This window comes from Bradyrhizobium betae (assembly GCF_050632175.1).
Taxonomy (GTDB): Bacteria; Pseudomonadota; Alphaproteobacteria; order Rhizobiales; family Xanthobacteraceae; genus Bradyrhizobium; species Bradyrhizobium betae_B.
This window is the reverse complement of the sequence record NZ_CP192576.1, coordinates 891,380-1,002,316: the sequence shown is the minus strand read 5'-3', so window position 1 is coordinate 1,002,316 and position 110,937 is coordinate 891,380. Positions and strand designations below refer to the sequence as shown.

General features: G+C 63.7%; 106 protein-coding genes and 8 pseudogenes (2 of these 114 only partly in view). 45 read left to right on the top strand and 69 right to left on the bottom strand.

All coding sequences use genetic code 11. From position 1 onward, the window contains the following. The 3 genes in view from ACQ86E_RS05125 to ACQ86E_RS05115 are tightly spaced (each overlapping or abutting the next) and all read left to right on the top strand, a layout consistent with a single transcriptional unit that may run on beyond the window. On the top strand, positions 1–650 hold the 3' portion of the coding sequence (locus ACQ86E_RS05125) for a branched-chain amino acid ABC transporter permease (RefSeq protein WP_431204485.1). 349 nt of this gene lie to the left of the window's left edge; only the last 650 of its 999 coding nucleotides appear in the window; the start codon falls outside the window, past its left edge; it ends in the stop codon at positions 648–650. Further along, the gene (locus tag ACQ86E_RS05120; protein ID WP_431204484.1) at positions 647–1,402 is read left to right on the top strand and encodes an ABC transporter ATP-binding protein; all 756 of its coding nucleotides are present in this window, start codon (positions 647–649) and stop codon (positions 1,400–1,402) included. The genes ACQ86E_RS05125 and ACQ86E_RS05120 overlap by 4 nt, the downstream gene beginning before the upstream one ends. Beyond that, positions 1,395–2,114 carry an ABC transporter ATP-binding protein gene (locus ACQ86E_RS05115; RefSeq protein ID WP_431204483.1) on the top strand — a complete coding sequence of 240 codons (720 nt, stop codon included), beginning with the start codon at positions 1,395–1,397 and terminating at the stop codon, positions 2,112–2,114. The genes ACQ86E_RS05120 and ACQ86E_RS05115 overlap by 8 nt, the downstream gene beginning before the upstream one ends. 6 nt (positions 2,115–2,120) lie before the next feature. On the opposite strand, the pseudogene ACQ86E_RS05110 reads toward ACQ86E_RS05115, so the two are convergent. Together ACQ86E_RS05110 and blaBJP are read right to left on the bottom strand one after the other, a co-directional pair. Further along, positions 2,121–4,126 (bottom strand): annotated as a pseudogene (locus ACQ86E_RS05110) (putative bifunctional diguanylate cyclase/phosphodiesterase). Between the two features lie 344 nt (positions 4,127–4,470). After that, positions 4,471–5,355: a BJP family subclass B3 metallo-beta-lactamase gene (blaBJP, locus tag ACQ86E_RS05105; RefSeq protein WP_431204482.1), complete on the bottom strand. Its 885-nt coding sequence runs from the start codon at positions 5,353–5,355 to the stop codon at positions 4,471–4,473. 501 nt (positions 5,356–5,856) lie between these two features. On the opposite strand from blaBJP, the gene ACQ86E_RS05100 reads away from it, so the two are divergent. Further along, the gene (locus ACQ86E_RS05100) at positions 5,857–6,936 is read left to right on the top strand and encodes an alpha/beta hydrolase (protein WP_431204481.1); all 1,080 of its coding nucleotides are present in this window, start codon (positions 5,857–5,859) and stop codon (positions 6,934–6,936) included. Positions 6,937–6,958: 22 nt separating this feature from the next. On the opposite strand, the gene ACQ86E_RS05095 is transcribed toward ACQ86E_RS05100, so the two are convergent. After that, a complete protein-coding gene (locus tag ACQ86E_RS05095; protein WP_431204480.1) occupies positions 6,959–7,228 on the bottom strand; it encodes a TonB-dependent receptor plug domain-containing protein in 270 nt (89 codons plus the stop codon). Positions 7,229–7,289: 61 nt separating this feature from the next. Beyond that, positions 7,290–8,420, bottom strand: coding sequence for a hypothetical protein (locus tag ACQ86E_RS05090; protein ID WP_431204479.1), 1,131 nt, complete (start codon positions 8,418–8,420; stop codon positions 7,290–7,292). A 199-nt stretch (positions 8,421–8,619) separates the two neighbouring features. Between ACQ86E_RS05090 and ACQ86E_RS05085 the strand changes: the two genes are divergently transcribed. Continuing rightward, a complete protein-coding gene (locus tag ACQ86E_RS05085) occupies positions 8,620–9,429 on the top strand; it encodes a substrate-binding domain-containing protein (RefSeq protein ID WP_431204478.1) in 810 nt (269 codons plus the stop codon). Here the strand turns inward: ACQ86E_RS05085 and ACQ86E_RS05080 are convergent. The 4 genes from ACQ86E_RS05080 to hisC all read right to left on the bottom strand — a co-directional run bounded on the left by ACQ86E_RS05080 (position 9,403) and on the right by hisC (position 14,122). After that, positions 9,403–10,101 (bottom strand): ABC transporter permease, encoded by a 699-nt coding sequence (locus tag ACQ86E_RS05080; protein WP_431204477.1) that lies wholly within the window; start codon positions 10,099–10,101, stop codon positions 9,403–9,405. The genes ACQ86E_RS05085 and ACQ86E_RS05080 overlap by 27 nt on opposite strands. A gap of 188 nt (positions 10,102–10,289) precedes the next feature. Continuing rightward, on the bottom strand, positions 10,290–11,600 hold the full coding sequence (locus ACQ86E_RS05075; protein WP_431204476.1) for an Nramp family divalent metal transporter: 1,311 nt from the start codon (positions 11,598–11,600) through the stop codon (positions 10,290–10,292). Between the two features lie 85 nt (positions 11,601–11,685). Further along, on the bottom strand, positions 11,686–12,822 hold the full coding sequence (locus ACQ86E_RS05070; protein WP_431204475.1) for an NAD(P)/FAD-dependent oxidoreductase: 1,137 nt from the start codon (positions 12,820–12,822) through the stop codon (positions 11,686–11,688). Between the two features lie 247 nt (positions 12,823–13,069). Next, positions 13,070–14,122 carry a histidinol-phosphate transaminase gene (gene hisC / locus ACQ86E_RS05065; protein WP_431204474.1) on the bottom strand — a complete coding sequence of 351 codons (1,053 nt, stop codon included), beginning with the start codon at positions 14,120–14,122 and terminating at the stop codon, positions 13,070–13,072. Between the two features lie 227 nt (positions 14,123–14,349). On the opposite strand from hisC, the gene ACQ86E_RS05060 reads away from it, so the two are divergent. The 5 genes from ACQ86E_RS05060 (at position 14,350) to ACQ86E_RS05040 (ending at position 20,357) form a co-directional block, all read left to right on the top strand. Beyond that, on the top strand, positions 14,350–15,828 hold the full coding sequence (locus ACQ86E_RS05060) for an FAD-binding oxidoreductase (protein ID WP_431204473.1): 1,479 nt from the start codon (positions 14,350–14,352) through the stop codon (positions 15,826–15,828). 267 nt (positions 15,829–16,095) lie between these two features. Continuing rightward, complete coding sequence (locus ACQ86E_RS05055) at positions 16,096–16,947, top strand: 3-hydroxybutyryl-CoA dehydrogenase (protein ID WP_431204472.1); 852 nt, start codon at positions 16,096–16,098, stop codon at positions 16,945–16,947. Positions 16,948–17,083: 136 nt separating this feature from the next. Further along, positions 17,084–17,548, top strand: a complete 465-nt coding sequence (locus ACQ86E_RS05050) for a group III truncated hemoglobin (RefSeq protein WP_375313443.1) — start codon at positions 17,084–17,086, stop codon at positions 17,546–17,548. Between the two features lie 261 nt (positions 17,549–17,809). After that, on the top strand, positions 17,810–18,463 hold the full coding sequence (locus ACQ86E_RS05045) for a ubiquinol-cytochrome c reductase iron-sulfur subunit (protein WP_431204471.1): 654 nt from the start codon (positions 17,810–17,812) through the stop codon (positions 18,461–18,463). 130 nt (positions 18,464–18,593) lie between these two features. After that, positions 18,594–20,357 carry a methanol/ethanol family PQQ-dependent dehydrogenase gene (locus tag ACQ86E_RS05040; RefSeq protein WP_431204470.1) on the top strand — a complete coding sequence of 588 codons (1,764 nt, stop codon included), beginning with the start codon at positions 18,594–18,596 and terminating at the stop codon, positions 20,355–20,357. A 229-nt stretch (positions 20,358–20,586) separates the two neighbouring features. On the opposite strand, the gene ACQ86E_RS05035 is transcribed toward ACQ86E_RS05040, so the two are convergent. The 7 genes from ACQ86E_RS05035 to xoxF5 form a co-directional block, all read right to left on the bottom strand. Continuing rightward, positions 20,587–20,847 carry a hypothetical protein gene (locus ACQ86E_RS05035; RefSeq protein WP_431204469.1) on the bottom strand — a complete coding sequence of 87 codons (261 nt, stop codon included), beginning with the start codon at positions 20,845–20,847 and terminating at the stop codon, positions 20,587–20,589. Between the two features lie 56 nt (positions 20,848–20,903). Further along, a complete protein-coding gene (locus tag ACQ86E_RS05030; protein WP_431204468.1) occupies positions 20,904–23,216 on the bottom strand; it encodes a molybdopterin cofactor-binding domain-containing protein in 2,313 nt (770 codons plus the stop codon). A gap of 1 nt (position 23,217) precedes the next feature. Next, on the bottom strand, positions 23,218–23,670 hold the full coding sequence (locus ACQ86E_RS05025) for a (2Fe-2S)-binding protein (protein ID WP_431206400.1): 453 nt from the start codon (positions 23,668–23,670) through the stop codon (positions 23,218–23,220). A gap of 635 nt (positions 23,671–24,305) precedes the next feature. Continuing rightward, positions 24,306–24,869, bottom strand: coding sequence for an S-(hydroxymethyl)glutathione synthase (gene gfa, locus ACQ86E_RS05020; protein ID WP_431204467.1), 564 nt, complete (start codon positions 24,867–24,869; stop codon positions 24,306–24,308). A gap of 34 nt (positions 24,870–24,903) precedes the next feature. Next, the gene (locus ACQ86E_RS05015; protein ID WP_431204466.1) at positions 24,904–26,013 is read right to left on the bottom strand and encodes an S-(hydroxymethyl)glutathione dehydrogenase/class III alcohol dehydrogenase; all 1,110 of its coding nucleotides are present in this window, start codon (positions 26,011–26,013) and stop codon (positions 24,904–24,906) included. A 60-nt stretch (positions 26,014–26,073) separates the two neighbouring features. Beyond that, complete coding sequence (locus ACQ86E_RS05010) at positions 26,074–26,583, bottom strand: c-type cytochrome, methanol metabolism-related (protein WP_431206399.1); 510 nt, start codon at positions 26,581–26,583, stop codon at positions 26,074–26,076. Between the two features lie 92 nt (positions 26,584–26,675). Continuing rightward, positions 26,676–28,481 carry a lanthanide-dependent methanol dehydrogenase XoxF5 gene (gene xoxF5 / locus ACQ86E_RS05005; RefSeq protein ID WP_431204465.1) on the bottom strand — a complete coding sequence of 602 codons (1,806 nt, stop codon included), beginning with the start codon at positions 28,479–28,481 and terminating at the stop codon, positions 26,676–26,678. A gap of 514 nt (positions 28,482–28,995) precedes the next feature. On the opposite strand from xoxF5, the gene ACQ86E_RS05000 reads away from it, so the two are divergent. Further along, a complete protein-coding gene (locus tag ACQ86E_RS05000; protein ID WP_431204464.1) occupies positions 28,996–29,964 on the top strand; it encodes a helix-turn-helix domain-containing protein in 969 nt (322 codons plus the stop codon). 27 nt (positions 29,965–29,991) lie between these two features. Here the strand turns inward: ACQ86E_RS05000 and ACQ86E_RS04995 are convergent, their stop codons facing one another. The 5 genes from ACQ86E_RS04995 to ACQ86E_RS04975 form a co-directional block, all read right to left on the bottom strand. After that, a complete protein-coding gene (locus ACQ86E_RS04995) occupies positions 29,992–30,417 on the bottom strand; it encodes a hypothetical protein (protein ID WP_431204463.1) in 426 nt (141 codons plus the stop codon). A 133-nt stretch (positions 30,418–30,550) separates the two neighbouring features. Continuing rightward, on the bottom strand, positions 30,551–31,552 hold the full coding sequence (locus ACQ86E_RS04990) for a Bug family tripartite tricarboxylate transporter substrate binding protein (RefSeq protein WP_431204462.1): 1,002 nt from the start codon (positions 31,550–31,552) through the stop codon (positions 30,551–30,553). 219 nt (positions 31,553–31,771) lie between these two features. Then, positions 31,772–32,701 carry an ABC transporter substrate-binding protein gene (locus ACQ86E_RS04985; protein ID WP_431204461.1) on the bottom strand — a complete coding sequence of 310 codons (930 nt, stop codon included), beginning with the start codon at positions 32,699–32,701 and terminating at the stop codon, positions 31,772–31,774. Then, positions 32,698–33,054 carry a c-type cytochrome gene (locus ACQ86E_RS04980; RefSeq protein ID WP_431204460.1) on the bottom strand — a complete coding sequence of 119 codons (357 nt, stop codon included), beginning with the start codon at positions 33,052–33,054 and terminating at the stop codon, positions 32,698–32,700. Before ACQ86E_RS04980 ends, ACQ86E_RS04985 begins: the two co-directional genes overlap by 4 nt. A 10-nt stretch (positions 33,055–33,064) precedes the next feature. Next, on the bottom strand, positions 33,065–34,729 hold the full coding sequence (locus ACQ86E_RS04975; protein ID WP_431204459.1) for a methanol/ethanol family PQQ-dependent dehydrogenase: 1,665 nt from the start codon (positions 34,727–34,729) through the stop codon (positions 33,065–33,067). A 334-nt stretch (positions 34,730–35,063) separates the two neighbouring features. On the opposite strand from ACQ86E_RS04975, the gene ACQ86E_RS04970 reads away from it, so the two are divergent. The 4 genes from ACQ86E_RS04970 (at position 35,064) to ACQ86E_RS04955 (ending at position 36,949) form a co-directional block, all read left to right on the top strand. After that, entirely contained in the window at positions 35,064–35,456 is a 393-nt protein-coding gene (locus ACQ86E_RS04970) for a calcium-binding protein (protein ID WP_431204458.1), read from the top strand. A gap of 172 nt (positions 35,457–35,628) precedes the next feature. Next, positions 35,629–35,709 (top strand): pyrroloquinoline quinone precursor peptide PqqA, encoded by an 81-nt coding sequence (gene pqqA, locus ACQ86E_RS04965; RefSeq protein ID WP_012029362.1) that lies wholly within the window; start codon positions 35,629–35,631, stop codon positions 35,707–35,709. Between the two features lie 25 nt (positions 35,710–35,734). After that, on the top strand, positions 35,735–36,640 hold the full coding sequence (locus ACQ86E_RS04960; protein ID WP_431204457.1) for a hypothetical protein: 906 nt from the start codon (positions 35,735–35,737) through the stop codon (positions 36,638–36,640). A 99-nt stretch (positions 36,641–36,739) separates the two neighbouring features. Then, a complete protein-coding gene (locus tag ACQ86E_RS04955; protein WP_431206398.1) occupies positions 36,740–36,949 on the top strand; it encodes a hypothetical protein in 210 nt (69 codons plus the stop codon). A 10-nt stretch (positions 36,950–36,959) separates the two neighbouring features. Here the strand turns inward: ACQ86E_RS04955 and ACQ86E_RS04950 are convergent, their stop codons facing one another. The 4 genes from ACQ86E_RS04950 to ACQ86E_RS04935 are packed head-to-tail and all read right to left on the bottom strand — an operon-like array spanning position 36,960 to position 39,749. Continuing rightward, positions 36,960–37,313: a hypothetical protein gene (locus tag ACQ86E_RS04950; RefSeq protein WP_431204456.1), complete on the bottom strand. Its 354-nt coding sequence runs from the start codon at positions 37,311–37,313 to the stop codon at positions 36,960–36,962. A 49-nt stretch (positions 37,314–37,362) separates the two neighbouring features. After that, entirely contained in the window at positions 37,363–38,073 is a 711-nt protein-coding gene (locus ACQ86E_RS04945) for an ABC transporter ATP-binding protein (RefSeq protein ID WP_431204455.1), read from the bottom strand. Further along, positions 38,063–38,800, bottom strand: coding sequence for an ABC transporter permease (locus tag ACQ86E_RS04940; protein WP_431204454.1), 738 nt, complete (start codon positions 38,798–38,800; stop codon positions 38,063–38,065). Before ACQ86E_RS04940 ends, ACQ86E_RS04945 begins: the two co-directional genes overlap by 11 nt. A 1-nt stretch (position 38,801) precedes the next feature. After that, complete coding sequence (locus tag ACQ86E_RS04935) at positions 38,802–39,749, bottom strand: ABC transporter substrate-binding protein (RefSeq protein WP_431204453.1); 948 nt, start codon at positions 39,747–39,749, stop codon at positions 38,802–38,804. Positions 39,750–39,883: 134 nt separating this feature from the next. Between ACQ86E_RS04935 and ACQ86E_RS04930 the strand changes: the two genes are divergently transcribed. Further along, the gene (locus tag ACQ86E_RS04930; protein WP_431204452.1) at positions 39,884–40,243 is read left to right on the top strand and encodes a hypothetical protein; all 360 of its coding nucleotides are present in this window, start codon (positions 39,884–39,886) and stop codon (positions 40,241–40,243) included. Between the two features lie 229 nt (positions 40,244–40,472). On the opposite strand, the gene ACQ86E_RS04925 is transcribed toward ACQ86E_RS04930, so the two are convergent. Together ACQ86E_RS04925 and ACQ86E_RS04920 are read right to left on the bottom strand one after the other, a co-directional pair. Then, entirely contained in the window at positions 40,473–41,294 is an 822-nt protein-coding gene (locus tag ACQ86E_RS04925) for a quinoprotein dehydrogenase-associated SoxYZ-like carrier (RefSeq protein WP_431204451.1), read from the bottom strand. 74 nt (positions 41,295–41,368) lie between these two features. Further along, a complete protein-coding gene (locus tag ACQ86E_RS04920; RefSeq protein ID WP_431204450.1) occupies positions 41,369–42,295 on the bottom strand; it encodes a quinoprotein relay system zinc metallohydrolase 2 in 927 nt (308 codons plus the stop codon). 129 nt (positions 42,296–42,424) lie between these two features. Between ACQ86E_RS04920 and ACQ86E_RS04915 the strand changes: the two are divergent. Together ACQ86E_RS04915 and ACQ86E_RS04910 are read left to right on the top strand one after the other, a co-directional pair. Then, positions 42,425–43,307: pseudogene (locus ACQ86E_RS04915) on the top strand (substrate-binding domain-containing protein). Beyond that, a complete protein-coding gene (locus tag ACQ86E_RS04910) occupies positions 43,304–43,861 on the top strand; it encodes a PQQ-dependent catabolism-associated CXXCW motif protein (protein WP_431204449.1) in 558 nt (185 codons plus the stop codon). Before ACQ86E_RS04915 ends, ACQ86E_RS04910 begins: the two are co-directional and overlap by 4 nt. A 3-nt stretch (positions 43,862–43,864) precedes the next feature. Here ACQ86E_RS04910 and ACQ86E_RS04905 read toward each other — a convergent pair whose 3' ends face one another. The 6 genes from ACQ86E_RS04905 to ACQ86E_RS04880 form a co-directional block, all read right to left on the bottom strand. Further along, a complete protein-coding gene (locus ACQ86E_RS04905) occupies positions 43,865–44,164 on the bottom strand; it encodes a copper-binding protein (RefSeq protein WP_431204448.1) in 300 nt (99 codons plus the stop codon). A 133-nt stretch (positions 44,165–44,297) separates the two neighbouring features. Continuing rightward, a complete protein-coding gene (locus ACQ86E_RS04900; protein ID WP_431204447.1) occupies positions 44,298–44,912 on the bottom strand; it encodes a hypothetical protein in 615 nt (204 codons plus the stop codon). Then, positions 44,909–45,757 carry an ABC transporter permease gene (locus tag ACQ86E_RS04895; protein WP_431204446.1) on the bottom strand — a complete coding sequence of 283 codons (849 nt, stop codon included), beginning with the start codon at positions 45,755–45,757 and terminating at the stop codon, positions 44,909–44,911. The genes ACQ86E_RS04900 and ACQ86E_RS04895 overlap by 4 nt, the downstream gene beginning before the upstream one ends. Continuing rightward, positions 45,754–46,560 carry an ABC transporter ATP-binding protein gene (locus ACQ86E_RS04890; RefSeq protein WP_431204445.1) on the bottom strand — a complete coding sequence of 269 codons (807 nt, stop codon included), beginning with the start codon at positions 46,558–46,560 and terminating at the stop codon, positions 45,754–45,756. The genes ACQ86E_RS04895 and ACQ86E_RS04890 overlap by 4 nt, the downstream gene beginning before the upstream one ends. Then, positions 46,557–47,549 carry a YVTN family beta-propeller repeat protein gene (locus tag ACQ86E_RS04885; RefSeq protein ID WP_431204444.1) on the bottom strand — a complete coding sequence of 331 codons (993 nt, stop codon included), beginning with the start codon at positions 47,547–47,549 and terminating at the stop codon, positions 46,557–46,559. Before ACQ86E_RS04885 ends, ACQ86E_RS04890 begins: the two co-directional genes overlap by 4 nt. Beyond that, positions 47,534–48,715, bottom strand: a complete 1,182-nt coding sequence (locus ACQ86E_RS04880; protein ID WP_431204443.1) for an ABC transporter substrate-binding protein — start codon at positions 48,713–48,715, stop codon at positions 47,534–47,536. Before ACQ86E_RS04880 ends, ACQ86E_RS04885 begins: the two co-directional genes overlap by 16 nt. Before the next feature lie 57 nt (positions 48,716–48,772). Between ACQ86E_RS04880 and ACQ86E_RS04875 the strand changes: the two genes are divergently transcribed. Continuing rightward, positions 48,773–49,342 carry a DUF3280 domain-containing protein gene (locus ACQ86E_RS04875; RefSeq protein WP_431204442.1) on the top strand — a complete coding sequence of 190 codons (570 nt, stop codon included), beginning with the start codon at positions 48,773–48,775 and terminating at the stop codon, positions 49,340–49,342. A gap of 53 nt (positions 49,343–49,395) precedes the next feature. Here the strand turns inward: ACQ86E_RS04875 and fghA are convergent, their stop codons facing one another. After that, the gene (fghA, locus tag ACQ86E_RS04870) at positions 49,396–50,241 is read right to left on the bottom strand and encodes an S-formylglutathione hydrolase (RefSeq protein ID WP_431204441.1); all 846 of its coding nucleotides are present in this window, start codon (positions 50,239–50,241) and stop codon (positions 49,396–49,398) included. 78 nt (positions 50,242–50,319) lie between these two features. Further along, positions 50,320–50,940: a response regulator transcription factor gene (locus ACQ86E_RS04865; protein ID WP_015684653.1), complete on the bottom strand. Its 621-nt coding sequence runs from the start codon at positions 50,938–50,940 to the stop codon at positions 50,320–50,322. A 194-nt stretch (positions 50,941–51,134) separates the two neighbouring features. On the opposite strand from ACQ86E_RS04865, the pseudogene ACQ86E_RS04860 reads away from it, so the two are divergent. Next, positions 51,135–52,486: pseudogene (locus tag ACQ86E_RS04860) on the top strand (histidine kinase). Positions 52,487–52,525: 39 nt separating this feature from the next. Here ACQ86E_RS04860 and ACQ86E_RS04855 read toward each other — a convergent pair. Beyond that, positions 52,526–53,164: a response regulator transcription factor gene (locus ACQ86E_RS04855; protein WP_431204440.1), complete on the bottom strand. Its 639-nt coding sequence runs from the start codon at positions 53,162–53,164 to the stop codon at positions 52,526–52,528. Between the two features lie 97 nt (positions 53,165–53,261). Next, complete coding sequence (locus tag ACQ86E_RS04850) at positions 53,262–55,436, bottom strand: PQQ-dependent dehydrogenase, methanol/ethanol family (RefSeq protein WP_431204439.1); 2,175 nt, start codon at positions 55,434–55,436, stop codon at positions 53,262–53,264. Between the two features lie 347 nt (positions 55,437–55,783). Between ACQ86E_RS04850 and ACQ86E_RS04845 the strand changes: the two genes are divergently transcribed. The 3 genes from ACQ86E_RS04845 to ACQ86E_RS04835 all read left to right on the top strand — a co-directional run bounded on the left by ACQ86E_RS04845 (position 55,784) and on the right by ACQ86E_RS04835 (position 58,885). Then, a complete protein-coding gene (locus ACQ86E_RS04845) occupies positions 55,784–58,222 on the top strand; it encodes a TonB-dependent receptor (RefSeq protein ID WP_431204438.1) in 2,439 nt (812 codons plus the stop codon). 133 nt (positions 58,223–58,355) lie between these two features. Beyond that, positions 58,356–58,655, top strand: a complete 300-nt coding sequence (locus tag ACQ86E_RS04840) for a hypothetical protein (RefSeq protein WP_431204437.1) — start codon at positions 58,356–58,358, stop codon at positions 58,653–58,655. Then, a complete protein-coding gene (locus ACQ86E_RS04835; RefSeq protein WP_015684657.1) occupies positions 58,652–58,885 on the top strand; it encodes a hypothetical protein in 234 nt (77 codons plus the stop codon). Before ACQ86E_RS04840 ends, ACQ86E_RS04835 begins: the two co-directional genes overlap by 4 nt. 72 nt (positions 58,886–58,957) lie before the next feature. Here the strand turns inward: ACQ86E_RS04835 and ACQ86E_RS04830 are convergent, their stop codons facing one another. The 3 genes from ACQ86E_RS04830 to ACQ86E_RS04820 are packed head-to-tail and all read right to left on the bottom strand — an operon-like array spanning position 58,958 to position 60,345. Next, a complete protein-coding gene (locus ACQ86E_RS04830; protein ID WP_431204436.1) occupies positions 58,958–59,455 on the bottom strand; it encodes a DUF6790 family protein in 498 nt (165 codons plus the stop codon). A gap of 23 nt (positions 59,456–59,478) precedes the next feature. Continuing rightward, on the bottom strand, positions 59,479–59,880 hold the full coding sequence (locus ACQ86E_RS04825) for a DUF1398 domain-containing protein (protein WP_431204435.1): 402 nt from the start codon (positions 59,878–59,880) through the stop codon (positions 59,479–59,481). A 9-nt stretch (positions 59,881–59,889) separates the two neighbouring features. Further along, positions 59,890–60,345, bottom strand: coding sequence for a MarR family winged helix-turn-helix transcriptional regulator (locus ACQ86E_RS04820; RefSeq protein WP_431204434.1), 456 nt, complete (start codon positions 60,343–60,345; stop codon positions 59,890–59,892). A gap of 255 nt (positions 60,346–60,600) precedes the next feature. Between ACQ86E_RS04820 and ACQ86E_RS04815 the strand changes: the two genes are divergently transcribed. From ACQ86E_RS04815 to ACQ86E_RS04795, 5 genes and pseudogenes are all read left to right on the top strand, one after another. Next, entirely contained in the window at positions 60,601–60,768 is a 168-nt protein-coding gene (locus tag ACQ86E_RS04815) for a hypothetical protein (protein ID WP_431204433.1), read from the top strand. 68 nt (positions 60,769–60,836) lie between these two features. Continuing rightward, complete coding sequence (locus ACQ86E_RS04810; RefSeq protein ID WP_431204432.1) at positions 60,837–61,244, top strand: hypothetical protein; 408 nt, start codon at positions 60,837–60,839, stop codon at positions 61,242–61,244. A gap of 156 nt (positions 61,245–61,400) precedes the next feature. Beyond that, a complete protein-coding gene (locus tag ACQ86E_RS04805) occupies positions 61,401–62,858 on the top strand; it encodes a GH1 family beta-glucosidase (protein WP_431204431.1) in 1,458 nt (485 codons plus the stop codon). A gap of 275 nt (positions 62,859–63,133) precedes the next feature. Further along, a pseudogene (locus ACQ86E_RS04800) lies at positions 63,134–64,367 on the top strand (acetyl-CoA C-acetyltransferase). 280 nt (positions 64,368–64,647) lie between these two features. Beyond that, the gene (locus ACQ86E_RS04795) at positions 64,648–64,950 is read left to right on the top strand and encodes an HU family DNA-binding protein (protein WP_431204430.1); all 303 of its coding nucleotides are present in this window, start codon (positions 64,648–64,650) and stop codon (positions 64,948–64,950) included. A 72-nt stretch (positions 64,951–65,022) separates the two neighbouring features. Here the strand turns inward: ACQ86E_RS04795 and ACQ86E_RS04790 are convergent, their stop codons facing one another. The 4 genes from ACQ86E_RS04790 to ACQ86E_RS04775 all read right to left on the bottom strand — a co-directional run bounded on the left by ACQ86E_RS04790 (position 65,023) and on the right by ACQ86E_RS04775 (position 68,736). Then, entirely contained in the window at positions 65,023–65,178 is a 156-nt protein-coding gene (locus ACQ86E_RS04790; RefSeq protein ID WP_167527488.1) for a hypothetical protein, read from the bottom strand. Between the two features lie 5 nt (positions 65,179–65,183). Next, positions 65,184–67,586 carry an endopeptidase La gene (gene lon / locus ACQ86E_RS04785; protein ID WP_431204429.1) on the bottom strand — a complete coding sequence of 801 codons (2,403 nt, stop codon included), beginning with the start codon at positions 67,584–67,586 and terminating at the stop codon, positions 65,184–65,186. An 8-nt stretch (positions 67,587–67,594) separates the two neighbouring features. After that, positions 67,595–67,978, bottom strand: coding sequence for an Hsp20/alpha crystallin family protein (locus tag ACQ86E_RS04780; protein WP_431204428.1), 384 nt, complete (start codon positions 67,976–67,978; stop codon positions 67,595–67,597). Between the two features lie 188 nt (positions 67,979–68,166). Beyond that, on the bottom strand, positions 68,167–68,736 hold the full coding sequence (locus ACQ86E_RS04775; protein WP_431204427.1) for a ferritin-like domain-containing protein: 570 nt from the start codon (positions 68,734–68,736) through the stop codon (positions 68,167–68,169). Between the two features lie 142 nt (positions 68,737–68,878). Between ACQ86E_RS04775 and ACQ86E_RS04770 the strand changes: the two genes are divergently transcribed. The 3 genes from ACQ86E_RS04770 to ACQ86E_RS04760 all read left to right on the top strand — a co-directional run bounded on the left by ACQ86E_RS04770 (position 68,879) and on the right by ACQ86E_RS04760 (position 72,129). Beyond that, complete coding sequence (locus ACQ86E_RS04770) at positions 68,879–69,505, top strand: MarC family protein (RefSeq protein WP_431204426.1); 627 nt, start codon at positions 68,879–68,881, stop codon at positions 69,503–69,505. A 170-nt stretch (positions 69,506–69,675) separates the two neighbouring features. Then, on the top strand, positions 69,676–70,329 hold the full coding sequence (locus ACQ86E_RS04765; RefSeq protein WP_431204425.1) for a class II aldolase/adducin family protein: 654 nt from the start codon (positions 69,676–69,678) through the stop codon (positions 70,327–70,329). Positions 70,330–70,341: 12 nt separating this feature from the next. After that, positions 70,342–72,129 carry a chloride channel protein gene (locus ACQ86E_RS04760; protein WP_431204424.1) on the top strand — a complete coding sequence of 596 codons (1,788 nt, stop codon included), beginning with the start codon at positions 70,342–70,344 and terminating at the stop codon, positions 72,127–72,129. 17 nt (positions 72,130–72,146) lie between these two features. Here the strand turns inward: ACQ86E_RS04760 and ACQ86E_RS04755 are convergent, their stop codons facing one another. From ACQ86E_RS04755 to ACQ86E_RS04730, 6 genes are all read right to left on the bottom strand, one after another. Continuing rightward, complete coding sequence (locus ACQ86E_RS04755) at positions 72,147–73,475, bottom strand: LLM class flavin-dependent oxidoreductase (protein ID WP_431204423.1); 1,329 nt, start codon at positions 73,473–73,475, stop codon at positions 72,147–72,149. A gap of 53 nt (positions 73,476–73,528) precedes the next feature. Beyond that, on the bottom strand, positions 73,529–73,819 hold the full coding sequence (locus ACQ86E_RS04750; protein WP_431204422.1) for a hypothetical protein: 291 nt from the start codon (positions 73,817–73,819) through the stop codon (positions 73,529–73,531). Between the two features lie 63 nt (positions 73,820–73,882). After that, positions 73,883–75,373, bottom strand: coding sequence for a sodium:solute symporter family transporter (locus ACQ86E_RS04745; protein ID WP_431204421.1), 1,491 nt, complete (start codon positions 75,371–75,373; stop codon positions 73,883–73,885). A 16-nt stretch (positions 75,374–75,389) separates the two neighbouring features. Continuing rightward, on the bottom strand, positions 75,390–75,887 hold the full coding sequence (locus ACQ86E_RS04740) for a flavin reductase family protein (RefSeq protein ID WP_431204420.1): 498 nt from the start codon (positions 75,885–75,887) through the stop codon (positions 75,390–75,392). A 17-nt stretch (positions 75,888–75,904) separates the two neighbouring features. Continuing rightward, the gene (locus ACQ86E_RS04735; RefSeq protein ID WP_431204419.1) at positions 75,905–76,966 is read right to left on the bottom strand and encodes an LLM class flavin-dependent oxidoreductase; all 1,062 of its coding nucleotides are present in this window, start codon (positions 76,964–76,966) and stop codon (positions 75,905–75,907) included. A gap of 335 nt (positions 76,967–77,301) precedes the next feature. Beyond that, on the bottom strand, positions 77,302–77,571 hold the full coding sequence (locus ACQ86E_RS04730) for a hypothetical protein (RefSeq protein WP_431206659.1): 270 nt from the start codon (positions 77,569–77,571) through the stop codon (positions 77,302–77,304). Between ACQ86E_RS04730 and ACQ86E_RS04725 the strand changes: the two genes are divergently transcribed. After that, positions 77,458–78,345, top strand: coding sequence for a LysR family transcriptional regulator (locus ACQ86E_RS04725; protein ID WP_431206397.1), 888 nt, complete (start codon positions 77,458–77,460; stop codon positions 78,343–78,345). The two genes, ACQ86E_RS04730 and ACQ86E_RS04725, sit on opposite strands and share 114 nt — an antisense overlap. 177 nt (positions 78,346–78,522) lie before the next feature. On the opposite strand, the gene ACQ86E_RS04720 is transcribed toward ACQ86E_RS04725, so the two are convergent. Continuing rightward, positions 78,523–78,780, bottom strand: a complete 258-nt coding sequence (locus tag ACQ86E_RS04720; RefSeq protein WP_431204418.1) for a DUF2798 domain-containing protein — start codon at positions 78,778–78,780, stop codon at positions 78,523–78,525. Positions 78,781–79,066: 286 nt separating this feature from the next. Between ACQ86E_RS04720 and ACQ86E_RS04715 the strand changes: the two genes are divergently transcribed. The 5 genes and pseudogenes from ACQ86E_RS04715 to uraD all read left to right on the top strand — a co-directional run bounded on the left by ACQ86E_RS04715 (position 79,067) and on the right by uraD (position 82,886). Further along, the gene (locus ACQ86E_RS04715; RefSeq protein ID WP_431204417.1) at positions 79,067–79,453 is read left to right on the top strand and encodes a hypothetical protein; all 387 of its coding nucleotides are present in this window, start codon (positions 79,067–79,069) and stop codon (positions 79,451–79,453) included. Between the two features lie 812 nt (positions 79,454–80,265). Then, entirely contained in the window at positions 80,266–80,544 is a 279-nt protein-coding gene (locus tag ACQ86E_RS04710) for a hypothetical protein (protein ID WP_431204416.1), read from the top strand. Between the two features lie 98 nt (positions 80,545–80,642). Further along, positions 80,643–81,056 carry a DUF3830 family protein gene (locus tag ACQ86E_RS04705; RefSeq protein WP_431204415.1) on the top strand — a complete coding sequence of 138 codons (414 nt, stop codon included), beginning with the start codon at positions 80,643–80,645 and terminating at the stop codon, positions 81,054–81,056. Further along, entirely contained in the window at positions 81,057–81,992 is a 936-nt protein-coding gene (puuE, locus tag ACQ86E_RS04700; RefSeq protein ID WP_431204414.1) for an allantoinase PuuE, read from the top strand. Between the two features lie 7 nt (positions 81,993–81,999). Continuing rightward, positions 82,000–82,886 (top strand): annotated as a pseudogene (gene uraD, locus ACQ86E_RS04695) (2-oxo-4-hydroxy-4-carboxy-5-ureidoimidazoline decarboxylase). On the opposite strand, the pseudogene ACQ86E_RS04690 reads toward uraD, so the two are convergent. Together ACQ86E_RS04690 and ACQ86E_RS04685 are read right to left on the bottom strand one after the other, a co-directional pair. Then, a pseudogene (locus ACQ86E_RS04690) lies at positions 82,883–85,610 on the bottom strand (molybdopterin-dependent oxidoreductase). The pseudogenes uraD and ACQ86E_RS04690 sit on opposite strands and share 4 nt — an antisense overlap. Further along, positions 85,607–86,434 (bottom strand): FAD binding domain-containing protein, encoded by an 828-nt coding sequence (locus ACQ86E_RS04685; RefSeq protein ID WP_431204413.1) that lies wholly within the window; start codon positions 86,432–86,434, stop codon positions 85,607–85,609. The pseudogene ACQ86E_RS04690 and the gene ACQ86E_RS04685 overlap by 4 nt, the downstream one beginning before the upstream one ends. A gap of 180 nt (positions 86,435–86,614) precedes the next feature. On the opposite strand from ACQ86E_RS04685, the gene ACQ86E_RS04680 reads away from it, so the two are divergent. Then, positions 86,615–87,964, top strand: a complete 1,350-nt coding sequence (locus ACQ86E_RS04680) for an 8-oxoguanine deaminase (protein WP_431206396.1) — start codon at positions 86,615–86,617, stop codon at positions 87,962–87,964. 108 nt (positions 87,965–88,072) lie between these two features. On the opposite strand, the gene ACQ86E_RS04675 is transcribed toward ACQ86E_RS04680, so the two are convergent. From ACQ86E_RS04675 to ACQ86E_RS04655, 5 genes are all read right to left on the bottom strand, one after another. Then, positions 88,073–89,149 carry a BMP family ABC transporter substrate-binding protein gene (locus ACQ86E_RS04675; protein ID WP_431206395.1) on the bottom strand — a complete coding sequence of 359 codons (1,077 nt, stop codon included), beginning with the start codon at positions 89,147–89,149 and terminating at the stop codon, positions 88,073–88,075. Positions 89,150–89,227: 78 nt separating this feature from the next. Further along, the gene (locus ACQ86E_RS04670) at positions 89,228–90,145 is read right to left on the bottom strand and encodes an ABC transporter permease (protein WP_431204412.1); all 918 of its coding nucleotides are present in this window, start codon (positions 90,143–90,145) and stop codon (positions 89,228–89,230) included. Next, positions 90,132–91,223 (bottom strand): ABC transporter permease, encoded by a 1,092-nt coding sequence (locus ACQ86E_RS04665; RefSeq protein ID WP_431204411.1) that lies wholly within the window; start codon positions 91,221–91,223, stop codon positions 90,132–90,134. The genes ACQ86E_RS04670 and ACQ86E_RS04665 overlap by 14 nt, the downstream gene beginning before the upstream one ends. Continuing rightward, the gene (locus ACQ86E_RS04660) at positions 91,207–92,778 is read right to left on the bottom strand and encodes an ABC transporter ATP-binding protein (RefSeq protein WP_431204410.1); all 1,572 of its coding nucleotides are present in this window, start codon (positions 92,776–92,778) and stop codon (positions 91,207–91,209) included. The genes ACQ86E_RS04665 and ACQ86E_RS04660 overlap by 17 nt, the downstream gene beginning before the upstream one ends. Positions 92,779–93,114: 336 nt before the next feature. Beyond that, the gene (locus ACQ86E_RS04655; protein WP_431204409.1) at positions 93,115–93,318 is read right to left on the bottom strand and encodes a hypothetical protein; all 204 of its coding nucleotides are present in this window, start codon (positions 93,316–93,318) and stop codon (positions 93,115–93,117) included. 30 nt (positions 93,319–93,348) lie between these two features. Between ACQ86E_RS04655 and ACQ86E_RS04650 the strand changes: the two genes are divergently transcribed. Further along, positions 93,349–94,458: a hypothetical protein gene (locus ACQ86E_RS04650; RefSeq protein ID WP_431204408.1), complete on the top strand. Its 1,110-nt coding sequence runs from the start codon at positions 93,349–93,351 to the stop codon at positions 94,456–94,458. An 83-nt stretch (positions 94,459–94,541) separates the two neighbouring features. On the opposite strand, the gene ACQ86E_RS04645 is transcribed toward ACQ86E_RS04650, so the two are convergent. From ACQ86E_RS04645 to ACQ86E_RS04620, 6 genes are read right to left on the bottom strand one after another with little or no spacing between them, the layout of a single operon-like run. Then, complete coding sequence (locus tag ACQ86E_RS04645; RefSeq protein ID WP_431204407.1) at positions 94,542–95,027, bottom strand: nucleoside deaminase; 486 nt, start codon at positions 95,025–95,027, stop codon at positions 94,542–94,544. 13 nt (positions 95,028–95,040) lie between these two features. After that, positions 95,041–96,573, bottom strand: coding sequence for an ABC transporter ATP-binding protein (locus ACQ86E_RS04640; RefSeq protein ID WP_431204406.1), 1,533 nt, complete (start codon positions 96,571–96,573; stop codon positions 95,041–95,043). Then, the gene (biuH, locus tag ACQ86E_RS04635; RefSeq protein WP_431204405.1) at positions 96,570–97,253 is read right to left on the bottom strand and encodes a biuret amidohydrolase; all 684 of its coding nucleotides are present in this window, start codon (positions 97,251–97,253) and stop codon (positions 96,570–96,572) included. Before biuH ends, ACQ86E_RS04640 begins: the two co-directional genes overlap by 4 nt. 18 nt (positions 97,254–97,271) lie before the next feature. Continuing rightward, positions 97,272–98,198 carry an ABC transporter permease gene (locus ACQ86E_RS04630; RefSeq protein WP_375313506.1) on the bottom strand — a complete coding sequence of 309 codons (927 nt, stop codon included), beginning with the start codon at positions 98,196–98,198 and terminating at the stop codon, positions 97,272–97,274. Then, complete coding sequence (locus ACQ86E_RS04625; RefSeq protein WP_431204404.1) at positions 98,198–99,310, bottom strand: ABC transporter permease; 1,113 nt, start codon at positions 99,308–99,310, stop codon at positions 98,198–98,200. The genes ACQ86E_RS04630 and ACQ86E_RS04625 overlap by 1 nt, the downstream gene beginning before the upstream one ends. Then, on the bottom strand, positions 99,307–100,419 hold the full coding sequence (locus ACQ86E_RS04620; RefSeq protein WP_431204403.1) for a BMP family ABC transporter substrate-binding protein: 1,113 nt from the start codon (positions 100,417–100,419) through the stop codon (positions 99,307–99,309). The genes ACQ86E_RS04625 and ACQ86E_RS04620 overlap by 4 nt, the downstream gene beginning before the upstream one ends. 407 nt (positions 100,420–100,826) lie before the next feature. On the opposite strand from ACQ86E_RS04620, the gene ACQ86E_RS04615 reads away from it, so the two are divergent. The 3 genes from ACQ86E_RS04615 (at position 100,827) to map (ending at position 104,532) form a co-directional block, all read left to right on the top strand. Further along, positions 100,827–102,101: an allantoate amidohydrolase gene (locus tag ACQ86E_RS04615; RefSeq protein ID WP_431204402.1), complete on the top strand. Its 1,275-nt coding sequence runs from the start codon at positions 100,827–100,829 to the stop codon at positions 102,099–102,101. A 95-nt stretch (positions 102,102–102,196) separates the two neighbouring features. Continuing rightward, the gene (locus ACQ86E_RS04610; RefSeq protein WP_431204401.1) at positions 102,197–103,570 is read left to right on the top strand and encodes a hypothetical protein; all 1,374 of its coding nucleotides are present in this window, start codon (positions 102,197–102,199) and stop codon (positions 103,568–103,570) included. Between the two features lie 209 nt (positions 103,571–103,779). After that, positions 103,780–104,532, top strand: a complete 753-nt coding sequence (gene map, locus ACQ86E_RS04605) for a type I methionyl aminopeptidase (RefSeq protein ID WP_431206394.1) — start codon at positions 103,780–103,782, stop codon at positions 104,530–104,532. Between the two features lie 46 nt (positions 104,533–104,578). Here map and ACQ86E_RS04600 read toward each other — a convergent pair whose 3' ends face one another. Beyond that, positions 104,579–104,800: a hypothetical protein gene (locus tag ACQ86E_RS04600; protein ID WP_431204400.1), complete on the bottom strand. Its 222-nt coding sequence runs from the start codon at positions 104,798–104,800 to the stop codon at positions 104,579–104,581. 349 nt (positions 104,801–105,149) lie between these two features. On the opposite strand from ACQ86E_RS04600, the gene ACQ86E_RS04595 reads away from it, so the two are divergent. Continuing rightward, positions 105,150–105,332 carry a hypothetical protein gene (locus ACQ86E_RS04595; protein ID WP_431204399.1) on the top strand — a complete coding sequence of 61 codons (183 nt, stop codon included), beginning with the start codon at positions 105,150–105,152 and terminating at the stop codon, positions 105,330–105,332. Positions 105,333–105,351: 19 nt separating this feature from the next. On the opposite strand, the gene ACQ86E_RS04590 is transcribed toward ACQ86E_RS04595, so the two are convergent. The 3 genes and pseudogenes from ACQ86E_RS04590 to ACQ86E_RS04580 all read right to left on the bottom strand — a co-directional run bounded on the left by ACQ86E_RS04590 (position 105,352) and on the right by ACQ86E_RS04580 (position 108,027). Beyond that, positions 105,352–106,728, bottom strand: a complete 1,377-nt coding sequence (locus ACQ86E_RS04590; protein WP_431204398.1) for a vWA domain-containing protein — start codon at positions 106,726–106,728, stop codon at positions 105,352–105,354. Between the two features lie 5 nt (positions 106,729–106,733). After that, a pseudogene (locus ACQ86E_RS04585) lies at positions 106,734–107,681 on the bottom strand (AAA family ATPase). 145 nt (positions 107,682–107,826) lie between these two features. After that, positions 107,827–108,027, bottom strand: coding sequence for a hypothetical protein (locus ACQ86E_RS04580; protein ID WP_151649020.1), 201 nt, complete (start codon positions 108,025–108,027; stop codon positions 107,827–107,829). 224 nt (positions 108,028–108,251) lie between these two features. Between ACQ86E_RS04580 and ACQ86E_RS04575 the strand changes: the two genes are divergently transcribed. Beyond that, a complete protein-coding gene (locus tag ACQ86E_RS04575) occupies positions 108,252–109,226 on the top strand; it encodes a quinone oxidoreductase family protein (protein WP_431204397.1) in 975 nt (324 codons plus the stop codon). Positions 109,227–109,266: 40 nt separating this feature from the next. On the opposite strand, the gene ACQ86E_RS04570 is transcribed toward ACQ86E_RS04575, so the two are convergent. Further along, a complete protein-coding gene (locus tag ACQ86E_RS04570; RefSeq protein ID WP_431204396.1) occupies positions 109,267–109,542 on the bottom strand; it encodes a hypothetical protein in 276 nt (91 codons plus the stop codon). A gap of 101 nt (positions 109,543–109,643) precedes the next feature. Then, positions 109,644–110,251: pseudogene (locus ACQ86E_RS04565) on the bottom strand (S24 family peptidase). Between the two features lie 165 nt (positions 110,252–110,416). Between ACQ86E_RS04565 and ACQ86E_RS04560 the strand changes: the two are divergent. Further along, positions 110,417–110,937, top strand: the 5' portion of a protein-coding gene (locus tag ACQ86E_RS04560) for a GcrA family cell cycle regulator (RefSeq protein ID WP_431204395.1). 13 nt of this gene lie beyond the right edge of the window; only the first 521 of its 534 coding nucleotides appear in the window; its start codon is at positions 110,417–110,419; the stop codon falls past the right edge of the window.

Below are 110,937 nucleotides of genomic sequence, written 5' to 3'. Positions count from 1 at the left end.
CGACGCGCACCCGGGGCATCTATTTCTCCATGGTGACATTGGCGCTGGCCCAGCTGGTCTATTACGTCGCGCTGCAGGCCTCCTCCTTCACCGGCGGCGAGAACGGCCTGCGCGGATTCACGGTCGACCGCATCAGTCTTTTCGGCTTTCAGGTCAACTTCCTCGACCCCGTCAACAAATATTACGTGCTGATGGCCTTCGCGGCGCTCGCGATGTGGTTCCAGTCGCGGATCCTGAATTCGCCATTCGGCGCCGTGATCGAGGCCATCCGCGAGAACGAGCAGCGGGCGCGGGCCTGCGGCTATGACGTCGAGCGCAGCAAGCTGATCGTGTTCATGCTGTCGGGCGCGATCTCCTCGCTCGGCGGCTGCATGCTGGCGCTGCATCTGTCGATCGTGCCGCTGGACCTCTTGCACTACCAGACCTCCGGCATGATCGTGATGATGGTGCTGCTCGGTGGTGCGCGCAGCTTCTTCGGGCCCTTCGTTGGGGCGGCGAGCTTCCTGATCCTGGAGGACGTCATTTCGCTCTGGACGCCGCACTGGCAGATCTTCGTCGGCGCGATCTTCGTCCTGTTTGTGCTGTTCCTGCCCAAGGGTATCTGGGGCACGCTGCTCGACGCTCTCGGCATCGGAAAGGCGCGGTCATGAACGGCGAACTGCTTTGCGTCGAGGGGATCGGCAAGCGCTTTGGCGGCTTCGTTGCGCTTGAGGGCATCACTGTGTCCTTTAAGGCGGGACAGCTTACTTCGATCATCGGGCCGAACGGCGCCGGCAAGAGCACCTTCTTCAACATCCTCTCCGGCGCGCTAACCCCGAGTTCAGGCAAGCTGCACTTTCGGGGACGCGAGCTGAACGGTTTGCCACAGCACCGCTTCGTGCATCAGGGTATCTCGCGTTCCTACCAGATCACCAACATCTTTCCGGACCTGTCCGTGCACGAGAATGTCCGCGTCGCGGCGCAGGCGTTGACCGTGAGCTACGACATCTGGCGCAACCGCGCCCGACTGACCGAGCTGAGCGCGCGCGCCGACGCTGCGCTTGACGCCGTCGGGCTGCTCCCCAAGCGCAGCGAACTTGCAAAGTTCCTGTCGCATGGCCAGCAGCGTGCGCTGGAGATCGCGATCGCGCTGGTCTCCGAGCCCGAGCTGCTGTTGCTGGACGAGCCGACCGCCGGCATGGGTCCGGAGGAAACCAAGGACATGGTCGCGCTGCTCGAACGCCTTGCCGAGAAGCGCACCGTCCTCCTCGTCGAGCACAAGATGAAGATGGTGCTGGGCCTGTCCAAGCGCGTCGTGGTGCTGCATCACGGCCGCCTGCTTGCCGACGGCGCGCCCGACGAGATCAGGAGCAACCCGGAAGTCCGCCGGGTCTACCTCGGACAGAGTGAAGGCTATGGCTGAGACCGCGCTGCTCGAAATCAATGATCTCCACGCCTGGTATGGCGCGAGTCACATCCTCCACGGCATCTCCCTGCACGTGAATCCGGGCGAAGTGGTCGCTCTCGTCGGCCGCAACGGTGCCGGCAAGACCACGACCCTGCGGGCCATGATGGGTCTGATGCCGAAGGCCACGGGTCGCGTGCGCTTTGCTGGCAGGGAGCTGCTGTCGCTCCGCGCCCATCAGCGGTTTCATCTCGGTCTGGCCTACGTGCCCGAGGAGCGACGCATCGTTCCCGGGCTCTCTGTGCGCGAGAACCTTCGTCTTGGCCTGGTCGCAGCCGGCAGCGACATCGAGGAGCGCGCGGCGATCGACGAGATCGCCGAAACCTTTCCGCGCCTCAAGGAGCGCCTTGATCAGGAGGGCGTGACGCTGTCGGGTGGCGAGCAGCAGATGCTGGCGATCGCCCGCGCGCTGATCGGCAAGCCAAGAATGATTCTGCTCGACGAGCCCTCGGAAGGCATCATGCCTGTTCTGGTCGAGGAGATGGGCGTGCTGTTCCGCCGCCTGCGTGACGAAGGCAAGACGCTGCTGCTGGTCGAGCAGAACGTCGAATGGGCGCTGCGGCTCGCCGACCGCGCCGTGATCATCGATCAGGGCGAAGTCGTGTATGAGAGCAGCGCCGCGGCGCTGCTGGCCGACAAGGACATCCAGGAGCGCTACTGCGCGGTGTGAGTGGTCTCAGGCCACGACCTTGGCCCCGGCGCCGCCGAGCCGCTGCCGTTCCTTGGCGAGATAATCGTCAATCGCATCGGCAGGCATGGGCTTTGCGAAATAATAGCCCTGGATGAAGTCGCATCCGAGCCGGCGCAGGCCTTCGAGCTGGGCGCGGGTCTCCACGCCCTCCGCAACGCAGGCAATTTCCATATCGTCGCACAGGCCCGCGAGTGATTTGATGATCTTGTGGCTCACCGGGTTGTCGTTGAGGTCCGCGACGAAGCTGCGGTCGACCTTGATCTTGTCGAGCGGCAGCCGGTGCACGTGGCTCAGAGAGGAATAGCCGGTACCGAAATCGTCGAGCGAAATGCCGCAGCCCATGGCCTTCAGCGTCGCGATCGACTGCTGCGCGCGCACGAAATCGAACGTGACGGCGGTCTCGGTGATCTCGAAATCGATCCGGTGGGGCGGCACGCCGCTTTTCTCGATGATGGATATCAGCGGTAGGATGCCCTCGGCCGCGCAGACGTCGTGAGCGGAGAGATTGAACGACAGGCGGATGTCGTCCGGCCAGGTCCTGGCGATCGCCAGTGCGCGCCCAAGCAGCACCTGCGTCAGCGGCCGGATCAGGCCGATACGCTCGGCGGCCGGAATGAAGTCGGCCGGCGAGACCAGACCGAGGCGGGAGCTGCGCCAGCGTGCGAGGACCTCGAAGCCGGCGGTGTGCTCGCTCATGGCGTCCACGATCGGCTGAAACACGAGGTCCATCTCGGTGTTGAAATCAGCAATACGCAGCAAGTTCTCGATGACGCCACGGCTGCGGATCTCGGCTTCGAGTTCGCTCGAGAAGATCACGGTGCGGCCGCGCAGATGGCGTTTGGCGTGATAGAGCGAATAGTCGGCGCACTCATAGAGCGCTTCCGCCGTCGTCGCCGATTGAGGAAACAGCGCAAAACCGATCGAGCAGGACAAGCCGGTATGGGCAGTATCGAGCTGGTAAGGCAGCTTGACCTGGTCGCCGATGCGTTCGCCGAGCCGGGTCAGGTCCACATCGTCGGGGTCGCCGCACACGACGAGGCCGAACTCGTCGCCTCCGAGCCGGGCGAATTCCACCCGCTGCGGACCAAAGCCCTCGCAGACCTCGCGGATGCGACGGCCCGCCTCGATCAGGACGCGGTCACCGACCGAGTGCCCGTAATTATCGTTGATCGGCTTGAAGCCGTCGAGGTCGATGATCCCGACCGCGACGCGAACCTTTCTGCGCTCGGCGTCAGCGAAGGCGCTCGATAGCTCCGCGAAGAAACGGCGGCGGTTCGGCAGCTCGGTGAGCGAATCCAGATTGGCGAGGCGGAAGTTCTCGTCCGATAGCGCTTGCGTCGCTGCCTGCTGCGCGAGCAGCGACTTGCGACTGGCGACGAGATCGGCGAAGTCGCGATAGTAGATGAACAATACCGTCACCATCGCGCCGGTGACGAGCAGGTTGTTGACGGCCATCGCCTTGAGTGCTGCTCGCCGGTGGCAAAGTAGAACAACACATAGGGCACGTCCACGACGAGCGTCACGATCAAGGCGGCCGATCGCAGATGCATCAGGCTGAAGATGCAGCCGATCACCGTCACAGCCATGTAGAAGGCGACTTGGCTCTTGGCGAAGGGGTCACCGTAGGGATAGAGGGCAAACGACCACGCCGTGAAACCTGCCGCGATCGGCGCGGCGATCCAGTTGGTGAGCCGTAGGTTGCGCATGATGTCGGCGTCGCTGTGCACGAAACGGCGCGGGCGCAGCCACCAGAAGGCCCGAAAGGCCGCCACCGCGATCAATATCGCGGGGACGACCACGCTCAGCAGGAGCGGCGCCAACGGCACGTAGGTATAAGCCACCGCGACCGTGTTGGTGATCAGGATGAAGTAAAGCAGCGGGATCTGCTTGGCGAAGGCGTCAAACTGCGCGCGCGTCAGGTCCGGGTCGTCCGTGACGCGAAACAGCCGCATCGCGGCGGCAAGATGAGACTTCAGATTGGCGACAGGCATTGCAATACGAGCCCCGAATTCCCTTAAAAACGAGGCGATCTTGCACGGCAGGGGTAAAGGGTGCGTTAGGTGGGTTCCGTAGGGGGGCTAGCGAGGGTTGCGCGCTACCGTGGAAATTTCAGGCCACGCGCATTGGTGAGGCCACGTTAAGGATATCCAGCGGCTGAGACGTGCGTCTCCGGCACAATTCGCCTGCAATCATCGCAGCTACGGCTTGCTAACCATGCATGTGACGAAGCGGTGCAGCGTATTGCCGCGCCGTCGCTGGTGACGGCTGACGCGCCTATCACTTCGCGCGCAGGCGAGGTGATAGGCCCGTGCAGCAGAGAGAGGGCAACCGATCGCTATTTTCTCTCCAGCGCCGCTGTCTGCTTGGCGAGCTGCTTGTCGAAGTCCTCCGACAGGCTGGTCGCGTATGTCGCGAGCTCGCCGGGCTTGACGAACGGGTTCGGTGCGCCGTCCTTCATTGCCGCGCGCTTGGCCTGCATGCCATAGACTTCGGGATGCGGTCCGAGCAGCACGTCGATCTTCATCGCCTTTACCTTGGCATAGGTCGCGCGGTAGTCATCGACGATGCCGGCGTGGGTCGGCTGGCCGACCAGCCGGTTCAGCGCCACCGTGCCGCTGCAGAAGAACAGCACCTGGCGGTTCTGGCCGCCGTCCTTGACGGTCATCTCCCAGCTCGTGCAGCCCGGCGAGTGGCCGGGGGTGGCGTGCGCCGTCAGCACGGTGTCGCCGAGCGTGACCTTGTCGCCTTCCGTCACGGTGCGATCGACCTTCACCGCGGGGAAGGCGAGATCCTCGTTCTTCTCGTCGCCCGGATAGTAGCCGCCTTCGAGCAGCGGCCTGTCGCGCTCGCCGGCGATGAGTTGCGCGCCAGTCTCCTTCTTGATCTCGGCGAAGCCGCCGGTGTGATCGAAATGCGCGTGCGAGTTGAGGATGATCTTGATGTCGGCGACCTTGAGGCCGAGCTTCGTGATGTTGTCCTTGATCATGCCGGTCGACTGCGGAAGAGCCGTGTCCATCAGGATCAGGCCCTGCGAGGTCTTGATGACGTAGACGGCGATGCCGTCGGTGCCGACATAGTAGATATTGTCGATGAGCTGGAATGGCTCGAACGGCGTGGTCCATTTCTTGGTGACCGCCGCCAGGAAATCCTTGATCGTTTGCGCCTGCGCGCCGGTTGCGAAAAACGCCAGCGCACACAGCGCGACCGTAAGCCGTTTCATAGGTTGCCTCCCGGAGTGTTCTTGTCATTCTGACCGCACGCGGCTTTCGCGCTGCAGCCGATGCGCACGCTACGTCGTGTGCGGTGCGGCAGCAACGGCCTGGGGCCATCAACTTTTCACGGCATGCGCGGAATAACGGTCGACGTTCGGTTTGAGCATGGCGGCCATCGTTGTGGCGCGGTCCTTGTCGTTTGACCGCGTGCGGGCATCCCGTCATACTTTGCAGCAAGACGGGCCAGAAAGACTCGTCATCACCGGGAGCTGAAATGACCAATTCATGGGCCGTCCTCGAGGGGACGCTGATTTGCCTCGTTTCCTGCACTTCGATAGCCTTGGCCCAGCCAGCCTGCGTCACCCAGAACATGGCCGTGCCGCCCGGCGCCAACACCACCGACAAGGCGGCACCGTTCTTCATCGACACGACAGGGCTTGATTTCAAGACGTCACCGCCGACGCGCGATCCTCTCAGCGCCAACTATCCGCGTGCGACTGAGTTGCCTGATGGCACGCTGCCGCCACCGGGGGCCGAAGGCAATTTCATCATCGGCCCGACCCACCCCCGCGCCGGAGACCATCGCGAAGGAAGGCGTGGCGCGCGGCACGACGAAGTCGTTCACGCTCTCGTCGAAACAGAGCACGATCTACAATCCCGGTCTGATCCGCGACGACGTTGCCGGCTGCACCAATTCCTCGATCATGACCACCGTGACCGCGCCGGACGACAAGTCGCACATGGTCGTCACCACGAGCCATCCCGGAATCTGGTCGCGTACGATCGACGTCTACGTGCCGGCGCAATATGTGCGCGGGACCGAAGCGCCGTTCATCGTGGTCGGCGACGGCGGGTCCAACGCCTACAAGGACCTCGCCACCACGCTCGATAATCTCATCGCGCAGCGCCGCGTGCCTCCTATGATCGCGATCCAGATCGGCAATGGCGGGCAGGACGCGCAGGGCAGCCAGCGCGGCCGCGAATATGACGCGGTGTCAGGCGCTTACGCACAGTTCGTCGAGCGCGAGGTGCTGCCGCTGGTCGAGGCGAACGCCGGCGTGAAGCTGACCAAGGATCCCGACGGGCGAGCGACCATGGGCCTGAGCTCGAGCGGCGTGGCCGCCTTCACCATGGCGTGGTTCTATCCTGATCTCTATCACCGCGTGCTGGCCTTCTCGCCAACCATGGTCAACCAGCAATGGCCGCATGATCCGTCGCTGCGCGGCGGCGCCTGGGAATATCACAGCGCGTGGACGGGGCCGGCTGGGCCCCATCTCATCTCGAAGGCCGGCGTGCTGACGCCGGCCGAGCCGCCCGGTGTGCCGCTGATCGCCGCTGCGCCGGTGAAACCGATCCGCTTCTGGTTCTTCGGCGGCGACCAGGACCTGTTCTATCCGAATCCCAACATCCCCGACGGCATGCACGACTGGACCTTGTCGAACGCACTGACGGCGAAGGTGCTGGCGGAGAAGGGCTATCACTACCAGTTCCTGTTCGTGCGGAACGCCAAGCACGTTGACCGGCCGACCATCGCGCAAACGCTGCCGTCGGCACTGGAGTGGGTCTGGAAGGGCTATCCGATTCCCTGACCGCGCAAGCGGCGCTGGACGCCTAACGTCCGATCGTCACGCCGGCGGTCGAGCGCATGGCATCCCGCAGGCTTCTCGCGTTCATGTCGTCGAGCACCTGCCGCGTCAGGACTGTGGTCTGGCCGGGCGTGTTGAGGATCGTGTCGCCGCGTGACGACGACAGTCGATCAGTCTTATAGGGCGAAGCCGGATCGGTCACATAGGCGTGGTGCCGCTTGCTGGAGGCAGCAACAGCTCCCTGCGAGGCGCAGAGGGCGGCGATGGCGATCAATCGCAACAATTTTGCGGGCATGCGATCTCCATGGTGAGGATATCAACCTGGCACATGGTGGCGTCGACGCAGGAAAACAATGTCAGGCCAGAACGGCCTGGCGTTCCCCCACCGGTTCGCGGACCCGGTCGGTCTTTCCGGGCTCGGCAAGCCGCGTGAAATTTCGCTGGCCCGACTGCGCGGGTGCTTCGACGATGATGCCCTCGCAGACGATCTGCCCGCCCAGCATCCTGAATTCCAGCTTGTCGTAGCGCGGCATGGTTTCGCCGGGCGCCGGCGGCAGCAGCTCGACGCGCCCCTGGATGTTCAGCGTGGCATCCCCGGTGCCGTGAAGACGCGGATTCCACATCCTGATCCCGGTCTCCGCCCAACGCTGCCGGATCAGCGTGGCGCGATCGACGGGGTCCGCGATCCTGGCGCGCGCCTTCGGCGCGCTGGAGATCTTCGGGGCGGGGGGCGCGAGGACCGGTTCCGGCGCGACATGGGTGATGGCGCTCGGAGTGGCCTCCGCGGCGAGTGCAGCAACTGGTGCAGGAGCGGGTGTGGAGACCGGTTCGATCTCGGCCGCGACGCTTGGGGAGGGATCGCTCTCGACGCTGTCCCCGGCGATGTTCGGCATCGAGACTTCGTCATCGGCGAGAACAACGCAGGCGTCCGCCAGGACGACCGGTTCAGCATCCACGACGGCTCCAGAGGAGGGCTCGTAGCTGACGATGGGAGCAGGGGCATCAATCGCAGCGATCACGACGTCGACTGACGAGACTGATACCTCTTCTGCGGCGACAGGCTCGACCTCGATCGGGGCTTCGAACGATGGTTGGTTGCTGATGACGGGCTCAGCAGCCTCGAACCGCTCGCTTTCGGTCTCGGCAGGCGGAGCCGGTGCCTCTTCGCCAGACGCAGGTGGTTCACCGTTCGCCGCGAGTTCCACGGCCGGATCATCGTTGGCGAGCTTGGGAGCATCAACGGGCACGCGCTCGACCGTCGAGACCGAAATCTCCTCGACGGCCACCGTCTCGGCGTCGCATTGCAACGGCTCGGCGACGATGCTGTCGGGAGCCGGTGTTGCGTCTGCGATGTCGGCAGCAGTGCAATCGGTTGCGGCGGTCGGGGCGACGTCGATGCTGCCGCTGTGCGGCAAAGGCCGAAGCCGGGTGAACGCCCATTTCACCGCGGGAATGCGGCGCAGCAACGATATCAGTCTCGAAAGCACAGGGAGTTATCCAAGAGGTACTCGGCGTGAGGCAATCGCTGATCTCGCCAGCAATGCGAAAAACTGCCCCGGCCGTCACATCGCTGTCAATGTGGATAGGACCAATTGCAGAACATCTGCACAGCGATCGCGACGCGGACGATCTTATATGCTTCATTCAGGATGCATCAGTGCAAGCGGACCGAGGGGAGGACGATTCATGAGAAAAATTGCGGCCATTGGAGCGGTTCTGCTCTGGTCCACCATCGCGTTCGCGCAGGACCGCACCATCACCGTAGCCTCGACGACCTCGACGGAGCAGTCGGGACTGTTCGGTTATCTGCTGCCACTGTTCTCGAAGGCCGAGGGCATCGAGGTCAAGGTCGTCGCCGTCGGCACCGGGCAGGCACTCGACATCGGGCGGCGCGGCGATGCCGACGTGGTGTTCGTTCATGACAGGCCAGCGGAAGACAAGTTCATGTCCGAGGGGCAGGGCGTGAAGCGCTTCGACGTCATGTACAACGACTTCGTCATCGTCGGGCCGAAGAGCGATCCCGCCAAGATCGCAGGCCACAAGGACGTCGCGGAGGCGCTGCGCAGGATCGCGGAAGCAAAGGCGCCGTTCATCTCGCGCGGCGACAAGTCCGGAACGCATGCGGCGGAGCTGCGATTGTGGAAGGAGGCCGGTGTCGACCTCGCTGCCGGCAAGGACAGCTGGTATCGCGAGATCGGCCAGGGCATGGGCCCGGCGCTGAACATGGCCTCGTCGTCGAACGCCTATCTTCTGTCCGATCGCGGCACCTGGCTGTCGTTCAAAAATCGTGGCGAGCTCGCCATCCTGACCGAGGGCGACAAGCGGCTGTTCAACCAGTACGGCGTCATGCTGGTCAATCCGGCCAGGCATTCGAACGTGAAGGCGAAGGACGGGCAGGCCTTCATCGATTGGCTGGTCTCGCCGAAGGGGCAGGACGCGATCGCCGGCTACAAGGTCGGCGGCGAGCAGCTATTTTTCCCCAACGCGTCCCACTAGCAGGAAGGCCACCGTCGACACGGCGACGCTGAGCGCCAGCAGGATCAGCCCGAGGCCGAGCGCCAGCGGCAGGTCGCCCTTGCTGGTCTCCAGCGCGATCGCGGTCGTCATCGTGCGCGTGAAGCCGCGGATGTTGCCGCCGACGATCATGATGGCGCCGACCTCGGCGATCGCACGCCCGAACGCCGCGAGAAAGGCCGTTAGCAGCGAGGTCCGGCCGAGGGCGAACAGAAGCGCGATGCTGCGCAAGGCGGATAGCCCGTCGATCCGCGCGAGGTCGCCATACTCCGCCCATAGCAGGCTCGCCGGCCGGTGCACCAGCGCCACCACGATCGGCGTCGCCAGCAGCGTCTGCGCGATCATCATGGCCGCCGGTGTGAACAACAGGCCGGCCGCCCCGAGCGGGCCGGACCGCGACAGCACGAGATAGAGCGCGAGCCCGACCACGACAGGGGGAAGGCCGAGCAGGGCGTTGGTCAGCACGATGATGACCTGCTGCCCGCGGAAACGGGTGATCGCAAGCAACGCCCCGATCGGCGCGCCGATCAGGAGCGCGACGATGCTGGCCGTCAGGCTGACGCGCACCGACAATGCGACGATGCCCAGCAGCTCGGAATCGGCTTCGCCGATCAGCCTGAAGGCTGCGGCAGTGGATTGCGCGAAATCGTTCATCCGGCCTGACGCTTGGGCGCCGGACGGGAGGCCTCTGGAAGGTTGTCATAGAGGCTGCGAAGTCGCTTCACGGATCATCCCTTGCGAGTCTTGCCGACAGTCACAGAATACCCGGCAGGAGCGGTTTGGGAACTCGATTTATCCGGAAGACGACAACCAGACGGACGCGACAGTGGCGAGCGGAAGTTCTAGGACGCGCCCATGAACATGGTGGCTACCATGCCGACGATGCAGAACGCCATCGCGATTGTCGAGGCCCAGCCGAGCCAATACAGCGGGCCGGTGACCACGAGTTCTCCCATCACCTTCGGCCGCCGCACCAGCAGCATCAGGATCACCATGACTGGTGCCGCCAGCACGCCGTTGACCACCGCGCTCCAGTACAACGCCTTGATGGGGTCGATCGGCGTAAAATTCAAACCGATGCCGCAAAGGCCGGAAAGGCCGAGTACCGTGTAGAAGGCGATGGCCTCCTTGGGTTTGCGGGAGAGCCCGACCGGCCAGCGGCGGCCTTCGCCGATGGCGTAGGCGGTCGAGCCGGCGAGCACGGGAATTGCCAGCAGGCCCGTGCCGATGATGCCGAGCGCGAAGATGAGCTCTGCGAAGGGCCCGGCGATCGGCTTCAGCGCTTCCGCGGCCTGGGCTGAGCTCTGGATGTCGGTCTTGCCTTGTGCGTGCAAGGTCGCGGCCGTGGTGATGATGATCGAGAGTGCAATGAGATTCGAGAATGCCATCCCGATCAGCGTGTCGAGCCGGATGCGGCGGAATTCCGCTTCCGCTGTCGAAGCGTCCTTCTTCAGGGGTGTCTTGTTGTCGTCGATCCGCTGCTCCTCGGCCTCTTGCGAAGACTGCCAGATAAAGAGGTATGGCGAGATCGTCGTACCGAGGATGGCGACGAGCGTGGTGAGGAATTCGGCGTTCCAGCTGACGTGCGGAATGAGCACGCCCTTCAATGCCTCGGTCCAGGGGACCTTCACGACGGCAAGGGCAATGACATAGGCAAACAGGCTGAGCGTCAGCCATTTCAGCACTGCGACGTAGCGGTTATAGTCGAAGAAGATCTGGGCGAGCACTGAGACCGCGCCGAAGATCACGACATAGAGGATGCCCGGACCGCCGATCAGCACCTTGAGGGCGTCCGCCATCGCGCCGAGATCGGCCGCGATGTTGATCGTGTTGGCGGCAAACAGCAGAACCACGAGACCCCAGACATAGGCCGCGCCGAAATTGCGGCAGACATTGCCGGCGATGCCGTGACCCGTCACCCGCCCGATCCGTGCCGAGATTTCCTGGATCGCCGTCATCAGCGGATAGGTCAGCAGCATCGTCCAGCCGATGCCGAAGCCGAGCTGTGCGCCGGCCTGGCTATAAGTGCCGATCCCCGAGGGATCGTCGTCCGAGGCGCCGGTGATCAGCCCCGGCCCGAGCGTGGAAAAGAAATTCCGCAGGCGGAAGGTGGCGCGTTTCTGCACCTTTGGTTCGAGCGTCGCCGTGTCCATCCCGGTTCCTCAGATCCAGCCTTGCGTATAACCGGGCAGGAGCATCGGGAGTTCCAAATGTGGAACGCTTTGATAAATCGAATTCTTATCCGGTACGATCGATTGCAAAATCGTCAAGCAGGGGAGAGCTGCCTCCGGAGCAGATGGTTGCGAGCAATTCGGCCGCAAGATAGCTGAACGTGATGCCGTTGCCGCCATATCCGTAGGCTGCGAAGATGTTTTTCTGGCCCGGCACGGCGCCGATCAACGGCAAGCCGTCCTGCGTCGTGTCGAACGCCCCAGACCAGCAATAGTCGATCTTGTCGGAAGCTCGCGGCCAGAGCGCCCCAAGCTTCTGCTTCAGGCGTTCTCGCTTGGCGGGAGTGAGTGCCTCGCGCGCCTGCGGCTCGATCGCGGAATCATCATCCTCGCCGCCGAAGATGATCCGGCCATCGGATGTGCTGCGGGCATAATGATAGTCGTGGCTCGCCTCCCAGATCAGCACGTCTTCCGGCCAGAGGTTCTGGGGCTGAGGCTCTGTGGCAATCGCCCAGCTCGCGGTTGGACGCTGGATGGTCGGACGCACGATGCTGGGCATGACGTAGCCCGTGCAAAGTACGACGCGGTTGGCCTCGATCTCGTAGCCGCCGTCGAGCCCGACGATAACTTTGGCGCCGGCGCTTTCGAAAGCCGTCGCGTCGGTCTGCCGGATCGAAGCCCCGCGTCCGATGGAAATCTTCAGAATCTGATGCGTGAGCTCAACCGGATCGGCATCGGCGGCGAGCGGTGACAGAATCGCACCAGCGCGCGCAATCTCGAACCGTCGGAGCAGGGACGCGTGGTCGAGAAACACTCCGGGCAGGCCGGCCCGCGCTCGCAGAGCGGACTCTTCTCTCAGGGATTTGCCGCTGTCGTCCACTGCAAGATAGAGCGAAAGACGGTCCCTGATATGGCATGGGATGCGATAGTGGCGCGTCAACGAGGTCAAGCCCTGGACGGCCCGGAGGCTTGCCGTGTAGCAGCGCGCCGCGCGTTCGAATCCGTAAGCCTGCGTGAGCTCGGACAGTGAACGATCGATTTCCCACAGCAGCATCGCGGTGCTCGCGCCCGTGCTGCCATGACCCGGGGTTTCCCGGTCGATGATGACGACCTCGTGCCCTCGGCGGGTGAAGCTTTCGGCGACCATGGCGCCGGTGATGCCCGCGCCTATCACCAGGACATCACATGCGAAGCTTCCCGCCACGGGACGAATTTCGGGGCCGCCGCTGGTAAGCCATGGCGTCGTCGAACTCCTGAGGTCGCCATGGTCGATGTCTTGGTCATCGGAAAAGATCGCGAAACTCCGTCGAATCAGCACCGGGGCCACGAGGCGCCTGGTCGCCAGTTCCAACGTCCTTGAAATGCGCAAAGTTCCCGCGGCGACGCAGCTTCGGGCTGCGCAGGCCCGGCCTTCTAATTTGCGGATTCCCCCGCTCGAGCCAACCCTTGGATCAGAGCAAGCCGTGCAGCTCGTCGATCAGCCGGCCGCACTGCTCCTCCGTTCCGACCGTGATGCGCAGGAAGTCCTCGATGCGAGGCTTGCTGAAATGCCGGACCAGAACGCCGCGCTCGCGCAGCGCCGCGGCGAGATCGGCTCCGCTCCGGCTCCGATGGCGCGCGAAAACGAAGTTCGTGAGCGACGGCAGCACCTCGAAGCCGAGCTGTTCGAGATCGCGAGCCAGGATTTCGCGGCCTGCAATGATGCGTGTGCAGGTCTTCTGGAACCACGCGTCGTCCTCGATGGCAGCGACGGCGCCGGCGATGGCGAGGCCATCGACGGGATAGGAGTTGAAGCTGTCCTTTACCCGCTCCAGCGCCTCGATCAACGGCCGTTGGCCGATGGCAAAGCCGACGCGCAGGCCGGCGAGCGAGCGCGATTTCGAGAAGGTCTGGATCACGAGCAGATTGTCGTGGTGCGCAACGAGCGGCACCGCGCTCTCGGCGCCGAAATCGACATAGGCTTCGTCCACCACCACCAGCCGATCGGGGTTTTCGGCGAGCAGGGATGCGATCGCCTCGCGCGGAAGGGCGACCCCGGTGGGCGCGTTCGGATTGCAGAGAAGGATGGCGCTTGATGGCCGCCGGTAGTCGCTAAGCTCGATCCTCATCGCGGCATCGAGCGGCACTTCCTCATGAACGATGCCATAGAGCCGGCAATAGACGGGATAGAAGCTGTAGGTGACGTCGGGAAACAGAAGCGGCCTGTCGTGCTTCAGGAGGGCCTGGAAGGTGTGGGCGAGAACCTCGTCCGAGCCGTTGCCCGCGAACACCTGCTCGGGCGCAACTCTGCTGTGGGCCGCGATCGCCTCGCGCAGGCGTGTGGCGTGCGGATCGGGATAGAGGCGCAGCCGCTCGGCAGCCGATGCGATCGCCGCAAGTACGCGCGGCGAGGGCGGATAGGGGTTCTCGTTGGTGTTGAGCTTGACGATGCCGTCCTGCTTCGGCTGCTCGCCCGGGACGTAGGGCGAAAGCGTGTGGACGACCGGACTCCAGAAGCGGCTCATGATCTCCAATCCAGGTTGAACGCGGCACAGTAGGGCACGCCGGGCTGCGGCGGAAGTGCGCTTCCCGACCAGCCGTCGAGGCAGGTCTGCACAGGCGTCGCAGCCGGGGACGTTCCCGCTCGCGCATCCCTCGTGCTAGGCTCGTTGCGCGAACGCCGAACTGAAAACAACAACGAAGGCTGGCGCGCCTCAGGCCGCGCGCAGAAGAGCCGCAAAGAGAGGAACACATGCCGGGTGCAGCCCTTCCCTCCGCTCCCTCGATTCCGACCGCGCCCGTGACGCCGGCCATTGTCGATCGCTTGCGGGCCATCGTGGGCGACAAGGGCCTGATCCTCGACGAGCATGACAAGCAGCCATTTGTAACCGATTGGCGCGGCGAGCTGGCGGGGCAGGCCGCGGCGGTCGTGCGCCCGGCGAGCACCGCGGAGGTCTCCGCTGTCGTCAAGCTCTGCCACGACAACGGCATTGCGATCGTGCCGCAGGGTGGCAATACCGGCTTGATGGGCGGTGCCACGCCGTGGCCCGCGCACTGCGGCATCGTGCTGTCGCTCGGTCGCATGAACCAGGTGCTGAGTATCGATCCCGTCGGCTATGCCATGACGGTGGAAGCAGGCTGCATCCTCCAGACGCTTCAGGACACGGCCGCGCGCCATGATCGCTTCCTTCCGCTCAGCCTCGGTGCCCAGGGCTCGTGCATGATCGGCGGCAATCTGTCCACCAATGCCGGCGGGGTGCAGGTGCTGCGCTATGGCAATGCACGAAATCTGGTGCTGGGTCTCGAGGTCGTGCTCGCCAATGGCGAGGTCTGGAACGGCCTGCGCGCACTCAAGAAGGACAACACCGGCTATGACCTCAAGCACCTGTTCATGGGCGCCGAGGGCACGCTCGGTATCATCACCAGGGCGGTGCTGAAGCTCTGGCCCGCGCCGAAGGATGTCTGCACGGCATGGCTCGCGATCTGCGATCCCAGCGCCGCGATCGAGCTCCTGTCGGAGGCGCATGCCGCGTCCGACGACAATGTCGGCTCGTGCGAGCTGATGAGCCGCGCCTGCACCGACATGGTGCTGCGCCACATTCCCGGCACCCAGGACCCTCTCAAGGCGGAGACCGAGTGGTATTTGCTGCTCGAATGGTCGTCGGCCCGGCCGCGCGAGGACGGCGGCGCGGGCATGTCGGAGCGGATGGAGCAGTTTCTGGCCGACCAGCTCGAAGCCGGCCGGGTGCTGGATGCGGTGATCGCGCAAACCGAGGCGCAGTCGCGCAACATGTGGCGCATCCGCGAGAGCGTGGCCGAAGCGTCGCGCGCCGAGGGGCCGGGCTTGAGCTACGACGTCTCGGTCGCGGTCTCCCGGATTCCCGAGTTCATCGACAAAGGCCTCAAGGCGGCGCTCGACATCCTGCCGACCATCCGCCCCTATCCGCTCGGCCATATCGGGGACGGCAATGTCCACTTCTCCTTCATGGGCCCGAAGGGCATGGATCGCGTCGCGCTCGGCCAGTATTCCGCGGCGATCACCCGGGCCGTCAACGACCTCATCACCTCCATGGACGGCTCGATCTCGGCCGAGCACGGCATCGGCATCGAGAAGCTGGACGAGCTCTCGCACTATCGTTCCAGGACCGAGCTCGACATCATGCGGACGATCAAGCGGGCGCTGGATCCCAAGAACATCATGAATCCGGGCAAGGTGCTCCGCCTCGGATGAGGCGGGGAGGGCCGCGGGCCGCCCCGTGGATTGAGCCGGAAGCTCCACACCCTGGGGGCTTCATGGGGGCGCATGCGGCACATCGCTCGGACCAAACGGGCTGCGAGGCCGTCAAATCGTGCCGTTTGCGGCTTTATTCCCGCCTCGGATGCTTTAAGGAAGGGCAGGATCAGGTCGCACCCGCCCAGTGGCGGTGCTAGATCCTGATGCAGAAAAATGGCGCCTGGCCGGCTGGCACGGGCCGCAGGATGAGAAGGATTTGAGGCAATGATCCAGACGGTTGGCATCATCGGGGCAGGGACCATGGGGAACGGCATCGCGCAGATCTGCGCGGCGGCCGGTCTTCCGGTCGTGATGGTCGACATTTCCGACGCGGCGGTGAACCGCGGCGTCGCCACCGTCGGCGGCAGCCTCGAGCGGCTGGTCAAGAAGGAGAAGATGTCGGCGGCCGACCGCGACGCCACGCTCAAGCGCATCACCGGCACCACCGACCGGGCGAAGCTTGCCGATTGTGATCTCGTCATCGAGGCCGCGACCGAGAACGAGGAGCTCAAGGTCAAGATCCTGAAGGACCTCTGCGCCACGCTGTCGCCGCGCACGCTGCTCGCGACCAATACCTCGTCGATCTCGATTACCAAGCTCGCAGCCGCAACTGATCGTCCCGACCGCTTCATCGGCATGCACTTCTTCAACCCGGTGCCGGTGATGGCGCTGCTCGAGCTGATCCGCGGCTTGCAGACCTCCGACGATACCCATGCCAAGGCGCTCGATTTCGCCCAGCGCGTCGGCAAGGTGGCGATCACCGCGAAGAACAGCCCGGGCTTTGCCGTCAACCGCATCCTCTGCCCGATGATCAACGAGGCGATCTTCGCGCTGCAGGAAGGCATCGCGACCGCCGAGGAGATCGACGCCGGCATGAAGCTCGGCTGCAACCATCCGATCGGGCCGCTGGCACTCGCCGATCTTGTCGGCCTCGATACCATGCTGTCGGTGATGGAGGTCTTTTACAAAGGCTTCAACGACCCCAAATACCGTCCGGCCCCCTTGCTCAGGGAAATGGTTGATGCCGGCCATCTCGGCCGCAAGACCGGGCAGGGCTTCTACACCTACGGCGCCTGATCGATGCGCCAGCAGCGGGCGCTCAGCGCCCGCTGCCTGATCCCGCAATTTGCGCTGCGACAAAGACGCCGCTCGCAATTGGCCCGACAATGTCGAACGGGCGGCTCGCGGGCCAACGGAACGGAAAACGAAGGACATGTCGGATCGACTGAAGGCCGAGCGCGAAGCTGCGGTCGCACGGCGGAACTTGCTGACCCAGGATGCGATCGAGCGCACCGGGATTACCGAAGAGATGATCGGGGAGCTCGTCACCCGGTTCTACGGTCGCGTGCGCGAGGATGCGCTGCTGGGACCGGTGTTCGCGATCGTGCAGAACTGGGACGAGCATCTCGCCAAGCTCCGGGATTTCTGGTCGTCGGTCGTTCTGATGAGCGGCCGCTATCATGGCTCGCCGATGCGGGCGCATATGCCGCTGAGCCTGGTCGGCGATCATTTCGACCGCTGGCTCGATCTGTTCGAACAGACCGCGCGCGAGGTTTGCCCGCCCCCTGCAGCCGCGCTGTTCATCGACAAGGCGCGGCGCATCGCCGACAGTTTTGAGATGGCATCGGCGACGATCGCCGGCCGTATCGCCGCGCCGCGTCACGTGCTCAGGTCCTGACGACGAGCCTGCCAGCGAAGCCTGTCAGTTTATCGCTTCGAAGTTGCATTGCGTTATCGATAGCGCGCTGCACCAATTCCGTCATCGTCGATCTGGTCTGCAAAATCATCATGCCGCTCGCGCGTTGCGACGTAGCATTCGCTAAAACGCGTTTGAATGCGTTCACTTGAATTCAATCAAAGCGAGCAAGGCCACATTGATGCACTGCGGCGCCAATTCTCCGCCTTCATTTCGGCAGAGTTCCAGCGCCTGCTAGCGGGCATGTCGCGCGCATCATTCAGTATCACCTCCTCATCCTCCGAGAGCACCGCGGAGCCTGACATCGACGCAAGTGCGGAGCAGACGCGGCGAACGCTGCTGCTTGGGGCGCTCGCGACCACTGCTTGCCTCGGTTGTTCCGTGCAGGCTCGCGCGGGCGAGGATCCGCCCGGCTCCGACGAGCGACCAAGGAAGGGCGACCAGCTGGTCTTCTCCGACGGTGAACAGGAAGGAAAGCTGATCACTGCCGCGGACATACCAACGGGCGGACCGCCGCTGCATGCCTGGCCGAAAGATCCGAGCACGTCGGTGGTGCGCAGCGCCTCGCGTCTCAACGAGATCCTGATCATCCGGCTCGATCCCGCCGAGCTCGACGAGCAAACCCGTGCGCGTGCCGTCGACGGCATCCTCGCCTATTCGGCGATCTGTTCGCATGCCGGCTGTCCCGTCACCGCCTGGGTTAAGAGCGATGTCGGCGACAAGGAGGTGTTCAAGTGCATGTGCCACAACTCCGAATACGATCCGCGCGCGAGCGCGCAAGTCGTGTTCGGGCCGGCACCGCGGCGGCTCGCCGCGCTGCCGATTGCGCTTGCTGAAGGCTCGATCAGCGTCGCCGGCAACTTCATCGGAAAAGTAGGAGGCGTGCAGCCAGGATGACGGACGGTGCGGGACATGCCCGCGTCACGAGGGGCCGCATCCGCCGAGGGGCGGACGACGGGACGAACGATACGAATTCAAAACAACAATTCAAAACAAGAATTCAAACGGATGAAAAAGGGGAACGTCCATGAAAACCTCCAAGCAAACGTCCAAGCTAACGTCGGTCTCCAGGAAGCAATGGTACCTGTCCGGCTTCGTCGCCTTCACCTGTCTCGTCTCGACCGCCGCCGTCGCCGGCCCGATCGAGAATTATTCTCCGGTGACCCAGCAGCGCCTGGAGAATCCAGAACCCAGCAACTGGATGCTCTACCGGCGCACCTATGATGGGCAGGGTTACAGCCCGCTCGACCAGATCAACACCTCGAACGTAAAGAATCTCACGCCGGTCTGGACCTTTGCCACCGGTGTGGTCGAAGGCCATGAGGCGCCCCCGCTCGTCAACAACGGCGTGATGTTCGTGACCACCCCGATGGGACAGGTAATTGCGATCAACGCCAGGACCGGCGACGAATACTGGCGCTACAAGCGGCAGCTTCCAGACGACCTTTTCCAGCTGCATCCGACCAACCGCGGTGTCGGCCTGTGGGAGGACAAGCTCTATCTCGCCACCACCGACGATCATGTCGTCGCGCTCGACGCCAAGACCGGCAAGGTGCTGTGGGACACCAAGGTGCAGGACTACAGGAAGGGTCAGTACATGACCCTGATGCCGCTGATCGTCGAGGGCAAGGTCATCGTCGGCGGCTCCGGCGGCGAGCTCGGCGTGCGCGGCTACGTCGCCGCCTTCGATGCCAAGGACGGCAAGGAGCTGTGGCGGACCTTCACCATTCCCGGCGAGGGCGAGCCGGGTCACGATACCTGGCAGGGCGACGACTGGAAGACCGGCGGTGGGTCGGCCTGGATGACAGGCAATTACGACAAGGACACCAAGACGATCTATTGGGGCGTGGGCAATGCTGCGCCCTGGCCCGGTGAGACGCATCCCGGCGACAATCTCTACACCTCGTCGGTGCTCGCGCTCGATCCGGGTAACGGCAAGATCAAGACCTATCACCAGTATCACCAGAACGATTCCTGGGACTGGGACGAGGTCGATGCGCCCATGCTGATCGATCTGCAGCGCGATGGCCGCACCATCAAGAGCCTGATCCATCCCGGTCGCGATGCGATCTTCTGGGTGCTCGAGCGCACCCCGACCAAGATCAACTACATCGCCGGCTGGCCGTTCGTCGCCACCGATGTCTGGAAGGGCATCGATGCCGAGACCGGCAAGCCGATCGTCGATCCCGCGCACAAGCCGGTCATCGGCAAGCGCGTCGAGTTCTGTCCGTCATTGTGGGGCGGCAAGGATTGGCCATCGGCGGCCTACAGCCAGAAGACCGGCCTCGTCTATGTCCCCGCCAACGAGAATTTCTGCGGCGGCTTCACCGGCGAGAAGGTGCCGCTCAAGGCGGGCGAGCTCTGGCTCGGCACCAAGCCGGAGGACATCGGCCTGAAAACAAAGCCGGGAGCGGATCATTTCGGCGAGCTCCAGGCCTGGGATCCCGCCACCGGCAAGAAGGTGTGGCAGCACAACTTCCCGAAATCCCAGCTGTTCGGCTCGGTGACGGCGACGGCGGGTGACCTCGTCTTTGTCGGCGGCACCAACGATCGCAACTTCCGCGCCTTCAACGCCAAGACCGGCGAGCTGTTGTGGGAGCAGAAGACCAACTCCGGCATCATGGGCATGCCGGTGTCCTATGAGATCGACGGAACGCAATACATCGCGATCCAGTCGGGGTGGGGCGTGGACGCGCAGCGGATCCAGGATGCGCTCGTGACCAACAATATCGGCATCGAAGCCAATGTGCCGCAGGGCGGCGTCGTGTGGGTGTTCGCGCTGAAGAAATAAGCTCCGCAGGCGGATCGAAGAAGCGGAGCCTCTGGGGGCAGATGCGGCGGACGGCAACGTCCGTCGCATTTTGCGTGGGCGGGGAGGATTGTTGCTCACGCCACGAATCCGTCACGCTTGGGCTTATCCCGGCATCCACGGTCTTCGCGCCGCGTCAAAGGCCGTAGATGGCCGGGACAAGCCCGGCCATGACGGCGAGTAGAGGTTCATGCGCGCAGCCGCCAGCCGGCTACTTCCCGTGCCGATCCACCTTGTCCTTTTCCTTCTGATTCATCTCCTGAATCTTGGGATCGGTGCTGGTCTGCCCGGTGGTCTGGTTGGTCGAGGCGGGCGGGGCGTTCGCGTTGGGGAGTGAGTTCTGGTCCGGCGCGGTGGGGCGCGTGGCCGTGGTCGGCGGCGTCGTGCTGCTCTGGGCAAACGCGCCTGTGGTCGTCGTGAAAAAGGCGCCCGACAGCAACGAGACTGCGAGCGCCCTTGAGATGTTGGTCATCGATCTGCTCCTGTCAGATCGATGGAAACGGCGCGAAGCCGTCTTATGTTCCCGCGCTAAGCCTCCAATTGCTTGCCGAGCGGAAGGTTGCGGATACGCTTGCCCGTCGCGGCGAAGATCGCGTTCATCAGTGCGGGTGCGAAGGGCGGTACGCCTGGCTCGCCGACGCCGCTCGGCGGCGTGTCGGGTCCGGGCGGAACGATGTAGACGTTGGTCACGGCAGGAGATTCGTCCATCCTGACGACCGGGAAGTCGTCAAAGTTCTTCTGCTCCACCTTGCCCTCCTTGAAGGTGACCGCGCCGTATTTGGCGAGGCTCAGCCCCATGATCGCCGCGCCCTCGATCTGCGAGGCGATGCGCTCGGGGTTGACATAGGTGCCGCAGTCGATCGCGGTGTCGACGCGCGGCACACTCAGCTTGCCCTTGTCGTCGACGGACACCTCGACGATGGTCGCGATGTAGCTGACGAAGCTGCGGTGCACGGCAATGCCAAGGCCGTGACCCTTGGGTACCTGACGGCCCCATTCGCCCTTCTCGGCGACCAGCTCGACCACCTTGCGCAGGCGCGCGGTGTCGATCGGGTAGCTGTCAGTGGGCTCGCCGTAGTTCCACATGTCCTTGACGGCGGGCTTGACAATGCGCGGGCTGCCGATCAACGCGAGCAGCGTCTCCTTCTGGTCGCGGCCGGTTGCAGCTGCGATCTCGCCGACCATCGACTGTACCGCGAAGGCGCGCGGGATGTTCGAGACCGAGCGGAACCAGCCGATTCGGGTGAACGCCGCAGCTTCCGGGTTCTCGCAGGAGATGTTGGCGATCTCGAACGGCATATCGACGAGGCCCATGCCGAGCTCGAACGGCGCCGCGTGCTTGGCGCCCGCCGCGAATGTCGACGCGATGGTGGGCGCCACGCTGCGGTGACGCCAGGCGATCACCTTGCCGCTCTTGTCGAGCCCAGCCTCGATCCGCTCGACCGACACGGTGTGCAGGAAGTCGTGGTGGATGTCGTCCTCACGCGTCCACTGCACCTTCACGGGCGCACCGAGTTCCTTCGACAGCAGCGCGGCTTCGAGCGCGAAGTCGCATTTCGACTTGCGCCCGAAGCCACCGCCGAGCAGCGTCACGTTGACGGTGACATTGCCCTCGGGGATGCCGAGCGTCTTGGCGACGTCTTCGCGCGTACCGCCGGGGCTCTGCACCGGCGCCCAGATCTCCGCCTTGTCACCTTTGACGTCGGCGACCGCCACCGGCGGCTCCATGCTGACATGGGCGAGGTGCGGCAGGTAGTATTCGCCGACGACGACCTTGTCGGCGCTTTTCAGCGCGGCGTCCGCATCGCCCTCGGCACGCACGACGAGGCCGGGCTTGCGTGAGGCCTCCTCGAGCTCCTTGCGATAGGCGACCGAGTCGTATTTGCCGTTGGCGCCGTCGTCCCAGACCAGCTTCAGTGCGTCGCGGCCCTTGATCGCCGCGCCGGTGTTGCGTGCGATCACGGCGACGCCGCCGAGTGGCTGGAACTTCGACGGCCACGGCCAGCCTTGAACTTTCATCACCTTCTCGACACCGGACACCTTCAGCGCCGCGTCGGGATCGAACGAGACCAGCTTGCCGCCGGTCACCGGCGGGCGGGCGATGACGGCGTATTTCATGCCTGGCAGCCGCACGTCGGCGCCGTAGTGTGCCTTGCCGGTGGTGATGTCATGGAGATCGACGATGCCGACCTGGCCCTTGCCGAGATAGCGAAAGTCTTTGGGATCCTTCAGTTTGAGGCCTTCGATAGCAGGCACCGACTCCTTGGCGGCATCGGCAGCCAACTCGCCGAAGCCGAGCTTCCGCCCGCTGGCACTGTGGACGACCTCGTGATTGACGGCCTTCACCTCGGTCGCCGGCACGTTCCAGCGCTTCGCCGCGGCCTGCTCCAGCATGGTGCGGGCCGAGGCACCGATCTGGCGCATCGGGATCAAATAATGCCGCGTGCTGCGCGAGCCGTCGGTGTCCTGATTGCCGAACTTGACCTCGTCGCCATGGGCCTGCTGCACCTTGACCTTCGACCAGTCGGCTTCCATCTCCTCGGCCACGATCAGCGGCAGGCTGGTGCGCACGCCGGTGCCCATCTCGGAACGGTGGGCGAGGATGGTGACGGTGCCGTCGGACGCGACCGCGACGAACACGCGCGGATCGACCACGACGCCGTGCGGCATCTTGCCGGCGCCGGTCTCATAGGCGAACGCCGGGCGTGACATCACGGGCGCGGCAAGCACGAAGCCGCCGGTGATGCCGAGCCCCTTCAGGATGCTGCGGCGCGAGACCTTCTCGACACGGATGTTCTTTTCGAAGCCACGAAGCTTGCCGGGGTTGTCGATGAAATTCATGTCACACTCCCGTCGATGCGAGATGGACCGCGTTCTCGATGCGCTGATAGCAGCCGCAGCGGCAGATATTGCCGGCCATCGCTTCGCGAATCTGGTCGTGCGACGGCTTGGGGTTCTCCATCAGCAGCGAAGCGGCCTGCATGATCTGGCCGGCCTGGCAGAAGCCGCATTGGGGCACGTTGACCTGACGCCAGGCCTTCTGGACAGGGTGGTCGCCGTTCGGATGCAGCCCCTCGATCGTCGTGACCTCGCGCCCGGCGACGTCATTGATCGACGTGATGCAGGAACGTACGGCTTGCTTGTCGACAATGACGGTGCAGGCGCCGCAAAGGGCCTGGCCGCAGCCATATTTGGTGCCGGTCAGCCCGGCTTCGTCACGCAGGAACCAGAGTAGTGGGAGATCCGGGTCGCCGTCCCAGCTCTGTTCCTGGCCGTTGATCTTCACCTTGATCATGATCGTCCCTCGCTCTTCATAAGCTTGTTGATTCTGACATTGCCGACGTCCGTCGGCGCAATGTTTGTTGCGTCGTCGCCGCATTCGGGCCGGTTGTCCCGCGCGGGCAGATCCCGGCAGGAAGCAGGAATGCGAATCGTGATGTCCGGATGTGCTCGATACCTCTCCCGTGTTGTTCTTGTTTGATTGAACTTCGCGCGGCATCGTGACGACGCGACCGTAACAGAGATCGCACGAGCCCGGCATTCACAGCCGAGCATTCTTGACGGGAAAAGACTGCAACGCAGGTTTGTCAAAAGCAGGGCGGGGCATCACGTCGCGTGCCGGTGGGTTGCGCTGTGCGTTTGCGAAATGAGCGCACGTAAAAAGCTTCGTCCGGCAGGATGACTGCGCGGACGAAGCAGGATGCCTCAGTCGAGGGAGGGAGAAACGCAGGGGCGCGGACTTCAAGCAGGAAGCGGGCGGCACTGCGCAGTCATTCAGAGACCAGGACTGAGGAGCTCATGGCCCTCATCCGCAGAGAGGCGGCGGCATCGCCGCGGTCGCCCCGAGACTGGCCCCGTCCGGCTCGCTGGGGGCCAGCGAGTGGACGGGGCAAGGACCGTTGTCCGGCGGCCTTGTTCAGGCCGCCCTGGTTACGCGGCCTTGGCTTTCGCCACGTGGGTTGCGATCGCGTCCATCAGCGCCGGCGACAGGCAGTCATAAGGCTCGAGCCCGATTTCCTTCAGCCGTGCCCGGATGCCGCCCATCTGTTCCGGCTTCACGCCCGACTCGATTACGGAGGAGACGAAGGCGGCGAATTGCGGCGCCTGCGATCCCTGTTCCTGGAACAGTTCGGGGTGGATGAAGTCGAGGCCGTAGAACGGGTGGTTCTTGTTCTCGATGCGGCCGAACATATGCGTGCCGCAGGCCTTGCAGGCGTGGCGCTGGATCACCGCGGATGCGTCGACGATCTCAAGCTTGTCGCCGTTCTCGAGCACGCTGACGTTCTGGCGCGGCACGACGGCGACGACGGAGAACGTCGCGCCCTGCGGCTTCCAGCACTTGGTGCAGCCGCAGGCGTGGTTGTGGGCGACGTCGCCTTTCACCGCGACCTTGACCTGGTGGTCCTTGCATTTGCAGGCCAGCGTGCCGCCGGCAAAATGGCCGGTGCCTTGTTTGAGGCCGTTGTCGATCGAGGGGTGGAGTGCAACAGTCATGGGTCGATCCTCCTTGGGGGGTGACGCTTTCGAGCTAGTACACGACGACGGAACGAATGGATTTGCCCTCATGCATGAGGTCAAAGCCCTTGTTGATCTCTTCCAGCTTGAGCACATGGGTGATCATCGGATCGATCTGGATCTTTCCGTTCATGTACCAGTCGACGATTTTCGGCACGTCGGTGCGGCCACGCGCGCCGCCGAAGGCCGTGCCGCGCCAGTTACGCCCGGTGACGAGCTGGAACGGGCGGGTCGCGATCTCCTTGCCGGATTCGGCGACGCCGATGATGATCGAGGTGCCCCAGCCGCGATGGCAGGCTTCCAGCGCCTGGCGCATCACGGTGGTGTTGCCGGTGCAGTCGAAGGTGTAGTCGGCACCGCCGTCGGTGAGGCCAACGAGATGCTGGACGATGTCGCCGTTGATCTTCTTGGGGTTGACGAAGTCGGTCATGCCGAACCGGCGGCCCCAATCTTCCTTGGAGTCGTTGATGTCGACGCCGATGATCTTGTCGGCGCCGGCCATCTTGGCGCCCTGGATCACGTTGAGGCCGATGCCGCCGAGGCCGAACACGACGACGTTGGAGCCCGGCTCGACCTTGGCGGTGTTGACGACGGCGCCGACGCCGGTGGTGACGCCGCAGCCGATGTAGCAGCTCTTGTCGAAAGGTGCGTCCTCGCGGATCTTGGCGACCGCGATCTCCGGCAGCACGGTGAAGTTCGAGAAGGTCGAGCAGCCCATATAGTGGTAGACCGGCTTGCCCTTGTAGGAGAAGCGGCTGGTGCCGTCCGGCATCACGCCCTTGCCTTGCGTTGCGCGGATCGCGGTGCAGAGATTGGTCTTCTGGCTCAGGCAGCTCTTGCACTGCCGGCATTCCGGCGTGTAGAGCGGGATGACGTGGTCGCCCGGCTTCACCGAGGTGACGCCCGGTCCGATCTCGCGGATGATGCCTGCGCCCTCATGGCCCAGGACCGACGGGAAGATTCCCTCGCTGTCGAAGCCGTCGAGCGTGTAGGCGTCGGTATGGCAGATCCCGGTGGCCTTGATCTCGACCAGGACTTCGCCGGCCTTCGGTCCTTCCAGATCGAGTTCGACGATCTCGAGCGGCTTCTTGGCTTCGAAAGCGACGGCGGCACGTGTCTTCATCGGTAACTCCTCAAATTCTCATGGGACGCCAAGAAGTAGTCCTGGCAGTCCCCGCAACGTTCATTTGTGGCCCATGCAGGCGTCTTCCGCCTTGGTGTAGACCTCGTTCTTCTCGTCCTTCTTGGCGGGACGCTGCCGGCCCCAGGCTTCGGTGGAGCGGGCGCGGAGGTATACGTAGAGATCGTCCATGTAGCAGGCGACGTTCGGATTGTCGCCGAATGCCGGCATGACATTCTCCTGCGCGGTCGAGATGTTCTTGCGGCCGGAAGCAACCACGCCGAGAAAGTCGCCATAGCTCATGGTCTTCACCGAGTCCTTCAGCGCAGGCGCGTAGGTCGAGCCCATGCCGTCGGGACCGTGGCAGACGTGGCAGTCGGAGTGATAGCGGCGGTAGCCGGAATAGGTGAACCAGTCCACGGTGCCGTCGGCCGAAATCTTGTAGGTCGGGTTTCCTTCCTTATCGAGCCATTTTCCGTCGTCTTCCTTCTTCACGGCGGTCGGATCGCCCGGACCTTCCGCAACAGCAATTCCCCCGAGGTAACGAAGATCATCGCAGCAATGACAGAGCAGATTTTACGCAAGAGATTGTCCTCGACGGCATCAGGAGGAGACGAGCCGGCGCGTGGAGTTGATCCACGCGCCGGAGCGATACGAGATTGAGGCTAGTTCGCCGGCAGCGAGAACACGGTCAGCGTACCGCCGAGAGCCGTGTAGTTGCTGAGGGCTGCGTAGCCGCCGACTGCGCCGAGACCGGCGGTCGGATCGGTGAGGCCTGCCGCCAGGCCGATGCCGGCCCAGCCGCCGACGCCCGAGAGCACCGCGACATACTGCTTGCCGCCGTTCTCATAGGTCGTGACGTTGCCGATGATGCCGGAGGGAGTCTTGAACTTGTAGAGCTCCTTTCCGGTCTTGGCGTCGACCGCCTTCAGGTAGCCTTCGAGCGTGCCGTAGAACACCACGCCGCCGGCGGTTGCGAGCGCACCCGACCAGACCGAGAACTGCTCCTTGTTCGACCAGACGATCTTGCCGGTCTTGCCGTCCCAGGCGATGAAGTTGCCCATATGGGTCTCACCCGCCGGCGGATACATCGAGAGCGTCGCACCCACATAGGGCTGGCCCGCGGTGTAGCTCACCTTGAACGGCTCGTAGTCCATGCAGACGTGGTTGGTCGGAACATAGAACAGCTGCGTGTCCGGCGAGTAGGCTGCCGGCTGCTCGTCCTTGGTGCCGAGCGCGGCCGGGCAGATGCCCTTCACGTTGACGTCCTCGCCCGCCTTGTCGGTCGAAGCTGCGTCGAGCACCTTCGGACGGCCATAGGTCGGCGAGTTCTTGTCCATGTCGACGCCGGAGGTCCAGTTCACCTTCGGATCGTACTTTTCGGCAACCAGCAGTTCGCCGGTGGCGCGATCGAGCGTATAGCCGAGGCCGTTACGATCGAAATGCGTCAGCAGCTTGCGCGGCGCGCCGTTGATCGACTGGTCCGAGAGGATCATCTCGTTGACGCCGTCATAGTCCCACTCGTCATGGGGCGTCATCTGATAGACCCACTTGGCCACGCCGGTGTCGGGATTGCGCGCCCAGATCGTCATCGACCACTTGTTGTCGCCGGGACGCTGCTTCGGATTCCAAGTCGAGGGATTGCCCGATCCGTAATAGACGAGGTTCAGCTCCGGATCGTAGGAGATCCAGCCCCAGGTGGCGCCGCCGCCGATCTTCCACTGATCGCCCTGCCAGGTCTTGAGGCTGGAATCCTTGCCGATCGGCTTGCCGAGTGCGGTGGTCTTGTCGTCAACCAGGAGCTGGTTGTCAGGCCCTTCCGAATAGCCGCGCCAGGCCAGCTTGCCGGTCTTGATGTCGTAGGCGGTCATGTGGGCTTGAACGCCGAACTCGCCGCCGGAGATGCCGATCAGCACCTTGTCCTTGACGACCAGCGGTGCCGAGGTGCCGGTCTCTCCCTTGCCGGGATCGCCGTTCTTCGTGCTCCAGGCAACCTGACCGGTCTTGGCATCGAGCGCGACCAGGGTCGTGTCGGCCTGGTGCAGGAAGATCTTGCCGTCACCATAGGCAACGCCGCGATTAACGGTGTCGCAGCACATCACCGGGATGACGTTCGGATCCTGCTTGGGCTCATACCTCCAGACGATCTTGTTCTCGTTTGAAAGGTCAATAGCGTAGACCTTGTTCGGGAACGGGGTGTGGACGTACATCATGTTGCCGACGATCAGCGGGCCGCCTTCATGGCCGCGCAGCACGCCGGTCGAGAAGGTCCAGGCGACCTGAAGCTTGCCGACATTCTGTGCGTTGATCTGATTGAGCTTGGAATAGCGGGTGTTGGCATAGTCGCCCGCCGGCATCACCCAGTCTTTCGGGTTCTGCGACATCTTGTTCAGCTCGTCATTGGCTGACGCGCTGCCGACGGCGAGCGCCGCCGCGGAGCCAAGAAAGGTCGCCAGTAGCACCTTGCGCATAGTCATTCCTCCGTTTGATTTCGTTTTATTGTTTCCGAAGCATTGCTCAATCGCCGGGCTTCTCGTCCGGCGTCTGCTCGTGCAGGGCGGTCAACGATTGGGACCAGAAACGATGCTGTGCTGTTTCCTCCTCGGGATGAGAGCTACGGGTCCGCGTGCAGCAGCGGCCCGTTTTTATTGTTCCTGCTGCAATCCGTAACGACTTCACCATCGGGAAACTTGCCCAAGAGAGAAGGCGGTTTGCTTGACAGCGCACGGATGCGAACATTTTGATTTTGCAGTAGCGAATTCAGCGGCTTCTGCGCGACTGCGCAACCGCACTCAACGCTCAGGTTCCCCTTGACGACGCTGCAACTAAGGCGGAGGATTAACTTTCAAGGGTGGCAAAGGAACGATGGCGCTCGTTCCAAAGATCGCCCAAATTTGAGGTAAACGTCACGCAATCGAGGGTCGGGGCTCCGCAGCGCTGGTCGCGATTCGCGTCGAATCCCGGGTAACACCAGTGGCTGGATTAATGTCCGACACAATTCACACGCTCTCGACGACCGGACTGACGCCGAAGCGGCAGATCCAGAGCTGGATCGACGGGCTCACCAGCCTGTGTGGACATTTCGACGTCGATCCGCTGGAGGCGTCCTCGCTCGAAGGCCGCATCGACTACACTTCAGTCTCGCGTCTCAAGCTTTGCCAGATCGAGGTCAGCCAGCACCGTATCGCCCACACACTTGCGCGCGCCAAGGCCAATGAACACCCGTACATCAAAATCCACTTCCAGACCTACGGTGTGTCCTATTTCGAGCAGGAAGGTCGCCACATCGAAATCAATCCGGGCGACATCATCGCTTATGATGTCTCCTGTCCGCATTCGATCATCAGCCCCGCCTTCACCCGCCACGACGTCGTGATCGTTCCGAAGGCGCTGCTGCGCGATCGCGGGTTCCCGTCGCAGCGGATGCCGGCCTGCAAGCTGTCGGCGAAAACGGGTACGGGACGGATCGCGCATAATTTTGTCCACGCCACCTTCGACGAGGCAGCCAAGCTTTCGGCGAACAGCGCGGTCGGGGTCGCCGATTCGCTGATTGATCTCTTGCTGCTGCCGCTGCGCGAAGCGGACACGGGGTTCGATCGTGTCGGGCCCGAGGCAATGTATGTGCGCGCGCAATTCTTCATCCGCGAGCATCTGCGCGATCCGGATCTGTGCATCGACCAGATATCCGCCGAGCTCGGCTGCTCCAAGCGCTATCTGCACATGCTGTTTTCCGAGCGCGGCACCACGGTGAGCGATTACATCTGGCAGGCGCGTCTGCAGAACTGCCGCCAGGAGCTCGAAGCTCACGGCGGCAAGACCATCACCGACGTCGCGTTCTCCTGGGGCTTCTCCAGCTCATCGCATTTCAGCCGCGTGTTCCGGAAGTATTTCGGCGTGGTGCCGTCTTCGATCCACAAGGCGCAGCAGGGCGCTGTGGCCGCGGGCGAGCACTAGGGTGACCTCCCCGCGTAATGGTGCGCTTTACGCCGACGTTGAAATGTAGGGAATGCTGGCGAGCAGAGCCGCAAGCAGCACTGCGTTGCAGAGCATCCCGCTCCAGTGCAGGCGTCGCAGCCGACGCGGAGCCTCGGTGTCGCCCGCGTCATTCGCGCTGAGCTGGTCGTCCATCCGCTGAATGAACCGGCGGCGTCCGGTGATTGCCAGAGTGGCAAGCAGGCCGACGATTGCAGCGAACACGAGTCGGCCGGCGAGAAGGAAGGCCAGCGTGCCGAGGAGGCCGGCGACGCTCATGACCAGAAAATGGGCGTTGAACATTCCGCGCAGCAATTGGGCGACCGGCTTGATGTCGAGCTTCACCAGCAGGAAAGCGGGCGAGGCCAGCGTGAAATAGCCCAGCGGGAAAAGCAGGATGACCATGGCAGCCACGGCGATCGGATCCGGCGTCATGCGGGCAACCTTTCTCGTCCGCGCCGGTCTTCCGCCGGCAGCGCACAATCATAGCCGCCAGATACAGTTTAGACACTAGGCTTTGGTCGGATGCCGGGCAGCAGGGGGCAGTCTGCGCCCCCTGCCTCGAGGCTCAGGCGGGCTCGAGCCCGAGCGACTTTGCGCTCTCGATCCAGATCGGCAGCTCGCGCTGATACAGCGCGTTGGTCTCCTTGAAGCCGATCGCCGGTTCGAGCACGAAGGTCGCGAGAACCTCCTTGACCTTCGGATCGCTGTTGGCGGCCACGCAGAGTTCGGCCAGGCGGTCGACGACCGGCTGCGGCGTCGCCTTCGGCACAGCCCAGCCGGAGAAGCCGCTCACGGCGAAGAATTTCGATGTCGCACCCTGCTCTGGGAGGGTCTTGATAGCGGGGATCGCATCGACCTTCTTCGAATGCACCGCGAACACGGTGCCGCGGTCGCTTTGCAGGACGGATTGTGCCGCAGTGTAGCTGCCCATCGCTGCGTCGAGCGTGCCTTCCAGCATGCCCGTCCACATCGGAGCTTCGCCGCGGTAGTGGACCGGCTCGATGTTGAGGCCGTATTGCTTGTTGAGCTCGTTGATCGTCATGTGCGGGGCCGAGCCCACGCTGTAGGTCCCGAAATTCACCTTGCCGCTCTTGCGGGCGAAGGCGACGAAATCCTCCAGCGTCTTGACCCCGGTCCTGGGGTTCGCGACCAGCAGGAGGCCGGCGCCCGGAATGACGCTGACGAGCGTCAGGTCCTTGTCCATGTCGTAGCCGGGATTCTTCATGACCACGCGGTTCATGATGTAGGTGGTCGAGATCGAGCACAGCATGGTGTGGCCGTCGGGCTCGGCGCGGGCGACCTCCGCCGTGCCGATCGCACCGGAGGCTCCGGGCTTGTTCTCGACGACGACCGTCTTGCCGATCTGCTTGGAGATGAATTCACCATAGGCGCGCGCGAGCAGATCGGTCTGTCCGCCGGCGGGATAGCTGCAAATCATGCGAATCTGCCGTGAGGGCCAGGTGCCCTGGGATGCGGCTTGCGCCGAGGCGCCGCGCGCAACGAAAGGCATCGCGAGTGCACTGGTACCGGCGGCGATGAAGTGGCGGCGATTGAAGTTTGCGGGCATGATTCCCTCCTGATTTTCACGGAAGGTACTGCATCAGGCTGGCGCCGCCATCGGCGGGAGGCGAGACACATTGGCGCATTCGAATGGCGGCACCGTCGCCAATCGTGCGTCATCCGGACGATTGCACCTTTCGCGTCATACGCGCAGCGCTACGTCAGCGGTGCGCTGCAGACCGGGGGCCGACACGGCAGCGAATTGCGTTGCCGGCTCTGCGGAGCATCACTGCTGAATGATCTTCATCCAGACATCGCCAAGGATCACGGGCTCGCGCGGCGGCAGGTAGGTCAGGCCGGCCTGCTTGCCGAATTCGGCGATCTTGCCCTCGGCAGCGAGCGCTGTCAGCGCCTTGTTGGCGGCTTCCATCAGGGCGGGATCGCTGGCGAGCCCGACATAGCCGCGATTGGCGCCGATCGGGTAGTAGTAGCCGGAAGGCGTGATCGCCGTGTCGGGATGCGCGGTACGATGGGCGTCGAAGCGGCCGAGATCGATCAGCGTCGCGTCATGATCACCGCGGGCCAGCGCGCCAAGCAGGTCGTCGCGGCCAGGTACGAGATGCGTGATGTTGTCGATCAGGCGCCCCTTGTCGAACGTCATCAGGATGGCGTCGCCGAGCGATCCGCTCTCGATCGCGAGGCGAAGGCCGGCGAGATCGCCGATGCCGCCGATCTTGCGGCCCTGCGCCTTGGGTCCGAGCACCACCGTCATCGGTGAATAGACGTAAGGCTGGCTCGGCGCGAGCGAGCCGAGCGCGACGCGCCGCCGCCGGTCGTCGCGCGTGGCGCCGGCGAAGTCAGGCAGGCGCGCCGTCTTCATGCCGGGCTTGACCAAGGAATCCGTGGTCAACGCGTAACCGCCGACCAGCGAGCAGCGCCCGTCGGACAGCAGCGCGTTGGCCTCGAGCTGCGGGCTCGAATCCTCGTCAAGCTTGCTCTCGAACCACTGGATTTTCAGCGGCCGTCCCATCCGTTCCGCGATCGCCTGCGCCAGCAACACGTCGAAGCCGGAGTCCGGCTTGCCTTTTTGATGCATGGAGAGCGGTGGCCGATCCTCGTCGAGACAGATTTTCAGCGGATCGTCGGCCGCATGGACGGCCGGCGCCGCCGCCGTGAGGATCGCGGCCATGCCCCATGCGGCGAGCCAGCGTTTCATGGCTTCCTCCGGCTCGAGATGAACGCCCAGAGATTCCCGATCTCGTCATCGCTGAGAATGTCGCCCCAGGGTGGCATCTTGTTGTTCTTGCCGTTCTTCACCGTGGTGACGAAGCGCGTCTTGTCGTCGGGGAAGGCGCGCAGGTCCGGCGTGATGGTGCCGGGGTTCAGCATGTTGGGGCCGTGGCAGTGCGAGCATTTCTCGGCATAGGTCGACTTGCCATGGTCGATCTGCGCCTGCGCGGGATTGCCGGTTGAATCGTCCGCGGCACGAACGGTCGCCGCAAGCGCGACCGTCAGCACCGCGACGGTGGCGATAATCGCCACCGTCCTGAGAGAGACCTCTTTTCGCATCGTGCCGTGGCTATTGCTTCACCGCAAACACCCACAGCGAGCCGCCGGGCGGCACGTTGGCAAGCCGCTCGTCGCCGGAGAACAGCGAATAGACGCCGCCATAGCCGCTGGTGACCGCGACATACTGCACGCCGTCCTGCTGCCACGTCACCGGCTGTCCCTCGATGCCGGAGCCGGTCTGGAACTGCCAGAGCTTCTTGCCGGTGTCGGCGTCGAAGGCCTCGAATTCGCCGGTCAGCGCTCCCGAGAACACCACGCCGCCCGCGGTCGACAGCACGCCCGAGAAGCGCGGAATGTCGCTCGGCGCTTCCCACTTCGACTTGCCGGTCATGGGATCAATCGCCTTGAGATGACCGCGCGGGCCGTCACCCCACTCCCAGAGATCGGTGAGGTCCATGCCGAGATACCATTCGCCCTGCTTGAAGGTGACGGGCTCGGTCTTGTACCGGCCGCCGAAGGCGAGCGTGTTGGCGTAGGCGAGACCCGTCTGCGGGTTGAACGACATCGGCTCCCAGTTCTTGCCGCCGAGGATCGACGGATAGACCGTGACCTTCTTGCCCTCGCGCGCGCCGGTCGTGACGTCGGTCTCGATCGGCTTGCCGGTCTTCATGTCGATGCCGGTCGCCCAGTTCACCTTCACGTAAGGATTGGCGGCGAGCAGCTTTCCGTTGGTGCGGTCGAGCACGTAGAAGAAGCCGTTGCGGTTGGCGTCCATCAGCACCTTGGTCGGCTTGCCCTCGACATTCATGTCGGCGAGGACCATCTCGGCCACGCTGTCGTAGTCGAACGGATTGTTCGGCGAGAACTGGTAGTGCCACTTGATCTTGCCGGTCTTGGGATCCATCGCCAGCACGGAGCAGGTGTAGAGGTTATCGCCGGGACGCACCGCCGAATTGAACGGGCCGGGATTGCCGATGCCCCAATAGACCGTGTTCAGCTCGGGATCATAGGAACCCGTGATCCAGGTCGAGCCGCCGCCGAGCTTCCAGGTATCGCCTTTCCAGGTGTCGCCGCCGGGCTCGTCGGGTGAGGGGATCGAATGGGTGCGCCACAGATGCTTGCCCGTTGCCGGATCCCAGCCGTCGATGAAGCCGCGGGTGCCGAACTCGGCGCCGGAGATGCCGGTGATGACGACACCGTCGGCGACCAGCGGGGCCACCGTCATCGAATAGCCTTCCTTGATGTCGGCGGCCTTCTGTCGCCACAGCTCCTTGCCGGTCTTGACGTCGAGCGCGATCACGTTGGCATCTAACGTGGTGCGGAACAGCTTGCCTTCGTAGAGCGCGCCGCCGCGATTGATGATGCCGCAACAGACGATGCGTGGCGTCTCGGCGGGATATTCGATCTTGGATTTCCAGATCTGCTTGCCGGTCTTGGCGTCCACCGCCATGGTGGCGTTGTGCGACGTCACGTAGATCACGCCCTGGTACACCAGCGGCTGCGATTCCTCGCTGCGATCGTCATTGAAGCTGTAGTTCCAGACCGGGACGAGGTTCTTGACGGTGTCCTTGTTGATCTGGTTCAGGGTCGAGAAGCGCTGGAGATTGTAGCCCATCCCATAGTTGAGAACGTTCGACGTATCGGTTGCACCCTTGACCAGTTGTTCGGTCGTTTGTGCGCTCGCAACCGAGCATGCGGATATGACGAGGCTCGCGGCCATCGCAAAGCGTTTCATCCGTTCCTCCCAATATGCGCGCCTTTTGACGCTGCGAGTGCAACACTCCGCCCGAATGCAAAACCCGTCAATACGAAAGTCGAACGCGCGTTGCCGATTTGTTGGACGCCAGATGCCAGGGTGCATGCGGCAATCTTCGAGTAAAGTTGCTCGTCTTGCGCGAATGCGCTGCATCAATTTCCATCGTGCGAAGATTGATGCGATGCGAGAGTCGCCCGCGACCGGGTTCGGTGTCTTCCGGCGACTCGCAATTCCGGCTTGAACTGACAACTGCTTGCGGACTTATGTTGAGCGGGTCCTGTTCGAATCGGGGCTCATGGTCAGGGAGGTCAAGATGATATCGCGTCGCTCAATTGCGCTTGCGCTCACGATCGCAGTGCTGTCCGGTCCGGCCTGGTCGGCCTCCGGCGGTGCGGTGAAGATGTTCGATACCGACAATGACGGCACGCTCGATCTTGCCGAGGTCAAGAAGGCAGCGGCCGCGTTGTTCGCCAGGCTCGATCCCGATCACGACGGAACGCTGGACGCACGCGAGTTGCGCGGACGGTTAACGGCAAAAGAGCTCGCCGCCGCGGATCCCGATCGCGACGGCACACTCACGCTCGACGAATACCTGTCCGTTGTGGAGCAGCGCTTCAACGCGGCGAATCCCGACAGGGACGGGACGCTGGATGCGAAGGAGCTGAACTCGCGCGCCGGTCGCGCGCTTCTGCGATTGTTGCGCTGAGAGCAGCCGCGATTGACTGGGAGCGAAGGCGATTTGCCCGAGAGGGAAATTCGCAAGCGTATTGCGACAGTTCGCTGTGTCGGCGGTTCGATTCCAGACTTGCGCTGTACGTGAGGCAGCCCTAGGTTTTGCCCGGCGCGATTGTCGCGCCCAATATCCTTGGGAGACCCGAATGGCCTGGAAAGCTCCGAAGATCGTGGAAGTGCCGGTCGGCATGGAAATCAACATGTACGCCTGCGCTGCGCGCAAGTAAGACTGACGAACCTGCCGCGGCTTCGGTGGCGAACGCCGTCGAAGCCGTGGTAGTGTTTGCGATGCGCGTTGGAGCCCACACGATCTGGACGGCGGTTGCATGCATGCTCGCGCTCGCACCGGCATCTGTCTGCGCCGAAGAGGGCTTCGATACCGAACACATCTTCGGCTTCATGATCGGCACCGATGTCGGCAATCCCGGCGAACGCGAATTCCAGACCGAGACGACGGGGCGCTTCGGTAAGGGTGGCGGCACTTATCGCGCCCTCGCGCAAGAGGTCGAAATCGAAGTCGTCCCGCTGCCGAACTTCCGCATCGAGCTTGGCGGCACGGCCACGCTGCACGACATCACCGGCGTCCCTGACATCGACGATCGCCGCCAGTTCAATTTCCAGGGCGCCTCGCTCGACCTGCGCTATCGCCTGCTCGACCGCGAGCGCGCCCCGTTCGGGTTGACCGTTGCCGCCGAGCTCCATGGCGAGCGCATCGATGAAACCTCCGGCGCGAAAGGGCGGATGTACGGCACCGATTTCACGCTGGCCTTCGACCGTGAGCTGATCCCGAACTTCGTCATCGGCGCGCTCAATTTGATCTATCAGCCAGAATGGGCGCGCTTCGAGATGGCGGGGCTGTCGGAGAAGAGCTCGACCATCGGCGCCGCGTTTGCCGGCCTGGTCCGCGTGCGCCCCAATATGCTGCTCGGCGGCGAGATGCGCTATTTCCGGCAATACGAGGGCATCGGTCTTGGCGAGTTTTCGGGCCAGGCGCTGTTTGTTGGCCCGACCGCCTATTTCCAGCTATCGGAGAAGTCGCGCCTCACCGTCAGCTGGAGTATGCAGGCCTGGGGTCGTCCGGCCGGAACAGCGGCCAGCCTCGACCTCGTCAATTTCGAACGCCATCAGGCGCGGCTGGTGTTCGGCGTTAACTTCTAGCGGCCCGGGTTCCCGCTGCTTCGGCCAGATTGAAACTTCCCTCTCCACCGGACGTAGCTCTTCGTGCTAATCTTCACCGCCTTGCGCGAGGATCCCGGCATGAACCCGATCGACCTTGTGGTGACTGTGTGTGCGCTGCTTTCGCCCGCGACCTGCGAGGAGCAGCATCTGGTGTTCAACTTTGCGGGGTCGCCGACGCAATGCGCCATGGCAGCGCCGCCCTATATCGCGCAATGGGTCGGCGACCATCCGAAGTGGCAGGCGGTGCGCTGGCGCTGCGAATATCCGCACCCGAACGACAAGGCGTGAGGCGACTGCGCTACTTCGTGCAGTCCTTCAGATCCTTGTCGGCGATCGAGAACACCGCGTCCGCCCTGATCTCGATGTCGCGGACGACGCACTGACGTGAATTGGGATAGCTGACCCTGGCGTCGTAGCGACCCGGCTCGACGCCGGTGATGCGCAGCCGCTCGTCGTGGTCGACCTCCTTGTCCTTGTCGTTCAGGCACTGGTTGGGACCCCAGTCGGTTTTGCCGGCCGGTGAGAGCTGGAAGCCGGAGATCGTCTCGGTCGTCAGGTTCCAGAGACGGATGCCCTTGCCCTTCGTTTGCGCGAACGCCGCGCCAGGGATCGCAGCCAAAAGAATGCCGATCGCAATCAGCGTACGTCGCATGGTGAAACCTCCCTCGACAATTTTCTTTGGCTCAATTGACCACGAGTTTTCATTTCGATTCAAGCTTCAAGGCCGCAAGCTCAGCCCTGATCCGGCCAAGCTCGGCCTCGTTGCGCTCGGCGCGCGGGATCGAGATCGGCATCTCCTGAATGATGCGCGCGGGCCGCGGCGACAGGAAGAATAGCCGGTCGCCGAGGCGGATCGCGTCGTCGAGACTGTGAGTGACGAGCAGCGTCATCACCGGGCGGCTTGCGACCAGCGTCGCGATCTCGTCACGCAGCCGGCCGGCGAGCGCGTCGTCGAGCGAGGCGAGGGGCTCGTCGAGAACGAGCAGATCCGGCTCGACGGCAAAAGCGCGGGCAAGTGCGACGCGGCGGGCCAGGCCCAGCGACAATTCGCCGGGAAAGTGGCTGCGATGCGCCTCCAGCTCGAGAATCCTGAAAAGCTCCGACAGCTTGGCGTCCGTGACGTCAGGCGCAGCCAGCCGCACATTCTGCTCGACCGAGCGCCAGGGCAGCAGTCGCGGCTCCTGGAACACCATGCCGATGCGCGCCTGCGGCGGCCGCGCGATATGCCCCTGAAATTCGTGATCGAGCCCGAGGATAATGCGCAGCATCGTACTCTTGCCGCAACCCGAGGGGCCGATCAGCACGCCGACCTCGCCGGATTGGAGCGCGAATTTGACCGGCGCCAGCACCTCGTGGGTTTCGCCCGCGGCATTGTTGAACGTCTTGCCTGTGATCTCGACCTCAAGCCGCACGGGGCCGCCACCTTGTTGCGCGGGCTTCGAACGGCTGCACCAGCAGGGTTTCGATCACGAGCACGACGGCGGCGAAGGTCAGCGAATAGGCCAGCAGCCGTGGCGTGTCGAACAGCTGGAAGGCGACGCCGATCTCGAAGCCGACCCCGTTCGGCCGTCCCAGCAGTTCGGCGACCAGCACGATCTTCCATACCAGCGACAGCCCGGAGCGGGCGGAGGCGGCGATGTATGGCGCAAGCTGCGGCAGCACGACGTGGCGGAAGGCACGCCAGCGCGGCATTGCGAACACGGTCGCCATCTCGTCCAGCGAACGGTCGAGCGTGCGCGTGCCTTCGCGCAGGGTGACGATGGCGGTCGGCAGCTTGTTGATGGCGATCGCCGCAATCGCGGCGGCTTCAGTCAGGCCAGCCCAGATATAGGCCAGCACGATCACGACCAGCGCCGGCAGGTTCAAGAGCAGGATCAGCCAGGGATCGCCGAGCCGGTCGGCGAGCTTCACTCGCCCCATGAGGTAGCCGATCGCGCTGCCCAGCGACATCGCCAGCACGAACGCAAGGATGACGCGCGCCAGCGTGGCGCCGAGATGCAGGAACAGGGCACCGCTCGATGCCTCCGCGATCATCACGTGGAGGACGGCCGGCGGCGAGGGTAGTTTTGCGCCGCCGACGAACAGGGCGGCGGTCCACCAGATCGCGAGCAGCATGGCAAACGAGAGAAGACGCAGCACCTCAGTCTCCGGGGGCTGCGTGATAGAATGTGCCGGGATCGAGCTCCGCCGCGGGGCCGACGAGGTCACGGCCGCCGATCCCGGCCAGCACGCGGTAGAGCACGCGCGCATCCGCCTCCTCATCAGTGATGCTCCGGCGCGGAATGCCGTCGCGATAGCGGTCGCGGTATGTCCTGAGCAGGGTGGCATCGCTGGTGCCGGTGAGCGGCGCGATCTTGTCCCAGGTGGCATCGGACGTGACCAGCAGCTGCTTGGCCTTGCGGGTCATCGCGATGAAGCGTGCCACGGCATCGCGATGGCTCGCCGCCCAATTCTCGTCGAAGACATAGCCGACCGCGGAGACCGCGCCCTTGGCGCCCAGCTTCGGCAGGATGTCCTCGATTCCGGCGAGGCGGCGAAAACCCTTGGCCTCGAGCTGCGCGCAGAAATTCCAAAAGTTCAGGCTCGCATCCATCTCGCCGTCGAGCGCCTTGGCGGCGATCAAAGGCGGCGCGCCATAGACAACGCTCGCATCGGACTTCATGTCGATGCCGTCCTGCTTCATCCGGGCCTGCAGCAGCAGCCAGCTCTTGTCGATGGGGCCGCCGCCAACGCCGAGCTTGCGGCCCTTCAGATCGGCCAGCGTCTTGATCGGCGAGGTCGCCGGCACCATCACCGCGCCGAGCGCGCTGGAATAGGGATAGAAGGTCAGCCTGGCGCCGAGCGCGCGCTCGCGCGACACCCACAGCCAGTCGGACAGGATGATGTCGGCACTCCCGGCGCGCAATGCGATCTTGCCGGCTTCGGGGCTGGCGAGTTCGGTGACGTCCAGCGAGAGATCCGCCGCCTTGTCGAGGCCGCCGGCACGGATCGCGGCCAGCTCCCAGGAGAATGTTCCGGTTTTCTGCACCGCAAGGCGGATCGTGTCCGCGGCGCGGCAGGATGCGGCCAGCGACAGCGCCAGTGTCATCGCGAGCGCCAATGTTCGTCCAGGCGCTCTCAAACCAAGAACCCTCATCACCTTGTGAGCCGTTTCCTCGAAGGAGTGCTTTTCAGGACAATAGGCATAGCATAGCTTTCGTCGCAACCTGTGGGAGGACGCGGATGAATCTGGCGGGACAGCTACGACCGATTGTCGCCGCATTGGCCATGTGGGCTGCGACCACCTGCGCGGCGCGGGCCGAGGAGGCCAATGATTATCCGACGTCGGCGCGCGCGGAATATGTCTATGGGTGCATGAAGGCCAACGGCGAGTCGCGGCAGTCAATCGAGCAATGTTCCTGCTCGATCGACGTGGTGGCTTCGATCGTTTCTTATGAACGATATATCACCGCCGAAACCGCGCTCAGCATGGCCCAGGTTCGCGGCAATCTCGGCGTCCAGTTCCGCACCTCGGAGCAGGCCAACACGGCGGTGAACGATTTGCGGCGTGCGCAGGCGGAAGCCGAGGTGAGGTGTTTCTAGTTATTGCGGCATAGACGGTGCGCTCTTCCTTCTCCCCTTGCGGGAGAAGGTGGCGCGAAGCGCCGGATGAGGGTATGCCTCCGCGAACACTATCGCAAGAGAGTAGCTCGCGGAGACAACCCCTCACCCAAGCGAACTCTTGTCTACCAGCGGTGCTGCCCTCTCCCACAAGGGGCGAGGGCACAGCCATCCGCACCGCGTTTGACTTTGAAGGGGAGGGAAGGCGCCCTCACGTCCCCGGCTTCTCGACATCCCACTCGTTGCGGAACACGTGCCCGTCCGTGTCCTTTGCTTCTGCGCGGAATCGCTTGGCGCCGTTGGAGACATAGGTGAAGCGCAGATTGGGATCTTCCGAGATCGAGATGCCGCCTTCCATCGACAGCACGGGGCTGTCGTCTTGCGTCAGCTTCAACTGGTTGACGAAGAAGGCGGGAATATAGAGCTGCGTGACCTGGTCCATCTGCAGGCCGGAATTGTTGGGATGGCCGATCATGATTTGTGCTTCGCGAATTCGGCTCGCCGGTGCCTGCTCGCGCGCGAATTGCCGGTAGCGCATCTGGCCGAGACGATTGTTGGCTTCCTCGGCATTCTTGCCCGCCGGCGCCGAGCAGCCGCCCGAGGCCTTCACATAGACTTTCGAGACATAGAGCTGGCCGTCGCTGAGTTCGGCCACCGCATGGACGTCGGTATAGTTATTGACGCGCACGCGTGTGGAGATCTCGGTGACGTTGGCATCCGCGCCAAGCTCGAACTTCGCCGCCATCGGCGCCGGATTGCGGTCGATCACCAGCGTGATCGAGCGGATGCGGCGGCTGTCGGCGGGCGAGAGCTTGCTGCGCAGGGTCACGGGCACGATGGCCGCATCCTCGGCGCGATAGGGCATCTCGATGCCGATGACATCGGCGCCGTCGTTGATCGGGCGGTTGTTGAAAATATCCTGCACCAGGCCCGGCCAGGGATCGTAGGCCTCTTCAGCCTGCGCAGGCACAGCGAAGGCGATGCCGAGCAAGGCGGCGATCAGGGGCAGGCGGCGGCGTGTGCATCCCGGCATGGTCGTGCTCTCCGGAGTCAGCGAAGCTGATCTCCCGCGCGGACGAAGCAGTCCGGGTCAGCGTAGCGCGTTCGCTACTCCCATTCAATTTCTGAAAATGCTGCGGTTGCGTTGCGGGCGTTGTAGTCGTCGAACAGTTCCCAGTGCGGCCGTTCCGTCGCGGCCGCCTTGTCCGCCGCGGTCCGGATCGGCTCGCCCTTCTTGTTGGAGGTACGGACGTCCGCCAGGAGCGTGGTGAGATAGCGCCGTTCGTCGGCCAGCGCGGCGGGCCAGTCGCTCACAGGCCCGTGACCAGGGACCACGCGTAATGCAGGAATCCTCTCGAGTTCTCCGAGCGTGCCGAGCCAGCCGCGAATGCTGCCGTCCATCACCGGAACGTGGCGGAGAAAAACCAGGTCGCCCGCGAACAGCGTCTTGCTCGTCTCGTCGAGCACGGTCAGGTCGTTGTCGCTGTGGCCGGCCGGCCAGCTCCGCAAGGTCAGGCGGCGCGATCCGAGATCAAGCGTCATCGTGTTCTTGACGAGGATTGTGGGCGGTACGATCTTCACGGGATCGATCAGCGCGCTGCCCATGATGCGCCTGAAATTGTCGAGATAATAAGGCCCGCGCGTCGCCAGCGCCTGCGGCAGCTTGCCGTTGCCGACGAAGCTTGTTCCGTCCGCAACGAAGGCCGCGTTGCCGAAGACATGGTCGGGATGGCCGTGCGTGTTGATGACATAGCGGATGGGTTTGCTGGTGCGGGCTCGTACGGCGGCGAGCAGCGCCTCGCCCTCGCGGAGGCTGCCGCCGGTGTCGATCACGGCGACTGCGTCCTCGCCGACGATGAAGCCGACATTGGCGATGTCGCCTTCATTCTCGCGCGACATCAGCGCGATGGCCCCAGAGTGTACGAAGATTCCCGGTGCGACTTCGCTCACAGGCAATTCGCCTGCCGCAACGCGTGTTACCGTCAGGAAGCCCAGCAGGGCAAAGGCTGCGATCACGGGAGCGATGCGAGACATTTTTTCGCCTCAGTTCACAAGGGTCTGCCGCGTTGCACTGCAGCACGACAAGCCGACGCAAAGTTTGGCAGAACATGGTGCATCCTGCGTTGCATGGATAGCATTCGAGCAAACGATGGAGGAAGCGCGATGACGGAGGCCGGGCGACATCGTCGCTGGTTGTTTTCACTGGGGGTCTTGGTTGCGTCCTGCGCGTTCGGCGATGTCGCCTTGGGGCAGACCAAGGACAGCGGCGACCTCTCGTTCGAGTTGGTCGACCCGAATGTTTTGCGCGTCTGCGCCGATCCGCGCAATCTGCCGTTCTCCAATGAAAAGGGCGAGGGGTTTGAAAACAAGCTCGCCGAATTTCTTGCAGGCAAGCTCGGCAAGAAGCTCGACTACGTCTTCTTTCCGCAGGCCACCGGCTTCGTGCGCATGACGCTGGGCGCGCATCGCTGCGACGTCATCATGGGCTTCCCGCAGGGCGACGACCTCGTGCAGGGCACCAATCCCTACTACCGCACGTCCTACGCGCTGGTCGCCAAGGCCGGCAGTGGGCTTGAAGAGGTCGACACGGCTCGAGGATGCGAAGTTGAAGGGCAAGCATGTCGGCATCGTCGCCGGCACGCCGCCGGCCACCAACATGGCGCTGGCCGGCCTGATGGGCGATGCAAAGCCCTATCCGCTGATGATCGACACGCGCTTCGACAATTCGGCGCAGGCGATGATCGACGACCTCGTCGCCGGCAAGATCGACGCCGGTGTGCTGTGGGGGCCGATGGCGGGCTTTTATGCGAAGAAGGCCGGCTCGCTGCACGTCACACCGCTGGTGAAGGAGACCTCCGGACCAAAGCTGGTCTACCGCATCGGCATGGGCGTGCGTCCGGCCGATCAGAACTGGAAGCGACAGCTCAACAAGCTGATCCAGGAGAACCAGGGCGAGATCAACAAGATCCTGGTCGAGTTCGGCGTGCCCCTGCTGGACGAAAGCGACCGGCCGCTTGGTGCGGAGACGGCCAAGAAGGCACCATGAGGCGGCCTCTTGCCGTTGTGCTCGTCGCCGCCATGCTGGCGGCGCCCGCATTCGCGCAGCAACAGGAGCCGTTCGAGCCCGATGGCTATCGCACCGACAATTACCGCGCGCCGGTGCCCGCGACGCTTGCGGGCGTACGCGTGCTGACGACGGCAGAGGCCGAAGCGATCTGGCGCGCGAAAGGCGGCGCCTTCATCGACGTGCTGCCGCGGCCTCCGAAGCCGAAGAACCTGCCTGAAGGCACCGTCTGGCGCGACATGCCGCGGAAAAACATTCCGGGCAGTCTCTGGCTGCCGGATACCGGCTACGGCGTACTGCCGCCAGCCATGGACGATTATCTTCGCAGAGGCCTTGCGCAAGCCTCGCGCGGCGACAAGGCTGCGCTGCTCGTGATCTATTGCCTGGCCGACTGCTGGATGTCGTGGAACGCGGCCAAGCGCGCGCTGGCCTACGGCTATTCCAATATTGCCTGGTATCCCGATGGCACCGATGGCTGGGAGCGCGCGAAACTCCCCACCGAGGAGGCGCGGCCGGAGCCGCGCCCCGATCAATAGGCGTTACCGCTTCTGCAACTTCGTCAGCGTTCCGGTGCCGTTACTGTCGGTTGCCGAGTACGTGACCCGGTCGCCGGCATGGACGGAGTCGAGCATCGCCGCATCCTTGGCCTTGTATTGCTGCACCGCCCCGGCGCCGCCTGCACCGCCGCCGACAGTGCCCTTTTGCGTCTGCTGGATCGAGATCGTGCTGCTGAGCCGATCAATCCGTGTGACCATTCCGGTCATGTCGTCGGCGAAAGCGCTGGATGCGAGCATGCTGATGGCTGCAGCGCCTGCGAGGATGAATTTCGTGGTTGCCATCGGGGCCTCCCGGCATTCGAGATCAACATGGATAAGAGATCCGGGCGCGAATTGGTTCCCGCAAGCGCGCTGAAAGGGTTAACGATTGCGTTGATAACACCGGACTTCTAAAAAGCTGTCAGCATGGCTGACGCTATTCCAGTTCCTGTTGGATGACGCGCCCGAGCGCGAACAGGCGCTGGTCGATCGCGGTCGGAACCTCGCAGACGAACCGCACCACCTTGCTGCGGTCCTCGAAGATGCGGGTCTTCCAGATCAACTCGTTGCTGAGCGCCTCGACCTTGGCGTCGTCGCGCGGCGTTGCGCCCTGGAGGGTCTGCAGCTGGATCGCTTCCTCGCGGATCTTGTCGGCGGCTTCACGCTGCTTGCTGCTGACGCGTTCGAGCCCGTTCATGACCTGGGAGCGCTGGGCGTTGAGCGTGTCGAACAGGCCGGCGAACAGCAGTCTTGCGTTCGCGGTCTTGTCGGCGGCGGAACCTGTCAGAAATTCCTTCACCGACCTCTCGGCTTCGTCCATCGGCGTCTTGCGCGCCGACAGCTTTGCGACCAGCGCGGTGACCCTGGTATCGTCCTTCCATTTGGTCTCGGCATCGTCGAGCGGAGGACCGGCCCAGACGGCGGCGAGCGAGATCTCCGGGACCTTGGCTTGCGTACAAGGCCAGTTTGGATAGCGCGGATCGGCCGCGCGCGCGGGCGTGCCCGCAACTGCGAGTGCCAGTGCGGCCAGGGCCAAGATCCGAACCGTCATCCTTCGCCTCCCGCAGGGCCCCGTCGCGCCAGCCCTCGCGAAGGATCATAGGCATAGATCGCGCCGATCATGAAGACGATTGTGCAGCCAGCCACGACCGCCAGCGAGATCCAGTTGATTTGTCCGTAAAATGCAAAGCGTATCAGCTCGACCGCATGGGTGAACGGATTGGCCTCGCAGAGATAATAGAGATAGGGGCTGCCCTCCTGCACTCGCCAGAGGGGGTAGAGAGCCGAGGAGGCGAAGAACATCGGGAAGATCACGAAGTTCATTACGCCGGCGAAGCTCTCGAGCTGCTTGATGCCCGAGGAGATCAACATGCCGAGCGAGCCCAGCATCAGCCCGGAGAGGATCAACGCCGGCAACACGGTCAGATAACCGAAAGCGGGAGGGGTGATGTCCCAGAGCCAGGCGATCAGCAGGAAGGCATAGACCTGGAGCAATGAGACCGCAGTGCCCGCGAGCAGCTTGCAGAACAGCAGGAAGCCGCGCGGCAACGGGCTCACCAGCAACGTGCGCATGTTGCCCATCTCGCGGTCGTAGACCATCGAGAGCGAGGACTGCATGCCGTTGAAGAGCTGGATCATCGCCATCAGCCCCGGCGCGATATAGACCTCGTAGAGGATATAGGTCTCGTAAGGCGGGATGATGGAGATGCCAAGCACCTGGCGAAAGCCCGCGGCGAAGATGAACAGCCACACCAGCGGCCGCACCAGCGCGGAGACGAAGCGCTCGCGCTGATGCAGGAATCGCAGCCCCTCGCGCCAGACGATGCCGGTGAGGCAGGTCATGTACTCCTGGAACGAGAAGCCGCGCGGCGCATCGCGTGTGGTGATGCTGCTCATGCGCCACCTCCCGGCATCACTTGCGCGCCGGTCAGGCGCATGAAGGCGCTGTTGACGTCCTGCGCGCCGGCCTCCGCGATGACCCGGCTCATCGGCCCCCGCGCCAGCACCTTACCCTGATGGAGCACCACGAGGTCGTCTCCCGTTATGATCTCGTCGAACAGGTGCGTGGCCCAGAGCACGCCGATGCCTTGCTCGGTGACGAGCTGGCGGACATGACTGATGATGTCGGCGCGGGCCTTGACGTCGAGGCCGACGGTCGGCTCGTCCAGCAGCAGCAATCGCGGCCGGTGCAGCAGCGCGCGGGCGATCTCCAGCCGCCGCATCTGGCCGCCGGAGAGATCGCGGACCTTGCTGGCGGCGCGATCGGCAAGCCCGATGCGGCTGAGCAACTCGGCGCTGCGCATGGCCGCCTCGCGGCGGCTGATGCCGTGCAGCGCGGCGTGGTAGAGCAGGTTCTGCGTCAGCGACAGATCGAGATCGAGCGTGCGCGGCTGGAATACGACCCCGAGCAGGCGCAGCGCCTCACCCGGGCTCTTGCTGACGTCGTGACCGAAAATGGAGACACGGCCGGTCTGGATGCCGAACAGCCGCGTGATCAGCGAGAACAGCGTGCTCTTGCCGGCGCCGTTGAGGCCGAGCAGCGCGGTGAAGCTCGCAGGCTGCACGTTCAAGGACACGTCCATCAGCGCCCGGCGCGGGCCGTAGGCATGGCTGACGCCGTCGATCGACAGCGCCGGCATTGCCGCCGGATCCGGCTTTGGCGCCTCGCGTGGTTCGGCGATGGGAGCAGGGCTGGTCATGGCGCGATCGTGATGCCCCAGGGCAGTTCGCCCACCTGAATCGTCTTGATCACCTTTTGCGCGGCGACGTCGATGACCGAGACGTCGTTGGAGACGCCATTGGTGGTGAGCAGATATTTCTCGTCCGGCGTGAACGCCATGTGCCAGACGCGCTGTCCGACCAGCAGGTATTTCGTCACCTTGCGCGTGGCGACATCGACGACGGCGACGCGGTTGGCGGGGCCGAGCGCGACGAAGGCGGTCTTGTCATCCTTGGTCATGCCGATGCCGACCGGCTGGATCGCTTCTTTCCTCAACCCCGGAATCTCGAACGAGACCTTGCCGATCACCTCATGCTTTACCGGGTCGATGATCGAGACAGTGCCGCCGATCTCCGAGGACACCCACACTTCGGAGGCGTCGTGCTTGAACTCGGCAAAGCGCGGCCGTGCGTCGACCAGCACGTTGGCGATGATCTGGCGCGACGAAGTGTCGATGAAATGCGCCATGTTGGTCGTCTCGGACGTGTTGATCAGAATCTTGCCGTCGGGGCTGATGGTCATGCCTTCGGGCTCGACGCCGACCTGGATGTCGCCAAGGCGGGTGCGCTTCTCCAGGTCGATCACGGTCACCGTGTTGTCGTTCTCGTTGGCGACGTAGAGGACCTTTCCGGCAGCATCCTGGGCAAAAAGCTCAGGGTCGGGGCCGGAGGGCAAGCTGTCCACCACGGCCTGGGTCTTCGCGTCGATCACTTGGATGGTGTCGTCGTCGCCGACCGCGACCATCACGAACTTGCCGTCGCGGGTGAAATCGATGCCGCGCGGGCGCTGGCCGACCTTGATCGTTTTCGTCACCGTCCAGCTCTCGGTGTCGATCACCGACACCGTGTTGCTCTTCTCGTTCGAGACGTAGGCGATAAACGCATGCGCGGGCGCTGCCGCCAGCGCTAGTCCGGAGAGAAGCCCAACACGCCACATGCGCAACATCTGCGTCCTCACTTCAGCTTGCATTTGCTCTCCGGGCGATCGTAGCCGAGCGTGTCGAGTTCGGAGACCTGGTGCAGGAAACCTTCCTGCGGCGACACCGACACCACCATGCGGCCATCGACCAGCAGGATCGGCTGGCGCAATTGCAGGTTCCAGTCGCGCAGGGTCAGCTTGGTGCCCTTGAAGGCGGCGACCGAGAAGTCCGGACCCTTGATGAAATCGGTGACCTTCCTGACGTCGCCGGAATTGGTGCGCGAGGTGGCTTCACCGATCATGCGCACCGCCGTCCATGCCTGCATGTCGAGCGCGGTCATCCGCCGCGAATTGAGCTTGATGAAGCGGTTCTGCATCTGGATCGCGCCCCACTGATCCTGCGATGCGTCCCAACTGCGCGGCACGAGGCCGGCCGAGCCCGCGACGGGCCGCGGATCCCAGGTGCGGTAGGGCAGATAGGCGCCGAACACTTCGCTCTCGTCGGCCGCGACCAGCACGTCGTAGGCGGGCGCGCCTTGCGTGAACACCGGCATCTGGCGCTGGATCAGCGTCACGCCGCTGTCCGTGCGCCGCGCGCCGCCCTTGTCCTCGAAGCTCTTCTCCTGCACGATCTTGGCGCCGAACCGCGTTGCGGTGCGCCTCAGCGCATCCGCAAACAGCTTGTCCTCGTCGTGTGAGCCGACCACCAGCAGCCAGCGCGACCACTTCTTCCACACCAGATATTGTCCGAGCGCGTCCGCCAGCATCGCGCGCGTCGGCGCGGTGTGGATGACATTGGCGCGACAATCGGCCTCTCGCAACCGCTCGTCGATCGCGCCTGCGTTGAATAGCAGCGTACCGCGGTCGCGCAGGGCGTCCGCCACCTTCAGCAGCGCATCCGCCGGCAGATCGGCGATGATGAAGCCGTTGCGCGCGGCGAGGTCGGTTGCTGCCTGCACCGCATCCTCGCCCTCCTTGATGCGGCGTTCCTCCAACGTAAAGCGCTGGCCCAGGAACTTTCCGGTGGTGTTGTTGTCCTCGATCGCAAGGCGCGCGCCGGCTACGCCGTCATTATCCGCGGGCTGTTCGACCAATGACAGTGTCGATCTGGCGCCGGCGACACCGAGATAGCCGACGCCGATCTGGACAGGCTCCGCCGCGAGCACGCTCGTCGCGGCAAGACTCCAGCCAATCAGGCCGAGCAACCATCGGATCATGCTTCCTCCGTGCGCTCCCCGGCTTGACCGCCGGTGGAGAATTGTTTCTGCTGAAGCATGACCGATTTGTCAGGGCATGCAACCCCGCATTTCGTCCTCGCGCGTGCCAAGCCGGGAATCACGATCATGCGAGCGCTGATATGTTTCGCAGCTTTGCTGTTGACGGGCTCGGCCGCGCTTGCCGATCCGCCAAAGCTCGCCGTGTTCGATTTCGAACTGATCGACACCAGCCTGCCCGGCGAGTTCTACGGCTCCAAGCCGGAGGAGGCGCGGCTCGTGCTTATCGGCGAGCAATTGCGCAAGGAGCTCGCTGACTCAGGCCGGTTCCAGTTGCTCGATATCGCGCCGGTCAGGGATGCCGCCCGTCACGCGAATCTGCAAGCCTGCGGCGGTTGCGATCTCAAGCTCGCGGGAGAATTGGGCGCGGATCTCGAGATCACCGGTATGGTGCAGAAGGTCTCGAACCTGATCATCAACCTCAACATCTATCTGCGCGACGTAAAGACCGGCACCATGATCGCCGCCGCCAGCGCCGACATGCGCGGCAATACGGATGAATCCTGGTCGCGCACCATGAGCTACCTGATCCGCAACCGGTTGCTGGCTCCGAATTACGGGAAGCCGTGAGGTCTTCGCCTCTCCCGTAAGAACGGGGAGAGGGGAAAGTGAGAGCCGCGCCACTACCCCTTCAATCTCTCCGCATGCCAGTGCAGATGATCGCCCATGAAGGTCGAGATGAAATAATAGCTGTGGTCGTAGCCGGGCTGCCGCCGCAGCGTCAGCGGGATGTTCGCCTTGGCGCAGGCGGCCTCCAGCAGTTCGGGACGCAGTTGCTCCCTCAGGAAATTGTCGGCATCGCCGACATCGACCAGGAAGCTGGAATACTTCGCCCCGTCCTCGATCAGCGCCACCGTGTCATGGTTGCGCCATGCATCCTTGTTCGGCCCGAGATAGCCGGTCAGCGCCTTGATGCCCCACGGCACCTGCGAGGGCGCCACGATCGGCGCGAAGGCGCTGGCGGCACGATAGCGGTGCGGATTGCGAAGCGCGACCGTCAGCGCGCCGTGTCCGCCCATCGAATGTCCCATCACCGATTGCCGCTTGGCATCGACCGGGAAATTCTCGGCGACGAGTTTTGGCAATTCGTCGGTGACGTAGCTCCACATGCGGTAATTGCGTGCGAACGGCTCCTGCGTCGCATCGACATAGAAGCCGGCGCCCAGGCCGAAATCATAGGCGTTGTTGGCATCACCGGGGACGTCGGGCCCGCGCGGCGAGGTGTCGGGCGCGACGAAGATCAGGCCGAGCTCGGCGCAGGCTTTGCGGAATTCGCCCTTTTCGGTGACGTTGGCATGCGTGCAGGTGAGGCCGGAAAGGTACCAGACCACGGGAAGCCTGGCGCCAGCCGCATGCGGGGGCACATAGACCGAGAACACCATGTCGGTTCCGGTCGCCTGGCTGGCATGGCGATAGACGCCCTGCACGCCGCCGTAGGATGTGTTGGTCGAGACAGTCTGGATCGTCATATGCCGAAATGCTCCGTGGCGTCAAACCACATCAAGATTGCAACGCTTGTGTGACCGAATTCGTGGTGGCGCGTCTCGTCAGGCGACGCCGCTGTCGATCGCCAATCGCACCAGCTCGACCGACGTCTTTACGCCGAGCTTCTGTCGCATGATCGAGGAGGTGTTGGCGACGGTCTTGTAGGACGATTGCACCAGCCAGGCGATCTCGGACAGGCTCTTTCCGGCGCTGAGCAGCCGCAAGATCTCCATCTCGCGCGCGTTCAGCTTCGACAGCGGGCTTTGCGCCAGCGTGGGCCCCGCGAAGGCGATGCTGCGGGCGATCGCCGTAGGCAGGTAAGTGCCGCCGCCGCCGACGGCGCGGATCGCCTCGACGAGATCGTCGGGGTCGCCGGTCTTGGAGACGTAGCCCTTGGCGCCGCACTCGATCGCGCGCGCGGCGAACGCCGGATCGTCGTTCATGCTGAACATGATGATGCGGGCCTCGGGCGCGCGCTCCAGGATGCGGCGCGCCAGCTCGAATCCGGAGACGGTCGGCAGGTTGATGTCGATGATGCAGAGGTCGGGGCGCTCGACGATGAAGACGCCTTCGCCGTCCTCCGCGTCGGCGGCCTCCAGGATCTCGATCTCGCCCTCGTCGGCCAGCACGGCTCGGCAGCCGGAGGCGACGATGGGATGATCATCGACGATCAGAATGCGCATAGGCGTTCCCCGTGACAGCTTCGGCCTGTTTGCGCCGCATGAGGCCCCGAACGAGACGGACACGCGTGTCTCATGTCGGGTCATGCAACCCGGCCGGGATTGCTGTACGCTTTCGATTAGATATCGGGCGCTTCGCCTCTGTCAACGTCATCGGACAGGCGTGGGCCAACCTTCGCGAGGGACTGGCGGCACCAATGTGGCAAAATCTATCCTTGCGCGCGCGTATCAACCTGCTGCTGGCGCTTTTGCTGGCCCTGGGGCTCGCCGTCAATATCGGCCGCCAGGTCGCGGAAGCAGGTCCCCGCGTGCAAGCCGAGGACCAGAGCGTGATCCGGCTCGCGCGCGAGTTCATCGAGATGATCGTGGCGGATCTCAACGAAGCCCCCGATCCGGATGCGCGGCTGACCCAGATCGCGCGCGATCTCAGCCGCCTGCGCCATGTCAGCATTTCCTCGAGGATGCCGGCGGGAACCCGCTGACGCCGCCGCGGCCCGATGCCGATGACGACACGCGCGGACCGCCGGCCTGGTTCGTCAGCCTGGTTCACTCCGAGCAGACGGCGGTGAGCGTTCCGGTGGCGATCCACGGCAAGCCGGGCTCGCTGGTCATCACCTCGCATCCCAATGACGAGATCGCCGAGATCTGGGACGGCATCGTGACCCAGCTCGAGGTCGGCTCGGTGATCGCGCTCGCGCTGTTCCTGGTGATGATGAATGTGGTCGGCCGCGCGCTCGCTCCGCTTCAGTCATTGGCGCAGATGATGGCCGAGCTCGAGGACGGGCGCTATCAGGCGCGCGTCGAGCCGGGCGGCGCGCCTGAGCTGGCCGCGATCTGCAGCAAGCTCAACCATCTCGCGGCCACGCTCGGTGAGGCCGTCGAGGACAAGCGGCGTCTCGCCGAGCGCGCGGTGTCGCTCCAGGACGTCGAGCGCAAGGAGATCGCGCGCGAGCTGCATGACGAGTTCGGGCCGTATTTGTTCTCGCTGCGCGCGCACGCCAGCGCGCTGGCGAAGCAGGCGGATGGACGGGCGCCGAGCGCGGACGCCGTGAGAAAGCACGGCAGCGCCATGATGGAGCAGATCAACGCGCTGCAGCAGTTCAATCGCCGCGTGCTGGAGCGGCTGCGGCCGGTGGGGCTCGCCGAACTCGGCCTGCGCCAGGCGCTGGAATCGCTGTTGCGGCTGTGGCGGGAGTCGCATCCTGACGTCGCGATCGAGACCACGATCTCGCCCGCGCTGGGCCCGATCGGCGAAACCGCCGATCTCACCATTTACCGCATCGTGCAGGAGGCCCTCACCAACGTGTTCCGCCACGCCGGCGCGACGGCGGTCAATGTCGTGATCGAACCGGTCGAGCACGCCGGCGGCCGTGGTTGCGCCCGGGTGCGGATCAGCGACAACGGCCGCGGCATGGAGCCGGGACAGAAGCTCGGCTTCGGCCTCGTCGGCATGCGCGAGCGCATCCTGGCGCTCGGCGGTACGCTCGACGTCGTCTCAGGCGATGGCGGGCTGACCGTCGAGGCGCTGGTTCCAACGGTGGCGGCCTGACGGATCGGAAGCTTCTGCAAGAGGGCAGGTTGCTCAATATCAATTGGTCGTATCGTCTCCGCCGGCCAGCGCGCGGGCGCGACGGAGCAGATCGCTCGTACGACGGATGCCGAGCTTGATTCGTGCTTGCTTGATGAGCCGGGCGACGGCGCGAGGCGTGATGTCCAGCTCTTCCGCAATGGCGGAATAGGATGTTCCTTCGCCAAGCAGGCTGAGCGCCTGCTTTTCACGTCGTGTCAGCGTGGCGATTGCACCGGTGTCGACGCGATCGGGCAGGGGCACGCCGCGCAGATTGATCCGCTCGTCGACATAACGGTGGCCGAGCCGGACCTGCCGCACCGCCCTTGGAAGCTCGTCAGGCGAGGAGTCCTTGAGCAGATATCCGATGGCTCCGGCCTTGATTGCGGAGGCGACGATGTTGGCGTCGGCATGCATGCTGAAGACCAGAATACGTGCGAGCGGCGCATCCGAGGAGATGCGGTGCAGCAGGTCGACGCCACCCAATGCCTCTCCGGGAAAGGTGAGGTCGAGGATGACGACGCCGGGCCGGTGCTCGAGAAATGCCTCGTAGCCGCTCGGCACGTCACGCGCTGCGACGACGTCCTCGACATCTCCCAGCACGATGCGACAGGCTTCCGCGATGATGGGGTGGTCGTCGACGACGAGGATCGAGCTCAATGGAACCTCTGGAAGCTGCCACTTGCAATGATTGGGGCTGTCTTGAAACGCCGGATGAGGCGGCTGCGGCAGTTTCTGCCGCAGCCGCGCTCGTCCTTCATTTCTTCGGACGTATCGCGTCGGCCGTCCCCTGGATGAAGGCCTGTATCTTCACGACATCGGCTTCCGTCAGCTTGCCGGTGAAATCCGGCATGCCCTTGTCGCGGAACGGACCCTTGAAGACGATGTCCTTGAGATTGGCGATCTCCTCTGCCGGCACATAACCGAGATTGCGGACGTTGCCGCCCTTGTCGACGCCGGGCACACCATGGCAGGTGGCGCAGGCCGCGACATAGAGCGCAGTTCCCTCGGGCACGTCCTTCGGGTCGTACTTCACGCCCTGAAGCAGACCTTCGGTCTGGTACTTCACGAACTCCGGCAACGGCGCCTTGCCGTTGAGTGCAAACGTGTAGACCGTTCCCGGATTTTGCCGCTCGGTCGCCCGCTGCGCGATGCCATAGACGCCGCCCCAGCCGACGGCGATCGAGACATATTGCACGCCGTCGAGCATGTAAGTCGACGCCGCCGCCACGACGCCGGTCCCGGTCGGAGTCTCCCACAGCGTCTTTCCGATCGTGGCATCATAGGCAACGAAGCGCCCGTCGGCCGTGCCCTGGAACACGAGGTTTCCGGCCGTGGTCAACGTGCCGCCGTTCCAGGGCGAGGGGTGTTCGACGCGCCAGGCCTCCTTTTGCTTGACGGGGTCCCAAGCCAGCAGGCGCCCGAACGGGAGGCTTTTGGGCGGCTCCCCATTGAGAACGAAGCCGACATTCCAGCCGGTCGTGCCGCCGAACTTGCCGGGCGTCGCGGCATTTTGCTTGAAGCTCTTCTCCGGAATGAGGTTCAGCGGAACGTTCTGCGCCGGCAGATAGACCAGCCCGGTTTGCGGGTTGAACGACATCGGATGCCAGTTGTGAGCGCCATAGGGGCCCGGGATCGAATCATAGGGAGCATCACCGCGTGCGGCCGGCACTTCGATCGGACGGCCGTTGGCGTCGTAGCCGGTCGCCCAGTTCACATCGACGAAATTCTTTGCCGAGATGAACTTGCCGTTGGTTCGGTCGATCACGAAGAAGAAGCCGTTCTTGGGCGCATGCAGGATGACTTTGCGTGGTGCGCCGTCGATGGTGAGGTCGGCGAGGATCATCGGCTGGGTCGAGGTGTAGTCCCAGTGATCGCCGGGCGTTTCCTGGTAGTGCCAGACGTATTTTCCGGTATCGACGTTCAGCGCCACGAGCGAGGCGAGGTAAAGATTGTCGCCGCCGGCCGGGCTGCGCACGTTCCGGTTCCAGGGTGAGCCGTTGCCGGTGCCGATATAGACGAGGTTGAGGTCGGGATCGAAGGTGATCGTATCCCACGGCGTGCCGCCGCCGCCATTGATCCAGTATTTGCCGGCGGGGTCCCATGTCTTGGCCGCCTTTTCCATCGACTCGTCCTCGAACGGCTTCGACGGATCGCCGGGCACGGTGAACCAGCGCCAGAGCTGGTTGCCGTTCTCGGCATCGTAGGCCGTGACGTAACCGCGCGCGCCATATTCCGCGCCGCCCTGTCCGATCACCACCTTGCCGTTGAAGACGCGCGGCGCGCCGGTAATGGTGTAGGAATGCTCATGGTCGATCAGCGTGTCTTTCTCCCAGACCTTCTTGCCGGTTGCCGCATCGAGTGCGATCAGCCGTCCGTCATAGGCGGCGACGAACACCTTGCCCTTGTAGAGCGCGACGCCGCGATTGACGACGTCGCAGCAGCCCTTGTAGCCGATTTCGCGATTGACCTGCGGATCGAACGTCCAGATCCGCTTGCCGGTGCTTGCGTTGATGGCGTGCACGACGCTCCATGAAGCGCTCTGGTACATGATCCCGTCGACGACGACGGGGGTAGCCTCCACGCCGCGCGAAGATTCCAGATTATAGGTCCAGACCAGGCCGAGGCTTTTGACGTTGTCGTTCGTGATCTGGTTGAGCTTCGAAAAGCGGGTCTCCGCGTAGTCGAGGCCGATCGTCGGCCAGTTGTTGGAGGTTGCGGTGTTGGCCTTGATGTAGTTGCTGTCGACCCGGGAGGTGGCGGCCTTGATGCTTTCCGACGTCGGGCTTTTTCCTGCGTCCTGGGCAGGGGCCGTTGTGATCGAGGCGGCGACGCCGAGGCCGACGACAAGGCTGGTCCAGGATCTTTGCCACCTCGGAAAAAGCCTCGACGGCCGAATGAAAAAGCGAGCCCATTGTGGATGAGCCATCATGTCCTCCCGCATTTTTGCTTGCCGTAAAAGCACCCCGCCACAAGGGCGGGGTGAGTCTACGGATGAATGACTCGCGGCTTCGCCGCGAAGTCGGGCAAGGATTGCACAGAGGTCCTTCGCGAAGTTCGGCCAAAAATCTCGCGGCGGCCGGGAATAGTTCCCGGTGCGGCACACTGAGCTCGTTCTCGCGCCGCTTGGCGGATCGGGAATAATTCCCGATATGACCGGGAATTCTTGCGCCGGACGGGCCGGACCTTTTACGGCTGGTGCTTTTCGACCGTTGACCTGTATCGTTCACTCAACCGGCGGGGAAACAAGATAGCCGGAAGCGACGGGTGGAGACGGGAATGGGCGTTCGTGGTCTCATCATATTTTCAATTTCAACGGGAATAGTCGTCGCGACTGACGCGGTCGCCGCGCAGGACGAGCAGACCAACGTCCAGAATCTGCCGGCGATCGAGATTACCGCACCGCCGCCGGCCGCGAGACGCACTGCGCCGTCGCGACCGGTCGCTCGCATTGGAGCGCCGGCGTCTGCCGCTCCGAAAACACGCATGTATGTCTATCCGACCTCGCCGGGCACCGGCCGCGGCCTGGAAGTCGACAAGGTCCCGTCGGCGATCAACGCCGTCGATGCCAACCAGATCAGGCGCACCGGCTCGCTGAACGTCACGGACGCACTGCGCGACAACATCGCGGGCATCAACATCAGCGAGGTCACCGGCAATCCGTTCCAGCCGGATGTCGAATTCCGCGGCTTCGTCGCCTCGCCGGTGACGGGCACGCCGCAAGGGCTTGCGGTGTACCAGAACGGCGTCCGCATCAACGAAGCCTTCTCGGACGCCGTCAACTGGGACCTCATCCCCACCGCCGCGATCCGGTCGGTGACGCTGGTGACCAACAATCCCGCCTTCGGCCTCAATGCGCTCGGCGGCGCCATCAACCTGCAGATGAAGGACGGCTTCACCTATCAGGGCGCCGAGCTGGATCTCATGGGTGGCTCGTTCGGCCGTATCCAGGGCTCGGCGCAATGGGGCAAGCAGGTCGACAAGAACTATGGTGTCTACGCCGCGCTCGAAGGCCTGCGTGACAACGGCTTCCGCAATTTTTCCCAATCGACCGTGCGGCGCTTCTACGGCGATGTCGGCTACAAGGCCGGCGACAGCGAATTCCACGCCAACATGGGCGTTGCCAAGAACGATTTCGGCGCCAGCGCCACCGTTCCCGCCGAGCTGCTCGATAAATATTGGGGGGCGACCTACACGACACCGCAGACCACATCCAACCGCGTCGGCTATCTCAACCTGACCGGCAAGGTCGATGCGACGCCGACCTGGACGCTCGAAGGCACTGCCCATGTGCGCAGGTACGAGCAGAAGATCGTCGATGGCAATCCGACCGACGCGCAGGAGTGCGGTGCTGATCCGGGGCTGCTGTGTTTCGGGGACGACACCACGCCCGCCAATGGCGTCAACGGCCTTCAGCTTGCCAATCCCTATGCTCCGGGAACGATCCTCGGCGAGATTGACCGGGGGTCTATCCGTTCGACGACCTTCGGCGTGTCGGGGCAGGCCACCAACACCGATCAATTGTTCGGGCACGACAACCGCTTCGTGATGGGCACGACCTACGACGCCAGCGTCACGCGCTACAATGCCACCGCCGAGATTGGTTCGATGGGCGAGAACTACGTCGTCAGCGGCAGCGGCGTTTTCCTGGGTCCAACCGGCACACCGGACCCCATCGCCGGGCCCGTCTCGCTGCGCACCGTCAATCAATACAACGGCCTCTACGCGATGGACACGTTCAACGTCACGGACGCGTTCGCGCTCACGGGCGGCGGCCGGTTCAATGTCGCGCGCATCACCCTGGAGGATCAGCTCGGTGCCGATCTCAACGGCGACCACACCTTCACCCGCTTCAATCCGGTGATCGGCGGCACCTACAAGATCACGCCGGAGCTCACCGCCTATGCCGGCTATTCCGAGGCCAACCGGGTGCCGACGCCGCTCGAGCTCGGCTGCTCCGATCCGGCCCGTCCCTGTCTCATCGCGGCGTTTCTCGTCTCTGACCCGCCGCTGAAGCAGGTTGTCTCCAAGACCGTCGAGGCCGGCTTTCGCGGCACAAAAGAGCTGAACATCGGCTCGCTCGGATGGAAGATCGGCGGCTTCCGCGCCACGAACTACGACGACATCGTCGCCATCCCCGTTCCCGATCGCACCGGCTTCGGCTATTTCTCCAATGTCGGCCGGACCCGGCGGCAGGGGCTTGAGGCCGAGGTCAACATCAAGTCGCCGACGCTGCAATTCCAGGCGAGCTACGCCTTCGTCGACGCGCGCTTCCTCGACGCATTGACCATCGGTTCGAACAGCCCGTTCGCCGACGGCGACGGCAACATCCAGGTCCTGCCCGGCAATCAGCTCCCCGCGATCCCGCGTCACCGGATCAAGCTCGGCATCGACTATGCCGTCACCGATGTCTGGAAGGTCGGCGGCAACGCCCTCTACGTGTCCAGCCAGTACTTCGTCGGCGACGAATCCAACCAGTATGCGAAGCTGCCGGGCTATGCCGTGTTCAATCTGCACACCTCGTATCAGGTGGCGAAGAACGTCCAGCTTTACGGCCGCGTCGACAACGTCTTCGACAAGCGCTACGCGACCTACGGCACCTTCTTCGATCGCGAAGCCTTGCCCAACTTCACCACCGGCGCCGACTTCAACGACCCGCGCTCGCTCAGCCCGGCCAGGCCGAGGGCATTTTATGCGGGGATGCGGGTGACGTTCTGAACCCGGCGGCGAAGCTGACGTATGCTTCGCCGGGCCGTGATGCGGTGTTGGCACGCTCCCGTTCTACCTTAAGCCGATTGACTAAATGTTCATGATTTGTTCTTATGCTGGGCGTCCAGCCAGGGAGCCAGCTATGGACAACCGCATCAATGAAATCCGTAAGATCATCAGGGCGTTACGTGTCAGCATGCGTGAGGCCGAAGCCATCATGCATGAACAGATCAATCGGGACGAGGACTGCACGTTCGTGGCCGGGGAGGTCATGAAGATGCGCACCGTGATGAGCGGGCTCGTCCGGGAGCGGGCCGCCCTCGGCGATACCGACCCGATCGTCGTCGCCAGCCTGTTCATTCCCCGCCGGCGGCCGACGCCGCCGCGCGTCCATGTCGAGAAGCGCCGTCTCGTGCCGCCGCGAGAGGTGGCACGGGCATGAAGGGAGAGATGCCGACCTACTTCTCCGACATGAAGGAGCCGCCGGAATTCCTGAAGGCTCTCGATCATGCGCGGCGCTTGTCCTGTTACGAGGGCTGGTGCCGGATGCACATCGAGGCCATCCAGGTCGCGATCGACCAATACGCGGAAGCGGCGCTCGGCAATCGCGAATTCTTCCTCAACAAGCCCCACAGCATCGGCGGGAGCCGCAGGACCGGCGACGTGCCGTGACACCGGAGACCGTGTCGGTGATGATTTGCGAATGTCGGAGCTGGAAAGGGGTCCAGTGCATTGGCAAGATAATCAAAGATTCCGCACATTCTCTCGGCGGCTTGCGACGAACAGGAGAGCGATGGCTGACAGCGGACCAATGATATCCATATAAAACGGAACGCCGGCGTTTCCCGGCGCGAAATTTCCGGCCACGACCATCTCTCTCATGTGTCCAATTGCATCACCCAACAAGAAGACGGACGCAGCGCAGACCGACGCGGCTTTGAAGCTCAGGTCGCGCCAAAATGCGATGCAGGCCGTAACACCGATGGCGAAGTCGGCCATGCCAACCTCGAATTGGAACGGGCTCACTTGCCAGCCAATGAGTGCGGCAGCCGTTTTGGGAAGGAAGATATGGAAAGCCCCGGCCCAAAGTCCTGTGACGCCAATGGGAAGCAGCAAGATCCATGATAGAAAGCGCTCGACGGCCGGGCCGTCCCTTCGTGTTGCAGCCGCTATCAGAAGCGCGAGCAAGAACAGCACGGCAGGAAGGTTTTGCAACAAGAAGCTGATGGTCGATGCGATCATTGGTTAAGTCCGCGCTGCAACGATTATTGAGGAAAATGTTCAACATGCGTTTCAGCCGTGCGGCCGAAATAAAGTGCACGCCGACCGCTGAATGACACGATGTAACCCGCACATCCGGCAGACATCACTTTTTTGCAGAAACCTTCGTAGGTGTAACCAGGCACAAGCAGCTGCGCCTCCTTAATGGCCGCCTTGACTGCGTCAGCGTCAAAGGCTCCCGCAATGGCGACCGCATGGCGGTGCGTGGTCAGTTCGACGCTGTCACCGTCCGGTCTGTAGTAGATCGCTCTCGAAGTACGATAATCAACTGTGTAGCTCTCGAAGCCGCCATCGATCAACTCTTCGACGATTTGTGGAAATGTCATCGAGCCGTCCTGCGCGCCGCGCAAACAACGCTCTGCGATCTGTTTTGAACCGTCGTCCATTCTGCTCACCTATTCGACCGGTATTGTCACAATGCCGAGCCTGGCGACCGTGTTTTTGAGAATGCGTTCGAGCGCCCGACGATCATGGTCGGGCATCTGCGCAAAGCACTCGGTTTCGTTCTGATCGGCCAGCGCCGCCAATTGGGGGACCAAGCTCATCCCCGTCTTCGTCAATTTCAATCTGTGAGCCCGGCCGTCATCCGCGTTTTGCGCTTTGACGATGAGACCCTTGCTAATGAGCCGATCTGCGAGTTTGGAAACAGCGCCGCGCGTCAGCGCCATGTGATCAGCCAATTGACTGGGTGGCGTTGGTTCTCGGTCGTAGAGGACGCGCATCACCGCCCACTCGGCGACTGTCACATCTCTTGCTGCCAGTTTCCGGGCGAAGGCATAGGACACGTGATTGGAAACGTGGCGCAACCAATAGCCCAAATGCGAAGTGAGTTCGGGAACATCGGGTGGCATCGTGAAATCCAGTTTACTAGGAAACTATATGCCTACGTAGTTTCCTAGTCAACTAGTTTCCGGGATGTGCAGCGCTGTTGGGACCACGTCGTTTTTTTGCCCGTAGCAAAGTCCCACCCGAGCAAACTCCGCCTTTCCAGGCCAGATGTTGACGCCGCGTCGCCCTTAACCGATCGGAAACCATCGCAAATGATCCTAAAATTGTAACGAAACTGCTGGGCTGTCTCCGCGTCAATTCATCGGAGGGCCCGTCCGATGACAGAGCACCAAGTGAGAGAGCAGGAGTTCCAGATCGCGCGTTATCGGCGTCTGGAGCGGGAGGTCACGGATCCGCTGGCGGTGGGTTTGCTTCACATCATCATCGAAGATCTTGAGGCCGGGCTGCGAAGGGGCCGGCCGGATCGGCACGGGCTGCGTGATTAACGCTTTCTTAGCGTCCACTATGCGGATGATCGGCGGGGGAATACGGAAGACAGGGGAGACTGCCCCCAATGCTGAAGGACGGTACCTACGCGGCGTGGTTCAACACGCCATTCGACCAGGGCACCGGGATCGTTCATCTCGCAGACGGCCTGATCTGGGGCCGCGACAGCCTGATGACGTATCACGGCTCCTGCAAGGTCGACGGCGACCGCTTCACCGCCACTGTGTCGACGAAGCGTCACACCGATGGGCGTGCGACGATCTTCGGCGTCCATGACGAATTGACGCTGGACATCGCGGGGACGTGCGCCGGCAAGATCGCGACTTACACGGCGACGGCCGCGCAGGCGCCGGGAATAGTCTTGCAGGGAACGCTCATTCCGACGGAGCAGCCGTCACCGGCACCTGAACGACCCGCGCAGGTCCCGGCGTTCAATCCCGGCAAGCTTCCGAAGCTGCCGAAGCGCTCGCGCTAATCGCGGGCGCCCGGGGGCAATCCGCCAGGTGCCTGCATCCAGATGTCGCGCCCGGGACTGCGCAATTCTGCATCCTCATTCTGCGCCCGCCCGCTTCTCAAACCGCCCGCGACCCGCCATTGTGCCGCCCCAACGAACCTGCTTGGAGCAGTACCAATGTCGGCCGAGGTCTCGCGTCGCCAGTTCGCGAAAATCGCGGGATTGTCCGCAGCCGGAATCGCAAGCCCCCTTGAAGGGGCTGGCGCCAGGCCGGCCGCGGCTCTACGCGGCGGCTTTCCGGCGGGATTTCTCTGGGGCACGGCGACCTCGTCCTATCAGGTCGAGGGTGCGGTCGACGAGGACGGGCGAGGGGCCTCGATCTGGGACAAGTTCGTCCGTATCCCCGGCAAGATCGAAGATGGCTCGACTGGCGACCGCGCCAACGAGCACTATCACCGCTACAAGGAGGATATCGCGCTCATCAAGGATCTCGGTTGCAAGGCCTATCGGTTTTCGGTGGCCTGGCCGCGGGTATTTCCGGACGGCGACGGCAAGCCGAACCCCAAGGGAATCGACTTCTACAATCGCCTCGTCGACGAGCTCCTGAAGAACGGCATCGAGCCGTGGATGACGCTGTATCACTGGGACTTGCCGCAATCGCTGCAGGATCGCTTCGGCGGCTGGCGCTCGACCGAGACCTGCAAGATCTTCGGCCACTATGCGGGCTATGTCGCCAAACATCTGACCGATCGCGTCAAGAACGTGTTCACGCTGAACGAGAGCGGCCGCTTCGTCCAGTTCGGCTATGGCCTCGGCATCGATGCGCCGGGCGTGACCTTGCCGCAAGCGGAGGTCAACCAGATCAGGCACAACAGCGCGCTCGCGCACGGGCTCGCGGTGCAGGCGGTGCGGGCGCACGGCCGCCGCGGCACCAGGGTGGGACCGGCCGAGAACATCGACGTCTGCGTTCCCGCGATCGACACGCCCGAGCACGTCCGCGCCGCCGAGATCGCGCTGCGCGAGATGAATGCCGGCTATCTCAACGTTATCATGACGGGGAAATACACCGACGCCTTCCTGAAATATGCGGGCGCCGATGCGCCGAAATACACCGACGCCGAGCTGAAGATCATCGGATCGCCGGTCGACTTTCTCGGCCTCAACATCTACGCGCCGCAGAACTACGTGGTGCCGTCCGACCAGGGCGCGGGCTTCATGCCGCTGCCGATCCCGAAATCCTTCCCGCACATGAGCTCGGACTGGCTCCGCATTGCGCCGGAGACGATCTACTGGGTGCCGAAGCTGGCGGCAAAGATCTGGAAGACCGATGCGATCTACATCACCGAGAACGGCACCTCCAGCGACGACGTCGTGACGCAAGACGGCAAGATCTACGACACCGACCGCATCATGTATCTGCGCAACTATCTCGCCCAGCTCCAGCGCGCCACTGCGGAAGGCGTGCCGGTGCGCGGCTATTTTCTCTGGAGCCTGATGGACAATTTCGAATGGGTGTTCGGGCTCAGCAAGCGGTTCGGGCTCTATCACGTCAATTTCGACACCCAGGTGCGTACGCCGAAACTCAGCGCCAGCTTCTATCGCAACGTCATCGCGAAGAACGCGGCGGGGGCGTAGCTGCCTTTCCCATCCCGGATTTTCCGCCGCGCGTAAAATCCGTCTCTTCCCGCACACGGGGCGCGGTGACGCAAGATTGCGCGACTGTTTCAGTTTAGCCTGACAAGCCAATCACTTCGCCGGTATCAGCGCGCCGCAGGCGGAAGTGGCGTTTCTACTTTGCATGGGGTTGTTTTTCACCTTTTTGCAGAGAGGGTGTCCGGCGCCGCAGATTGACTCAACCTTTCCCCTGATTCACAACGCCTCCCAACACCGACAACAAGAGGACAACGCCAATGACCGATGCACTCATCATCGATGCCTGCCGCACGCCGCGGGGCGTCGGCAAGGCCGGCAAGGGAGCACTCTCGGGCATTCATCCGCAGCAGCTCGGCGCGACCGTGCTGCGTGCGCTCGCCGATCGCACCGGCATCGACACCGCCGACGTCGACGACATCGTCTGGGGCTGCAGCGCGCAGGTCGCGACGCAAAGCGGCGACCTCGGCCGCATGTCGGCGCTCGATGCCGGCTACGACGTGCGCGCCAGCGCCGTGACGCTCGATCGCTTCTGCGGCTCCGGCATCACCAGCGTCAACATGGCCGCATCCTCGATCATGGCGGGCGCCGAAGACCTCGTCATCGCCGGCGGCTGCGAGATGATGTCGATGGAGGGGCGGCGCGGCGGCGGTCCGATGATGATGGACGGCGGCAATCTGCGTCTGCGCGCACGTCACCCGCAATCACATCAGGGCGTCTGCGCCGATGCGATCGCGACGCTGGAGGGCATCACGCGAAGGGACGTCGACGCGCTCGGTCTCGAAAGCCAGAAGCGCGCAGGCCTCGCGATTGCCGGCGGCCATTTCAAGAAGAGTCTCGTTCCCGTGCATCGCGAGGACGGCAGCCTCGCGCTCGACCATGAAGAATATCCGCGGCCGCAGACCACGATGGAAGGCTTGGGCAGCCTGAAGCCCGCATTTCCTGCGATCGCCGACTATGCGATCGACGACAAGGGTACGACCTATCGCGGCCTGATCCTCCAGCAATATCCTGACCTCGACATCGACTTCATGCACCATGCCGGCAATTCGTCCGGCGTCGTCGACGGTGCCGCTGCGATCCTGCTCGCTTCGCCGGCTTACGCCAGGGCGCATGGCCTTAAACCCCGCGCCCGCGTGGTGGCGATGGCGAACATGGGGGATTCGCCGACCCTGATGCTGAATGCGCCGGTGCCGGCGACGCGCAAGGTGCTGGCAAAGGCGGGCCTCACCGTCGACGACATCGACCTGTTCGAGATCAACGAGGCGTTTGCGGTGGTTGCGGAAAAATATATCCGCGATCTCAAGCTCGATCGCGCCAAGGTCAACGTCAACGGCGGCTCGATCGCGCTCGGCCATCCCATCGGCGCGACCGGCTCGATCCTGATCGGCACCGTGCTCGACGAAGCTCGAGCGCCGTGACCTCAAGCGCGGTCTCGTTACCATGTGCGCCGCGGGAGGCATGGCGCCGGCCATCATCATCGAGCGCATCTAGCCTTATTTTTCAGGGTGAAATGCGACCGGCCTCCCACAAAGAGGTCGGTCGTCGCTTGTCGAAAGCAGCGAATCAGCTTTAGCAAGGCTGCGTGCGGGCCTTTGAAACAAGGCAAAACCCGCTGCCCGAGGCTTCTCCCGCTCAGGAAGTAGCTAAAAAGCAGGGTTTTTTGCCACAGAGGGCCAAAAAGCCCGTAAAACCGCGATAAAACTGTGCAGAAGGCTACAGGCCTTCGCCGGTTTGTCTAATATGCAGCCGTCAACGAATCAGAGGAGACACGATGGCAACCCAAATGTCCAAATCGCAGCTGATCGAAAAGATTGCGACCACCACCGAGCTTTCCAAGCGCGACGTCAAGAACGTCATGGAGACGCTGACCGAGGTCGGTCACAAGGAGCTCAAGAAGAACGGCCTGTTCCTGGTGCCGGGCTTCGCCAAGTTCGTGGTCATCAAGAAGCCTGCGACCAAGGCACGCAAGGGCACCAACCCGTTCACGGGTGAAGAGATGATGTTCAAGGCCAAGCCGGCCCGGAAGATCGTCCGCGCCCGCCCGGTCAAGGCCGCCAAGGACGCTGTGGCCTGATAACGCAAAGGCCCCCTCGCAGGAGGGGGCCTTTTATACGTTCGACAACCGCAAGGGCTGAAGCGGAGGGGTTCAGCCCTTGCGGCGCCTGACCCGGACCGGGACCGGCTGTAGCCGGGGTTCGGGTCCCGCGAGCGCATCGCGCACCCCGTCGATGGCACGATCGAGCAGCTGGCGCAGCCGCTGCGCCTTGCGCGATCTCTTCGCTCTTTCCAGCAGTTTCTTCATCGCATTCACTCCGCCGCTTCGACCTTCGCATCGACTTGCGCCTCGACAGGCTCCAGCGCTGCGGCGATGGCTTCGTCGACGCGCTCCAGCCAGATGAATTCGAGGTTGTCCCGCGCGCTCTGCGGGATGTCGTCATAGTCCCGCTTGTTGCGCGCCGGCAGCATTACCCGCTTCAATCCGGCCGCGGCCGCCGCGACCACCTTCTCCTTGATGCCTCCGACCGGCAGCACCAGGCCGCGCAGCGAGATCTCGCCGGTCATTGCGGTGTCGCTGCGCACCGTGCGATTGGTGAGCAGCGATGTCAGCGCCGTGAACATCGCAACGCCCGCGCTCGGTCCGTCCTTCGGGGTTGCACCCGCGGGGACGTGAACGTGGATGTCGTTCTTCTCGAACAGCTGCGGATCGATGCCGAGCTGCGGCGCCTTGCTCTTCACCAGCGTCAGTGCGGCCTGCACGCTCTCGCGCATGACCTCGCCGAGTTGACCGGTCAGGATCATGCCGCCGCGGCCGGGCACGCGCGAGGCCTCGATGAACAGGATGTCGCCGCCCACCGGCGTCCAGGCAAGGCCGGTGGCCACGCCTGGAATGCTGGTGCGCTGCGCGATCTCGCCTTCGAAGCGCGGCTGGCCGAGCACGGTGGCGATGTCCTGGGCGGTCACCACGACCTTCGCAGCCGAGCCGTCGGCGACCTGCACCGCGGCGTGCCGGAACACCTTGCCGATCTCGCGCTCGAGGTTACGCACGCCGGCCTCGCGGGTGTAACCCTTGACGACCAGCTTCAGCGCCTCCGGCGTGATCTCGGCCTGCTCGGCCGTCAGGCCATTGGCCTCCAGCTGTCGCCGCACCAGATAGCGCTTCGCGATCTCCAGCTTCTCCTCCTGGGTGTAGCCGGCGAGGCTGATCAGCTCCATGCGGTCCAGCAGCGGACCCGGAATCTGGTCCAGCATGTTGGCCGTTGCGATGAACACCACGCGCGACAGGTCGAAGGGCACGGCCAGGTAATTGTCCCGGAACGTCCCGTTCTGCTCGGGGTCGAGCACCTCCAGCATGGCGGCGGAGGGATCGCCCTGCACGCCGCGGCCCATCTTGTCGATCTCGTCCAGCATCATGACGCAGTTGCGTGCGCCCGCCTTCTTGATGCCCTGGATGATGTTGCCGGGCAGTGCGCCGATATAGGTCCGCCGGTGACCCCGGATCTCGGCCTCGTCGTGCACGCCGCCGAGGCTGACGCGCACGAAGGGGCGATCCATCGCACGTGCGATGGACTGTCCCAGCGAGGTCTTGCCGACGCCGGGCGGGCCGACGAAGCACAGGATCGGCGCCTTGCCCTGCGGCGCCAGCTTGCGCACCGCCAGATATTCGATGATCCGGCTCTTGATCTTCTCCAGGCCGAAATGATCGGCATCGAGGATGCGGCGCGCCTCCTTGATGTCGATCGGCTTCTCCGCGGGCAGCGCCCAGGGCAGCTCGATCAGCCAGTCGAGGTAAGTGCGGACCATGCCGGCTTCGCCGGCGGCCTCCGGCATGCGCTCGTAGCGGCGCAGCTCCTTCCTGGCATGCGCGTCCGCCTCGGGCGGCATGTTGGCCTTGGTGATGGCAGCCGTCAGCTCGGCGACCTCGGCCGCCTTGCCGTCGCCTTCGCCCAGCTGACGCTGAATGGTCGCCATCTGCTCGCGCAGGATCGCCTCGCGCTGCCGCTCGTCGAAGCTGGCACGGGTCTTCTGGCCGATCTCGTTGCTGATGCGCAGCACCTCCAGCCGTTCGGCCAGATGCTTCGACACCTTCTCGACGCGCAGGGTGAGGTCGATGGTTTCCAGCACCTCCTGCTTGTCCTGCGGCTTGATGTCCATGAACGACGTCGCCAGATCCGCGAGCGCGCCGGGGGCGGTAGTGCTCTGGAACATCGCGGTCAGCTCGGGCGGCGCCTGCGGCAGCAGCTCGATCGCCTCGATCGCCTGGCGCTGCAGGTTCAGCGCGCGCGCCTCGATCTCGGGCGAGCTCGTGGTGGGCTCCGGAATTTGCTGGAAGCGTGCAGCCAGGAACGGCGTCCCCGGCAGGAAGTCGAGGATGCGTGCGCGCTGCACACCCTGGCAGACGATGTGATGGGTGCCGTCGGGCGCGGTGATGTAGCGCACGATGTTGGCGATGGTCGCGACCCGGTAGAGATCGTCCGCTCCGGGCTCTTCGGTTTCCGGGCTGCGCTGCAGCACGATGCCAACCGGCCGCTGCTCGCGCAGCGCCTGCTGCGCGGCGGCGACCGACTTCGGCCGCGCGATCGCGATCGGAGCGATGGCGCCGGGGAACAGCACCATCTCGCGCACGGGGATGATGATCAGTGCGTCTTCGGGGATCTTCACGTCGGACTCGGTGGAATTGCTCTGTGAATTGTTCATCTGTTCGGTGGCCATGATCGACCTCAGGATTTGGCGAGGCGCAGTGCGACGCAGCCGTCCATCACGAAGCGGCTGATGGCGTAGCGGCCGAGGGGCAATGCTATGCGGCGCTCGAAACGCCCCTGCGGCAGCTCGAGCCGGTGGATGCGGGCATTGCGAAGCTCCGGCGGAAGCGTGCGCTGGCCGGACACCACGAGCACGCCGTCATGGATGACCGTCTCGACATTGTCCGGATTGACGCCGGGTAGCGCCACCAGGATCAAAAGCTCATGCTCGGTCTCGAGCACGTCGATCGGCGGCTCCCAGCAGGCGTCCTGGCGGCCGAACTGCTGGCGCAGCCGATCGGCGCGCGTCAGCTGGTCCAGGGCTTCGGACAGCATCCAGTCGAGGGGATTTTTGGGTTGCATGGCAAAACTCGGGGAAGGCGCTGCGGGTTGGAAAGCGAGGATATGGGGAGGGTTCCCCGAAATTCCAGCATCCGCGCGTTCTGGGCATGCCAGCCTCTCGAACCGGAAGAGGCCCTTGCAGCCAGACGCATCGACGCCGCGGAGATGGTCCGCGGCGTCGAAGGCGACAATTGGGCGAGCCGCGCCGATCAGGCGGCTTCGCGGTATTCCTGTTCCGCTTCGAGGTTGATGACCGAAGTTGCCAGCTCACTCAGCGAGTGATCGGTCGCCTCTTCCTCGTCCAGCGTCGCCTGGAGCAGCTTGGCCGCCTCCGGCATGCCGAGCTCTTCGGCCCAGGTGCGCAGTGTGCCATAGCGGGAGATCTCGTAGTGTTCGACCGCTTGCGCGGCCGCGAGCAGGCCCGCGTCGAGGGCAGGGGCGTTCTTGAAATCCTTCATGATCTCGGCGCCCTCGTCGGTGATGCCGTTGATGGCCTCGCACGGCTTGCCGCGCGCCGGCTTGTCCAGCATCTTGAAGATCTGCTCCAGGCGTTTGACCTGGCCCTGCGTCTCCCGCAGGTGCTTGTTGAAGGCCGCCGCAAGGTCCTTCGAATGGGCGGCCTTGGCCATCTTGGGCAGCGTCTTGATGATCTTGTTCTCGGCGTAATAGATGTCCTTCAGCGTCTCCAGGAACAGGTCGCTCAGCATCTTGGGCGCCTGACGGGGACGGCGCGCCGCGGTCTTTTTCGCGTTCGCACGTTTCTTTGCTTGCTTAGCCATAAATCCTCCTCTTGAGGAGAACGGGAATGCGTTCCCATCCTCAATCCACGCGCGATCAAGACTCTGCGAGGGCAATTGTTCCTCGCGAAGGCCTCCGCGAGCCATTATGGATGGCGCCACGTTTCGCCTGAGACCCATCCGCATGCTCGACTTCGCCCTGTCCGCTTTTGTGACGCTCCTGCTTGTCATTGATCCCGTCGGCCTCGCGCCGGCCTTCCTGGCCGCGACCGGGGGCATGCCGGACGCGGTCAAGCGCACCGTCGCATGGCGTGCCCCGCTGATCGCGGCGTCGATCCTGGTGGTGATCGCGCTGGCTGGAAACTGGCTGCTGCGCCAGCTCGGGATCGGCATCCCCGCCTTTCAGATCGCCGGCGGGCTCCTGCTGTTCGGCGTGTCCTACCAGATGATCTTCGGCGACCGTCCGCATCGGGAGGCGCGCGAGGCCGACAAGGCCACCGCGGAGCATGCCTCCGACGTCGCGGTATTCCCCCTAGCCATCCCCATGATGGCCGGCCCGGGCGCGATCGCGACCACGCTGCTGCTGACGGGCGATGCCGGCTATGGGGCGAGGCTCGCGATCATCATCGCGGTCGTCGTCTCCGTCTGCCTGCTCTGCATGCTCTGCTTCGTCTCGGCTCATCTGATCGCGCGCAGCCTCGGGCGGACCGGCAATGCCGTGCTCTCGCGCGTGCTCGGCATGCTGCTCGCGGCCTATTCGGTGCAGTTCGTGATCAACGGGATCGCGGCCGTTCGGGCAAGCCTGTCCTAGATTTGCGATTGTCCGGTAATCTGTTGATTTGACGACCTATTTCGAGGGCCGGCGAGGCCGTCGGCAAGACGGCCGCCGATCCGGGCCGCTTTCGCTTGCGCTGCCATATTGCTTTGACGTACTCCCCGTCTGGCAATCGCCCATCGCCAGTAAGTCGAGGTGAAACCGGGATGTCGATGACAGCGGACGAGCTCGCAAAGAGACAGGCCATCATCGACGCTTGCCGCCGCATGAATGCGCTCGGCATCAACCAGGGCACCTCTGGCAACATCAGCGTCCGACATGCGGACGGACTTCTGGTCACGCCCACGAGCGTGCCCTATGAGGCCATGACGCCCGACCAGATCGTGTTCATGGCGATGGACGGTGCGCACGCGCCCGGTCAGAAGCCGTCGAGCGAATGGCGCTTCCATCGCGACATCCTGCAGTCGCGCGCCGACGTCGACGCCGTCGTCCATGCCCATCCGACCTATTGCACCATCCTGGCGATCATGGGCATGGAGATCCCGCCCGTGCACTACATGATCGCCGCTGCGGGCGGCGACAGCATCCGTTGCGCGCCCTACGCGACCTTCGGCACGGCGGAACTGTCCGGGCATGCGGTGCGGGCGCTGGAGGGGCGGCTTGCCTGTCTGCTCGACCACCACGGCATGATCGCGATCGGCAGGACGCTCGACAAGGCGATGTGGCTCGCCGTCGAGGTCGAGACGCTGGCGCGGCAATATCATGGTTGTCTCCAGATCGGGACACCGCCGCTGCTTCCCAGCGACGAGATCGAACGGGTCCGCCAGCGCATGGCCGGCTATGGACTGTCGGAAGGGTAGGGCGGGCAGACGGTGTTGGTGCGCCTCAGGCACATCGTCGACGGCAAGGGATCGAACCGCGTCATGGTTCGGCTGCGCGCGCTCCTGCGCAGCAACGAGTTCTACCTGATCCCGCTGGCGCTCGTGATCGGCACGCTGGCCGGCGCCATCGTGACGCTGATGGCCGAGATCGCGCAGATCGCCCACATGGTGATCTACGGCATTCCCATCGACGTGCGCCTCTCGGCCAACGCCTATGTGAGTCCCTGGGCGGCGATGATTGCGCCCGCGCTCGGCGGTCTCTTGCTCGGCGTGATGGAATGGTGGCGGCGAAAGCTGAAGATATCCAATGCGGTCGACCCGATCGAGGCCAACGCGTTGCGCGGTGGCAATCTGTCGATGCGCGACAGCGTGGTGGTGTCGAGCCAGACCCTGATCTCCAACGGCTGCGGTGCCTCGGTCGGCCTCGAGGCCGGCTATACCCAGATCGGTTCGGGCATCGCCTCGCTGTTCGGCAAATTCTTCAATCTGCGCCGCAACGATCTGCGGCTGATCGTCGGCTGCGGCGCGGCTGCCGCGATCGCCGCAGCCTTCGGTGCGCCGATCACCGGCGCTTTCTACGCATGTGAATTGATCGTCGGCGTCTACTCGGTCGGCAGCGCCGCGCCGATCCTGGCCGCCTCGCTTGCCGGTGCGCTGACCGCGCAGTGGCTCGGCGGCGCGCCATATTCTCTGGAGATACCCAAGGTCAGCGCCGTCGGCGTCGAGCAATATCTGGCGCTGATCGGTCTCGCGCTCATCACCAGCGGCGTCGGCATTGCCGTGATGCGCTCGTCCTCGATGTTCGAGCGCCTGTTCGCCTGGCTGCCGGTCTGGCTGCGCCCGGCGGTCGGCGGCCTGATCGTCGGCGGCTTTGCCATCGTCACGCCGCAGGTGCTGGCGGCCGGTCACGGCGCCATGGTGCTCGATCTGTTTCACGACATGGCGATCGGCCTGATCGCGCTGATCATCGCCTTGAAGGTGACAGCCTGCCTGATCTCGCTCGCTTCGGGCTTTCGCGGCGGTCTTTTCTTCGCCTCGTTGTTCGTCGGCAGCCTGATCGGAAAGTTCTTTGCCGCGGTGCTGTTGCTGATCAGCCCGAACTTCGTGATCGACCCGCTGGTGGCGATGCTGACCGGCATGGCGACGCTCGGCGTCGCCATTGTCGGCGGCCCCCTGACCATGTCGTTCCTCGTGCTCGAGATGACGCGCAATGTCGACGTCACGGCCGTGGTACTGGCCGGCTGCATCGTCACCTCGATCTGCGTCCGTTTCATGTTCGGCCATTCCTTCTCGACCTGGCGGCTGCATCTGCGCGGCGAGACCATCCGCAGCGCCAACGACGTCGGCTGGCTGCGCAACCTCACCGTCGAGCGGCTGATGCGCTCCGACGTCGGCAAGGTGCCCTCGACCACGAGCATCGCCGCGGTCCGCCGCGAATTCGCGCTGGGCTCGCGGCCGGGAGTCGTCATCGTCAACAACGCGGACGAATATGTCGGTCTCGTCCTGCTCCCCGACCTGTTCTCCGGCGATCTCGACAGCATCGCCGACGACATCCAGGTGATCGAGCTCGCGCGCCTGACCGAGATCGTGCTGATCCCGGAAATGAACGTGAAGTCGGCGATGGCGGTGTTCGACGAGGCGGAAGCCGAGATGCTGGCGGTGGTCGATTCCACCGACAGCCGCAAGGTCGTCGGCTTCCTCACCGAGACCTTCGCCCGCCGCCGCTACGTCGAGGAGATCGACAAGGCGACGAGGGGCGTGCTGGGCGCGCTGTCGTAGGCGGAGCGAAGCCGGGCTCAGGATTGGAGCAGATTCTCCCTGAGAGTCGAGCCGGTGTATTCCGTGCGGAAGCGGCCGCGCCGCTGCAACTCGGGCACCACGAGATCGGTGAACTCCTCGAAACATCCCGGCGTGTAGGTCGCGGCCAGCATGAATCCGTCGGCGCCGCCGTCATCCATATAGTGCTCCATCTGGTCGGCGATGTCCGACGCCGTCCCGACCGCGACAGGCATCCCCATGCCCTGGGCGTAAATCATCGCCGCCTCCTTCACGGTGACCGGAGCGCCGCCCTTTGCGTAAATGATGGATTCAAACAACCCCTGGATGCCGGGCACTTCGATATTCTGCACGATCGCGTCTTCAGGGAACTTCGAGAAATCCAGGCCAAAATGACCGGAGATCCAGGCCATCGCGCCTTCAGGCGGGATGCAGCTCCTGATTCTCTCATATTTGTCCTGGGCTTCGCTCCGTGTTTCCGCCACCACCGTCTGGAGGCCATAGATCAGCTTGACGGAGCCGGGCGCTCGATTGTACGTGCCGGCCAATCTCTCGGTGAGGTCGCTCGCATATTGCTTCATGCGATCGACGTTGGGATGAACGGCAAAAATCGCCTCGGCATGCTTGGCGGCGAAGTCGCGACCCTGTCCGGACGAGCCTGCCTGCCACAGCACAGGACGTCCCTGCGGCGACGGTGCGCAAAAATGGCGTCCGTCGCATTTGTAGTATTTCCCCTCGTGATGGACCACCTTGATCTTGGAGGGATCTGCGTAGATTCCCGACGCTTTGTCGGCGACAATTGCGTCCGGCTCCCAAGAGTCCCACAGCTTGTAACAGACCTCCATATACTCCTCGAGCCGCTCGTAGCGGCCAGTTCGTTCTGTCATCGCCTGGCCGTAGGCGTCCCACTCGCTCTTCGAATAGGACGAGACGATATTCCACGCGATGCGGCCGGAAGAGAGATGGTCGAGACTCGAGAGCCGGCGGCACATTGAGTAGGGATGTTCGAAGGCCGTGGATAGCGTCAATCCGACGCCAAGATGCTTGGTTGCGGCGGTGATGATGGGAACGATCGTTGACGGCTCATGCGTGGGACATTGCACGGCCCACTTGACGACGGCGTCCGAGCTGTCTTCGTAGGTGTTGTAGGGCGCGAGTTCATCGGCGATGAACATCGCGTCGAATAATCCGCGCTCCATCGTTCTCGCCATGTGCTGCCAGTATTCCGGCGTGGAAAAGTCCCATCCCACCTTGTCCTTGGGATGGCGCCACATGCCGGTGGCATGGCTGTTGACGCCGTGCTGGATGAATCCCAGCAGATGAGCCTTCCTTTTTTCCGTCGTCGTCATTCGCATGCTCCTGGAGTCGGCTTCATGATGGTCGCGAGAGAGGTCTGTTGGTGTCAGCCAGCCTTCCCTTCGATGAAGAAGGCCAGCCCGCATCCTGCCGCCGTGACGATTGCAAGGAGCGGACCCGCATAGATCATGACGGGGCTGATGCCTGCGCCGGCGATGATGACGGCGGATGCGACGACCGAGAGTGCCGCGATTCCGCCGTAGCGGTAGTCCGGGACGGTGCTGGGCTCGGCTGCTCCGCTGCGATACTCGGCGACGGCGTTCTGCAAACCGCGCCAGAATCCGGCCAGAAAGAAGATGGTCACGACGCTTCCAACGATTGTGATCAGTGCGTACATGGATGGTCTCCTGTGAAATGGATGCTGAAGGGCTGTGCGCCAGCAGGCGCGCAGCCCGGTTGATCATTCCGCCGGGGCTTGAACCTCGTCTGAAACGCGGCGCAGGCCGGAGAGGTCGAAGTCCTTTCCACCCATCAGGCCCGCGACCACGACAGTCGCGCCGCTGATGGCGACGATCGACAGCGTTCCGACAAGCTCGCCGGCCGTCTCGTAGATCGGCATGCCGATCCCGATCGCGGCAATGATGCCGCCCACGAACCCGACCATGTTGGTCTTTGGCCACAGGATCGAGAGGACGAGCGGCAGCAGGACAGACGTCTTCAGTGCATAGGTGGTGAGCACGAGCGTGGTGAAGTCGAGGCCAGACAGCACGATCAGCGTCGCGATGGCGCCGCCGAGCAGCACAGACAGCTTGGTGATGACGAACAAGCTGCTTTCCGAGGTCTGCGGAAAGTAGCGTTTGACGATATCGACGGCGACGACCGAAGATAACGCGGCGCTTGCGCCGTCGATGGTCGAATAGCAGGCCGCCAGGATGACGAGCACGTAAAGCAGCACCAGCGTCAGCCCCAAGCCGATATGCGACACGATGTAAGGGCCGATCGCGACAATGTCGCCGCCGATATCCGCGGGCGTCAGGCCGTAAGCGATGCCGACGAGTCCGAGCATGCCGAGGCAAATCGGGATCGGGTAAAACAGCGCGCCGGCCCACAGGAAGGTGCGCCCGACGTCGCGGCTCTTGATCGCCCACACCTTCTGCCAGAAAGTCTGGTCGGACACGGTTGCGGCAAGCAGTCCGAAGGCCAGGGTAATGCCAAAGCCAGCAGCTGCATCGGGCCGCAACACGGACAGATTGCGCGGATCTGCCTTGCCGGCCGCGGCGAAGACGGCGTCGGTCCCGCCGGGGACCTTGGCATAGACCGCCGCAACGACGATCGCGGCAGGCACTGTAATCATCAGCGTGTTGAGCGTTCCCGTCATGACGCTGGTCCAGAGACCGCCGAAATAGGAATAAACGAGCACACAGACGATGCCGACCACGGTCGCGACCTTCCAGTCGATGCCGAATACGGTGGAGATAACGACGGACGTACCTTTTAGATTGATGAGGATCTCGAGGATGATGCCGAAGATCATGGTTACCGTTACGATGGCGGTTGCGGCCTTCGACCGGTTGAAGCGGTATTCGACGAATTCCGAGATGGTGTAGCCCTCAGGCATGTTCTTGCGCAGGACGCGCGCGAACGGGATCATGGCCATGACGGCGAAGCCATTCGGCACCACGAACCAGAACAGCCCGGACAGACCCCACTGGAACGTCATTGCCGAGCTCATCATGACGGCCATGGCCCAGGTCCAGACCGCGATGACCGAACCAACACCGAAGCCGAAGCCAACGCGGCGGTCGGCGATGATGAAGTCGTGGGTATTTCTCACAAGAAGCTTTTTGACGGCGTAAGACAGGATCAACGAAAACAGGCCGAGTCCGATCATCGACGCATACCCGAGGGTCGGCGTGAGGCTCGGCATCGCGGCAAAGATAGATTTGTCCATTGCGATCTCCGGAGTTTCAAAGGCTGTGGTGGAGGCTGTGATAGGTGCGCCTGCAGTAGAGCAGCGGAATTCCGTCGCTCGACGCTTGCGCGGACGTGACGTCGCAAAGCATGATCATGTGGTCGCCAGAGGGGATATGTTCGCCCACCCTCGCCGTCAGATGGCCAAGTGCGCCCTCGATCACTGGGGCCAACTGTACGTTTTCGGCGATCCGGACGTCGTCGTAGGCGCCGACCGCGACCTTGCTGGCAAACCGGTCCGAGAGCGTCCGCTGATCGGCCGTCAGGATGGAGATGCCAATGACCGATCCCGGCTTCAGGTAGTCGTAGCTTTCGCTGGTCTGGGCGACGCAGAACAGCACGCGCAGCGGGTTCATCGAAACCGATGTCACGGACGTCGCCGTGAACCCGTGGAGACGGCCGTCGCGCCAGAAGGTGACGACGCAGACGCCGGACGCGAGCTGGCTGAAGACCTCTTTGAAGTTTCGGCTGAGTTCGGCAGGCGATGTGTTCATGGTGGAAGCTTTGCTGATCATTTGGCGGCGAACTCGAATTCCCGGTTCTCGCGCAGCGGCCGGATGACGTGCTTCATGAAGGGGCCGGCGTCCCGCATCGGATCGTCGAACTGGCAGACGATACGGTCGAGGCCCATCGACTGCAGTTTGGGAATGCGCTGGCGGATATCCTCGAACGAGCCGATCAGGCCCAGTTCGAAACCGGCATTGGAATCGACCATCTGTTCTTCGCTCAGCGAGGCCCATGCGGCGGCGCCAGATCGCCCGATCACCTTGCGGAAGAAGTCGATGGTCTGCGCGTTGCGCCCCGAGATCACGGACTTGTAGCGCTGCCGCGCCTGTTCGGTGGTTTCGGTCGCAATCACATAGGCATTGACCGCGATCTGAATGGTTCTGCCGAAATTGTTGGCCTCCTGCCGAATTGTCTCGATGCGTCGCTCGAGCTCGGCATCGCCCATGCCATTGAGGAAAAGGCAGTGGCCCCATTCGGCTGCAATTTGCACGGCGCGCTCGGAATGCCCTGCGATCCAGACCTCGGGCAACGCGTCGAGATCGAGACCGTAGCTGGGGGCTTCGGGAATTTCGCCATCATCTTCCCCTCGCGTATCGACGACCGCGACGGCCGGCGGCTGGAACAGTCCGTAAAGCGTGCGGAGGAATTCGGCGGCGCGGTCGTAACGGCCATCATGATCGAGCCAGTCGACGCCGGAGAGCTCGAACTCCTCCTTCCACCAGCCGCACACGATGTTCATGCCGAGCCGCCGTTCGGCGATCTTCGACAAGGTGTCCAGCATTCGTGCAACGAGGAAGGGAGAGCGGAAGCCGGGTTTGACGGCGCCGCACAGGCCGACCTTGCTGGTGACCGCGGCGATGGCGGCGAGAATGCTCCATGCGTCGGCGACGCTCTCGGTGGGACCGTGAATGCAATTCAGGAGGTTCTCGGAAGCATAGAGAAAGTCGAACCCGAGGGCCTCGGCCTGCTGGGCGATCGCAAGACAGGACGCAACGTCGGGTGCCGTCGGTGCATCCAGTGAACGCAGCCATCCGCCGTAGACCGGAAGCCAGATGCCGTACTCCATTACGCGTCCTCGCCTGCTTTCGCGGCCGCCCAACGGACACGATGGCGGACATTCATCGATCGAAGTGTGGCGGCGGTTCCGGCTGTCATGTCGACCCCTGTCAATTCGCGAAGTTCTCGTTGGGCTGGGAATAGCAATCGTCGCGCCAAGATCGGTCGCGGGAGCCGGGGCGACGCGCTTGCCGTCAATTCGTGCGCGATTGATTGCCGAATAGCCTGTCGCTGCTCGCTTTCGCGGCAAATTCCGGCGACAGATACGTTCAATTCATGGCCACTGAAGTGTATGAATGGATCAAGCCCGAAGTCGTTCTTCCTGACCGCGTTGATGAGTCGAATTCATTGCAGGTCGAAGGCTTGACCGCTTTTGCGGCAGAGGCGTCGGGAAGCTGGTTCGAAAGCGCTCGCGTGGGCATCGCGCATCGGACTCGAGTGAGTTGAATTCGTGATGTCCTTTGCGTTGGCGCCGAGGAGTTTTTCGTGACCTTCGAACAGATGAGAATCTTTCTCGAAGCCGCGCATTTCGGAAGCTTCACGCATGCGGCCGAACGACTGGGTCTCACGCAATCTGCCGTAAGCGTCTCGATCAAGAAGCTGGAGGAAAAGCACGGAGTGTCGCTGTTCGACCGGTCGGGGCGCCGGCTGATGCTGACCGAAGCCGGTCAGGTTCTGCTCAGCGAGGCCGAACGCATTCTGCGTGACGTCGATCTGACGATCCGGCGGGTGGAAAGCCGGCGGCCGGCGGGGCAATCCTCGCTGGTGGCGTGCACGGGCAATGCCTATGATTTCTGGATGCCCGAGCTCGCCGCACGCGCAGGCAGCGCTCCGGTCGACGTCGATCTCGTCCGCGGCACGGTCGACGAGGTGACCGCGTGGGTGATGCGCGGAACCGCCGATGTTGGCGTAACGAGCGCAATGCCGAGCCATCCGCAGTTTCGGCAGATACACATCTTTTCCGACCGATTGATCCTGTGTGCTGCGCCGGACCGCGAGCGGATGGTGACCGAACGCGTAACCTGGACCAATCTCCCGGAGCAGGGCCCGATCCTATGGGAGCAGGGCGACCTCACGCCTGGGCTCGTTGCCGCGCTGGCGACCCACCGGCTCGAAGCCAGCCGTCTGGCCCATCCGACGTTGAAGTTGTCGTCCAGCGCCGCAGTCACGTCCGCCTTGAAGGCCGGACGGCATCTCGGCTTCGTGCCGGAGCGGGCTGTGGGCGCGCAGATCGCATCCGGTGAGCTTGTGCGGATCGGCACCCCCGAGATTGCTGTGAGATACTGGATGTTCGCGCTGAGGGAGCGCGAGATAGGCCCGCTTGCGGCACGGCTCGCGCGTGCCGCGAGCGCTGCCCCGTACGGCGCCTCCCAGGCCGAGGCCGACTAACGGGACGCCGCACGCACCGACGTCTGTACCAGCGCGACGCGGACGACGCCGCTGATCGTGTCGGCTACTGCCATCGCGGCCCAGGGGATGGGTGATGACGGAAGCGGAAGCTCGATTCAAAGAGATAAGCAATCGTGGAAGCGGGACGGCGGGCATCCTGCACCGCCGTCCGCGCCGTTATCGGACTGGTTGAGATGGAGCCGCGACGACGCTGGCGACGATCCAGCGGACCAGCGGCAGCACGATCAGCAGGGTTGGAAAGGCCACCAGCCATGACAGCGCCCAGGCGCCCGGCCAGGTCGCCAGGAACGCCGGCGTTGCGCCGAGGCTCCGAAGCGTGGAAATGACCGACACCACGGCCGTCATGAGGATGGACAGCACGAATGGCATCACGATCGGCGCATAGCGCGCCGGCAGTTTGCGAACCGCAATCATCTGATTTCTTTTGAGAAAAAGTACGCGTCAGTCACGGTGAACCTTGAAAATGCATCGAGCCCGACGACGTCGGTTGATGCGTTGGTTCACGTAAACGCTTACGGCGACCGAAAAAACGGCGCGGCTGTTCATTATCCGCTCAGATTGAATGGCGCAAGCTCGATCTGGAAGTTCGGTTTACAATCGTTCAAACGTGGCGGATCGCCGCGCTCGTGAAACATTGCAGTGGTTCGCGCGTTATAGAGCGTTTGCATATATCGTTTGGACGAGAATAGAGGACGGCAGGATGAGCAATAGATCGGTAAATTCGAAAGTTGGCCGCCACGCCGCGCTGGCGGCGTTTGCAAGCCTCGCGCTTGTCGCCGCCTCGCCGTCGCCGAGCGCGGCATCGAGTTCGCCTGCGACTCCTGTTGCGGCAAGCTCGAACGCCTCCGCGGCGACCGACTTCAGCGCCGCCCGTCGCCACCGCGCCTATCGTCGCGGCTCGAATGCTGCTGGCCTTGCCTTCATGGGCGCGGCGGCGGGTATCATCGGGGGCGTCATCGCCGAGCAGCGGCGCCGCGACTACTACGAGAACAATTATTATTACGGTCCGCGTCCTTACTACGGCGGCCCGGGCTATTACGGCGGCGGTCCCTACTACGGCCAGCGCTACTACTATCAGCCGTATTAGGCAGCGGATTCGCGGCGGCCATTCCGGATTTTGCAGAAGGGGGCAGTGCTTGCAGTGCCCCCTTTTGTATTTTCCCGTGAGGCCTCTCCTGCCGTCGGCCCTGTATCGCGCCCCTGTCAACCCTATCGCGACAAAATATTCCGCTTTACCGAAATTCGGGAATGTCGTATGCGTCGCCCATCCCGGCTCATCCTTGAGGGGCGATCTCGTTGTCGTCTTGATTGCGAGCCGGGCTTGCGGTGGACGCGGCAGCGTCGGCATGAGAGGTGCGGGCAGGGCGGGTAGTCCCTGCGAGCCCGTGGCCGCGTGCGGACGAGCGGCGCTGTCAGGTTCGTCTCGCCCGTAAGTTTCCGGCTTCGTCGACAGGGCCGGGAAAACTGCGGCGACATGGCGGGCCGTGCGTACGGCAAAACCGTGTGGTCCTGGCCGTCGTTGCTACGGTCAAGCTCTTGCGGAGGTGTGTGCGAGCCCAACCGGGCGGACAGCATCGTCAATTCGCGGGGCGAGGGAGGCCTGAAGGAAAGTTCGGCTCCCGGGAGAGCACGGCATAAGCCGTCCGACCATCGCGCAGGGAAGGCCGAGTGATTGGCACCACCTGTATGCTGCTGTGCGGTTTCCTTGCGCTACTTTCGCGCAGCGGACCGCGGGTGCGAGGTCAGCACCCGGCCTTCCCTGCGCCCTCTTGGATTGGAGAGGGTGGAGCCATCAGGCAAAACTCGGGCAAAGCCTGCCGCGAGGCTGCCAAGGCGTGTCTGCGATGGACTTGACCGGCGCAATCCGGTTCAATGGGATAATTACTCCAGGCGACAACGATGTCGAAATATCTGTTGATCCTCCTCCTGATCGCATCGCCGGCCATGGCGCAGGTCAAGCTCACTCCAAAATCCTCGGCGGCGCATCCGGACCCCTGCGCCCCGATCGGGCGCACTGCGGACGGCAAGCTGGTCTATTCCATGAAATGCGAAAACCTGCCGGCACCGCCGCTGCCACCGCCCCAGGCGGAACTGAAGGAGGCGCCGCAATCTGCCGCCGAACCCGAGTCGGAGGCGCGTCGGAGTGGCATTTTCGGCTGGTCCTACGATCGCAGGTGACGTGAGGTGACTTGCCGCGCCACTTGCGCCAAGCCCTCTGGAATGCTCTTTGCTTGAAAATTCCCCGTGGGGCTTTGGCCCCGATCCAGAGAGATGAGATGAGCAAACTCGTTATCCGCGCCGGTGATTTCAGCTTCGATGCCCGCTTCGAGGAGCAGCTCGCGCCCAAGACAGTCGCCGCTTTTCGCAAGGCGCTGCCGTTCGAAAGCCACATCATCCATGTGCGCTGGAGCGGCGAGGGTGTGTGGATGCCGCTCGGCGACCTCGATTTCGGCGTCGGCTACGAGAACCACACCAGCTATCCCGCGCCTGGCCAAATCATCCTCTATCCCGGCGGCATCAGCGAGACCGAGATCCTGATGGCCTATGGCGGCGTGCATTTCGCGAGCAAGATGGGCCAGCTCGCCGGCAACCATTTCATCACGCTGACCTCGGGTCTGGAGAATCTCGCAACCCTCGGCAAGAGCGTGCTCTGGAAGGGCGCTCTGCCGATCCGCTTCGAGGAAGTCTGAGTGACTGACACCCGCTACCCGCGCGATCTCCGCGGTTACGGCCGCAACCCGCCGCATCCGCAATGGCCCGGTGATGCGCGGGTTGCGGTACAGTTTGTCGTCAATTTCGAGGAGGGCGGCGAGAACAACATCCTGCATGGCGACCCCGCCTCGGAAGCCTTCTTGTCCGACGTGCTCGGCGCACAGCCCTGGCCGGGCCAGCGCCACGCCAATATCGAGTCGATGTTCGAATATGGCTCGCGCGCCGGGTTCTGGCGGCTGTGGCGGATGTTCGGCGAACGCAAATGGCCGACCACCGTGTTCGGCGTCGCAACCGCGTTGAAGCGCAATCCCGAGATCGTTGCGGCGATGAAGGAGTCCGGCTGGGACATCGCAAGCCACAGCCTGAAATGGATCGAGCACAAGGACATGACCGAGGCGCAGGAGCGCGCCGAGATCGCGGAGTCGATCCGCGTCCACATCGAGGCGACCGGTTCGCGGCCGCTCGGCTGGTACACCGGGCGCTCCTCGATCAACACCAATCGTCTGCTGATGGAGGAGGGCGGCTTCCTCTATCTCTGCGATTCCTATGCCGACGACCTGCCTTATTGGATCAAGGGCACGGGCGGCAAGCAGCTCGTCATTCCCTACACGTTGGATGCCAACGACATGCGGTTCATCAACCCGCAGGGCTTTGCCGAGGGCGAGCAGTTCTTCACCTATCTGAAGGACGCCTTCGACGTGCTTTATGCCGAAGGCGAGACCGCGCCCAAGATGATGTCGGTGGGGCTGCACTGCCGTCTCGCCGGACGTCCCGGCCGTGCGGCAGGGCTGATCCGCTTCCTGGACTACATCGGCAAGCACGAGCGCGTCTGGGTCCCGACACGGCTACAGATCGCGCGGCACTGGCACGAGAAGCACGCGCATCTCGCCGTCGACGCATTCGAGATCGGGTGAGAGAATAATGTCGCAGATTTCGCTCGCCGACCTCAATGCCGCAGGCAAGGCCGATTTCGTCTCCGCGCTCGCCAACGTCGTCGAATATTCGCCGTGGATCGCCGAGCAGCTCGCTGACAAGCGGCCATTCGCCGGCATCAACCAGTTGCACGCTGCGTTGATGGCGGCGATTCAGGTGCCGAACCCGACGTGCAGATGGCGCTGATCCGGGCCCATCCCGATCTCGCCAACAAGACCCAGCGCGCGGCAGGTCTAACGGCGGAATCGACCGACGAGCAGAACGGCGCCGGCATCGACCGGCTGTCGGACGCCGAATACGCCGCCTTCGAGCGCGTCAACAAGGCCTATCGCGACAAGTTCGGCATCCCCTATATCGTCTGCGTGCGTCGTCACACCAAGGACTCGGTGCTGAACGACTTCGAGATGCGGCTCCGCAATATCGCCAAGACCGAGACGCGGCGCGCGATCGAGGAGATCGGTCGGATCTCCGCGCTGCGGCTCGATCAGCTCGTCAGTGCCGACGACAAGTTGAAAGTGCACGGCCGGCTTTCGACTCATGTGCTCGACAATCACACCGGCAAGCCGGCCCCCGGCATTCCGGTCGAGCTCATCGAGCTCGCGGATCTCGGCGAGAACCGTCTGATCGCACGGGCCGTGACGAACGCGGACGGCCGTACCGATCAGCCGCTGATCGGCGGCCGCCCCCTGCCGATCGGTCGCTACGAGCTCCGCTTCCGTGTCGCCACATACTACGCCGAGCGCAACGTGCCGCTGTCAGACCCGCCGTTCCTCGACGAGATCCCGCTGCGCTTCGCGATCAGCGAGCCGGAAAATCACTACCACGTGCCGCTGCTGGTCACTCCCTGGAGCTATTCGACCTACCGCGGCAGTTAGACGCCGAATTTCGCGTGCAGAGCCGGAAACAACCGATCCGGCTTGAAGGGTGGCGCCGTGAAGCGGATGCCGGTGGCGTCCGCGATCGCATTGCCGAGCGCGGCTGCAACCGGATTGTACGGGCTCTCGCTCATCGACTTCGCGCCCAGCGGCCCGATCGTGTCGGACGTCTCGGCGAAGAAGACCTCCGTGCGCGGCACGTCGGCGAAGGAGGGCAGGTGATAGTCGCGGAACTTCGGATTGGTGACGCGCCCATCGGCATCGATCACCATCTCCTCGTAGAGCGCGGCGCCAAGCGCCTGCGCGACGCCGCCCTCGACCTGGCCGCGGCACTGCATGGGGTTGGCGACGATTCCGGCGTCGGCCGCCTGCACGCTGCGGAGAATCCTGAGCTCGCCGGTGCCCTTGTTCACGGCGACACGAAAGCCCTGCACGTTGAAGCCGACCGAGCGCGGCGTGCCGCCGGAATTGCCGTGCGCTGCGAACGGCTGGCCGCGTTCGCGCGCAAGCTTCGCGAGCTCCGCAAACGACATCCGCCGCACGCCGCTGACGACCGCCTCGTCGTCGAGCAGGCAGCTCGCGGCGTCGCAGAGCCAGGCGCCGGCGGCCGCCGCCTTCAGCTCGGTCGCAAGCTGCATGGCCGCTTCATGCGTTGCCTTGCCGGCGACGAAGGTGCCGGCACTGCCATAGGCGCCGGTGTCATGGCCGCCATGGGCGGTGTCGGACTGGCGCAAATGGATGCGGTCGACGGTGGTCGCGAGCGTCGTCGCCGCGATCTGCCGGTGCACGGTGCTGGTGCCGTTGCCGAACTCGGCGGTGCCGACGGTGAGATCGAAGCCGCCATCGTTGTTGAGCGCGAGCGTCGCATCCGCGAAATGACCGGCCGGCGGCACGGTGTCGATCATGGTCAGCGCGACACCGTCGCCGATCAGCCATTCCGGCGACAGGTCCGGGTGCGGGCGATCCGCCTGCATTGCGCGCTCGACGAGGTCGAGGCACTGATCGAGTCCATAGGAGCCATAGAGCACGTCGTGAAATTCGGACGGCGGCGGCGACAGCATGGGATCGCCGGGCTTGACGACGTTGCGCCGGCGCATGTCGTAGGGGCTGAGGCCGAGCTGCATGGCCAGCTCGTCGATCGCCGCTTCGACCGCGATCTGCGTTTGCGGAAGGCCGTAGCCGCGAAACGCGCCTGCCGGCACCGTGTTGGTGTAGACGGCGAAACCGTCGACCCGCTTGTTGGGACAATTGTAGACGGCGATGGACTCGGACAGCGAGTGGAACATCACCGGGCCGGCATGATTGCCGTAGGCGCCGGTGTTGGAGAGCACGTCGAGCTGAAGCGCGGTGAGCGTGCCGTCGGCAGCGGCACCGGCCTTGATGTGGACCCGCATCGGATGCCGCGTCGATGTCGCGATGAACTGCTCCTCGCGGGTCAGCTCCAGCTTCACCGGTCGTCCGGTCTTGAGGGCGGCGAGCGCCAGGATGTCCTCGACGAACATCTCCTGCTTGCCGCCGAAGCCGCCGCCGACGCGTTCGCAGAACACGCGCACCTTGTCCATGGGAAGCCCAAAGATATCGGACAGTGCCCGCCGGGTCAGGAACGGGACCTGCGTCGAGGTGCGCACGCTGAGCACGTCATCGTCATCGAGCCAGGCGAGGCCGCCGTGGGTCTCGAGTGCTGCGTGTTGCACGCGATGACTGTGAAAGGTGGCCTCGTAGGTGACGGCGGAGGTGGCGAGCGCCGAGGCGACATCGCCGTACTCGCCATGCGTCTCCGCGACGAGGTTGCGCCGGGCATCGGCGACACGGTTCGCCGTGGTCCGGTCGGGATGAAGGATCGGCGCGCCCGGCATCATCGCCTGCTCAGGATCGATCAGCGCAGGCAAAATCTCGTAATCGACCTTGATCCGCCGGCACGCCTCCTCGGCGGCGGCCTCGCTCTCGGCGACGACGGCGGCAACCTTCTGGCCGATGAAGCGGACGACGTCGTCAAGGATCCGGGTGTCCTCGGGATCCATCCAGTCCTTCTCGTGCCGCGCGGTCGAGATCAGGACCGAAGGCGCATCCTCATGCGTCAGCACCGCGTGCACGCCGGCAACAGCGAGCGCCTCCGATATGTTGATCGCGACGATCCGGGCGTGAGCATGAGGCGAACGCAGCAGCTTGATATGCAGCAGGCCGTCGATTGCGGTGTCGAACGTATAGCGCGCCTTGCCGCGCACGATGTCGGGGCCTGCGGGCGCCGGCAGGCTGCGGCCGAACGCGGCGCCGGGCTCGACGCGCTCCTCGACATTGGTCTTGCCGAGGATCGCATCCTCGATCGCGCGATAACCGGTGCAGCGGCAGATGTTGCCCTTCAGAGCCGTTCCGAGATCGGTGCGCTGGGCCTGGTTCAGCGAAGCGCAGGTCAGGATCATGCCGGCCGTGCAGAAGCCGCATTGAAAGCCTTGCGCGTCGAGGAAGGCCTGCTGCATCGGATGCGCGCCGTGTTCGCCGCCGAGTCCTTCGATCGTGGTGACGGCGTGGCCGTCGGCACGGAAGGCGGGGATGAGGCAGCTATGCACGGGCTCGCCATCGAGCAGCACGGTGCAGGCGCCGCAATCGCCAGCATCGCAGCCCTTCTTGACGCCGAAATGGCCGAGGCTCACGCAGGAACGTGCGCAGGCATTGACCCGCCCGCGGCTCTTGCGGGAACAGTGTGCCGTTGACCTCGAGGCTCATGACAGCTTCGCCTCCAGGAGTTCGCCACGGATCTCCTCGGCGAGCCGGAGCGTCATGTGCCTGCGCCAGAGTGGCTTGCCGTGGATGTCAGTGTGGTACTGCTCATCCGTGATCTGCTGCTCGATCGCGGCGCGCAGCGCGTTAGCGTCCGGGACCTTGGAGAAGGAGAGCTGGATCGGGCGCACCGTCGATGCTGTTACTGTCAGCGTCAGCGTACCGTCGCCATCGAGGCTACCGATCAGAAGCGCCGCCGAGCGGCCGATCGGCGCCAGCGAGATCTGGCGAAAGGCCGTGCGGCGCTTCAGTGCGGCAATCGGGAGATCGATCTGCCGGATCAGGTCGCCCGGCGCCAACTGGTTGCGCTGGTTGCCGGTGACGAAGTCGACGACAGGAATCTTCTGTTCGCCTCCGCCGGCCTTCCAGATGATGCACACGCCGTCGAGCGCCGACGTGAGCGAGATCATCGGACCCGCCGGCAGCGACATGCAGAGATTGCCGCCGACGGTCGCCGTCTTCCAGATCTTGAACGAAGCGAGAAAGGCCCGGCAACATTGGCCGATCAGCGGCGCTGCGAGCCAGTCGGGCGGGCAGGCGAAGCCATCGAGTTGCGCGACGGTGCAGGTGGCGGCGATCGAGAGATGGTCATCGGTGATCGTCAGCGCCGGCCATTTCAGATCGGTGAGATCGATCAATCGCCTCAGATGGACCTGCGGCTCCGAGAACAGCCAGGTGCCGCCCGCGAGCCAGGCATCACCTGCCGTCCAGGCGGGCAGGTCGCAGCGCGTTTGCGGATGGGCCACCGTCGTGATGGTATTCAAATCCATGGTTGCGCAACGCTTCCGCCCGGTGAATCGTACAGATGAGTCTTGCAAGTCCGGAGCCAAGTCGCAACAAACAAAGTCGCAACAAACAAAGTCGCAACAAACAGGTCGTGGCATGGCGACGATCAGGCTGGCGTCAGGCTTGCAGGCCTTCCGTCACTGCGATGTGAGGGACGCGGGATGATGAACGACGCAAAGCCGATCTGGATCAGGGATCCACTGGCAATCCTCGCCGAGGATGCTGAGCGCGGCATCGTGGTGCAGAAGGGCCGGATCGTCGAGCTGGTGCCGGCCGGCGGCACGCCTGCGACGGTGGATGCTGCGGTATTCGACGCGAGCGAGCACGTGGTGCTGCCGGGCCTGATCAACACCCATCATCACTTCTACCAGACGCTGACACGCGCGCTGCCTGCGGCGATGGATCGCGAGCTGTTTCCCTGGTTGCAGGCGCTCTATCCGGTGTGGTCGAAGCTGACGCCGGAGCGGCTGGAGCTTGCCGCCACCGTTGCGATGTCCGAACTGCTGCTCTCGGGCTGCACCACGACGACGGATCATCATTACGTATTCCCTTCGGGGCTCGAGAAATCTGTCGACATCGAGGTCGATGTTGCAAAACGGCTCGGTGTCCGCGTTCTGCTGACGCGCGGCTCGATGAACCTGTCGCAGCGCGACGGCGGCCTGCCGCCTGACAGCGTCGTACAGGACGAGGACACCATCCTCGCCGACAGCGCGCGCGTGGTTGCAAAGCATCATCAGCGCGGTGCGGACGCGATGGTGCAGATTGCGCTGGCGCCCTGCTCGCCGTTCTCGGTGACGACGTCGCTGATGCGTTCTACCGCCGAGCTCGCCGGCAAGCTCGACGTGCGCCTGCATACCCATCTTGCCGAGACCGAGGACGAGAACAAATTCTGCGAGCAGATGTATGGCTGCCGTCCGCTCGACTATCTCGAGCAGTGCGGCTGGCTCAACGCGCGGACCTGGCTCGCTCACGGCATATTTTTCAACGCCGACGAAATGAAACGGCTCGGCCAGGCGAAGACGACCATCAGTCATTGCGCGTGCAGCAATCAGATTCTGGCCTCCGGCTGCTGCCCGGTGTGCGAGATGGAGGAGGCCGGCGTTGGTATCGGGCTCGGTGTCGACGGGTCGGCCTCAAACGACGGATCGAATTTGATGCAGGAGGTGCGCGCCGCGTTCCTGCTGCAACGGGCGCGCTACGGCGTGACGAAGGTCAGCCACAAGGACGCGCTGCGCTGGGCCACCAAGGGCTCGGCGGCTTGCGTCGGCCGTCCGGAACTCGGCGAGATCACCGCCGGCAAGGCCGCCGATCTCGCACTGTTCAAGCTCGACCAACTGCGGTTCTCCGGCCATGGCGATCCCTTGGCCGCGCTGGTGCTGTGCGGGGCGCATCGGGCCGACCGGGTCATGGTGGCAGGAAAATGGGCCGTGATCGACGGGGCGATCCCGGGTCTCGATGTCACCGACCTGATCCGCCGCCACAGTTCCGCGGCGCGGGCGATGCAGGCGGGATAATTCGGGAGAAATAGAAGGAGGGGCGACCACAAGTGCCGGGTGCTTCTGGCCACCCCCTCCAAACCTCCTCCGGGAGGAGCAGGTGATTTAGGGAATGCAAGAAGCGTGCTACTTGCCCGGCAGCTTGTCGTCGATGCCCTTCACGTAGAAATTCATGCCAAGGATCTGGCCGTCGGCGAGATGGGCGCCGCCCTTGCACTCGACCTCCTTGCCGTCCTGCCCAATGACCGGGCACTTGAACGGGTGCAACTTGCCCGTGGTGATGGCGGCCTGGGCATCCTCTGCCATTTTCTTCACGTCGTCAGGCATGTTGGTATACGGCGCCATCGCGAACATGTGGCTGTCGAGGCCGCCCCAGGTGTCCTCGGACTTCCAGGTGCCGGCAAGCTCGGCCTTCACCCGTTCGACGTAGTAGGGGCCCCAGGTGTCGAGGATCGAGGTCAGCTGGGTCTTCGGTCCGAACTTGATCATCTCGGAATCCTGGCCGAAGGCGAGCTTGCCGCGTTCGCTGGCAATCTGCATCGCGGCGGGCGAATCCGTGTGCTGCATGATTACGTCGGCGCCCTGGTCGATCAACGCTTTGGCGGCGTCGGCCTCCTTGCCCGGGTCGAACCAGGTGTTGGCCCAGATGATCTTGACCTTGATGTTCGGGTTGATGGTCTGCGCCGCCAGCATCGTCGCGTTGATGCCGGAGACAACCTCCGGAATCGGGAACGATCCGATATAGCCCAGCACGCCGGACTTCGACATCTTCGCGGCAATCAGGCCTTGAATGTAGCGACCCTGAAACCATTTGGCCGAGTAGGTCGACATGTTAGGGCTACGCTTGTAGCCGGTGGCGTGCTCGAAATGCACGTTCGGATATTTCTTGGCGACCTTCAGCGTCGGGTCCATGTAGCCGAACGACGTGGTGAAGATCAGCTTGTTGCCGGCGCGGACAAGTTGTTCGATGGCGCGCTCGGCGTCGGGACCTTCCGGAACGTTTTCGAGCGTGGTGGTCTCGATCTTGTCGCCCAGCTCCTTCACCAGCGCCAGGCGTCCCTGTTCGTGCTGGTAGGTCCAGCCGAGGTCGCCGACCGGGCCGAGGTAAATGAAGCCGACCTTCAGCTTGTCGGCAGCGGAGGCTGCACCGAGGCTTCCGGCAAGCAAGAGTCCGGCAGCCAGCGCAAGAAGTGATTTCCTCATCATCAATCTCCAGATCGTCGGGGAAAGCCACGATCCGCAACGTGCGCGCCCCATCGCGCCTGTCGCGGAATAGAAAAATCAGCGGTCAGGCACAAACACGGTGCCGAGTACGGCCGGTGCGGTTGAGCCGCCGGTGCGTGCGCGGGAGAGCAGGACCAGCACGATGACGGTCGCGAGATAAGGCAGCGCCGACATGAATTGCGAGGGAATGCCGACGCCCCAGCCTTGCGCGTGCAGTTGCAGGATCGTCACCGCGCCGAACAGATAAGCGCCGACCACGAGCCGGCCTGGGCGCCACGACGAGAACACGACCAGCGCTAACGCGATCCAGCCGCGGCCCGCAGTCATGCCGGGAATGAAGAACGGCGTATAGGCGAGCGGCAGGTAGGCGCCGGCAAGGCCGGCGCAGGCGCCGCCGAACATCACGGCGAAGGTGCGGATGCGCAGCACGGGATAGCCGAGCGCATGCGCGGAGACATGATTGTCGCCGCAGGCGCGGAGGATCAGGCCCGGCCGCGTGCGGTACAGGAACCACCAGACGCCGATGACGAGCGCGATGGAGAAGTAGACGAACGCGTCCTCGCCGAACAGTACGCGGCCGACCAGCGGGATCGCGGTGAGGCCGGGAATGTAGAGATGCACCGCCGGCGTGATGCGTTCGCCGACAAATCCGGCCCCAATCAAGCCGGAGAGTCCGACGCCGAGAATGGTCAGCGCGAGACCGGTTGCGACCTGGTTGACGGCGAGCCCGAGCGCCATCAGCGCGAAGATCAGCGACATCAGCATGCCCGCGGCGATGCCGAACAGCGCGCCGATGAAGATCGAACTGGTCAGCCACGCGCCGGCAAAGCCGCAGGCCGCGCCCACGATCATCATGCCTTCGACGCCGAGATTGAGCACGCCCGAGCGTTCGGTCACGAGCTCGCCGGTCGCCGCAATCAGCAGCGGTGTCGAGGCGGCGAGCACCGCGAGGATGATGGCTTCAACCAGCTCCACGGGCCACCTGTCGGTTCGGGAACACCAGCTTGAAGCGGTAGAGAATGAGGGAATCGCAGGCGAGCACATAGAACAGCAGGATGCCCTGAAAGACCTTGGTGACGTCCAACGGGATCTTCATTGCAATCTGCGCCTGCTCGCCGCCGATAAAGGTCAGTGCGACAAAAAGGCCGGCAATCAGTATTCCAAGCGGGTTCAAACGCCCGAGGAAGGCAACGATGATCGCGGTAAAGCCATAGCCCGGCGAAATGCCGGGCTGGAGGTGCCCCACCGGCCCTGCGACCTCGATGATACCTGCGAGGCCCGCGAGAGCGCCCGAGACCGCGAAGGTCAGGATGACCAGCTGATTGGCGTTGAAGCCGCCGAACCGCGCGGCGCGAGGTGCAGCGCCGACCACGCGGATCTCGAATCCCTTGATGGTCCTCCCGAGCAGGATCGCAGCGGCTGCAACGACGATCAGAGCGATGATCGAGCCGAGATGCAGCCGGCCGCCTTCGATCAACAGCGGCACCGTTGCCACCGGATCGAATTCGGCCGTGGTCGGGAAATTGAAGCCCTGCGGGTCGCGCCAGGGGCCACGGACGAGATAGTCGAGGAAGAGGTCGGCGACATAGACCAGCATCAGGCTGGTCAGGATCTCGCTGGCACCGAACTTCACCTTGCAGATCGCCGGGATCAACGCGTAGAGCGCGCCTGCGGCGGCTGCGAGCACGAACATCACCGGCAGCACCCAGGCGCCGGCGTCGGTGCCTTGAGTCCTGACAGCGAGCCAGCTTCCGGCGACTGCGCCGATCAGGAACTGGCCCTCGGCGCCGATGTTCCAGGCATTGGCGAGATAGCAGAGCGACAGCCCGATGGCGATCATCACCAGCGGGGTTGCCTTCACCGCGATCTCCTGCAGCGAATAGCTGTCGGTGAGCGGTGCGATGAAATAGGCGTGCAGGGCGAGCAGCGGATTCTTGCCGAGGATCGCGAACAAGATGACCATGGTGGCGATGGTGAGGCCGATCGCGATCAGTGGCGAGACCAGTGCGATCGTGTTGGAGCGCTCGGCGCGTTTCTCAAGCACCAACTGCATGCGCGGCCTCCTTCGGCTCGAGGCTGCTGCCGCCCATGAGAAGGCCGAGCTTTTCGCGGCTCGCTTCGCCCGCGGCGAGCGGAGCGGACAGATGGCCGTGAAACATCACGGCGATGCGGTCGGCGATCTCCGCGAGTTCATCGAGATCCTGGCTGGTCACGAGCACGGCGGCGCCCGCGGTGGCGAGATCGAGCAGGGCCTGGCGGATCACGGCGGCAGCGCCCGCATCGACGCCCCAGGTCGGCTGGCTCACCACCAGCACCGCCGGGCTGCGCAGGATCTCGCGACCGACGATGAACTTTTGCAAATTGCCGCCAGAGAGGGATGCTGCTTCCGGATCGCGCTTGGCCTTACGGACGTCGAACGTCTCGGTCGCACGGTCGACCGTCTTCAGCGTCGCTGCGGTGTCGATGAAGCCGTGATTGACCATGCCGCTGGCCGCGTGCCCGGTCAGCAGCGCGTTCTCCGACAGCTTCATCCGCGGCGCGGTGCCGTGGCCGAGCCGTTCCTCGGGCACGAAGGCAGCCCCAAGCTTGCGCCGCTGCGTGATAGAGAGATGGCCGGCGGCGATGCCCTCGATCACTATCGTACCCGGGTCCTTCGAGAGCCGCTCGCCGGATAGCGCGGCGAACAACTCGTCCTGGCCGTTGCCGGCGACGCCGGCGATGCCGAGGATCTCGCCGCCCTTCAGTTCGAACGAGATGTGCTCGAGCCGGATGCCGTGCGCCTCGGCCGGCGCAAGTGAGAGATCGTTGACGACGAGCCGGGGCACGGTGGTCTTCCGGCCGGAGGCGGCCTTCACTTGCTTGATCTCGCCGCCGACCATCATGCGCGCGAGCGAAGCTGCGGTCTCGAGCCTGGGATTGCAGGTGTCGACCTTCCTGCCGCCGCGCAGGATCGTCGCGGTGTCGCAGAGCCGCTTCACCTCCTCGAGCTTGTGGCTGATGTAGAGGATGGCCCGGCCCTCGGCCTTGAGCCGCTCCAGCACGACGAAGAGCTGGTCGGCTTCCTGCGGCGTCAGCACGGCAGTGGGCTCGTCGAGGATCAGGAACTTCGGGTCCTGCATCAGCGCGCGGACGATCTCGATGCGCTGGCGTTCGCCGACGGAGAGTTGCCAGACCTCGCGTTTGGGATCAAGCGGCAGGCCATAGGTCTTCGACACCTGCTCCAGCCGCGCCGACATGTCCTTGAAGGACTCCTTGCCGTCGAGGCCGAGTGCAACGTTCTCGGCGACCGTGAGATTGTCGAACAGCGAGAAGTGCTGGAATACCATGCCGATGCCGCGGCTGCGGGCTTCCGACGGGCCCGACAGCACGATCCGCTCGCCCTGCCAGCGGATCTCTCCGGCGCTGGGCTGGATCAGTCCATAGATCGCCTTGACCAGCGTCGACTTGCCGGCGCCATTCTCGCCGAGCAGCGCGTGGATTTGGTTCGGCCAGATCTCGATGTCGATGGAATCGTTGGCGAGGAAATCGCCATAGCGCTTGGTGAGCCCGACCGTTTGAAGCAGCGGGGACTCGCTGGAATGCAGGCCGTTAGGCGTCGGATCTAACATTCGCTGGTGCGCTTGCATGGGTGAAGTGCGTCAATACTGAGCTAGTTTGAACCGCCGCGTAAGATGTGAAAAGCGTCATCCCTTGCTCAACGCCTCGGCAGGCGAGCGGTATCGCGAGCCGCTCTGTTCTCGTCGACTGATGATCGTCTCCTTGAGCCACCCTTGCTGTCTCCTCGCGCAAGCAACGCTGTTGCAGAATTGTGACGGTTAAGCCAAATCAGACCCCACTGTGCAGGCTTGACGTGTAGTTGAACAAAATCACGTCAGCACGCGTATGCAATTCCTGATCGAGGCACCGATCGCTATCATCGATTGTGTCCGCGTCGTCCGGTCAACTCAAAAGATAAACGAAATCAAACAGAAATGTCCGGGAATGACTGCCATCGCATTGCTGCCGTCACGCAACAGCGAAGCAAGAAGACTCTCAAAATCGTGCGGTGAAACGTCGCCGCCTGCCGAAACAAGCGGCATGCCTTGAAAGAAGTTGAGGCTTCTCACTCCGAAAGATCGGCGCAAGTGTCGCACCCAGGGAGCGTTCATTTTTACGTGTCCAACTTGGGGGTATTCAGGATGTCGTTTCGTTTCAAGGCAATTGCAGCCGCCGCGCTGTCACTTGCTACGCTAGCCACCTCTGGCTTGGCTCAAGCGGCGGATCTGCCGGTCAAGGCTGCGAAGAAGGCGGCCGACCTCCCGTTCTTCCTGGTGATCGATAATCGGGTCACCTACTCATACATCTTCAATGCCTCTCAGCCCGGCATGTGGTCGCTCAAGCCGGATGGCACGGTCAACAGCAAGACGACCAAGCAGGTCTACTCGTTCACCCACTTCGACCTCTGGGGCTACGGCACCAACTTCTTCACGATCTCGATGTTCAAGTCGGATCACAACGATCCCGCCGGCCCCTGCACGAATGCCGGAGTGCTGATCACCGGGGCTCCAGCAACCTGCGCCGGTGCGACGGAAATCTACGGCTTGTTCCGCTCGACGTTCGGCTGGAACGAAATCTTCAACACCAAGGCCTTCACCATGGGGCCGCTGCATAATATCTCGTTCGAGGTTGGCATGGATGCCAACACCGAAAACAGGTATTTCGGTGCAGCCAAGCGTGACGTCGTCGCCGGCCTGCAGTTCGCATTCGACCTGCCCTACAAGGGCTATATCAACGTCGCGCCCCTCGTGTATTGGGAATTCTACAACCACAACTCATTCAGCCAATGCGGTCTGTTCGGTCCGGGGACTGCTGGTGTGACCTGCCTGCAGGACGGCAATACGTCGTACAAGCCAACCTGGGCTGTCGAGATCAATTACTATATGGACCTCGGCTTCCTGCCGCAGAACATGCAGTATTTCTCGATCAGCGGTCGCGCCGGCTGGTATGGCAAGAAGGGGACCGACACCGAACCGCTTCCCTACAGTCCTGCCAATGGCGTCTACAATACCGCGGTCGAGTTGAACTCAGAGCCGATTCGACTGACGTTCGATGCCTCGAAGGCCGTTTGGGGAGACAAGTACTCTCACTTCGTCGATGTCTGGGTCGCCTATCGCTATTGGCAGAACAAGTTCGGCCTTGATCACAACGCCCCTTCGGCAGCCTGCTCTGCGACGGTGGGCGGAGTTACCCGGCCGAGCGGAGCCTGCACCGAGTCCTCGCTCTACTCCGGTATCACCGTGAAGTTCTGATTACCTGACGATCTTCAGGTGAACGAAGATGGCGCCGCTCCTCCACGGCGCCATCTTGCAATCCGACAGTGAGGCGTGGGCGCCTACCTCGTCCACACGCCGTCGTGCGGCGCCGCGGCTTCGTCCTCGAGTAGCGGACCCACCACCTCCGTCGGCCGCTGCCCGCTGGCAAAGACTTCGCGGCAGGGTAGGTCGAGCGTCGGGTTCTCCGGGTGGTTGCCGGTGACGCTGCGCAGGCGGTGTTCACTGAGGCCATAGACCACGCGGCCGATGCCTGCCCAGTAGATCGCGCCCGCGCACATCGCGCAGGGTTCTGCCGAGGAATAGAGCGTGGCTTTGGCCAGCACCTCGCGGCTGAGCGTGCGGCAGGCCTGCGTTGCCGCGAGGCGCTCGGCATGCGCGGTGCCATCGTGATCGGGCATGTAACCATTCTCGGTCTCGATCAGGACCTTGCCATCGGCATCGGCGACGATGCAGCCGAACGGATGGTTGCCATGGGTGAGGGAACGGCGGGCGACCGCGAAGGACAAACGCAAAAAGTGCTCGTCCCGCGCTAATGAGTTGTCCATCGATCCTCCGCGGTCAGTGCCCCGCCATGTGCCGGCCGACCTCGGTGAGGTCGGCTTCGCTGGTTCGTGCTTCATACACGAATTGGCCGTGGAACATCACCACCAGCCGGTCGGAGAGTTCGAGAAGCTCGTCGAGGTCTTCGCTGACGAGCAGCACAGCCGCACCACGGTTCCGGGCGGCCATGATCTCGGCGTGGATCTGCGCCACCGCCGCGAAATCAAGGCCGAAACAGGGATTGGCTGCGATCAGCACCTCGACGTCGCCTGCAAGCTCGCGGGCGAGAACGGCACGCTGGACGTTGCCGCCGGAGAGTGCCGAGATCGGCGTATCGGGCGTGCGGGTCTTGATCTTGTACTGGCCGATCTTCTTCTTCGCATCTTCCCGGAAGGCGCTGCGGTTGAGCCACCAGCCGCCACTGGCGAAGGGCGCGCGGTCGAATTCGCGGAAGGCGATGTTATCGGCGACGCTCATGCCGCCGACGCAGGCGTTTTTCAGCGGTTCTTCGGGCAGCAGCGACATCTTGTGGCGCCGCATCTCCTCGCGGCTGGCCCGATAGGGATCGCCCGCGACGCGGATCTCACCACCCTCCGCCTCACGTTGGCCGGCGAGCACCTCGACGAGCTGGCGCTGGCCGTTGCCGGAGACGCCGGCGATGCCGACGATCTCGCCGGCGCGCACGGTCAGCGAAACGTCGTGCACGGCCATGGCACCGGCATCGTCGAGGGCGCGGACCTTTGCCAGCTCCAGTCGGGCCTGGCCGGCTTCACCGGTGCGTGGCGGCTGTACCGTCAGTTCCTCGGCGCCGATCATGGTGCGCGCCATTGCGTCGGGCGTCAGCTCGGCGACCTTGCCGGCACCTGCGAGCTTGCCCCGGCGCAGGATCGTGACGTCGTCGGCGAAGGCCATGACCTCGCGGAATTTGTGCGTGATCATCAGGATCGTGAGCTCGCCCCTGACGACCATGTCGCGAAGCATCCCGAGCACCTCGTCGGCTTCCGCCGGTGTCAGTACAGAGGTCGGCTCGTCCAGAATCAGGAAGCGGCGCTTCAGGTAGAGCTGCTTGAGGATTTCGCACTTTTGCCGTTCGCCGGCGGAGATGTCGGAGACTTTTGCAGATAGCGACACCTTGAAGGGCATCCGGGCGAGGAACGCCGCGAGTTCCTTCATTTCCCTGGGCCAGTTCACCACCGCCGGCACATCGTCGCGCGCCAGCACAAGGTTTTCGGCAACCGTCATGGCCGGCACCAGCGTGAAGTGCTGGTAGACCATGCCGAGGCCGAGCGCGTGCGCGTCCCTGGGGTTGGCGATCGCCTGCTCGCGCCCGCCGACGATGATGTCGCCCTCGGTCGCGTGATAATAGCCCATGATGCATTTGACGAGGGTCGACTTTCCGGCACCGTTCTCGCCGAGCAGCGCGTGGAATGAGCCGGGGCGCACCTTCAGCTCGACATTGTCCAGCGCCAGAAAGTCGCCGAAGCGCATGGTCATGGCGATGGCGTCGACGCCGAAGGCGCCTGACGGCGGAGCTGTTTCGCCGACGATCACGAAATCGCTCCAATGAAAGCGTCGGAGGTCGAGACTGCGCCGAACACGCCGCCCTGCATCTTGATCATCTTCAAGGCGTGCTCGTGGTTGCTCTTGTCGGTCGCGCCGCAGCAATCGTGCAGCAGAACGCATTCGAAGCCGCGGTCGTTGGCCTCGCGCATGGTGGTGTGGACGCAGACGTCGGTGGTGATGCCTGTGAGGACGATGTTCTCGATCCCGCGCACACGCAGGATCAGCTCGAGATCGGTGGCGCAGAACGAGCCCTTACCAGGCTTGTCGATGATGGGCTCTCCCGGCAGCGGCGCTAGTTCCTCGATGATGTCCCAACCGGGCTCGCCGCGCACCAGGATGCGGCCGCACGGGCCGGGATCGCCGATGCCGGCGCCGATCTGGCGCGAGCGCCAGCGCTTGTTGGCGGGAAGGTCGGAGAGATCGGGACGATGGCCTTCGCGGGTATGGATAATGTGGAAGCCTTGGCTTCGCATCGTCGCGAGCAGCTTCTTGATTGGCTCGATCGGCGCCCGCGTCAGCGAGAGGTCGTAGCCCATCTTGTCGACATAGCCGCCGATGCCGCAGAAATCGGTCTGCATGTCGATGATGATGAGCGCGGTGTTTTCCGGGCGGAGGTCGCCGTTGTAGGGCCAGGCATAGGGCTCGGACTTGATGGTGCGCTCGGGCATGGTCGACCTCGTGCGTGGTTACCGGGTGATCGAGAGTTCTGCGGGGGCGCCGGTCAGCGTCCGCTTCGGCGAGCAGGTGATGATCATGATCGCCAGCGTCAGGATGTAGGGCGCGGCATTGAAGAGGTGATAGCCGGAGGTGACGCCGACCGATTGCAGTGCCGGTCCCAGCGCTGCGGCGCCACCAAAGGCGAGCGAAGCCCACAGGCAGAGCAGGGGGTCCCAGCGTGCGAAGATCACGAGCGCGACGGCGGTGATGCCCTGGCCCGATGACAGCCCCTCGTTCCAGCTTCCGGGATAGAACAGCGACAGGAACGAGCCGCCGATACCGGCCAGGAAGCCGCCGACCATGGTCGCACGCAGGCGGATTAGCAGCACGGAATGTCCCATCGCGCGCGCGGCGTCCGAGCTTTCGCCGGCGGTGCGGATCAGGAGGCCCCAGCGCGTGGTGCGGAAGGCCCAATACAGGATCGGCGCCAGCGCTACGCCAATCAGGAAGAGGACGTTGACCCGCAGCGCGGCGCGCACCTGCGGGACGTCGCTCCACCAGCCAAAATCGATCGCGGGCAGCCGCGGCGCAGTGGGCTCGATCAGCGGCTTGCCGAGATAGAAGGCAAGGCCAGTGCCGAACAGCATCAGGGCGATGCCGACGGCGACGTCGTTCACCCGAGGCAGGGAGCAGATGCCGGCGTGCAGCGCGCCGAGGAGTGCACCGGTGATGCCTGCGGCGAGCACGCCGAGCCAGGGCGAGCCGGTGAGATACGAGATGCCGTAGGCGCTCATCGCGCCCATCACCAGCGTGCCTTCGAGGCCCAGATTGATGCGGCCGGAGCGCTCGGTGATGCATTCCCCCAGGCTTACGAACAGAAAGGGTGTGGAGACACGAATGGCGCCGCCGAGGACGGCGAGCGGGACGGTCCAGAGTCCGATCGATCCGTCTGCCATCAGGATCTGCCTTTCAGGAATCCGATGCGGCCGTAGAGCGCATCGCTGGCCAGCACGAAGACGAAGATGATGCCCTGCAGCACCAGCACGGACGCATCCGGCAATCCCAGTCGGCGCTGCAACAGGCCGCCACTGGCGCTGATGCCGCCGAGCAGGATCGCGACGGGGATGATGGCCAGCGGATTTTGCCGTGCCAGGAAGGCGACCAGGATGCCAGTGAAGCCATAGCCCGCTGCGAGATTGGCGTTGGTGCGCCCCTGCACTGCGGCGACCTCAACCATACCGGCAAGTCCAGCAGCGCCGCCCGCGAGGAAGCAGATGGTGAGAATGAGCTTGCTGACGCTGAGGCCGACGATCTTCGCGGCGCGGATGTTGCCGCCGGCCACGCGCGCAGCAAAGCCGAACACCGTGTGATAGATCAAGATGTAGGCGGCGATCGCGGCGATCAGGCCGAAGACGAGGCCCCAATGCACGTCGGTGCCGGGGATCGAGCCGATCATGTTGACGGCGCCGATCTCGCGGGTCGACGGTTTGTTGAGGCTCGCGGGATCGCGCATCACACCCTCGACGAGATGGTTGAGGATCGCGAGCGCGATGTAGACGAGCAGGAGGCTCGAGATGGTTTCGTTGACGCCGCGAAACTGCCGCAGAGCGCCCGACAGCATGATCCAGAGGCCGCCGCCGATCACGCCGGCGATGACCATGGCGATCTGCACGACAAGCGGCGGCATGCCCTGGAGCAACAGCGCGGCGCTGGTTGCCGACAGTGCGCCGATCAGCAGCGCGCCTTCGCCGCCGATGATGACCATGCCGAGCTGCGCGGGCAATGCCGTGCAGAGCGCGGTGAGGATCAGGGGCGCAGCACGCGTCAGAGTGTTCTGCCAGGAGAACCAGGTGCCGAAGGCGCCGTAGTACATGTAAAAATAGAGGTCGAGCGGATTCTTGCCAAACGTCGCGACGAAGATGCCGAAGACCACGAGCGCACCGGCGAGTGCCGCGCCCGGGATCAGGACATACTCGATCGTGCCGCCGTGGCGTTGGAGAAAGCCGGGGTCAGCGGCCGGGGCAATTGTCCCGGCCGCTTCGGCAGAATCCGCTGCTTCCGATGTCACGAAGTCGCTCCGATCACGCCCTCCACGAGGTAGTCCATCTTCTCCAGTTCAGGATCCTTCTGGCCGCGATCGGTGCCGGCCGGGATCACCGTCTTGCCCTTGTTGTCGACCAGCCCGCCCTTGAAGATGGCGTAGCCATCGGCCGACAGGAACTTGGCCTTGACGTCGTCGGCATGCTTGCGCGCCTCCGCGGACACCGCTTCGCCATAGGGCGAGGTCTTGACGATCTCTTCCTTGAGGCCGCCGCGGTAGAAGTTCGGGATGCTCTCGCCAGCGGCGATCATTTTCACGAATTTTGGGTAGAGCGCTTCCCAATTCCACTCGGCACCGGTGAGGTAGGCCTTCGGCGCAAGCGGCGACTGGTTGACGTGATAGCCGCAGACGAACGCGCCGCGGCGCGCGGCATTCTCGACCATGGTCTTCGGGCCGTCGACGTGACAGGTGAGCACGTCCACGCCCTGGTCGATCAGGCTGTTGGTGGCCTCGGCTTCCTTGACCGGCATCGACCAGTCGCCAGTGAAGATCACCTGCGTGGTGGCCTTGGGATTGGCGAGCCTGGCGCCGAGCGCAAAGGCGTTGATGTTGCGCAGCACCTGCGGGATCGGCTTTGCCGCGACGAAGCCGAGCTTGCCGCTCTTGGAAGTGTAGCCGGCGACGATGCCAGAGATGTACTGGGCTTCGTCGATATAGCCGAAATAGCTGCCGGCGTTCTTCGGATCCTTGTCGCTCCAGAGGCCGCCGCAGTGCTCGAAGCGGAGCTTCGGGTACTTGTTGGCCATCTTGATCATGTGCGGATTGTAGTAGCCGAACGAGGTCGGAAAGAGCAGGGAGGCGCCGTCGAGATTGATCATGGACTCGATCGTCTTCTCGACCGCGTCAGTCTCCGGCACCTTCTCTTCCTCGACGACCTTGAGGCCGGCAATCTTCTTCAGCGCCGCAGCGCCCTGCGCATGCGCCTGGTTGTAGCCGTAGTCGTCACGCGAGCCGACATAGATAAAGCCGATGGTGGTGTCGGCCGCGACGGCCGGGCGGACGCCTGCCGCCGCCCCAAGGGTGAGGGCCGTGCCGCCCAGCAACACATGACGTCGTGAAATCCTGCCAAAATCCATTGCTTGCTCCCCGTGGCGGATGCCCCGCCTTGATCTCGCGGCCGCCGCCGGCCTGGCGGCGCCTGGGATAGGTTGTCGCAAGCTTTGTGCCAGAGGCTACAATATATGCATATTCATACAAGTAATTGAAATATAATATATATCTATCTATCAAAAATCCTGATGAGGAAATCGGCAGACTAAATTTAGAGCATAATTCGGCCTTTGTATGCAATCTGGTTAAGCATTCTTTACGCGCCCTGCGTGTGCATGACTGATCCTGGATGGTCGGTCGAACGGCGCATTCATGCTAACCACGCGCTTGCCCGAACGGGGCCGCGGCGTCATTTCCGCTGGCACCGAACTTGTATCGATTTTTCGCCAGACCGCCTGCTGCCGCGGTCTCAAGAGATGGAAAGCTCGCCGAGATGGGTGCCGCCAACGCCGTTCAGGATGCATCGCTCGGTAAAGAGATCGTGCGTCGGATCAACGAGCTCTGCGCGATCTCGGAAGACCCCGAAAAGCTCACCCGTATCTATCTCAGCAAGGAGCTGCGCAAAGCTGCCGAGCTCATTCTGATCTGGATGCGCGATGCCGGCATGAACGCGCATCTCGATGCGATCGGCAACGTCTGTGGCCGCTACGAGGGCGAGCGGCCGGGCGCGCCCTGCCTGATGCTCGGTTCGCACTACGACACCGTGCGCGATGCGGGCAAATGGGATGGGCCGCTCGGCGTGATCACGGCGATCTCTTGCGTCGCGGATCTCAATCGCCGCGGCAAGCGCCTGCCGTTTGCGATCGAGGTCGTCGGCTTCGCCGATGAGGAGGGGGTGCGTTTCGCGTCGACCCTGCTCGGGAGCCGCGCGGTCGCCGGCACCTTTGACGAGAGCGTCCTGAACACACGGGACCGTGACGGCGTGGCGATGCGCGATGCGCTCGTCACGTTTGGCCTCGACCCGGATCACATCGGCGCGGCCGCGCGGGCCCGGCGCGAGCTGCTTGCCTATCTGGAACTGCACATCGAGCAGGGACCGGTCCTGGAAGCGCAGAACCTGCCCGTCGGCGTCGTCACCGCCATCGCAGGCGCGACACGGCTTGCCGCACGGCTGACCGGCATGGCCGGTCACGCCGGCACCGTGCCTATGGCGCTGCGCCGGGACGCGCTCGCCGGCGCAGCCGAGTGCATCGGCGTCATCGAGGAGTTTTGCCGCACCGACGCGAGCGGGCTGGTCGGTACCGTCGGCTACATCCAGGCGAGTCCCGGCGCCACGAATGTCATTCCAGGCGAAGTGTCGTTCACCATCGACATGCGCGCGCCGACCGACATGCATCGCAAGCGCGCGGTTGCGGACATCGTCCGCCAGATCGAGGCCATCGCCAGGCGCCGGCATCTGGCGCTCCAGCTCGACGTCACCCACGAGAATCGCACCGCGCCCTGCGCCCCCTGGCTAAAAGAGCAGATCGCGCGGGCGATTGCCCGGGAAGGCCTTTCCGTGTTCGAGCTGCCGAGCGGGGCAGGGCACGACGGCATGGCCATGATCGATATCGCGGATGTCGGCATGATTTTCGTCCGCTGCCGCGGCGGCATCAGCCACCATCCGGACGAGCATGTGGAGCTCGCGGATGCCGATTCCGGCGCGCGCGTGCTGCTGCGTGTGATCGAGAATTTCAGGCCCCGGGACGATCGCGCCGGACCGAACTGACGGCCGCGTGCTGCATGTCATCGCGGCGAGACACGAATCAGTCATGCTTGAAATGGTGACCGGCCAGCGCCGGAATCACCAAAGATCAGGCGGATATGAACAGCGATATTTCCTTGCCGTCACATCGTGAGAACCGATTTTATCAAGGCGCGGCAGCCACCTTTGTCGCCAATGCCCTTCAGGCGGTCAATTTCCTCGGCGACCGGTTCCTGCGAAAGTCGCATCATTCGTTTACGGCGATCGAGGACCTCTACCGGCACTCGATGGACAGCGCGTTTTCGGTGGCCGAGGCGTTCCTCGTCACCGGCGCGCCGCATGCATCCGCCTATTACCCGCGTGACTTCGCCTGGTTCTATCCCGACGTCCTCGACCCCGAGACCATCATGGATTCACGGGACGCGGTCCGGCGGGCGCGCCTGCTCGAAAAGAGCGTTCGCTTGTTGCTCGAGGCGGTTCGCGCCGACGTCGTCACGACCACCATCGTCCCGGCGGGACGCGGCCGATATCTCGGCGTGAATTATTTCTCGCGCCCGTCGGACACGCTGCTCGGCATTCTGGCCGGTCTCCAGCAGATGATCTTCGCCGAAGAGAGGGCGTCGTCCTATCTGGCGATGTCACAATGCGCACATGCCGGCCGATTGTTGCTGGCCGAATACGGCGGCGACCTGAAGCGGGCTATTCTGAAGCTCGCAAGCGAGCTTGAGCCGTTCGACAATGACGGCGTCAGATATCTGCTTTGCGACGCCCGCGCGCCCCGTTCTGCGGCAACCGACACGCGTGCGGAGCGCCGGCGTTTCGTCACCAATGCCAGCGTCTACACGACGTTCGTGTGGGGCTTACAGCTCGGAGTCGTCAACGAGAGCGAACTGAAGCGGCTGCTCGGTCAGGGCCTCGCGCAGTACAAAAGGGACCTGCTCCGCCTGTTCGGCAGGGACGGCTATATCAGGCACAGCCTCGATGGACCGGTGGGCTCGCCGGTGTCATTGGTCGCGCTGGACTTTGTCAGCGTGCATCGCGGCTTCTGGGATATGAGCGATGCAAGCGAGCGCGCGCTGTTCGCGGCCACCGCGGATCTGGTCATTGCCGAACCACGCTTCCGCATCCCCAGCACGTTCCACTTCCTGGTGTCCGCGGAAAATCCGCGGAACAAGATGATCCACAAGATTGCGGCTCCCGCTTACCAGGGACGTTCCTCGTGGCCGACGTTCAACGTCGAGTTCGCGGATCGCATGCTCGACTACGACGAGCTTTCGGGAACCGATACCTACCGGGCCTGCGCCCAGGGCATATTGAAAGATATTCGCACCGCGACCGAGGTCCACGGCGGATATCAGGAGCTGATTTCGGAGCAGGGCCTGAAGTACCGCACCTGGGCCTACAAGGGCGCCGTGGCGCACTCGTGGTTTCCGCGCTTCCTGTCCGTCTGGAGGAGGGCGTACGGTACGCCGCTCCTACAGTGGAATGACTGAACTGGCACCCCGCGGTCACATCGACCAACTCGCTGCCAGGCATAAGCGGCTTCGACTCGGCGGCAGGTGCCGCGACAATGGTCGACATGGTCGCTCCTCATGACTGACGACGTCTTGATTGCCCAAAAAGGAGTAGCTCACGTGCTAGATTGCCGCGGTTTGCGAGTCGACTTCGCAAAGACTATGTCCCGGCTTTCGGAAGGCTTGATATGACAATCTCAAATGAGGACGAACTCGCCCGCCTGAAAGAGATCGGGCGGATCGTTGCCAACGCGCTCGAGGCCATGGGCAAGGCCCTCGAGCCGGGGATGACCACGGCCGAACTCGACCAGATCGGGCGCAAACTACTGGACGCCGCCGAGGCGCGTTCGGCGCCGGAACTGGCTTACGCCTTTCCTGGCGCGACCTGCATCAGCGTGAACGAGGAGATCGCGCACGGCATCCCGGGTCCCCGGCGGATCGAGCGCGGAGATCTGGTCAATATCGACGTTTCCGCCGAGAAGAACGGCTTCTTTGCCGACACCGGAGCCTCGTTCGCCGTGCCGCCCGTGAATCGCTCGATTGAGCGACTTTGCCGGGATGGCCGGCGTGCGATGTGGACAGGCCTGCGGCAGGTCGGAGCCGGCAAGCCGATTGCCGGCATCGGTCAGGCCATCGGGACGTTTGCACGGAAAAACGGCTATACGCTCGTCAAGAACCTCGCCAGCCATGGTGTCGGCTTGTCGCTCCATGAAGAGCCGACGGAGATTGCAACATGGCCCGATGCTTCGGAGCGTCGGATCATGGGCGACGGCCTGGTGTTCACCGTCGAGCCATTTCTATCTCTCGGAGCCGAGTGGGCCGAGGATGGTGACGGCGATCCGTGGACGCTCTATGGCAGCCCCGAGGCGCCAACGGTGCAGTATGAGCACACCGTGATCGCAACCCGAAACGGGCCGTTGATCGTTACGTTGCCTGGTTAGGGAACGCCTCAGTCGATCGCGCATGCGTTTCTGACAATCAATGCGGCTATGCCACCAGATCCAGCAGTCGGCATGATCCCCGTACCAGCGTCTTGCGCCCGGTCGTCGTGATCACGGGTACGCCCTCGTCGACGGCAACAAGGCCGAGCCGGACGAGACCTTCGACGAGATAGGCCTTCGCGAGGCGACCGGTCGACGTGGGTGTGCGAAGGGCCTTCAGCGCTTCCCATTGATCCGGCGAGAGATCGAAGTCGAAATCGTCGTTCATATTGCCTCGAGCGATAGTCAGGTTTGCGTGCCCCTGTTAGCGGCGCTGCATGAAGACCATGCGACGACAATGAGTCCGGAATCCGGTGAGCTGCTTAAAACGTCTCTTCAGGAATTGCCGCAAATCGTTGCGGCGCAAGGGTTAAGATCGTTTGATTCAGAAATCGTCCCGGGAGGCCATCACTTGTTCATGATGCAGACTTGATGTTGCGCTGCGATTGATGCGGTGCATGGCAAGCGTTGCTGTCCCATTCTGTGTCGTGAGAAGCCAGGAATGACGAGACGCGACGTTCGGAACTCTGCTAGGTTGACCTGAGGAGAATGGCTTCACACGACAGGAGTGTGAGTACATGAAACGGCTGATTGAAATTCGCAGTCAGGAATTTCTGTGCCGTGAGCGCGCCGTGCGCGATTTGGAGCGCCGGATGTTCTGGCTTGCTCAGGCCGAGGAATGGGAGCAGCGCGCGCTTGACGAAATCGCCTATCACTTTCGTGAGTGCAATCTCGCGCAGGCTGAGCTGAACGCCGCCTGACGCCGGAGCCGATCATTCTCTATTGATAAGTCGCCACGATATCGGATACCGCGCGCTCGAGCTGTTGCGCGGTGGCGCATTGGCGCACGACGGTGCAAAAGGTCGCATAGCGCGGCATCTCGGAATCGCCAAAGCCCCAGGCGAGCCGTCCTTCGGGATTGAGCCAGACCAGCCGCTTCGACCGCTCGGAAATGCGGCGGAGGATGTCGGCGCGCGGATCGAGATTGTTGCTGCGGGCATCGCCGAGCACGATCACCGTGGTCTGCGGCGTCAGTGTGCTCATGAACTCCTTCTCGAAGTCGACCAGAGAGGAGCCGTAGTCCGACGAGCCGAAGCCGACCTTGGCCACGATTTCCGCCATCGCCTCTTCTGGCGACTTCTTTTCCAGGATCTCGCTGACCTCGATCAGGTGCGAGGAGAAAGCGAAGGAGTGGACGTCGTCGACCACCTCGTGCAGCGAGTGGATCAGGAGCAGGAAGAAGTCAGAGACCTGCGCGACCGAGCCAGAGACGTCGCAGATTGCCACGATCCTCGGCCTGTCGCGATGCTTGCGCTTCCAGGCCGTGAGGAAGGGCACGCTGCCCCAGGCTGCGTTGCGGCGGATCGTGCGGCGGACGTCGAGGTGGCCACGGCGCTGGCGCTTGCGCGGTTTCGAATAACGCTCGCGCAGGCGCCGCGCGATCTGGCGGATGAGGGCGCGCATCTCGGCGACCTGGCGCCGCTCGATGCGGGCGAGCGGCGCGTTGCGCAGGATTTCGTTACGGAGGTTCTCTGCTTCCTCGCGGGCATAGAGTGCGAGCCCCTGCGCGACGGTGTCGCGTACCGCCTCGCGCAGGGCGTCGAGCGCGTCGCGCAGGCGCTCTGCCAGTGCGGGATTGGTCGCCGTCAGTTCGTCGAGATCGTCGCGTAGACGCTGAAGGCCCATGGCGTCGAGGATGCGGCTGGAAAAGATGCCGCGCTGGGTGGAATAGCGGATGTCGGACAGGGAGGCCGTACTGGAGGCGCTGGCGATGGCTGCCGCAACCGCATTGCGGTCCTGCGCCAGCAGCATCTGCGCCAGCGGGCCCAATCCTTCGGGCGGTTGGCCTTCGCCAGCCTCACTGGTCGCGCCCGAAGGCGGCGCCGGGTCCGCATCCTGCGAAGCATCCTCGTTGTTGGATTCAGATTGATCTTGCCGCGGCTCCGGCTGGCTGAAGAACAGGTCAAAACAGTCGCCGAGCGCGAGCTTCTCGTCCTGCGATTTGGCGAGCGTCAGGAGCAGTGCGTCGCGCAGGATGGCGCGATCGGACACGCCGACCTGCGCGACCGCGCGCATCGCATCGATGCTTTCGGCAGGCGAGACGTGGACGCCGGCGCCGCGCGCCGCCCGGAAGAAGCGATGGATGTTCTCGCGCATCGGCGTCAACCGAAGACGTTGGATCGTGCTGCCTTGGCAATGAAGGTCGTAATCTGGGGCTGAGCCGCCTCGATGTCAGCTTCGTATTTCAAGAGCACATTGAGCGTGTCCTTGACGATCTCGGTGTCGAGTTCGGAAGCCTGCAACAACACCAGCACGCGCGCCCAGTCGATGGTCTCGCTGACAGAGGGCAGCTTCTTCAGATCGAGCGAGCGGATTTCGTGGATGAAGCCGACCATCTGCCGGCGCAGAGTCTGCGAAATGCCGGGCACGCGGCTCTCGACGATGCGCTCCTCCAGCCGTTGCTCGGGAAAGCCGATATGCAGATGCAGGCAGCGCCGCTTCAGGGCGTCGCCGAGGTCACGTTCGCTGTTGGAGGTGAGGATCACGGTCGGTGGCGTGATCGCAGAGACGGTGCCGAGCTCGGGGATCGTGACCTGGAAGTCGGACAGGATCTCCAGCAGCAGCGATCTCGAATTCGGCATCCGACTTGTCGATCTCGTCGATCAGAAGCACACAGCCGCCCGGCTGCTCCAGCGCCTGGAGCAGGGGCGGGGTTCGACGAACTCCTTGGAGAAGAATACGTCGCCGAAATCATGAAGCTGGTCGAGCGCCGCGTGCAGCGTCTGCGCACCGCCGAGCACTTCGCCGAGCTTGTCCTTCAGGATCTGGGTGTAGAGAAGCTGCTTGGCGTATTTCCACTCGTAGAGCGCCTTGGCCTCGTCGAGGCCTTCGTAGCACTGCAGCCGGATCATCTTCATGCCGCGCCAGGCGGCAATCGCCTTGGCAAGCTCGGTCTTGCCGACGCCCGCGGGGCCTTCGACCAGGATCGGCTTCTCGATCTGTTGCGACAAATAGACCGCGGTCGCGATCTGCCGGCTCGCGATGTAGCCTTGCGCGGCGAGGCCGCTCTCCACTGCCTCGATCGCGGTCGAGGGCTTCTGTTCAGCCACGAATTGGCGCTCCCAAAGGTCTTGCTTAAGGCTTGTTCTGCCTGCGTTCACGGCAAAGAACAAGCCTCGTTTGGGAATGACCAGACCCGCGGGAGCGGGATTTTTTCCGCTCAACGCAAATACTTGGACGGTTCGCCGACCGCACTCAGTGCCGCAGCAGCTCCGGCTTGCGGATGGTCTGTCGGACCTCGGCGCCGCAATCGGCGCATTCATAGATGAAGTCTATCTTGGCAAGGGTCCAATGCGGCTCGACCTCTCGAACATACATCGGCAGGAAGCCCATGCACGTCGGGCAAATCACAGGCGCGATTTCGATGTCCTGATGATGCTGTACATAAGCTGGCATCTCGGCTCTCCTTCGCAGGCGACCACCAAACCCCGCGCAAAAGCTACTGCCGGGCACGCCGATGCCGTCATCAACTCTTTCGAACAGAGGCGGAACGGCGGAGGTTTGCCGTTCGCTGTGACATTCTTGTTACGTCTCTGTACTGTAACGGGCGGACCAAATGCCTATTTCTCCGACCGTTCAGGTCTATTGACCATCACTGCAACGATAAGGGAGCAACGCCCATGACGCATGCCATTCGTTTTCACAAGACCGGCGGTCCGGAAGTCCTGGTGTGGGAGGAGGTCAGTGTCGGCAAGCCGGGGCCTGGCGAGGCACGCATCCGCCACACCGCCGTCGGCCTCAACTTCGTCGATATCTACAACCGCTCCGGTGTGTACCCGGTTCAATTGCCGAGCGGCCTTGGCAGCGAGGCGGCGGGCATTGTCGAGGAAGTCGGGCCCGGCGTCGCCGACCTGAAGCCCGGCGATCGCGTCGCCTATGGTGCTTCGCCCCTCGGAGCCTATTCCGAGGCGCGGCTGATCCCCGCCGACCGGCTCCTGAAGCTGCCTGACGGCGTCGATGACAAGACTGCGGCGGCAATGATGCTCAAGGGCCTCACCACGCAATATTTGATCCGGCAGACCTACCGGGTGAAGGCCGGGGATACCATCCTGCTCCACGCTGCGGCCGGCGGCGTCGGCCTGATCCTGGCCCAGTGGGCCAAGCATCTTGGCGCGACTGTGATCGGCACGGTCAGCAGCGACGAGAAGGCCAAGCTTGCCAAGGCGCATGGCTGCGACCATGTCATCATCTACACGCGCGAGGATTTCGTGAAGCGCGTGGACGAGATCACGGGCGGCAAGAAAGTGCCCGTGGTCTATGATTCCGTAGGTAAAGACACGTTCCTGAAATCCCTGGACTGCCTCGCGCCGCTCGGGGTCGCTGCGCTGTTCGGCGCGTCCTCCGGCGCCGTCGAGCCGCTCAATCTCGGCCTACTCGCGCAGAAGGGGTCGCTCTACGTCACACGGCCGACGCTGTTCACCTACGCCGCCAAGCGCGAGGCCCTGGTCGCGATGGCGAACGAGTTGTTCGACGTCGTCAAGTCCGGCGCGGTCAAGATCGAGGTGCACCAGACCTATCCGCTGAAAGACGCAGCCAAGGCGCACGCCGATCTCGCTGCGCGCAAGACCACGGGCTCGACCGTCCTCACGGTTTGATCCTCGACTGGCGAGTGGCGCAGGTCAGTAAAGGCCTGCGTCACGTCCGCTCGTGCTTGCGCAGGTCACGGGCGTGGTCGAGGCGGATTGCCTGGATGTCGATATCTTCAGGCGAAATTTGGGGAAGGGCCGCCTCGGACAGGATGGCCTCCGTCACGTCCTCGACCGAATTCTCTGCGATTTCGTGAATGAACGAGATGTTCTGATATTCACCGGAGGCGACGCGGGAAATCACCTGGCGTCGTGTGACTTCGGGATCGACGACGGCTTCGCGGCCGCGCCGCCCGTAGTCGATCATCACAACAAAATATTGCATGAAAACAGCTCTGCCGCGCTTCGATGACCGAGGCACGGCAGAGTATTTCGCAGAAACGAAATAAAGTCAAGTACTATTTCCGAAAATCAGAAATCAGTCATCTACTTGCCCTTCTTGCGGGGGCGAGCCGATTTAGCGCGCAGCCGCTCGAGTTGGCCCTTGGGCATGGACAGGCAGATCTCGCCGACCCATTCGAGTTTCACGCCGACGATCGGCTTGGCGTTGAAACTATTGAGATTGACGACGGAGGGGACTTGCCCCGCTCGATGGTCTTCAAATAGCGCTCGCCGGTCTTGAGGCGAACCACAGCCTCTTCACCGTAGAAACTCGACAACGGGTGGCGCTGGTCCTTGTAGACCACGATCACGTCGCCGCTCTCGTATTTGGGCAGCATCGAATCGCCCACGATCTCGAAGGCGACGGTCTCTTCCATGATCGGGAAGGGCAGCGCGATATCGCCGAGGCCTTCCGGAGGAACCTGTTCATAATCCGGCTCGATCACGGCGCCGGCGCCAACCCGGCCCATGATCGGCGCGAGGTTGAGCTCAAGATATTCCATAATCGGAATGATTTCCGACGCCTTGACCAGTCGCTCACCGCCGAGGATCTCCGACACCGCGCCTGGCCGCACGCCCATGGCCGCAGCCAAGCCGCCCTTGCTCTTGCCCGTTTTCTCCAGGCCCCGCTCGATCATCGCAACGTCCAACATGTTGATTCCCTCGATTGCTCGTCGTTCAGTCTCTTGTAATCCGAAATTCGGAATTATTGCAATTATGAATATCAGAATTGTGGCTTGACAAGTTATTCGGAATACCGGAATGTACGTCTCGTCTCCCGGTCGAGGGCCGATGGAGGCGCATCACAGGGTAGCAGCATGGAACCGGGCCATTGGTCGTCGGAGCATTCCGACGCGCTTCGCGACTATTTTCTCAAGGGGATGTCCTATTCGGAGATAGCACGGGAGATTAACGCAAGATTTGGAACGGCTTACTCGCGCGGCGCGGTGATCGGCCGTGCCAAGCGGCTGGGGCTCATCGCGCCCGCACGGATGCAGAGTCCGTCGATCGTGCCGTCTTTACCGGCGCAGGCCTGTCTGCTTTCGCCGCGGCAATCGGCGTTGCCGAACCTGAATTCTCCGCCGAAGTCCGCTATGAAGCCTGCCGCGCCGGTCAAGTTGCGCTGTATCGGCGTCCAGCCACGCCTGATTTCCTTGCTCGAACTCGCGCCGGGCGACTGCCGCTACCCCTATGGCGGCGACAAGGACGGGGAGGAGATCGCGTTTTGCGGCCATCCGCGCCAGCCGGGCTCCAGCTATTGCACGCCGCATGCCGGCCTGACCCGCAAAGCTGGAGCCGCGGCTGCCCGTGCCACCGGTCCCGTCTTGCTGAGGCTGGT

Bases quoted from the DNA above. Each gene is read 5' to 3' on its own strand.
- ACQ86E_RS05120 (WP_431204484.1), top strand. From the start codon at position 647: ATGAACGGCGAACTGCTTTGCGTCGAGGGGATCGGCAAGCGCTTTGGC.
- ACQ86E_RS05115 (WP_431204483.1), top strand. From the start codon at position 1,395: ATGGCTGAGACCGCGCTGCTCGAAATCAATGATCTCCACGCCTGGTAT.
- blaBJP (WP_431204482.1), bottom strand. From the start codon at position 5,355: ATGAAACGGCTTACGGTCGCGCTGTGTGCGCTGGCGTTTTTCGCAACC.
- ACQ86E_RS05100 (WP_431204481.1), top strand. From the start codon at position 5,857: ATGGCACGCTGCCGCCACCGGGGGCCGAAGGCAATTTCATCATCGGCC.
- ACQ86E_RS05095 (WP_431204480.1), bottom strand. From the start codon at position 7,228: ATGCCCGCAAAATTGTTGCGATTGATCGCCATCGCCGCCCTCTGCGCC.
- ACQ86E_RS05085 (WP_431204478.1), top strand. From the start codon at position 8,620: ATGAGAAAAATTGCGGCCATTGGAGCGGTTCTGCTCTGGTCCACCATC.
- ACQ86E_RS05080 (WP_431204477.1), bottom strand. From the start codon at position 10,101: ATGAACGATTTCGCGCAATCCACTGCCGCAGCCTTCAGGCTGATCGGC.
- ACQ86E_RS05075 (WP_431204476.1), bottom strand. From the start codon at position 11,600: ATGGACACGGCGACGCTCGAACCAAAGGTGCAGAAACGCGCCACCTTC.
- hisC (WP_431204474.1), bottom strand. From the start codon at position 14,122: ATGAGCCGCTTCTGGAGTCCGGTCGTCCACACGCTTTCGCCCTACGTC.
- ACQ86E_RS05060 (WP_431204473.1), top strand. From the start codon at position 14,350: ATGCCGGGTGCAGCCCTTCCCTCCGCTCCCTCGATTCCGACCGCGCCC.
- ACQ86E_RS05055 (WP_431204472.1), top strand. From the start codon at position 16,096: ATGATCCAGACGGTTGGCATCATCGGGGCAGGGACCATGGGGAACGGC.
- ACQ86E_RS05050 (WP_375313443.1), top strand. From the start codon at position 17,084: ATGTCGGATCGACTGAAGGCCGAGCGCGAAGCTGCGGTCGCACGGCGG.
- ACQ86E_RS05045 (WP_431204471.1), top strand. From the start codon at position 17,810: ATGTCGCGCGCATCATTCAGTATCACCTCCTCATCCTCCGAGAGCACC.
- ACQ86E_RS05040 (WP_431204470.1), top strand. From the start codon at position 18,594: ATGAAAACCTCCAAGCAAACGTCCAAGCTAACGTCGGTCTCCAGGAAG.
- ACQ86E_RS05035 (WP_431204469.1), bottom strand. From the start codon at position 20,847: ATGACCAACATCTCAAGGGCGCTCGCAGTCTCGTTGCTGTCGGGCGCC.
- ACQ86E_RS05030 (WP_431204468.1), bottom strand. From the start codon at position 23,216: ATGAATTTCATCGACAACCCCGGCAAGCTTCGTGGCTTCGAAAAGAAC.
- ACQ86E_RS05025 (WP_431206400.1), bottom strand. From the start codon at position 23,670: ATGATCAAGGTGAAGATCAACGGCCAGGAACAGAGCTGGGACGGCGAC.
- gfa (WP_431204467.1), bottom strand. From the start codon at position 24,869: ATGACTGTTGCACTCCACCCCTCGATCGACAACGGCCTCAAACAAGGC.
- ACQ86E_RS05015 (WP_431204466.1), bottom strand. From the start codon at position 26,013: ATGAAGACACGTGCCGCCGTCGCTTTCGAAGCCAAGAAGCCGCTCGAG.
- xoxF5 (WP_431204465.1), bottom strand. From the start codon at position 28,481: ATGCGCAAGGTGCTACTGGCGACCTTTCTTGGCTCCGCGGCGGCGCTC.
- ACQ86E_RS05000 (WP_431204464.1), top strand. From the start codon at position 28,996: ATGTCCGACACAATTCACACGCTCTCGACGACCGGACTGACGCCGAAG.
- ACQ86E_RS04995 (WP_431204463.1), bottom strand. From the start codon at position 30,417: ATGACGCCGGATCCGATCGCCGTGGCTGCCATGGTCATCCTGCTTTTC.
- ACQ86E_RS04990 (WP_431204462.1), bottom strand. From the start codon at position 31,552: ATGCCCGCAAACTTCAATCGCCGCCACTTCATCGCCGCCGGTACCAGT.
- ACQ86E_RS04985 (WP_431204461.1), bottom strand. From the start codon at position 32,701: ATGAAACGCTGGCTCGCCGCATGGGGCATGGCCGCGATCCTCACGGCG.
- ACQ86E_RS04980 (WP_431204460.1), bottom strand. From the start codon at position 33,054: ATGCGAAAAGAGGTCTCTCTCAGGACGGTGGCGATTATCGCCACCGTC.
- ACQ86E_RS04975 (WP_431204459.1), bottom strand. From the start codon at position 34,729: ATGAAACGCTTTGCGATGGCCGCGAGCCTCGTCATATCCGCATGCTCG.
- ACQ86E_RS04970 (WP_431204458.1), top strand. From the start codon at position 35,064: ATGATATCGCGTCGCTCAATTGCGCTTGCGCTCACGATCGCAGTGCTG.
- pqqA (WP_012029362.1), top strand. From the start codon at position 35,629: ATGGCCTGGAAAGCTCCGAAGATCGTGGAAGTGCCGGTCGGCATGGAA.
- ACQ86E_RS04955 (WP_431206398.1), top strand. From the start codon at position 36,740: ATGAACCCGATCGACCTTGTGGTGACTGTGTGTGCGCTGCTTTCGCCC.
- ACQ86E_RS04950 (WP_431204456.1), bottom strand. From the start codon at position 37,313: ATGCGACGTACGCTGATTGCGATCGGCATTCTTTTGGCTGCGATCCCT.
- ACQ86E_RS04935 (WP_431204453.1), bottom strand. From the start codon at position 39,749: ATGACACTGGCGCTGTCGCTGGCCGCATCCTGCCGCGCCGCGGACACG.
- ACQ86E_RS04930 (WP_431204452.1), top strand. From the start codon at position 39,884: ATGAATCTGGCGGGACAGCTACGACCGATTGTCGCCGCATTGGCCATG.
- ACQ86E_RS04925 (WP_431204451.1), bottom strand. From the start codon at position 41,294: ATGCCGGGATGCACACGCCGCCGCCTGCCCCTGATCGCCGCCTTGCTC.
- ACQ86E_RS04920 (WP_431204450.1), bottom strand. From the start codon at position 42,295: ATGTCTCGCATCGCTCCCGTGATCGCAGCCTTTGCCCTGCTGGGCTTC.
- ACQ86E_RS04910 (WP_431204449.1), top strand. From the start codon at position 43,304: ATGAGGCGGCCTCTTGCCGTTGTGCTCGTCGCCGCCATGCTGGCGGCG.
- ACQ86E_RS04905 (WP_431204448.1), bottom strand. From the start codon at position 44,164: ATGGCAACCACGAAATTCATCCTCGCAGGCGCTGCAGCCATCAGCATG.
- ACQ86E_RS04900 (WP_431204447.1), bottom strand. From the start codon at position 44,912: ATGACGGTTCGGATCTTGGCCCTGGCCGCACTGGCACTCGCAGTTGCG.
- ACQ86E_RS04895 (WP_431204446.1), bottom strand. From the start codon at position 45,757: ATGAGCAGCATCACCACACGCGATGCGCCGCGCGGCTTCTCGTTCCAG.
- ACQ86E_RS04890 (WP_431204445.1), bottom strand. From the start codon at position 46,560: ATGACCAGCCCTGCTCCCATCGCCGAACCACGCGAGGCGCCAAAGCCG.
- ACQ86E_RS04885 (WP_431204444.1), bottom strand. From the start codon at position 47,549: ATGCAAGCTGAAGTGAGGACGCAGATGTTGCGCATGTGGCGTGTTGGG.
- ACQ86E_RS04880 (WP_431204443.1), bottom strand. From the start codon at position 48,715: ATGATCCGATGGTTGCTCGGCCTGATTGGCTGGAGTCTTGCCGCGACG.
- ACQ86E_RS04875 (WP_431204442.1), top strand. From the start codon at position 48,773: ATGACCGATTTGTCAGGGCATGCAACCCCGCATTTCGTCCTCGCGCGT.
- fghA (WP_431204441.1), bottom strand. From the start codon at position 50,241: ATGACGATCCAGACTGTCTCGACCAACACATCCTACGGCGGCGTGCAG.
- ACQ86E_RS04865 (WP_015684653.1), bottom strand. From the start codon at position 50,940: ATGCGCATTCTGATCGTCGATGATCATCCCATCGTCGCCTCCGGCTGC.
- ACQ86E_RS04850 (WP_431204439.1), bottom strand. From the start codon at position 55,436: ATGATGGCTCATCCACAATGGGCTCGCTTTTTCATTCGGCCGTCGAGG.
- ACQ86E_RS04845 (WP_431204438.1), top strand. From the start codon at position 55,784: ATGGGCGTTCGTGGTCTCATCATATTTTCAATTTCAACGGGAATAGTC.
- ACQ86E_RS04840 (WP_431204437.1), top strand. From the start codon at position 58,356: ATGGACAACCGCATCAATGAAATCCGTAAGATCATCAGGGCGTTACGT.
- ACQ86E_RS04835 (WP_015684657.1), top strand. From the start codon at position 58,652: ATGAAGGGAGAGATGCCGACCTACTTCTCCGACATGAAGGAGCCGCCG.
- ACQ86E_RS04830 (WP_431204436.1), bottom strand. From the start codon at position 59,455: ATGATCGCATCGACCATCAGCTTCTTGTTGCAAAACCTTCCTGCCGTG.
- ACQ86E_RS04825 (WP_431204435.1), bottom strand. From the start codon at position 59,880: ATGGACGACGGTTCAAAACAGATCGCAGAGCGTTGTTTGCGCGGCGCG.
- ACQ86E_RS04820 (WP_431204434.1), bottom strand. From the start codon at position 60,345: ATGCCACCCGATGTTCCCGAACTCACTTCGCATTTGGGCTATTGGTTG.
- ACQ86E_RS04815 (WP_431204433.1), top strand. From the start codon at position 60,601: ATGACAGAGCACCAAGTGAGAGAGCAGGAGTTCCAGATCGCGCGTTAT.
- ACQ86E_RS04810 (WP_431204432.1), top strand. From the start codon at position 60,837: ATGCTGAAGGACGGTACCTACGCGGCGTGGTTCAACACGCCATTCGAC.
- ACQ86E_RS04805 (WP_431204431.1), top strand. From the start codon at position 61,401: ATGTCGGCCGAGGTCTCGCGTCGCCAGTTCGCGAAAATCGCGGGATTG.
- ACQ86E_RS04795 (WP_431204430.1), top strand. From the start codon at position 64,648: ATGGCAACCCAAATGTCCAAATCGCAGCTGATCGAAAAGATTGCGACC.
- ACQ86E_RS04790 (WP_167527488.1), bottom strand. From the start codon at position 65,178: ATGAAGAAACTGCTGGAAAGAGCGAAGAGATCGCGCAAGGCGCAGCGG.
- lon (WP_431204429.1), bottom strand. From the start codon at position 67,586: ATGGCCACCGAACAGATGAACAATTCACAGAGCAATTCCACCGAGTCC.
- ACQ86E_RS04780 (WP_431204428.1), bottom strand. From the start codon at position 67,978: ATGCAACCCAAAAATCCCCTCGACTGGATGCTGTCCGAAGCCCTGGAC.
- ACQ86E_RS04775 (WP_431204427.1), bottom strand. From the start codon at position 68,736: ATGGCTAAGCAAGCAAAGAAACGTGCGAACGCGAAAAAGACCGCGGCG.
- ACQ86E_RS04770 (WP_431204426.1), top strand. From the start codon at position 68,879: ATGCTCGACTTCGCCCTGTCCGCTTTTGTGACGCTCCTGCTTGTCATT.
- ACQ86E_RS04765 (WP_431204425.1), top strand. From the start codon at position 69,676: ATGTCGATGACAGCGGACGAGCTCGCAAAGAGACAGGCCATCATCGAC.
- ACQ86E_RS04755 (WP_431204423.1), bottom strand. From the start codon at position 73,475: ATGACGACGACGGAAAAAAGGAAGGCTCATCTGCTGGGATTCATCCAG.
- ACQ86E_RS04750 (WP_431204422.1), bottom strand. From the start codon at position 73,819: ATGTACGCACTGATCACAATCGTTGGAAGCGTCGTGACCATCTTCTTT.
- ACQ86E_RS04745 (WP_431204421.1), bottom strand. From the start codon at position 75,373: ATGGACAAATCTATCTTTGCCGCGATGCCGAGCCTCACGCCGACCCTC.
- ACQ86E_RS04740 (WP_431204420.1), bottom strand. From the start codon at position 75,887: ATGAACACATCGCCTGCCGAACTCAGCCGAAACTTCAAAGAGGTCTTC.
- ACQ86E_RS04735 (WP_431204419.1), bottom strand. From the start codon at position 76,966: ATGGAGTACGGCATCTGGCTTCCGGTCTACGGCGGATGGCTGCGTTCA.
- ACQ86E_RS04725 (WP_431206397.1), top strand. From the start codon at position 77,458: ATGAGAATCTTTCTCGAAGCCGCGCATTTCGGAAGCTTCACGCATGCG.
- ACQ86E_RS04720 (WP_431204418.1), bottom strand. From the start codon at position 78,780: ATGATTGCGGTTCGCAAACTGCCGGCGCGCTATGCGCCGATCGTGATG.
- ACQ86E_RS04715 (WP_431204417.1), top strand. From the start codon at position 79,067: ATGAGCAATAGATCGGTAAATTCGAAAGTTGGCCGCCACGCCGCGCTG.
- ACQ86E_RS04710 (WP_431204416.1), top strand. From the start codon at position 80,266: ATGTCGAAATATCTGTTGATCCTCCTCCTGATCGCATCGCCGGCCATG.
- ACQ86E_RS04705 (WP_431204415.1), top strand. From the start codon at position 80,643: ATGAGCAAACTCGTTATCCGCGCCGGTGATTTCAGCTTCGATGCCCGC.
- ACQ86E_RS04685 (WP_431204413.1), bottom strand. From the start codon at position 86,434: ATGGATTTGAATACCATCACGACGGTGGCCCATCCGCAAACGCGCTGC.
- ACQ86E_RS04680 (WP_431206396.1), top strand. From the start codon at position 86,615: ATGAACGACGCAAAGCCGATCTGGATCAGGGATCCACTGGCAATCCTC.
- ACQ86E_RS04675 (WP_431206395.1), bottom strand. From the start codon at position 89,149: ATGAGGAAATCACTTCTTGCGCTGGCTGCCGGACTCTTGCTTGCCGGA.
- ACQ86E_RS04665 (WP_431204411.1), bottom strand. From the start codon at position 91,223: ATGCAGTTGGTGCTTGAGAAACGCGCCGAGCGCTCCAACACGATCGCA.
- ACQ86E_RS04660 (WP_431204410.1), bottom strand. From the start codon at position 92,778: ATGTTAGATCCGACGCCTAACGGCCTGCATTCCAGCGAGTCCCCGCTG.
- ACQ86E_RS04655 (WP_431204409.1), bottom strand. From the start codon at position 93,318: ATGAACGCTCCCTGGGTGCGACACTTGCGCCGATCTTTCGGAGTGAGA.
- ACQ86E_RS04650 (WP_431204408.1), top strand. From the start codon at position 93,349: ATGTCGTTTCGTTTCAAGGCAATTGCAGCCGCCGCGCTGTCACTTGCT.
- ACQ86E_RS04645 (WP_431204407.1), bottom strand. From the start codon at position 95,027: ATGGACAACTCATTAGCGCGGGACGAGCACTTTTTGCGTTTGTCCTTC.
- biuH (WP_431204405.1), bottom strand. From the start codon at position 97,253: ATGCCCGAGCGCACCATCAAGTCCGAGCCCTATGCCTGGCCCTACAAC.
- ACQ86E_RS04630 (WP_375313506.1), bottom strand. From the start codon at position 98,198: ATGGCAGACGGATCGATCGGACTCTGGACCGTCCCGCTCGCCGTCCTC.
- ACQ86E_RS04620 (WP_431204403.1), bottom strand. From the start codon at position 100,419: ATGGATTTTGGCAGGATTTCACGACGTCATGTGTTGCTGGGCGGCACG.
- ACQ86E_RS04615 (WP_431204402.1), top strand. From the start codon at position 100,827: ATGGGTGCCGCCAACGCCGTTCAGGATGCATCGCTCGGTAAAGAGATC.
- ACQ86E_RS04610 (WP_431204401.1), top strand. From the start codon at position 102,197: ATGAACAGCGATATTTCCTTGCCGTCACATCGTGAGAACCGATTTTAT.
- map (WP_431206394.1), top strand. From the start codon at position 103,780: ATGACAATCTCAAATGAGGACGAACTCGCCCGCCTGAAAGAGATCGGG.
- ACQ86E_RS04600 (WP_431204400.1), bottom strand. From the start codon at position 104,800: ATGAACGACGATTTCGACTTCGATCTCTCGCCGGATCAATGGGAAGCG.
- ACQ86E_RS04595 (WP_431204399.1), top strand. From the start codon at position 105,150: ATGAAACGGCTGATTGAAATTCGCAGTCAGGAATTTCTGTGCCGTGAG.
- ACQ86E_RS04590 (WP_431204398.1), bottom strand. From the start codon at position 106,728: ATGCGCGAGAACATCCATCGCTTCTTCCGGGCGGCGCGCGGCGCCGGC.
- ACQ86E_RS04580 (WP_151649020.1), bottom strand. From the start codon at position 108,027: ATGCCAGCTTATGTACAGCATCATCAGGACATCGAAATCGCGCCTGTG.
- ACQ86E_RS04575 (WP_431204397.1), top strand. From the start codon at position 108,252: ATGACGCATGCCATTCGTTTTCACAAGACCGGCGGTCCGGAAGTCCTG.
- ACQ86E_RS04570 (WP_431204396.1), bottom strand. From the start codon at position 109,542: ATGCAATATTTTGTTGTGATGATCGACTACGGGCGGCGCGGCCGCGAA.